The 114308-nt window shown below is 59.1% G+C and carries 105 protein-coding genes and 3 tRNA genes (2 of these 108 running past the window's edge); 62 read left to right on the forward strand and 46 right to left on the reverse strand.

Features of this window, described 5'->3' with window-relative positions:
• The 6 genes in view from QFI97_RS06470 to cobT are tightly spaced (at most 25 nt apart) and all read left to right on the forward strand, a layout consistent with a single transcriptional unit that may run on beyond the window.
• Window positions 1-485 carry the 3' portion of an energy-coupling factor ABC transporter transmembrane protein gene (locus QFI97_RS06470; RefSeq protein ID WP_346430861.1) on the forward strand. 193 nt of this gene lie to the left of the window's left edge, so the window shows 485 of its 678 coding nt (coding positions 194-678); the start codon falls outside the window, past its left edge; its stop codon occupies window positions 483-485.
• A gap of 8 nt (window positions 486-493) precedes the next feature.
• A complete protein-coding gene (locus QFI97_RS06475) occupies window positions 494-1309 on the forward strand; it encodes an energy-coupling factor ABC transporter ATP-binding protein (RefSeq protein ID WP_095098750.1) in 816 nt (271 codons plus the stop codon).
• A complete protein-coding gene (locus tag QFI97_RS06480) occupies window positions 1306-2829 on the forward strand; it encodes a cobyric acid synthase (RefSeq protein ID WP_095098747.1) in 1524 nt (507 codons plus the stop codon). Before QFI97_RS06475 ends, QFI97_RS06480 begins: the two co-directional genes overlap by 4 nt.
• Window positions 2823-3368 carry a bifunctional adenosylcobinamide kinase/adenosylcobinamide-phosphate guanylyltransferase gene (gene cobU, locus QFI97_RS06485; RefSeq protein ID WP_346430763.1) on the forward strand — a complete coding sequence of 182 codons (546 nt, stop codon included), beginning with the start codon at window positions 2823-2825 and terminating at the stop codon, window positions 3366-3368. Before QFI97_RS06480 ends, cobU begins: the two co-directional genes overlap by 7 nt.
• Window positions 3365-4108 (forward strand): adenosylcobinamide-GDP ribazoletransferase, encoded by a 744-nt coding sequence (cobS, locus tag QFI97_RS06490; protein WP_346430764.1) that lies wholly within the window; start codon window positions 3365-3367, stop codon window positions 4106-4108. The genes cobU and cobS overlap by 4 nt, the downstream gene beginning before the upstream one ends.
• A 25-nt stretch (window positions 4109-4133) precedes the next feature.
• Entirely contained in the window at window positions 4134-5189 is a 1056-nt protein-coding gene (gene cobT / locus QFI97_RS06495; RefSeq protein ID WP_095098737.1) for a nicotinate-nucleotide--dimethylbenzimidazole phosphoribosyltransferase, read from the forward strand.
• 57 nt (window positions 5190-5246) lie between these two features.
• Here the strand turns inward: cobT and QFI97_RS06500 are convergent.
• The 3 genes from QFI97_RS06500 to QFI97_RS06510 form a co-directional block, all read right to left on the reverse strand.
• Window positions 5247-5323: transfer RNA gene (locus tag QFI97_RS06500), tRNA-Met, on the reverse strand.
• A 45-nt stretch (window positions 5324-5368) separates the two neighbouring features.
• Window positions 5369-5445: transfer RNA gene (locus tag QFI97_RS06505), tRNA-Met, on the reverse strand.
• A gap of 48 nt (window positions 5446-5493) precedes the next feature.
• Window positions 5494-5570: transfer RNA gene (locus QFI97_RS06510), tRNA-Met, on the reverse strand.
• Between the two features lie 214 nt (window positions 5571-5784).
• On the opposite strand from QFI97_RS06510, the gene mltA reads away from it, so the two are divergent.
• Both mltA and tcdA read left to right on the forward strand, forming a co-directional pair.
• Complete coding sequence (gene mltA / locus QFI97_RS06515; protein WP_095098734.1) at window positions 5785-6882, forward strand: murein transglycosylase A; 1098 nt, start codon at window positions 5785-5787, stop codon at window positions 6880-6882.
• Window positions 6883-6950: 68 nt separating this feature from the next.
• The gene (gene tcdA / locus QFI97_RS06520) at window positions 6951-7757 is read left to right on the forward strand and encodes a tRNA cyclic N6-threonylcarbamoyladenosine(37) synthase TcdA (protein WP_133600437.1); all 807 of its coding nucleotides are present in this window, start codon (window positions 6951-6953) and stop codon (window positions 7755-7757) included.
• A gap of 19 nt (window positions 7758-7776) precedes the next feature.
• Here the strand turns inward: tcdA and csdE are convergent, their stop codons facing one another.
• Both csdE and csdA read right to left on the reverse strand, forming a co-directional pair.
• Window positions 7777-8217: a cysteine desulfurase sulfur acceptor subunit CsdE gene (csdE, locus tag QFI97_RS06525; RefSeq protein WP_346430765.1), complete on the reverse strand. Its 441-nt coding sequence runs from the start codon at window positions 8215-8217 to the stop codon at window positions 7777-7779.
• Entirely contained in the window at window positions 8217-9422 is a 1206-nt protein-coding gene (gene csdA, locus QFI97_RS06530; protein WP_346430766.1) for a cysteine desulfurase CsdA, read from the reverse strand. Before csdA ends, csdE begins: the two co-directional genes overlap by 1 nt.
• Window positions 9423-9856: 434 nt before the next feature.
• On the opposite strand from csdA, the gene gcvA reads away from it, so the two are divergent.
• Genes gcvA through rlmM form a run of 3 tightly spaced genes read left to right on the forward strand, consistent with a single transcriptional unit; the run spans window position 9857 to window position 12282 of the window.
• Entirely contained in the window at window positions 9857-10774 is a 918-nt protein-coding gene (gene gcvA, locus QFI97_RS06535) for a glycine cleavage system transcriptional regulator GcvA (RefSeq protein WP_041147012.1), read from the forward strand.
• Window positions 10775-10793: 19 nt separating this feature from the next.
• The gene (locus QFI97_RS06540) at window positions 10794-11189 is read left to right on the forward strand and encodes a DUF423 domain-containing protein (RefSeq protein WP_041147011.1); all 396 of its coding nucleotides are present in this window, start codon (window positions 10794-10796) and stop codon (window positions 11187-11189) included.
• Complete coding sequence (gene rlmM, locus QFI97_RS06545) at window positions 11182-12282, forward strand: 23S rRNA (cytidine(2498)-2'-O)-methyltransferase RlmM (protein ID WP_346430767.1); 1101 nt, start codon at window positions 11182-11184, stop codon at window positions 12280-12282. Before QFI97_RS06540 ends, rlmM begins: the two co-directional genes overlap by 8 nt.
• Before the next feature lie 63 nt (window positions 12283-12345).
• Here the strand turns inward: rlmM and fucR are convergent, their stop codons facing one another.
• The 5 genes from fucR to fucP are packed head-to-tail and all read right to left on the reverse strand — an operon-like array spanning window position 12346 to window position 18132.
• The gene (gene fucR / locus QFI97_RS06550) at window positions 12346-13062 is read right to left on the reverse strand and encodes an L-fucose operon activator (protein ID WP_041147009.1); all 717 of its coding nucleotides are present in this window, start codon (window positions 13060-13062) and stop codon (window positions 12346-12348) included.
• A 58-nt stretch (window positions 13063-13120) separates the two neighbouring features.
• Window positions 13121-13543, reverse strand: coding sequence for an L-fucose mutarotase (gene fucU, locus QFI97_RS06555; protein WP_095098716.1), 423 nt, complete (start codon window positions 13541-13543; stop codon window positions 13121-13123).
• A 1-nt stretch (window position 13544) separates the two neighbouring features.
• Window positions 13545-14963, reverse strand: coding sequence for an L-fuculokinase (gene fucK / locus QFI97_RS06560; RefSeq protein WP_346430768.1), 1419 nt, complete (start codon window positions 14961-14963; stop codon window positions 13545-13547).
• A 52-nt stretch (window positions 14964-15015) separates the two neighbouring features.
• Window positions 15016-16791 (reverse strand): L-fucose isomerase, encoded by a 1776-nt coding sequence (gene fucI, locus QFI97_RS06565; protein WP_346430769.1) that lies wholly within the window; start codon window positions 16789-16791, stop codon window positions 15016-15018.
• Window positions 16792-16821: 30 nt separating this feature from the next.
• Window positions 16822-18132 (reverse strand): L-fucose:H+ symporter permease, encoded by a 1311-nt coding sequence (fucP, locus tag QFI97_RS06570; RefSeq protein WP_346430770.1) that lies wholly within the window; start codon window positions 18130-18132, stop codon window positions 16822-16824.
• Window positions 18133-18698: 566 nt separating this feature from the next.
• Between fucP and fucA the strand changes: the two genes are divergently transcribed.
• Both fucA and fucO read left to right on the forward strand, forming a co-directional pair.
• Complete coding sequence (fucA, locus tag QFI97_RS06575) at window positions 18699-19346, forward strand: L-fuculose-phosphate aldolase (protein ID WP_095098704.1); 648 nt, start codon at window positions 18699-18701, stop codon at window positions 19344-19346.
• Between the two features lie 27 nt (window positions 19347-19373).
• Window positions 19374-20522, forward strand: a complete 1149-nt coding sequence (fucO, locus tag QFI97_RS06580; protein WP_095098701.1) for a lactaldehyde reductase — start codon at window positions 19374-19376, stop codon at window positions 20520-20522.
• A 90-nt stretch (window positions 20523-20612) separates the two neighbouring features.
• On the opposite strand, the gene xni is transcribed toward fucO, so the two are convergent.
• Both xni and QFI97_RS06590 read right to left on the reverse strand, forming a co-directional pair.
• Window positions 20613-21368: a flap endonuclease Xni gene (gene xni, locus QFI97_RS06585; protein WP_346430771.1), complete on the reverse strand. Its 756-nt coding sequence runs from the start codon at window positions 21366-21368 to the stop codon at window positions 20613-20615.
• Between the two features lie 156 nt (window positions 21369-21524).
• Complete coding sequence (locus tag QFI97_RS06590; RefSeq protein ID WP_095098695.1) at window positions 21525-23468, reverse strand: sigma-54-dependent Fis family transcriptional regulator; 1944 nt, start codon at window positions 23466-23468, stop codon at window positions 21525-21527.
• 271 nt (window positions 23469-23739) lie between these two features.
• Between QFI97_RS06590 and ssuD the strand changes: the two genes are divergently transcribed.
• From ssuD to QFI97_RS06630, 8 genes are all read left to right on the forward strand, one after another.
• A complete protein-coding gene (ssuD, locus tag QFI97_RS06595) occupies window positions 23740-24912 on the forward strand; it encodes an FMNH2-dependent alkanesulfonate monooxygenase (protein ID WP_095098692.1) in 1173 nt (390 codons plus the stop codon).
• A 44-nt stretch (window positions 24913-24956) separates the two neighbouring features.
• Window positions 24957-26351, forward strand: coding sequence for an FAD/NAD(P)-binding protein (locus QFI97_RS06600; RefSeq protein ID WP_346430772.1), 1395 nt, complete (start codon window positions 24957-24959; stop codon window positions 26349-26351).
• A gap of 40 nt (window positions 26352-26391) precedes the next feature.
• Window positions 26392-27798, forward strand: a complete 1407-nt coding sequence (locus tag QFI97_RS06605) for an LLM class flavin-dependent oxidoreductase (RefSeq protein WP_241722870.1) — start codon at window positions 26392-26394, stop codon at window positions 27796-27798.
• Complete coding sequence (locus tag QFI97_RS06610; protein WP_095098684.1) at window positions 27795-28814, forward strand: methionine ABC transporter ATP-binding protein; 1020 nt, start codon at window positions 27795-27797, stop codon at window positions 28812-28814. The genes QFI97_RS06605 and QFI97_RS06610 overlap by 4 nt, the downstream gene beginning before the upstream one ends.
• The gene (locus QFI97_RS06615; protein ID WP_041146996.1) at window positions 28811-29509 is read left to right on the forward strand and encodes a methionine ABC transporter permease; all 699 of its coding nucleotides are present in this window, start codon (window positions 28811-28813) and stop codon (window positions 29507-29509) included. Before QFI97_RS06610 ends, QFI97_RS06615 begins: the two co-directional genes overlap by 4 nt.
• On the forward strand, window positions 29506-30384 hold the full coding sequence (locus QFI97_RS06620; protein WP_095098678.1) for a MetQ/NlpA family ABC transporter substrate-binding protein: 879 nt from the start codon (window positions 29506-29508) through the stop codon (window positions 30382-30384). The genes QFI97_RS06615 and QFI97_RS06620 overlap by 4 nt, the downstream gene beginning before the upstream one ends.
• 171 nt (window positions 30385-30555) lie before the next feature.
• Window positions 30556-31977, forward strand: a complete 1422-nt coding sequence (locus tag QFI97_RS06625; protein WP_095098676.1) for an MFS transporter — start codon at window positions 30556-30558, stop codon at window positions 31975-31977.
• A gap of 10 nt (window positions 31978-31987) precedes the next feature.
• On the forward strand, window positions 31988-33211 hold the full coding sequence (locus tag QFI97_RS06630) for an acyl-CoA dehydrogenase family protein (protein WP_241782650.1): 1224 nt from the start codon (window positions 31988-31990) through the stop codon (window positions 33209-33211).
• Window positions 33212-33247: 36 nt separating this feature from the next.
• Here QFI97_RS06630 and QFI97_RS06635 read toward each other — a convergent pair whose 3' ends face one another.
• From QFI97_RS06635 to queF, 5 genes are all read right to left on the reverse strand, one after another.
• Entirely contained in the window at window positions 33248-34186 is a 939-nt protein-coding gene (locus tag QFI97_RS06635; RefSeq protein ID WP_095098670.1) for a sulfonate ABC transporter substrate-binding protein, read from the reverse strand.
• A 155-nt stretch (window positions 34187-34341) separates the two neighbouring features.
• Window positions 34342-35709 carry an L-serine ammonia-lyase gene (locus QFI97_RS06640; protein WP_095098668.1) on the reverse strand — a complete coding sequence of 456 codons (1368 nt, stop codon included), beginning with the start codon at window positions 35707-35709 and terminating at the stop codon, window positions 34342-34344.
• 57 nt (window positions 35710-35766) lie between these two features.
• Entirely contained in the window at window positions 35767-37056 is a 1290-nt protein-coding gene (locus QFI97_RS06645; RefSeq protein WP_346430773.1) for an HAAAP family serine/threonine permease, read from the reverse strand.
• 569 nt (window positions 37057-37625) lie between these two features.
• Window positions 37626-38993, reverse strand: a complete 1368-nt coding sequence (ppnN, locus tag QFI97_RS06650) for a nucleotide 5'-monophosphate nucleosidase PpnN (RefSeq protein WP_095098663.1) — start codon at window positions 38991-38993, stop codon at window positions 37626-37628.
• 114 nt (window positions 38994-39107) lie between these two features.
• Entirely contained in the window at window positions 39108-39953 is an 846-nt protein-coding gene (gene queF / locus QFI97_RS06655) for an NADPH-dependent 7-cyano-7-deazaguanine reductase QueF (RefSeq protein ID WP_346430774.1), read from the reverse strand.
• Window positions 39954-40021: 68 nt separating this feature from the next.
• Between queF and syd the strand changes: the two genes are divergently transcribed.
• From syd to QFI97_RS06695, 8 genes are all read left to right on the forward strand, one after another.
• A complete protein-coding gene (gene syd, locus QFI97_RS06660) occupies window positions 40022-40567 on the forward strand; it encodes a SecY-interacting protein (RefSeq protein ID WP_346430775.1) in 546 nt (181 codons plus the stop codon).
• Between the two features lie 631 nt (window positions 40568-41198).
• The gene (locus tag QFI97_RS06665) at window positions 41199-41528 is read left to right on the forward strand and encodes a YqcC family protein (protein WP_095098656.1); all 330 of its coding nucleotides are present in this window, start codon (window positions 41199-41201) and stop codon (window positions 41526-41528) included.
• Window positions 41528-42322, forward strand: a complete 795-nt coding sequence (gene truC / locus QFI97_RS06670; RefSeq protein WP_095098653.1) for a tRNA pseudouridine(65) synthase TruC — start codon at window positions 41528-41530, stop codon at window positions 42320-42322. The genes QFI97_RS06665 and truC overlap by 1 nt, the downstream gene beginning before the upstream one ends.
• 2 nt (window positions 42323-42324) lie before the next feature.
• Window positions 42325-42768 carry a flavodoxin gene (locus QFI97_RS06675; RefSeq protein ID WP_095098651.1) on the forward strand — a complete coding sequence of 148 codons (444 nt, stop codon included), beginning with the start codon at window positions 42325-42327 and terminating at the stop codon, window positions 42766-42768.
• 474 nt (window positions 42769-43242) lie between these two features.
• A complete protein-coding gene (gudP, locus tag QFI97_RS06680) occupies window positions 43243-44595 on the forward strand; it encodes a galactarate/glucarate/glycerate transporter GudP (protein ID WP_095098649.1) in 1353 nt (450 codons plus the stop codon).
• A 2-nt stretch (window positions 44596-44597) separates the two neighbouring features.
• A complete protein-coding gene (locus QFI97_RS06685) occupies window positions 44598-45938 on the forward strand; it encodes an enolase C-terminal domain-like protein (RefSeq protein WP_095098646.1) in 1341 nt (446 codons plus the stop codon).
• Between the two features lie 18 nt (window positions 45939-45956).
• Window positions 45957-47297: a glucarate dehydratase gene (gudD, locus tag QFI97_RS06690; protein WP_095098644.1), complete on the forward strand. Its 1341-nt coding sequence runs from the start codon at window positions 45957-45959 to the stop codon at window positions 47295-47297.
• Between the two features lie 70 nt (window positions 47298-47367).
• On the forward strand, window positions 47368-48507 hold the full coding sequence (locus tag QFI97_RS06695; protein ID WP_346430776.1) for a glycerate kinase: 1140 nt from the start codon (window positions 47368-47370) through the stop codon (window positions 48505-48507).
• 50 nt (window positions 48508-48557) lie between these two features.
• Here QFI97_RS06695 and barA read toward each other — a convergent pair whose 3' ends face one another.
• Window positions 48558-51311: a two-component sensor histidine kinase BarA gene (gene barA / locus QFI97_RS06700; RefSeq protein WP_346430777.1), complete on the reverse strand. Its 2754-nt coding sequence runs from the start codon at window positions 51309-51311 to the stop codon at window positions 48558-48560.
• 57 nt (window positions 51312-51368) lie between these two features.
• On the opposite strand from barA, the gene rlmD reads away from it, so the two are divergent.
• The 5 genes from rlmD (at window position 51369) to eno (ending at window position 59227) form a co-directional block, all read left to right on the forward strand.
• Window positions 51369-52673, forward strand: coding sequence for a 23S rRNA (uracil(1939)-C(5))-methyltransferase RlmD (gene rlmD / locus QFI97_RS06705; protein WP_095098637.1), 1305 nt, complete (start codon window positions 51369-51371; stop codon window positions 52671-52673).
• A gap of 167 nt (window positions 52674-52840) precedes the next feature.
• Window positions 52841-55078 (forward strand): GTP diphosphokinase, encoded by a 2238-nt coding sequence (gene relA, locus QFI97_RS06710; protein ID WP_095098635.1) that lies wholly within the window; start codon window positions 52841-52843, stop codon window positions 55076-55078.
• A 117-nt stretch (window positions 55079-55195) separates the two neighbouring features.
• Window positions 55196-55987 (forward strand): nucleoside triphosphate pyrophosphohydrolase, encoded by a 792-nt coding sequence (gene mazG, locus QFI97_RS06715; protein ID WP_095098632.1) that lies wholly within the window; start codon window positions 55196-55198, stop codon window positions 55985-55987.
• 223 nt (window positions 55988-56210) lie between these two features.
• The gene (pyrG, locus tag QFI97_RS06720) at window positions 56211-57848 is read left to right on the forward strand and encodes a glutamine hydrolyzing CTP synthase (RefSeq protein ID WP_041146974.1); all 1638 of its coding nucleotides are present in this window, start codon (window positions 56211-56213) and stop codon (window positions 57846-57848) included.
• Between the two features lie 80 nt (window positions 57849-57928).
• Complete coding sequence (gene eno, locus QFI97_RS06725) at window positions 57929-59227, forward strand: phosphopyruvate hydratase (RefSeq protein WP_095098626.1); 1299 nt, start codon at window positions 57929-57931, stop codon at window positions 59225-59227.
• Between the two features lie 68 nt (window positions 59228-59295).
• Here eno and QFI97_RS06730 read toward each other — a convergent pair whose 3' ends face one another.
• Window positions 59296-60405, reverse strand: a complete 1110-nt coding sequence (locus QFI97_RS06730) for an SDR family oxidoreductase (RefSeq protein ID WP_095098623.1) — start codon at window positions 60403-60405, stop codon at window positions 59296-59298.
• A 489-nt stretch (window positions 60406-60894) separates the two neighbouring features.
• Between QFI97_RS06730 and queE the strand changes: the two genes are divergently transcribed.
• Window positions 60895-61566 (forward strand): 7-carboxy-7-deazaguanine synthase QueE, encoded by a 672-nt coding sequence (gene queE / locus QFI97_RS06735; RefSeq protein ID WP_041147731.1) that lies wholly within the window; start codon window positions 60895-60897, stop codon window positions 61564-61566.
• 38 nt (window positions 61567-61604) lie between these two features.
• On the opposite strand, the gene QFI97_RS06740 is transcribed toward queE, so the two are convergent.
• Window positions 61605-63083 (reverse strand): FGGY-family carbohydrate kinase, encoded by a 1479-nt coding sequence (locus tag QFI97_RS06740; protein WP_346430778.1) that lies wholly within the window; start codon window positions 63081-63083, stop codon window positions 61605-61607.
• Window positions 63084-63109: 26 nt separating this feature from the next.
• Window positions 63110-64408, reverse strand: a complete 1299-nt coding sequence (locus QFI97_RS06745; protein ID WP_095098617.1) for an MFS transporter — start codon at window positions 64406-64408, stop codon at window positions 63110-63112.
• A gap of 317 nt (window positions 64409-64725) precedes the next feature.
• On the opposite strand from QFI97_RS06745, the gene QFI97_RS06750 reads away from it, so the two are divergent.
• From QFI97_RS06750 to QFI97_RS06770, 5 genes are all read left to right on the forward strand, one after another.
• Complete coding sequence (locus QFI97_RS06750) at window positions 64726-65511, forward strand: SDR family oxidoreductase (protein ID WP_095098614.1); 786 nt, start codon at window positions 64726-64728, stop codon at window positions 65509-65511.
• 193 nt (window positions 65512-65704) lie between these two features.
• Window positions 65705-67159 (forward strand): FAD-binding oxidoreductase, encoded by a 1455-nt coding sequence (locus QFI97_RS06755; protein WP_095098611.1) that lies wholly within the window; start codon window positions 65705-65707, stop codon window positions 67157-67159.
• 190 nt (window positions 67160-67349) lie between these two features.
• Window positions 67350-68762, forward strand: coding sequence for an MFS transporter (locus QFI97_RS06760; protein ID WP_346430779.1), 1413 nt, complete (start codon window positions 67350-67352; stop codon window positions 68760-68762).
• On the forward strand, window positions 68740-69522 hold the full coding sequence (locus QFI97_RS06765; RefSeq protein ID WP_346430780.1) for an adenine nucleotide alpha hydrolase family protein: 783 nt from the start codon (window positions 68740-68742) through the stop codon (window positions 69520-69522). Before QFI97_RS06760 ends, QFI97_RS06765 begins: the two co-directional genes overlap by 23 nt.
• On the forward strand, window positions 69519-70373 hold the full coding sequence (locus tag QFI97_RS06770; protein WP_346430862.1) for an electron transfer flavoprotein subunit alpha/FixB family protein: 855 nt from the start codon (window positions 69519-69521) through the stop codon (window positions 70371-70373). The genes QFI97_RS06765 and QFI97_RS06770 overlap by 4 nt, the downstream gene beginning before the upstream one ends.
• On the opposite strand, the gene QFI97_RS06775 is transcribed toward QFI97_RS06770, so the two are convergent.
• The 4 genes from QFI97_RS06775 to queD form a co-directional block, all read right to left on the reverse strand.
• Window positions 70370-70945: a glycerol-3-phosphate responsive antiterminator gene (locus QFI97_RS06775; protein WP_346430781.1), complete on the reverse strand. Its 576-nt coding sequence runs from the start codon at window positions 70943-70945 to the stop codon at window positions 70370-70372. The genes QFI97_RS06770 and QFI97_RS06775 overlap by 4 nt on opposite strands.
• Window positions 70946-71031: 86 nt before the next feature.
• Entirely contained in the window at window positions 71032-71292 is a 261-nt protein-coding gene (locus QFI97_RS06780) for a ferredoxin family protein (RefSeq protein ID WP_346430782.1), read from the reverse strand.
• Entirely contained in the window at window positions 71283-72554 is a 1272-nt protein-coding gene (locus QFI97_RS06785) for an FAD-dependent oxidoreductase (protein ID WP_331833502.1), read from the reverse strand. Before QFI97_RS06785 ends, QFI97_RS06780 begins: the two co-directional genes overlap by 10 nt.
• Before the next feature lie 80 nt (window positions 72555-72634).
• Window positions 72635-72997, reverse strand: coding sequence for a 6-carboxytetrahydropterin synthase QueD (gene queD / locus QFI97_RS06790; RefSeq protein WP_095098587.1), 363 nt, complete (start codon window positions 72995-72997; stop codon window positions 72635-72637).
• A gap of 318 nt (window positions 72998-73315) precedes the next feature.
• Here queD and cysJ point away from each other — a divergent pair, with 318 nt between their 5' ends.
• The 3 genes from cysJ (at window position 73316) to cysH (ending at window position 77641) form a co-directional block, all read left to right on the forward strand.
• Window positions 73316-75115, forward strand: a complete 1800-nt coding sequence (gene cysJ / locus QFI97_RS06795; RefSeq protein ID WP_346430783.1) for an NADPH-dependent assimilatory sulfite reductase flavoprotein subunit — start codon at window positions 73316-73318, stop codon at window positions 75113-75115.
• Window positions 75115-76827, forward strand: coding sequence for an assimilatory sulfite reductase (NADPH) hemoprotein subunit (gene cysI, locus QFI97_RS06800; protein WP_346430784.1), 1713 nt, complete (start codon window positions 75115-75117; stop codon window positions 76825-76827). The genes cysJ and cysI overlap by 1 nt, the downstream gene beginning before the upstream one ends.
• Before the next feature lie 79 nt (window positions 76828-76906).
• Window positions 76907-77641 (forward strand): phosphoadenosine phosphosulfate reductase, encoded by a 735-nt coding sequence (cysH, locus tag QFI97_RS06805; RefSeq protein ID WP_095098579.1) that lies wholly within the window; start codon window positions 76907-76909, stop codon window positions 77639-77641.
• Window positions 77642-77755: 114 nt separating this feature from the next.
• On the opposite strand, the gene QFI97_RS06810 is transcribed toward cysH, so the two are convergent.
• Window positions 77756-78799 (reverse strand): aminopeptidase, encoded by a 1044-nt coding sequence (locus QFI97_RS06810; protein ID WP_346430785.1) that lies wholly within the window; start codon window positions 78797-78799, stop codon window positions 77756-77758.
• 247 nt (window positions 78800-79046) lie between these two features.
• Between QFI97_RS06810 and cysG the strand changes: the two genes are divergently transcribed.
• From cysG to QFI97_RS06865, 11 genes are all read left to right on the forward strand, one after another.
• The gene (gene cysG / locus QFI97_RS06815) at window positions 79047-80453 is read left to right on the forward strand and encodes a siroheme synthase CysG (protein ID WP_331833508.1); all 1407 of its coding nucleotides are present in this window, start codon (window positions 79047-79049) and stop codon (window positions 80451-80453) included.
• Between the two features lie 33 nt (window positions 80454-80486).
• Window positions 80487-81395, forward strand: coding sequence for a sulfate adenylyltransferase subunit CysD (cysD, locus tag QFI97_RS06820; RefSeq protein WP_041146949.1), 909 nt, complete (start codon window positions 80487-80489; stop codon window positions 81393-81395).
• Between the two features lie 9 nt (window positions 81396-81404).
• Window positions 81405-82832 carry a sulfate adenylyltransferase subunit CysN gene (cysN, locus tag QFI97_RS06825; RefSeq protein ID WP_095098569.1) on the forward strand — a complete coding sequence of 476 codons (1428 nt, stop codon included), beginning with the start codon at window positions 81405-81407 and terminating at the stop codon, window positions 82830-82832.
• Complete coding sequence (gene cysC / locus QFI97_RS06830; protein ID WP_095098567.1) at window positions 82832-83437, forward strand: adenylyl-sulfate kinase; 606 nt, start codon at window positions 82832-82834, stop codon at window positions 83435-83437. Before cysN ends, cysC begins: the two co-directional genes overlap by 1 nt.
• Window positions 83438-83485: 48 nt before the next feature.
• Window positions 83486-83812 carry a DUF3561 family protein gene (locus QFI97_RS06835; protein WP_041146946.1) on the forward strand — a complete coding sequence of 109 codons (327 nt, stop codon included), beginning with the start codon at window positions 83486-83488 and terminating at the stop codon, window positions 83810-83812.
• A 140-nt stretch (window positions 83813-83952) separates the two neighbouring features.
• Complete coding sequence (gene ftsB, locus QFI97_RS06840; protein WP_045857570.1) at window positions 83953-84264, forward strand: cell division protein FtsB; 312 nt, start codon at window positions 83953-83955, stop codon at window positions 84262-84264.
• A 19-nt stretch (window positions 84265-84283) separates the two neighbouring features.
• Window positions 84284-84994 (forward strand): 2-C-methyl-D-erythritol 4-phosphate cytidylyltransferase, encoded by a 711-nt coding sequence (gene ispD, locus QFI97_RS06845; protein ID WP_346430786.1) that lies wholly within the window; start codon window positions 84284-84286, stop codon window positions 84992-84994.
• Window positions 84994-85473: a 2-C-methyl-D-erythritol 2,4-cyclodiphosphate synthase gene (gene ispF / locus QFI97_RS06850; RefSeq protein WP_041146943.1), complete on the forward strand. Its 480-nt coding sequence runs from the start codon at window positions 84994-84996 to the stop codon at window positions 85471-85473. Before ispD ends, ispF begins: the two co-directional genes overlap by 1 nt.
• A complete protein-coding gene (gene truD / locus QFI97_RS06855) occupies window positions 85470-86519 on the forward strand; it encodes a tRNA pseudouridine(13) synthase TruD (RefSeq protein ID WP_346430787.1) in 1050 nt (349 codons plus the stop codon). The genes ispF and truD overlap by 4 nt, the downstream gene beginning before the upstream one ends.
• On the forward strand, window positions 86500-87261 hold the full coding sequence (surE, locus tag QFI97_RS06860) for a 5'/3'-nucleotidase SurE (RefSeq protein WP_095098550.1): 762 nt from the start codon (window positions 86500-86502) through the stop codon (window positions 87259-87261). Before truD ends, surE begins: the two co-directional genes overlap by 20 nt.
• Window positions 87255-87881, forward strand: coding sequence for a protein-L-isoaspartate(D-aspartate) O-methyltransferase (locus QFI97_RS06865; RefSeq protein WP_095098546.1), 627 nt, complete (start codon window positions 87255-87257; stop codon window positions 87879-87881). The genes surE and QFI97_RS06865 overlap by 7 nt, the downstream gene beginning before the upstream one ends.
• Before the next feature lie 101 nt (window positions 87882-87982).
• On the opposite strand, the gene QFI97_RS06870 is transcribed toward QFI97_RS06865, so the two are convergent.
• On the reverse strand, window positions 87983-88114 hold the full coding sequence (locus QFI97_RS06870; RefSeq protein ID WP_259274799.1) for a peptidase: 132 nt from the start codon (window positions 88112-88114) through the stop codon (window positions 87983-87985).
• Here QFI97_RS06870 and nlpD point away from each other — a divergent pair.
• Window positions 88065-89120: a murein hydrolase activator NlpD gene (nlpD, locus tag QFI97_RS06875; protein WP_346430863.1), complete on the forward strand. Its 1056-nt coding sequence runs from the start codon at window positions 88065-88067 to the stop codon at window positions 89118-89120. The genes QFI97_RS06870 and nlpD overlap by 50 nt on opposite strands.
• A 152-nt stretch (window positions 89121-89272) precedes the next feature.
• Window positions 89273-90265: an RNA polymerase sigma factor RpoS gene (gene rpoS, locus QFI97_RS06880; protein ID WP_004866938.1), complete on the forward strand. Its 993-nt coding sequence runs from the start codon at window positions 89273-89275 to the stop codon at window positions 90263-90265.
• A gap of 65 nt (window positions 90266-90330) precedes the next feature.
• Here the strand turns inward: rpoS and QFI97_RS06885 are convergent, their stop codons facing one another.
• Together QFI97_RS06885 and QFI97_RS06890 are read right to left on the reverse strand one after the other, a co-directional pair.
• Window positions 90331-90708, reverse strand: coding sequence for a DUF4440 domain-containing protein (locus QFI97_RS06885; protein WP_346430788.1), 378 nt, complete (start codon window positions 90706-90708; stop codon window positions 90331-90333).
• Complete coding sequence (locus QFI97_RS06890; RefSeq protein WP_346430789.1) at window positions 90705-91919, reverse strand: MFS transporter; 1215 nt, start codon at window positions 91917-91919, stop codon at window positions 90705-90707. Before QFI97_RS06890 ends, QFI97_RS06885 begins: the two co-directional genes overlap by 4 nt.
• Window positions 91920-92028: 109 nt before the next feature.
• On the opposite strand from QFI97_RS06890, the gene QFI97_RS06895 reads away from it, so the two are divergent.
• Window positions 92029-92916, forward strand: a complete 888-nt coding sequence (locus tag QFI97_RS06895) for a LysR family transcriptional regulator (protein WP_346430790.1) — start codon at window positions 92029-92031, stop codon at window positions 92914-92916.
• Between the two features lie 84 nt (window positions 92917-93000).
• Here the strand turns inward: QFI97_RS06895 and mutS are convergent, their stop codons facing one another.
• The 6 genes from mutS to QFI97_RS06925 all read right to left on the reverse strand — a co-directional run bounded on the left by mutS (window position 93001) and on the right by QFI97_RS06925 (window position 101814).
• Window positions 93001-95562, reverse strand: coding sequence for a DNA mismatch repair protein MutS (mutS, locus tag QFI97_RS06900; protein WP_346430791.1), 2562 nt, complete (start codon window positions 95560-95562; stop codon window positions 93001-93003).
• Window positions 95563-95746: 184 nt separating this feature from the next.
• Complete coding sequence (locus QFI97_RS06905) at window positions 95747-96526, reverse strand: heme ABC transporter ATP-binding protein (RefSeq protein WP_241784397.1); 780 nt, start codon at window positions 96524-96526, stop codon at window positions 95747-95749.
• Window positions 96519-97514: a FecCD family ABC transporter permease gene (locus QFI97_RS06910; protein ID WP_095098526.1), complete on the reverse strand. Its 996-nt coding sequence runs from the start codon at window positions 97512-97514 to the stop codon at window positions 96519-96521. Before QFI97_RS06910 ends, QFI97_RS06905 begins: the two co-directional genes overlap by 8 nt.
• A complete protein-coding gene (locus tag QFI97_RS06915) occupies window positions 97514-98332 on the reverse strand; it encodes a heme/hemin ABC transporter substrate-binding protein (RefSeq protein ID WP_241722894.1) in 819 nt (272 codons plus the stop codon). Before QFI97_RS06915 ends, QFI97_RS06910 begins: the two co-directional genes overlap by 1 nt.
• Window positions 98329-99369 (reverse strand): hemin-degrading factor, encoded by a 1041-nt coding sequence (locus QFI97_RS06920; RefSeq protein WP_346430792.1) that lies wholly within the window; start codon window positions 99367-99369, stop codon window positions 98329-98331. Before QFI97_RS06920 ends, QFI97_RS06915 begins: the two co-directional genes overlap by 4 nt.
• 72 nt (window positions 99370-99441) lie before the next feature.
• The gene (locus tag QFI97_RS06925; protein WP_346430793.1) at window positions 99442-101814 is read right to left on the reverse strand and encodes a TonB-dependent receptor domain-containing protein; all 2373 of its coding nucleotides are present in this window, start codon (window positions 101812-101814) and stop codon (window positions 99442-99444) included.
• 241 nt (window positions 101815-102055) lie between these two features.
• Here QFI97_RS06925 and QFI97_RS06930 point away from each other — a divergent pair, with 241 nt between their 5' ends.
• Window positions 102056-102337, forward strand: a complete 282-nt coding sequence (locus tag QFI97_RS06930) for an Rdx family protein (protein ID WP_095098516.1) — start codon at window positions 102056-102058, stop codon at window positions 102335-102337.
• 76 nt (window positions 102338-102413) lie between these two features.
• Window positions 102414-102758 carry a nitrous oxide-stimulated promoter family protein gene (locus tag QFI97_RS06935; RefSeq protein ID WP_095098513.1) on the forward strand — a complete coding sequence of 115 codons (345 nt, stop codon included), beginning with the start codon at window positions 102414-102416 and terminating at the stop codon, window positions 102756-102758.
• A 24-nt stretch (window positions 102759-102782) separates the two neighbouring features.
• Here the strand turns inward: QFI97_RS06935 and sitD are convergent, their stop codons facing one another.
• The 11 genes from sitD to hypA form a co-directional block, all read right to left on the reverse strand.
• Window positions 102783-103637: an iron/manganese ABC transporter permease subunit SitD gene (gene sitD / locus QFI97_RS06940; protein ID WP_095098510.1), complete on the reverse strand. Its 855-nt coding sequence runs from the start codon at window positions 103635-103637 to the stop codon at window positions 102783-102785.
• Window positions 103631-104479, reverse strand: a complete 849-nt coding sequence (gene sitC, locus QFI97_RS06945; RefSeq protein WP_095098508.1) for an iron/manganese ABC transporter permease subunit SitC — start codon at window positions 104477-104479, stop codon at window positions 103631-103633. Before sitC ends, sitD begins: the two co-directional genes overlap by 7 nt.
• On the reverse strand, window positions 104476-105297 hold the full coding sequence (locus QFI97_RS06950; protein WP_346430794.1) for a manganese/iron ABC transporter ATP-binding protein: 822 nt from the start codon (window positions 105295-105297) through the stop codon (window positions 104476-104478). Before QFI97_RS06950 ends, sitC begins: the two co-directional genes overlap by 4 nt.
• Window positions 105294-106211, reverse strand: a complete 918-nt coding sequence (locus tag QFI97_RS06955; protein ID WP_346430795.1) for a metal ABC transporter substrate-binding protein — start codon at window positions 106209-106211, stop codon at window positions 105294-105296. The genes QFI97_RS06950 and QFI97_RS06955 overlap by 4 nt, the downstream gene beginning before the upstream one ends.
• Window positions 106212-106431: 220 nt before the next feature.
• Entirely contained in the window at window positions 106432-106860 is a 429-nt protein-coding gene (locus QFI97_RS06960) for a TOBE domain-containing protein (protein ID WP_346430796.1), read from the reverse strand.
• Window positions 106861-106896: 36 nt separating this feature from the next.
• A complete protein-coding gene (gene flhA / locus QFI97_RS06965) occupies window positions 106897-108969 on the reverse strand; it encodes a formate hydrogenlyase transcriptional activator FlhA (protein ID WP_346430797.1) in 2073 nt (690 codons plus the stop codon).
• A gap of 258 nt (window positions 108970-109227) precedes the next feature.
• On the reverse strand, window positions 109228-110238 hold the full coding sequence (hypE, locus tag QFI97_RS06970; RefSeq protein ID WP_346430798.1) for a hydrogenase expression/formation protein HypE: 1011 nt from the start codon (window positions 110236-110238) through the stop codon (window positions 109228-109230).
• The gene (gene hypD, locus QFI97_RS06975) at window positions 110235-111356 is read right to left on the reverse strand and encodes a hydrogenase formation protein HypD (protein WP_346430799.1); all 1122 of its coding nucleotides are present in this window, start codon (window positions 111354-111356) and stop codon (window positions 110235-110237) included. The genes hypE and hypD overlap by 4 nt, the downstream gene beginning before the upstream one ends.
• Window positions 111356-111628, reverse strand: coding sequence for a HypC/HybG/HupF family hydrogenase formation chaperone (locus QFI97_RS06980; protein WP_346430800.1), 273 nt, complete (start codon window positions 111626-111628; stop codon window positions 111356-111358). Before QFI97_RS06980 ends, hypD begins: the two co-directional genes overlap by 1 nt.
• Window positions 111619-112491 (reverse strand): hydrogenase nickel incorporation protein HypB, encoded by an 873-nt coding sequence (hypB, locus tag QFI97_RS06985; protein ID WP_241722900.1) that lies wholly within the window; start codon window positions 112489-112491, stop codon window positions 111619-111621. Before hypB ends, QFI97_RS06980 begins: the two co-directional genes overlap by 10 nt.
• 87 nt (window positions 112492-112578) lie before the next feature.
• Window positions 112579-112929, reverse strand: coding sequence for a hydrogenase maturation nickel metallochaperone HypA (hypA, locus tag QFI97_RS06990; RefSeq protein ID WP_241722901.1), 351 nt, complete (start codon window positions 112927-112929; stop codon window positions 112579-112581).
• Window positions 112930-113143: 214 nt separating this feature from the next.
• Between hypA and hycA the strand changes: the two genes are divergently transcribed.
• The 3 genes from hycA to hycC form a co-directional block, all read left to right on the forward strand.
• Window positions 113144-113593, forward strand: a complete 450-nt coding sequence (hycA, locus tag QFI97_RS06995; protein ID WP_095098478.1) for a formate hydrogenlyase regulator HycA — start codon at window positions 113144-113146, stop codon at window positions 113591-113593.
• Between the two features lie 82 nt (window positions 113594-113675).
• Window positions 113676-114284 carry a 4Fe-4S dicluster domain-containing protein gene (locus tag QFI97_RS07000; RefSeq protein ID WP_095098475.1) on the forward strand — a complete coding sequence of 203 codons (609 nt, stop codon included), beginning with the start codon at window positions 113676-113678 and terminating at the stop codon, window positions 114282-114284.
• A protein-coding gene (gene hycC / locus QFI97_RS07005) for a formate hydrogenlyase subunit 3 (RefSeq protein ID WP_346430801.1) crosses the window boundary here: on the forward strand, window positions 114281-114308 show its 5' end (the start). Its footprint extends 1799 nt past the window's final position; the window shows 28 of its 1827 coding nt (coding positions 1-28); its start codon is at window positions 114281-114283; the stop codon falls past the right edge of the window. Before QFI97_RS07000 ends, hycC begins: the two co-directional genes overlap by 4 nt.

The raw sequence follows: 114308 nt of genomic DNA on the forward strand, positions 1-114308 counted from the left end.
GGATTGCCCTGCCGTTTGGCTTTTTAGCCGTAGGGGTCGTGACGATTTTGTTCAGCGTAAGCCGCGATCCGCAGACCCTGCTGGTGAGCCTGCCGCTGGGAGACTACTGGCTGGGGATCGCCGCCTCCGGGCTGAACACCGCCAATGAAACCTTCTGGCGCAGCCTCGCCGCGCTGGCGTCAACGCTGTGGCTGGTGCTGAACCTACCGTTTCCCCAGCTGATTGTGCTGCTTAAGCGGGCGCGGGTACCGCGGCTGCTGACCGAGCAAATCCTGCTGACCTGGCGCTTTATTTTTATTTTGTTTGATGAGGCGCTGGCCATTCATCGCGCGCAGACGCTGCGCTTTGGCTACCGTAGCCTGCCGCAGGGCTATCGCTCGCTGGCAATGCTGGTCGGGTTGCTGTTTACCCGCGTGCTCATTCGCTATCAGCAAATGAGCGCCACGCTGGATATAAAATTGTATCAGGGTGATTTTCACCTCTAAGGAAAAGCATGCTTGCCACGACAGATCTCTGGTTCCGTTATCAGGATGAACAGGTACTCAAGGGGCTGACGCTGGATTTTTCCCAACATTCCGTGACCGGCCTGGTGGGCGCGAACGGCTGCGGAAAATCGACGTTGTTTATGAACCTGAGCGGCCTGCTGCGGCCGCAAAAAGGGGCGGTGTTGTGGCAAGGAAAGCCGCTGGAGTATAGCAAGCGGGCGTTGCTGGCGCTGCGCCAGCAGGTCGCCACCGTTTTTCAGGATCCGGAACAGCAAATTTTCTATACCGATATCGATAGCGACATCGCCTTTAGCCTGCGTAATTTAGGCGTGGCGGAAGCCGAGATTGCCCGGCGCGTGGACGATGCGCTCACGCTGGTCGATGCCCGGCATTTTCGCCATCAGCCGATTCAGTGCCTGAGCCACGGGCAGAAAAAGCGGGTGGCGATTGCCGGAGCCCTGGTGCTGCAGGCGCGCTATCTTCTGCTGGATGAGCCTACGGCGGGCCTCGATCCCGCCGGGCGGACGCAGATGATCGCCATCATTAAGCGGATCGTCGCCCAGGGAAACCATGTGGTGATCTCCAGCCACGATATCGATCTGATTTATGAAGTGAGCGATGTCGTGTATGTTCTGCGCCGCGGGGAAGTGCTGGCGTACGATGAGCCGGGGGCCGTTTTTTCCCGTACGGAGCTGATTGCCGAGGCCGGGTTAACCCAGCCGTGGCTGGTGAAGCTGCATGCCCGGCTAGGGCTGCCGCTGTGTAAAACAGAAGATGAGTTTTTCATACGAATGCGACAGAACGCGATAAAGGAGGCCTTATGACGCAGGCAATCATGTTGCAAGGTACGGCATCCGACGTGGGTAAAAGCGTGCTGGTGGCGGGGCTGTGCAGAATTTTTTATCAGGATGGCCTGCGTACCGCGCCGTTTAAATCGCAGAATATGGCGCTGAACTCCGGCATCACGCCGGACGGCAAAGAGATGGGGCGGGCGCAGATATTTCAGGCCGAAGCGGCGGGTATTGTCCCGGATGTGCGCATGAACCCAATACTCCTGAAGCCCACCAGCGACCGTAAAGCGCAGGTGGTGCTGATGGGGCAGGTCGCGACGGATATGGACGCGGTGAGCTACCACGAATATAAGCCGCGCCTGCGCGAGCAGATCCTGGCGGTCTATCGCAGCCTGGCGCAGGAGTATGACGTGCTGGTGCTGGAGGGCGCCGGCAGCCCGGCGGAGATCAACCTACGCGATCGCGATATCGTCAATATGGGCATGGCGGAGATGGCGCAGTGTCCGGTGATCCTCGTCGCCGACATCGACAGAGGCGGCGTGTTCGCCGCAATCTACGGAACGCTGGCGCTGCTTGAGGAGCAGGAGCGCGCCAGGGTGAAAGGGGTGATCATCAATAAATTCCGCGGCGATGCGGCGCTGCTGTACTCGGGAATCGAACAGATTGAAGCTTTGACCGGCGTTCCCGTGCTGGGGGTGATGCCGTGGCTGGAGGTCGATCTGGAAGATGAAGATAGCGTGGCGTTGCAGAAAGGGAAATATCTGAGCACCGCGAAGCGGGAGATCGACATTGCGGTCGTTCAGCTGCCGCATACTTCCAACTTTACCGATTTCAACGCGCTGGCGGCGCAGCCGGACGTCCGCGTGCGCTACGTTCGTTATCCCCAGGATTTGACGGCGAGCGATCTGGTGATTCTGCCCGGCAGCAAAAATACGCTGGGCGATCTGCAGTGGCTGCGCGAAAGCGGGATGGAGCAGGGCGTGCTGCAGGCGCATCAGCAGGGAATACCGGTGCTGGGGATCTGCGGCGGCTACCAGATGCTTGGCGAGACCATCATCGATGAAGTGGAGTCCGGCCTGGGAAGGTTGCCCGGCCTGGGGCTGCTCAATACCGTGACGCAGTTTGCCCGCCATAAAACCACGACGCTGGTTGAGGCGACGATGGCGGCCGCGCTCCCTGGCTGGCTGGCGGGCGCTTCCGCTCTACGCGTGCGCGGCTATGAAATTCATATGGGTGAAACGACCCGGCAAGGCGATTGCCAGCCGCTGGTGCAGCTGGAAAAAGAGGGGCGGCCGGTGGCGGACGGGGCGACGACGGACGACGGGCTGGCGTTTGGTACCTACCTGCACGGCCTGTTCGACAGCGATGATTTCACCCGCGCGCTGGTCAACGGCCTGCGTCAACGTAAAGGCCTGGAGGCGCTGGATACCACGCTCCACTACGCGCGGTATAAATCACAGCAGTTCGATATTCTGGCCGACGCAATGCGCCAACATATTGATATTGAAAAAATTTACCACATTATGCAGCAGCATCAGGAGCCATCATGCTGATTCTGGTCACCGGCGGCGCGCGCAGCGGCAAAAGCCGTCACGCCGAAGCGCTGATCGCCGGCTCACCGCAGGTTTTATATATCGCCACCTCGCAAATTTTTGATGAGGAGATGGCCGCGAGGATCCAGCACCATCGCGACGGCAGGCCGGCGCACTGGCGCACAGCCGAGCGCTGGCAGCAGCTTGATGAGCTGATTACGCCGCACAACGATCCTGCGGAAGCTATTTTGCTGGAGTGTATTACCACGATGGTGACCAACCTGCTGTTTGCGATCGGCGGCGATGCCGACCCCGACGGCTGGGACTTCGCGGCGATGGAGCGGACGATCGACGACGAGATCCGCGCGCTGATTGCGGCCTGTCAACGCTGCCCGGCGACGGTAGTGCTGGTCACCAATGAAGTCGGGATGGGGATCGTGCCGGAAAATCGTCTCGCGCGCCATTTTCGCGATATTGCCGGACGAGTTAACCAGCGTCTTGCGGCCGCGGCGGATGAGGTCTGGCTGGTGGTATCAGGTATTGGAGTCAAAATTAAATGATCAAATTATTCTGCGCAACGCTCTCTTTTATTAGCCGCCTGCCGGTGCCCGCGCGCTGGTCGCAGGGGCTGGATATTGAGCAGTACGTCCGCGGGATTGTCACTTTTCCGCTGGTCGGCGCGCTGCTGGGGCTGCTGAGCGGCGCGGTATTTATTGCGCTTCAGGCCTGGTGCGGGATCCCGCTGGCGGCGCTGTTTGCCGTGCTGGCGCTGGCGCTGCTGACCGGCGGCTTCCACCTCGACGGGCTGGCCGATACCTGCGATGGGGTGTTTTCCGCCCGACGCCGCGAACGCATGCTGGAAATTATGCGCGACAGCCGGCTAGGGACTCACGGCGGGCTGGCGCTGATTTTTGTGCTGCTGGCGAAGGTGCTGGTGGTCAGCGAACTGGCATTGCGCGGAACGCCGATGCTGGCGGCATTGGCGGCAGCCTGCGCGGTAGGGCGGGGGACCAGCGTGCTGCTGATGTACCGCCATCGCTATGCCCGGGAAGAGGGGCTGGGCAACCTGTTCATCGGTAAGGTGAGCGGGCGACAAACCTGCGTAACCCTGGGTTTAGCGGTCATTCTGGCCGCCGTGCTGTTGCCGGGCATGCGCGGAGTGGCGGCGCTGGCGGCTACCGCGGCGGTGATTTTCATTCTCGGTCAGCTCTTAAAGCGAACCCTCGGTGGGCAAACCGGCGATACGCTGGGAGCGGCGATTGAACTTGGCGAACTGATCTTCCTGCTGGCTCTGCTGTGAGCCGGCCACTACCACGAGAACTCTTATGCAGAATTTATCTTCAATACTGCGCGCCATTCCCCCTGTGGATGAGGCGGCGATGGCGGGTGCCCGGCGGCATATTGATGGCCTGCTGAAGCCGCCCGGCAGTCTTGGCCGCCTGGAAGCGCTGGCGGTACAGCTGGCGGGGATGCCGGGGCTTAACGGCGTACCGCACGTCGACAAGAAAGCGATACTGGTCATGTGCGCCGATCACGGCGTCTGGGACGAAGGCGTCGCCATCTCGCCGAAGGCGGTCACCGCCATTCAGGCGGAAAATATGACGCGCGGGACTACCGGCGTCTGCGTGTTGGCGGCGCAGGCGGGCGCGAAAGTTCACGTGATTGACGTGGGCATTGACGCCGAACCGGTTCCCGGCGTGGTGAATATGCGGGTTGCGCGCGGCTGCGGTAATATCGCCAGCGGCCCGGCGATGAGCCGTACCCAGGCCGCAGAGCTGCTGCTGGAGGTGATTCGCTATACCCGCAAGCTGGCGGAAAGCGGCGTGACGCTGTTTGGCGTCGGAGAGCTGGGAATGGCTAACACGACCCCCGCGGCGGCGATCGTTAGCGTGCTGAGCGGCAGCGATGCCGAAGAGGTGGTGGGGATTGGGGCCAACCTGCCGCTGGCAAAGGTGGGCAATAAGGTGGCGGTGGTGCGGCGGGCGATTGCCGTCAACCGGCCTGATCCGCACGACGGAATCGACGTGCTGGCAAAAATTGGCGGTTTCGATCTGGTGGGAATGGCCGGCGTGATGCTCGGGGCGGCATCCTGCGGATTGCCGGTGCTGCTGGACGGCTTTCTCTCATACTCCGCGGCGCTGGCGGCGTGCCGGTTAGCGCCGGAAATTAAGCCGTACCTGATCCCGTCGCACTATTCGGCGGAGAAGGGCGCGCGGATTGCGCTGGCGCATCTGGAGATGGAGCCGTATCTGAATATGGGGATGCGTTTAGGTGAAGGCAGCGGCGCGGCGCTGGCGATGCCGATTGTTGAGGCCGCCTGCGCCATGTATCGCGACATGGGCCAGCTGGCTGCCAGCAATATCGTCCTGCCGCAGCATTAGGCGCGTGCGCAAGGAAGCGCAGAAACAAAAAAACACCCGGAAGGGTGTTTATTGTGTTGGTTGCGGGGGCCGGATTTGAACCGACGACCTTCGGGTTATGAGCCCGACGAGCTACCAGGCTGCTCCACCCCGCGTCCGTCTTTACTCTTCATCGAGTAAACTTTGCATCAGATTTTAATTGGTTGCGGGGGCCGGATTTGAACCGACGACCTTCGGGTTATGAGCCCGACGAGCTACCAGGCTGCTCCACCCCGCGTCCGTCTTTACTCTTCCATCGAGTAAAGCTTACTTCTCTGATTTTAATTGGTTGCGGGGGCCGGATTTGAACCGACGACCTTCGGGTTATGAGCCCGACGAGCTACCAGGCTGCTCCACCCCGCGTCCGTGGATGCGCACTATACTCTGCTAACGTTTTGATGCAACCCTTTTTCAGCTAAATCGATAATTTTGTAATGAATGATGTAGAAAGAACCGTTTTTAGCACGTTTTTTAGCCGATTTTGTATTTGTGCTGCTTTATCGCATTTCAATAGCCCTGGCGGTTTGTTATCTTCCCTCATCACCAACCGGTACTAAGCAGCAAAAGAAGAGATACCATGAAAGGATGTTGGGCAAAGTATGTTGCAACCGGAGCAATGCTGGCGATGCTCGCCGGCTGTTCCTCGAAACCGACCGATCGCGGTCAGCAGTATAATGAAGGAAAGCTTACCCAGCCGTTTTCACTGGTTAACCAGCCTGATGCGGTCGGCACGCCGATTAACGCTGGCGACTTCTCCGAACAGGTCAGGCAGATCCGCAGCGCCTCTCCGCGCCTCTATAATAGCCAGAGCAACGTCTATAACTCCCTGCAGCAGTGGCTAAGCGCCGGTGGCGATACCCGCACGCTGAGCCAGTACGGGATTGACGCCTGGCAGATGCAGGGCGCCGATAGCTACGGCAACGTTCAGTTTACCGGCTACTACACCCCGGTGGTGCAGGCGCGCCACACCCGTCAGGGTGAGTTCCAGTACCCCATTTATCGCATGCCGCCGAAGCGCGGCAAGCTTCCGTCTCGCGCCAGCATCTACGCCGGTGGGCTGAGCGACAGCTATATCCTGGCCTACAGCAATTCGCTGATGGACAACTTCATTATGGATGTCCAGGGCAGCGGCTATATCGATTTTGGCGACGGCTCGCCGCTGAACTTCTTTAGCTATGCCGGGAAGAACGGCTGGTCGTATCGCAGCATCGGCAAGGTGCTTATCGATCGCGGCGAAGTGAAGAAAGAAGATATGTCGATGCAGGCGATCCGCGAATGGGGGGAAACCCATAGCGAAGCTGAAGTTCGTGCGCTGCTCGAAGAGAACCCTTCTTTTGTCTTCTTTAAACCGCAATCCTTCGCCCCGGTGAAAGGCGCCAGCGCGGTGCCGTTGATTGGCCGCGCGTCGGTCGCCTCTGACCGCAGCATTATCCCGCCGGGTACCACCCTGCTGGCGGAAGTACCGCTGCTGGATAATAAAGGCAAGTTTAACGGTCAGTATGAGCTGCGTCTGATGGTTGCCCTGGACGTCGGCGGCGCGATTAAAGGCCAGCACTTCGATATCTATCAAGGTATCGGCGCGGATGCCGGGCATCGTGCGGGCTGGTATAACCACTATGGTCGCGTCTGGGTGCTGAAAAACGCGCCGGGTGCTGGCAACGTCTTTAGCGGCTAACGCTCTTGTTTCCGCTTCCCCGGCGGCATGGGCGTGTCGGGGAAGCGGCCATTTTATTCTGAGGTTTTATGTCTGTTGTAATTAGCGACGCCTGGCGCCAGCGTTTCGGCGGTACGGCGCGTTTATATGGTGAAAAAGCGCTGCAGTGCTTTGCCGACGCGCATGTCTGCGTCGTGGGCATCGGCGGCGTCGGCTCCTGGGCTGCGGAGGCGCTGGCAAGAACCGGGATCGGCGCCATTACCCTTATCGATATGGACGACGTCTGCGTCACCAACACCAACCGGCAGATTCATGCGCTGGGCGGCAACGTCGGGCTGGCGAAAGCCGAGGTAATGGCGGAGCGTATCCGGCTGATCAACCCTGAATGTCAGGTTACGGTAATTGATGACTTTGTGACGCCGGAAAATGTGGCCGAATATATGGGCGCGGGCTTCAGCTACGTGATTGATGCTATAGATAGCGTGCGGCCGAAGGCGGCGTTAATTGCGTACTGCCGCCGCTATAAGGTGCCGCTGGTGACCACCGGCGGCGCGGGCGGGCAAATTGACCCAACGCAGATTCAGGTGGCTGACCTGGCGAAAACCATCCAGGACCCGCTGGCGGCGAAGCTGCGCGAGCGCCTGAAGGGCCAGTTCGGGGTGGTGAAAAATAGTAAGGGTAAGCTCGGCATCGACTGCGTGTTCTCGACCGAGGCGCTGGTTTATCCGCAGGCTGACGGCAGCGTATGCGCCATGAAAAGCAGCGCGGAAGGACCTAAGCGGATGGACTGCGCGTCGGGCTTTGGGGCGGCAACGATGGTTACCGCCACCTTTGGCTTTGTCGCCGTATCCCATGCGCTGAAGAAGATGCTGGCGAAAGCCGGGCGTCAGGGCTAAGCGCCGTTCTTATTCCAGGTTAAGCCTCGCGGGCTGCGGCGAGCACCGCTGCGCCCAGCGCGGCGAGTCCCTGGCCGCGAGAGGCGCTCAGCTGCGCACGCAGCCCCAGCTCATCGAACAGCGCCAGCGGATCGTGGTCCAGCAGCTCGGCGGCGCTTTTCCCCTCAACGGCGGTCAGCAGCACGGCCAGCAGGCCGCGAACGATCCGGCCTTCGCTGTCGCCGAAGAAATGCAGCCGACCGTCGCGCACGCTATACCCCAGCCAGACGCGGTTTTCACAGCCGGTAATCTCCGTCGTGCGGGCTTTCGCCTCGTCCGCCAGCGGCGGCAGCTTTTTGCCTAACAGGATCAGCTGGCGGTACTTATCTTCCCACTGGCTCAGCGGGACGAAGGTTTGCCGCAGCGTCGCTTCAGTGATGGCGGTGCCAAACGGATGGTTCTGCGGATCGGGAGTCGTCATTAGTCCACCAAAATTTCCAGAGCGCGGTCAACGGCATGCACCAGCGCGTAAACATCATCCTGGGTATTATAAGGCGCAAACGAGGCGCGCAGGGTTCCGCTGACGCCAAGCGCCGCCAGCAGCGGCTGGGCGCAGTGCTGCCCGGCGCGAAGCGCGATGCCGGACTCCGCCAGCAGCGTCACCATATCGCTGTGGTGAACGCCGGCGAAATCAAATGCCAGCAGGCTTGAGCTCTGACAGCGGAAGGAGCGAAAGCCCGGACGCTTCGTCAGCTCGTCTTCAGCCAGCGTCGCCAGGCTGCGGCTCCAGCTTTCGGCCTGGGCGATATCCGTCTCCTGCAGCCACTCCAGCGTCGCGCTCAGGCCAATGACCCCGGCGACGTTTGGCGTGCCGGCTTCCAGTCGATAGGGCACGGGCTGGGTTTTAAAACCCTCGAACGTGACTTCGGTAATCATTTTACCGCCGCCGAGCCACGGCGACATGGCGTTCAGCAGCTCGCTTTTACCGTACAGCGCGCCAATCCCCGTCGGGCCGTACAGCTTATGGCCTGAGAAGGCGTAAAAGTCGATATCCAGCGCCTGAACGTCGGCCGGGAAATGCACCGCGCCCTGCGCGCCATCGACCATCACCACCATTCCGGCTTCATGCGCGAGGCGGATCGCCAGCGCCAGGTCCGGGCAGCCGCCGGTTACGTTCGACATCTGGCCAATGGCCAGCACCCGGCTACGCGGCGTAATAAGGGAGGGCAGGCTCGCGACGTCAGGCAGGCGATCGGCGCCGATGGGCAGCTTCACCACCCGGGCGCCGGTCTGCTCCGCCACCATCAGCCAGGGAACCAGATTGGCGTGATGCTCCGCTTCGCTGACGATGATTTCGTCGCCGGGCCGCAGGCGCGGGCGAACGTAGCTTTGCGCCACCATGTTAATGGCCTCGGTGGTGCCGCGGGTCCAGACGATATCTTTGCCAGACGGCGCGTTTAGCAGCGCCGCGACGCGCTCGCGGGCGTCTTCATAACGTTCGGTCAGACGCCGGGCGGCAGCAAACTGGCTGCGGTGCACGTTGCCGGCGCTGAGGCGATAGAACCGATCGCTGGCATCGATGGCGGCCAGCGGCTTTAGCGCCGTCGCCGCGCTATCAAGGTAAACGCCGGCATCGGCCAGAGCAGGAAACTGCGCGCGAAACTGAGCGGGATTGAATGCGTTCATGGAACTCCTCGTTGCAATACGACGATCGTCGCGCAATTTATCCGTCAGGGCAAGGCTGACAAGCACGGGATAAGGAAGAGAGGGGAAATTCAGGGCAAAAAAAAGCACCGCGCATTGCGGTGCTACATTAAATCACTATGGACAGACAGGGTAAATGTACAGGAAGTGAAAAGGGGGTAGCTTAGCCACCGTGGTCCGCAAAGACAGACCAATTGCAAACACAACAACACAACATCACAACCGTAAGCCAAAAGCTTGTTGGAACACGCATTCCAAAAAAAGCTCTTCGTTCCGGCTCAGGAAGTGCGGCCACTATAGGTATTTGCTGGTAGAACCTCAACGGACAAATTATAATGTCTCAGATAAAAAAAACTAATAGGTTAACTGTTGTTTCCTGTTTGTTAAATTGCCTTAACATCTAAGCCAGAATAACCATGTCAAAGCGATTACCACCTCTGAATGCATTACGTGTTTTTGATGCAGCCGCACGTCATTTAAGCTTCACTCGCGCAGCCGATGAGCTTTTTGTGACCCAGGCCGCAGTAAGTCACCAAATCAAGTCACTAGAGGACTTTCTTGGGCTGAAGCTGTTTCGGCGGCGCAATCGATCGCTGCTGCTAACGGAAGAAGGTCAGAGCTATTTTCAGGATATTAAAGATATTTTTTCGCAGCTGACGGAAGCGACGCGTAAACTGCAGGCGCGTAGCGCAAAAGGGGCGTTAACGGTCAGCCTGTTGCCCAGTTTTGCGATTCAGTGGCTGGTCCCGCGCCTTTCAAGCTTTAACTCAGCTTATCCGGGAATCGACGTCAGAATCCAGGCCGTGGACCGTCAGGAGGATAAGCTGGCGGATGACGTTGACGTGGCGATTTTCTACGGTCGCGGCAACTGGCCGGGGCTGCGCGTCGAAAAATTGTACGCCGAGTATTTGCTGCCGGTTTGCTCCCCGGTGCTGCTGACCGGCGACAAAGCGTTGAAAACGCCTGCGGATCTGGCGCAACATACGCTATTACACGATGCTTCCCGTCGCGACTGGCAAACTTATACCCGCCAGCTGGGTCTAAGCCATATTAACGTCCAGCAGGGGCCGATTTTCAGCCACAGCGCAATGGTGCTGCAGGCGGCAATTCACGGGCAGGGGGTCGCGCTCGCCAATAACGTGATGTCCCAGTCCGAAATTGAGGCCGGCCGCCTGGTCTGTCCGTTTAATGATGTTCTGGTCAGTAAAAATGCCTTTTATCTGGTTTGTCATGACAGTCAGGCTGAACTGGGTAAAATAGCCGCCTTCCGGCAGTGGATACTGGCGAAAGCGGCGAGTGAACAAGAAAAATTTCGCTTTCGTTACGAACAATAAATGATTGTAGGGTAATAACATGACCAGCCGTTTTATGCTGATATTCGCCGCGATAAGCGGTTTTATCTTTGTTGCTCTGGGCGCCTTCGGCGCGCACGTGTTAAGCCGGTCGCTGGGCGTTGCGGAAATGGGCTGGATCCATACCGGCCTTGAGTACCAGGCCTTCCATACGCTGGCCATTTTTGGCCTGGCGGTGGCGATGCAGCGCCGCATCAGCATCTGGTTTTACTGGAGCAGCGTCTTTATGGCGCTGGGTACCGTTTTATTCAGCGGCAGCCTTTACTGCCTGGCGCTGTCGCATTTACGCCTGTGGGCGTTCGTTACGCCGGTGGGAGGCGTCAGCTTCCTCGCCGGCTGGGTCTTAATGTTAATTGGTGCAATTCGTCTGAAACGTAAGGGCGTTGTTCATGAATAAGGTTGTCCTCTATTGTCGCCCCGGGTTTGAGAAGGAGTGCGCAGCAGAAATTACCGATAAGGCATCCCGCCTTGAGGTGTTTGGTTTTGCCCGCCTTAAAGATAACGCCGGGTACGTGGTTTTTGAATGCTATCAGATGGAAGATGGCGACAAGCTGGCGCGCGAGCTGCCGTTCAGCTCGCTGGTTTTTGCCCGCCAGATGTTTGTGGTGGGCGAGCTGCTTCGCGACCTGCCGCCGGAAGATCGCATCACGCCGATTGTCGGCATGCTGCAGGGCGTGGTGGAGAAGGGCGGCGACCTGCGGGTGGAAGTTGCCGATACCAATGAAAGCAAAGAGCTGATGAAGTTCTGCCGTAAGTTTACGGTTCCGCTGCGCGCTGCCCTGCGTGAAGCGGGCGTGCTGACCAGCTACGAAACGTCGAAGCGTCCGGTGGTGCACGTGTTCTTTATCGCCCCGGGCTGCTGCTATACCGGCTACTCCTACTCCAACAACAACTCTCCGTTCTATATGGGGATCCCGCGGCTTAAATTCCCTGCCGATGCGCCGAGCCGCTCTACGCTTAAGCTGGAGGAGGCGTTCCACGTCTTTATCCCGGCCGATGAGTGGGACGAGCGCCTGGGCAACGGCATGTATGCGGTGGATCTTGGCGCCTGTCCCGGCGGCTGGACCTATCAGCTGGTGAAACGCAACATGTGGGTTTCGTCGGTCGATAACGGCCCGATGGCGCAGAGCCTGATGGATACCGGGCAGGTGACCTGGCTGCGCGAAGACGGCTTCCGCTACCGTCCGACCCGTAACAACATCTCGTGGATGGTGTGCGACATGGTGGAAAAGCCGGCTAAGGTTGCGGCGCTGATGGCGCAGTGGCTGGTCAACGGCTGGTGCCGCGAGACTATCTTCAACCTGAAGCTGCCGATGAAAAAGCGCTATGAAGAGCTGTCGCGCAATCTGGCCTACATCCAGGAGCAGCTGGATGAGCACGGCATTAACGCGCAGATTCAGGCGCGCCAGCTGTATCACGATCGCGAAGAAGTGACCGTTCATATTCGCCGCCTGTGGGCTGCGGTTGGCGGTCGTCGCGACGAACGCTAATTTGTCGTCGTATCCCGGATAGCGGCGCCGTTATCCGGGCTCTCTTCTCCCTTCTCCTGCCGGCTATTTCGCCGCGATGGGCTCATCAGAAATGATGTGCGTCACGTCATCGAGATGGCCAATGCTGGCCTCGCCCGAGCGATTAAACTTACTCTTATCGATCAGCAGTAAAGACTGCGCCGCGCGCTTGAGCAGCAGGGATTTGAACTCGGCGTTAACCGTATTTGAATCCCAAAGCGCGCCGTTGCTATCGATGCCTTCGCAGGAAAAAACGAACAGATCGATCTCCAGGGACCTGAGCTGCGGGATAAGCGAAGCGCTCACGTAGCAGCCGTATTTACGCTGCAGGGTGCCGCCCGAGCAGGTGAGCTGGATGTGCTCGCGCTTGCTGAGCTCCTGGCAGATGGGCTGGCTGTTGGTAAACACGTGAAGGTTGACGTCGGGGAGCTGACGGGCCAGATACCAGCAGGTGGAGCTGGCATCGAGGGCGATAACCATCCCTTCTTCTATCCAGGCAAGGGCCTCGCGGGCGATATCGGCTTTGTGGGCATAGTGGCTTTTGAGGCGGATATGAAACGGATCGCCGCTGTCCTGGCTCTGTCGGTGGATGATCTTGACGCGTCCGTGGTTACGCAGCACTTTGCCCTGCGACTGCAGTTCGCTGAGGTCGCGACGAATCGTCTCTTTACTGACCGCGAGCTGCAGCGATAGGGCTTCAGTCGTCAGGCTGCTATGGTTGATCAGCAGGTCTATGATCGCCTGCTGGCGTGCCGCTTTCATTTTCTCTCACCCTGTCAGTCAATAAACGCCCGCATCAGGCGGGCGCTCCGGCATGAGATTACGGCGTTACTCCTTTTTTTAAAAGAATATTCCCGTACTTCGCGCGCTCCCCTGTGATAACGATCGCAAAGGCTTTTTGCGCCCGCTCGTAGAACGCAAAGCGATCGATGCGGGTGATTTCCGGACAGGGCGACTCCCGGGAGAGCGCATCGCGATAGCGTTGCTCAACGCCGGGATCGAGCGCGTCGCCCGCCACCGCCGCCATCATCACCAGCGGCGGCGCGTAGCCGTCGAGTTCAAACAGCGGAGCGATCGCCTGCAGGAGGTCGCTGACCTGCAGGCCGTCGGCGCGAATGACCTGCGGCCCCATACTGTGGGCCGGGAAGTGGGCGTCGGAAAAAATAATTTCATCCCCGTGGCCCATCTCGGCCAGGATCTTAAGCAGCTCGGGGGAGATGAGTGGCGAGATCGTTTTTAGCATGTCATACCTCATCTATCAGTTCAGGTTCGGTTTGTGGATAAAAGTAGCGGTACTGGTAGCGCACCTCGGCTCTGGCCTGCTCCGGGCTGGCAAACTCGCCCGCGCCAAACCAGCCGTACATCGCCGCGCCGGCAACGGTCGTTTCAGCGTCGTCCAGAACCTTAACCGGCATATCGAGCGCGTTGGCTTTTATTTGATTCCACAGCGCGTTGCGGCTGCCGCCGCCCACCAGCAGAAGTTCGCTGGCCTTAAAGCCGCCGATTTTCTCCAGGGTGCGCAGGTGGCTCTGCAGCTGGGCGGTTAAGCCCTCCAGCGCGGCGCGATAAAAGTGCGCGCGGGTGGTATTCAGCGTTACGCCCTGCCAGCCTGCGTCTTGACAGGCCAGCAGATCGCACTGCATCTTCACGCCTTCGGCGCCGGCGGGAATGAGGCGCGCTTCCTCAATCAGCGTTTGCCACGGCGTCTCCGGCGTCCATAGCAGCTGGCGCACCCACTCCAGCACGCCGGACGCCAGCCACTGCATCCCGGGGTTGGTCAGTCCGGGCTGGCTGTCCAGCTCGCAGGTTGAGCCGGGGTACTGACTCAGCAGCGGGGTGTTAACCTCGGCGCTGCGCACCATCAGAATTTCCCAGGTGCCGGACGAGAGTACCGGTTCATTCTGCTGCGCTCCGGCGCCAAACAGCGCAAACTGCGTATCGTGCCCGGCGGAGAATACCGGTATCCCCGCGGGGAGCTGCAGCAGCGCGGCGGCATCGGGCTGGAGGGTGCCGATCTTCTCTCCCGCTTCCACCAGCGTAGGGAACAGCCGGCGCGGGATCCCCGCGGCCTGCAGGATCTCGGGGCTAAACTCCCGCCGGTGAATATCCAGCATCTGGCCGGTACCCGCCATAGTGATATCGGTGGTGAATTCGCCGGTTAAGCGGTGGTTGATAAGCGATGAGATAAACAGCCAGGCATGCGCCTTTTCCAGCAGCTGCGGGTGGTTCTCTTTCAGCCACACCAGCTTATATAAGGTATTGAAGCTGAAGGCCCCGACGCCGGAGATTTCCTGCAGCCGCTGCGCCGGCATTATTCGACCGATGTCGTGCATCACCGCCGCGGTGCGCGGGCATTTCCAGCTGATCGTCGGGTAGAGCAGGGCGCCGCGCTCATCGACCAGCGCGCCGTCCACGCCAAAGGTGGTGACCGTAATACCGCGAATGCGGCAGGCGGCGAGCTCCGCCGCGAGCGTCTGACAGCAGCTGGCGAAGCGCTGCAGGATCGCTTCGAGAGACCACTGGTGCCACGCGCCGTTTTCCGCAGCGGCATCGCTGGCGTTGGGGGTCGATGCGCGGGCGACAATCTTCCCCTGCCGATCGACAGCGATGGCCCGGACGTTGGTTGCCCCGCAGTCGAGGACCAGAATAACGTCTTGTTTCATCATTGCTCCTGAAACAAAAAAAGCCCTTTCGCGATGAAAGGGCGGAAACGTATTAACGTTTGTACAGCGGGCCATAGTTCTGGCAGGCGCGGTAGTCCTGACCTTCAGTATCCATACCGTGCGCAGACCAGGTTGAAGGGCGATAGATTTTCGCCTCTTCCACGTTATGCATGCAGACCGGAATACGCAGCATGGAGGCGAGGGTGATAAAGTCCGCGCCGACGTGGCCAATGGTCAGCACGCCGTGGTTTGCCCCCCAGTTCGCCATCACCGAATAGACGTCGGAGAACGGGCCCTTGCCGGTCAGACGCGGCACAAACCAGGTGGTTGGCCAGGTGGAGTTGGTGCGAGCGTCCAGCTGGTCGTGCATCTCTTTCGGCAGCTCGACGCTCCAGCCTTCGGCGATTTGCAGGACCGGCCCGAGGCCTTTAATGATGTTCACCCGGGTCATGGTAAAGGGGACGCCGCCTTCGGTGAGGAAGCGCGAGGAGAAGCCGCCGCCGCGGAAATACTCGTGGATCGCCGGGCACCACTCGGTGGCCGCGAGGCAGGCGTCGGCCTCCTGCTGCGAGATTTCCCAGTGCGGTTTCATGGTCGGATTGCCCTCGGCATCGCGCTGTTTACAGGAGCCGTCCAGCGCCGCGGAACCGGAGTTGATCAGGTGGATAATGCCGTGTTCCGCCAGCCCGGTAAGCGGCTGGCCCGTCACCCGTTCGACCGCATCCGGCGACCAGTAGGTCCGGACGTCGGCAAATACCTGGGCGGTGCCGGTGAGCTGATGGCCCAGCAGCATTGCCACCCCGTTAAGGCTGTCATTTTCGGTCGCGACAACCAGCGGCTCGCGCACCCCGTTCCAGTCAAACGAGCTGTTCAGCAGCGCCTCGGCGGTATCGCCGTTCGGGTATTGATCGGTCCAGTGGCGCTGGCCCTGAAAACCGGCGGCAATGGCGTTATAGCCCAGCGACTCTTCTACCAGGCCCTTCTCCGCCAGCTTCGCGTTGCCCTGCATCATGTCGCGGATACAGATCGCCATCAGCAGGCTCTCTTTCAGGACGGCCCGGCTCTGCTCCGCATTGCGTTTGTACTGCCTGGCGTTCTGATCCTCACCGTAGCGGAAGTTTTTATCCGCCCACGCCAGCGCCATTTCCAGCTCCACCTCATCATAGATTTTCTGGTCGATGCGCCGACGCAGCTCGGTCATATCGACTGCCTGCACCTTCATGCCTAGCCAGGATTCGAAGAAGTTATGATCGACGATGGAGCCGGCAATCCCCATGGATACGCCGCCGACGGAGAGGTAGCTTTTGCCCTTCATGGCGGCAACCGCCAGCCCGGCGCGGGCGAAGCGCAGCAGCTTTTCTTCGACGTCCGCAGGGATCGAGCTGTCGTCCGCGTCCTGAACGTCGTGACCATAGATCGAGAAGGCCGGAATGCCCTTCTGGCTGTGGGCGGCCAGCGCGGCGGCGAGATAGACCGCTCCCGGACGCTCGGTGCCGTTGAAGCCCCAGATGGCTTTCGGGCGCATCGGGTCCATATCGATGGTTTCGCTGCCGTAGCACCAGCAGGGGGTGACGGTAATGGTCACGCCGACGTTGTGGCGACTAAATTTCTCTTCGCAGGCCGCCGACTCCGCCATACCGGCGATGCAGGTATCCGCAATGACGCACTCGATCTGCGCGCCGCAGGCGTGGCGAAGCTTCTCGCCGATCAGCGCGGCGGTGGCCTGCGCCATATTCATGGTTTGCTCTTCCAGCGATTCGCGTACGCCCATGCGACGTCCGTCAATGACCGGGCGAATGCCTATTTTCGGTAAGCTGATTTTTTTCATTCCAGACTCCTCACGTTATTCGGAAAATGTTCAGTTTGTTGCCGTTTGTGAACGGAAACGGGCAAAAATAAAGATGATGGCGAAGCATAGCGTCGGGACCAGTTCGGCGGTCGGAATATTGCCCGCCGCATCGCTGACAAATCCCATTACCGGCGTGACGATCCCGCCGCCGATAATGGTCATGACGATAAACGACGAACCGTATTTGGTGTCCTGCCCCAGATTTTTGATCCCCAGAGAGAAAATGGTGGGGTACTGAATCGACATAAACGCGCTGCACAGGGTTAGCGCCAGCAGGCCGATATGCCCGCCGCTGAGCGCGGAAATCAGGCACAGCGCCATCGACAGCAGGGCGTAGGCGGCGAGCACTTTATGCGGGGCAAAGCGGCTGATGAGCCAGGTGCCGCTAAAGCGGCCGATGAAGAAGCAGACCATAGTGCCGGTCAGGTAGTTCGCGGCGAAGCCGGGCGTCATGCCGGGGATCTCTTCGATAGCATAGCGAATTAAATAGCTCCAGCAGGCCGTTTGCGCGCCAACGTAGCAGAACTGCGCCAGAACCGCCCAGCGCCAGTGGCGAATGCGCACCAGCCTGGAGAAGGAGGCGGTCAAAGAGCTCTGGGCGCTATCTCCGTGGTCGTCGCTTTGCAGAGAAGGGAACTTTGTCAGCGCGATCAGCACGGCAACCAGCAGCACGATCGCCACGATAATCATATATGGCGTCTGAACCGATAACACCAGGCTGTGCTTATAGGCGCTGAGCTGCTCGGGCGCCATTTTATCGAGCACTTCCTGAGATTGATGCGGCACGTTAGACAAAATAAGACTTTGCCCAAAGACGACGGCAATAATGGCGCCAAAGGAGTTAAAGGTTTGTGCCAGGTTGAGGCGGAAATGACCGCCGCTTTCCGGGCCAAGGACCGTAACGAAAGGGTTAGCGGCGGTTTCAAGACATCCCAGACCGGCGGCAATAATAAAAAGGCCAATCAGGAATAAAGTGTAATTCATTATTTCCGCAGCTGGCCAGAATAAGGCGGCGCCGAACGCGTAAAGGAATAGCCCGGTAATTATCCCGGCTTTATAGCTGAGCTTTTTCATCAGGATCCCGGCGGGAACGGGAATGACGAAGTAGCCAAAATAAAATGCTGATTGAATCAGCCCGGCCTGAAAATTAGTTAAGGTAAAAGCCTGCTGGAATTGCGGCAGCAAAATGTCATTTAAATTATTGGCAACGGCCCAAAGGAAAAATAGCGAGCACAGCAGGGCGAATGGAATAATATAGCGCTTACTTTGGCCGACATCTATCGCACGAAAACTCTGCGTTTGTATTGTTGTGTTTCCCATAGCATCCTCATCAGTTCAGAAGCGTGTCCAGCATCTTTAGAGTGCGGCTGGCAACTCTCTCCAGCCGGCAAAACAAGGTGAGTTCCGATTAAGCGGCAGCGAATAAAATGCTCTCATGGATGAACTCATGAATTCATTTTCAAATAAACAACGCCTTTTAATATGATGGCGGTCACATTTGGCCCGAAGACTATGGCTTTATGTGATTAGCATCACTTTAATTTATCTAAAACGATGACCGTTTGAGATTATTTAATTTAAAAGCCACAGCGGCGCTGCCCGATTTAATTTATTGCGGCGCAAACGGGCAATTGTTAAAGGCGGAGGGGAATGCCCGTTTTAAAAAAGAAAAATAATAACGGGCAGTTTTCTTCGGTGAAAATAACCGGTGCTTTATTTATTCGCGGAGATTAATTGATGGCGGTCACAGAATACGCTGATGTCAATTCCATTCTGGTTATTCAATATGATGATGGTAAGTAAATATCCAATTAATTCGACAGAGCCGGGATGATGTTAAGTGAGGATTCTGTTGGTCTGTTTTGAAACGCTGAGAGAGGTAAAGAATGGAACGAAATACGCTGGCGCGGCAGATTATTGATACCTGCCTGGAAATGACCCGGCTGGGGCTGAATCAGGGGACCGCAGGCAACGTGAGCGTGCGCTATGAAGGCGGCATGCTGATTACGCCGACGGGCATCCCGTACGAAAAGCTCACCGAATCCCACATCGTATGGATTGACGCCAACGGCCAGCATGAGCAGGGCAAGCTGCCGTCAAGCGAGTGGCGTTTTCATATGGCGGCCTACCAGACCCGCCCCGACGCGCAGGCGGTGGTCCATAACCACGCGGTGCACTGTACCGCGGTGTCGATCCTTAACCGGCCCATTCCGGCGATCCACTACATGATTGCCGCCGCCGGCGGCAACTCCATCCCCTGCGCGCCCTACGCCACCTTCGGAACGCGCGAGCTCTCCGAATATGTGGCCGTCGCGCTAAAAAACCGCAAGGCGACCCTGCTGCAGCATCACGGGCTGATTGCCTGTGAAGAGAGTCTGGAAAAAGCGCTGTGGCTGGCGCATGAGGTGGAGGTGCTGGCCCAGCTGTACCTCAGCACGCTGGCGATTATCGATCCCGTGCCGGTACTGGATGACGAAGCGATAGCCATCGTGCTGGAAAAATTCAAAACCTATGGGCTACGTATCGAAGAGTGATCCCGCACGACAAACAGGAGACGGGCAATGGCGAACAGAATGATTTTGAACGAAACGGCGTGGTTTGGCCGAGGGGCGATAGCGGCATTATCCGACGAAGTGAAGCGTCGCGGCTATCGTAAGGCGCTGATTGTCACTGATAAGACGCTGGTTCAGTGCGGCGCGGTTAGCAAGGTCACCGACAGGATGGATGCCGCCGGTCTGGCCTGGGAGATCTTTTCCGCCGTGATCCCGAATCCGACGATTGCGGTTGTACAGGAGGGGCTGCGGGTTTTTCAGCAGAGCGGGGCGGACTACCTGATCGCCATTGGCGGCGGCTCGCCGCAGGATACCTGTAAGGCGGTGGGGATTATCAGCGCTAACCCTGAGTTTGCCGACGTTCGTAGCCTGGAAGGGCTATCGGCAACCCGCGCCCCGAGCGTGCCGATTATGGCCATTCCGACCACCGCCGGAACCGCGGCGGAGGTGACGATCAACTACGTGATCACCGATGAGGAAAAGCGGCGTAAATTTGTCTGCGTCGATCCGCACGATATCCCCCAGGCGGCGTTTATCGATGCCGATATGATGGACGGGATGCCGCCGGCGCTGAAAGCCGCGACCGGCGTCGACGCGTTGACCCATGCCATCGAAGGCTACGTTACGCGGGCGGCCTGGGCGTTAACCGACGCCCTGCACCTGAAAGCGATAGAGATTATTGCCGGCGCGCTGCGCGGCTCGGTGGCCGGCGAGAGCCGGTCCGGTGAGGCGATGGCGCTGGGGCAGTATATTGCCGGGATGGGTTTTTCCAACGTCGGCCTCGGGCTGGTGCACGGCATGGCGCATCCTTTAGGCGCGTTTTACAACACGCCGCACGGCGTGGCCAACGCCATTCTGCTGCCTCACGTGATGCGCTATAACGCCGCGTACTGCGGAGGTAAGTTTGCCGATATCGCCCGGGCTATGGGCGAGAAAGTTGAAGGCAGAAGCGAAGAGGAGGTACGCCAGGCGGCGGTAGAGGCGGTGTGTAAACTCAATCGTGACGTGGGGATCCCGCCGCATCTGCGCGATGTCGGGGTACGTAAAGAGGATATTCCGGCGCTGGCGCAGGCGGCGTTTGACGACGTTTGCACCGGCGGCAACCCGCGGGAAGCCAGCCTGACGGAGATTATCGAGCTTTACCACTCCGCCTGGTAAACGCTGCCGGGGGGCAAGGGCGATGCTGGCTATCGCCCTTTCTGGCTGAACCTCGGCCGCCAGCTATACCGACTATGCCAGCGACACCGACTACGCCGTCAGCCGCAGCTGCTGCAGGTTGCCGTCGAGCTGTAAATCGGTCTGCAGGCGGGCGATTTCACGACAGGTGAACGCCATCTCTTTATGCTCTTCCAGCTTCTTGCGCCACTTCTCCGCGACCTCGTCGAGACGGGCGTAAATCCCCTCCAGATCGGTAAACTCAGTTAAGAGCTGGGCGGCGCTTTTAGGGCCGATACCCGCCACGCCCGGTACCTTCGAGCTGCTAATGCCCGCCAGGCCCCAGTAGTCAGGCAGCTGCTGCGGGGTCACGCCAAACTCTTTGGCAATAAAGGGGGCGTCCAGCCAGCGCTTCTGGAAGTAGTCGCGGATGCGAACCGTGGGCGAAAGCAGCTGGCAGTAGCCTTTATCCGTGGAGACGATGGTGGCCTGGTGCCCGGCCTGGGCCACCTTCATCGCCAGGGTGGCGGCGAGATCGTCGGCTTCGTTGCCCGCTAAGGCCCAGCAGCGTATTCCGCGCTGTTCAAACGCCGCACGGAGCGCGGGCATTTCGGCCTCCAGCGTCTCCGGCATCGGCGCGCGGCCGGCTTTATATTCCGCCAGACGCTGGTGCCGCCAGCTGTGGGCGCGATCGTCATCATCAAATACCGCCACCGCGTGCGTTGGCTGACTATGGACGATCAGCTGCTCCAGCGCGTGCAGGCAGGTGTCAACGCAGGGCGAACCCTGCACCGCGTGAATGCGGCGAATCAGATTGAGCGCGTCGACGATTAACAGATGAACGGCCACAGGTCTCTCCTTATCATTTAGCCCGGCGGATGAGCGGCCCGCCGGCCTGGCCGGGCGCCGTGCCCGACCAATGTTCTCAGAAATGTAAGGGTATCATTGCCGTGCGGAGGAGGCTATCGGCACGGGGATAATCGGGAACGCGCCTCGTAAAGCGGCCTAATCCGCGTGCAGCAGCAGGCCCAGGTCGCTATGGGCCGCTTCCCCGTACCAAACGGCTTCGCGCACGGAAACCGGTTTGCCGATCAGTCCGAGGGCATAAAAGCGGTCGGCGATGGTCTGCTGCGCGCGGATGACCTTAAGATCCATCATCCGTGGGCGATGGCTGCGCCGCGCGAGGGCGAGGGCCAGCGAATCGACGTTAATGCCTAATTCGGCGGCAAGCAGGCCGGCGGCCTCCTCGCGCCGGCGGTCGATAAACTGCCCGGTTTGCGTCAGCTCGTGCAGCAGGCGCTGCATGATGTCGCCGTTGCGATTGACGTAATCGCGGCGCGAGAGATAGAACTGATGGTTGTGTACCCGGCCCTCGCCGCTGGCGACCACCCGCAGCTCTCCGGTATGTTCGGCGTCGCTGAGCAGCGGGTCCCACATCATCCACGCGTCGACCGCCAGATAATCGCTGGCGGTGAGAGGGTACTTCGGCGGGATGTAGACCACCTTCACGTCATTCAGGCTCAGCCCGGCCTCTTCCAGAATCTGCAGCAGCAGCCAGTGCACGTTTGAGCCCTTATTCAGCGCAATACGCTTGCCGCGCAGATCGCTGAGGGCGCGGATATCGCTATGCTGCGGCACCACCATCGCCACGCTTTGCGGCGCCGGCGGCTCCCACGCGACGTACACCAGCTCGGCGTTGCTGGCCTGAGCAAAGACCGGCGGCGCTTCGCCGGTGGTGCCAAAATCGATCTCATTGCAGGCAAGGGCGTGCAGCAGCTGCGGCCCGGCGGGGAATTCGCTCCACAGCACGCTGACGCCAAGGCTGGAGAAGGCGCTCTCGAGGCTCTGCCGGGCCTTTAAAATGCCGAGGTTGCCGAAGCGCTGATAGCCGATGCGCAGCTCGCGGTCTACGGACGCGGTTTCGGCTAACCGGCGCGGAGCCGATTCCACCCGGCGGCGGCTTTTAATCATGCCGATGTTGGCCAGCTGGGTACGCAGGGTGTGGCGACTGATCCCCAGCAGCGCGGCCGCCTGGCTTTGATTGTCGTCGCAATGGGCCATAGCGCCGCGGATCAGCGCGCCGGTCATGCGCTCCCACAGCGCGTCGCCGGGCTGGGCGAGCTGCTGGTGGATAAAGTCGTCCAGCTCAATATCCGTTGCCGTCAGCGGCGCGGCGTGCAGCGTGGTCAGGCGCAGCTGTGCGGGCGTAATCTCCTCCTCTTTGCTGAGCAGAACCGCGTTATGCAGCGTGTTTTCAAGCTCGCGGATATTGCCGGGCCACGGGTAGTCCATCAGCCGGGCTAACGCCTCAGGCGCCAGATAGCGGGTTGGGCGCCCCAGCCGACGGGCGTAGAGCGATAAGAAATGATTGGCCAGCAGCGGAATATCCTGGCGGCGCTGGCGCAGCGGCGGCAGCGGGACGATGGCGATATTCAGGCGGTAATAGAGGTCTTCGCGGAAGCGGCGCTCGCGGATCGCCTGCGCCAAATCTACGTGGGTGGCGGCAATGACCCGCACGTTGACTTTAATCGCCTTGCGCGAGCCGACGCGGGTAATCTCGCGCTCCTGCAGCACGCGCAGCAGCTTCACCTGCAGCGGCAGGCTTAATTCGCCAATCTCATCGAGCAGCAGCGTGCCGCCCTCGGCGGCCTCAAACCAGCCGGGATGCCCCTGCACCGCGCCGGTAAACGCCCCCTTTTCGTGACCGAAGAGCTCCGCTTCCGCCAGGCTCTCGGTGAGCGCACCGCAGTTCACGGCGAGAAAAGGCTGCTGGCGGCGGCTGCTGTGGTGATGCAGGTAGCGGGCGACCACCTCTTTACCGGTGCCGGTTTCACCGACGATCAGCACGGTGGCCTCCGTGGGCGCCAGTTTATCCAACAGGTTCTGAAAGGCTTTTGACGCCGGATCGATCAGCACCGGGGTATCGGCTGGGGGTTCAGGATTGAGCATGGTAGTCCTCCGCTAAATAACGCCTTGAACTTATCCTCTGTCGGCGGCGGTAAACACGGGCAAACTCTGTGGTTTTGTTGCAAAAGCGGCAGCCTCGCCCCATCTGCTGGCGCATTTGCAACAGCCTGGTGGGCGCAGAATTTTATTAATTATTTGATTTTGTTGTCTTAATTTTCCTGTCCGCATTGGCACGATTATCGCTAACACTCATATAACCAAATTAAAACAACTCTTCGATGAATATCGAATATGGTTATATAGGAAATGGATAATGACGCAGAAAGCTAGCGATAAGATCAACGTGTTTTGGTTCTTACCCACCCACGGCGACGGCCGCTATCTGGGCACCACCGAAGGCGGACGCCCCGTTGATTTAGCGTACTTACAACAGGTTGCTCTGGCCGCCGACAGCCTTGGCTACTACGGCGTGCTGATCCCTACCGGCAAAAGCTGCGAAGACTCCTGGCTGGTCGCCTCGGCGCTGGCGCCGTTAACCCGCCGCCTGCGCTATCTGGTTGCGGTGCGTCCGGGACTGCAGCCGCCGACGCTGGCGGCGCGCATGGCGGCGACCCTCGACCGCCTGTCGGAAGGCCGGCTGCTGATCAACGTGGTAACCGGCGGCGATCCGGTGGAGAACAAGGGCGACGGGATTTTCCTCGACCATAGCCAGCGCTATCAGGTTACCCGTGAATTTCTTGACGTTTACTCGCGCCTGCTGAAAGGCGAAAAGGTGGATTATCACGGCGAGCATATTCAGGTTGAGGGGGCGGAAGTTCTCTTCCCGCCGGTGCAGGAAAACGGCCCGCCGCTCTATTTCGGCGGCTCTTCAGAGGAGGCCATTGACGTTGCCGCCGGGCAAATCGATAGCTATCTGACCTGGGGAGAACCGCCTGAGCTGGTGGCGGAGAAGCTGGCCATCGTGCGCGAGCGCGCCGCCGCCCGCGGCCGCACCCTGCAGTACGGCATTCGCCTGCACGTTATCGTCCGTGAAACGGAAGAAGAGGCCTGGGCCGCCGCCGACCGTCTGATTGCCCATCTGGATGATGACACCATCGCCCAGGCGCAGAAGATCTTTGCCCGCATGGATTCCGCAGGCCAGGCGCGAATGAGCGCCCTGCATAACGGCTCCCGCGACAACCTGCGCATCGCCCCGAACCTGTGGGCGGGCGTTGGCCTCGTGCGCGGCGGGGCGGGTACGGCGCTGGTCGGCAGCCCGCAGCAGGTCGCGGACCGCATTCGCGAATATCAGGCCCTCGGCATCACCAACTTTATCTTCTCCGGCTATCCGCACCTCGAAGAGGCCCACCGCTTTGCCGATTTGGTCATGCCGCTGCTGCCGCTTGCCGGCAACGCCCTGCCCAAAGCGCGCGGCGTGAATACCGGCCCGTTTGGCGAAACCATCGGCGGCGATAAGCGGCCGGTTAAACAGGTCAGCGCCAGCTGAGCGGGAGGTGGACATGCTTTTCTGCCTCCAGAGGGGGATTGCCGATGAGCGCTGAACCGCAGGTGGTCATTATCGGCGGCGGGTTCAGCGGCGCCGCCGTGGCGATTGAGCTTCTGCGCCTGGCCCCGCACGGGCTGCGGGTGACGCTGCTGGAGCCTCGCGCCGTGCCCGGCGCGGGGGTGGCCTACTCCACCGCCGAGCCCTCCCATCGCATCAACGTCCCCGCCGCGCGGATGCAGCTGGCGGGCGAGGAGGAGGGCGCTTTCGACCGCTGGTATCGCGGCCAGCCGGCATTTGCCGACGACCCGCAGGCGCGGCGTGAGGACGGCGCGCTCTATCCGCAGCGCGGCCAGTTTGGCCGCTACGTCAGCCAGCGCTTTACCGATGCGCTGCGGGCGAGCGCGGGACGGCTGGTTCACCTGCGTGAGCAGGCGCTGGCCTATGACCCGCGCGGCGTCACCACCGCCAGCGGCCGGCTGCTGAAAAGCGATCTGCTGATCCTCGCGGTGAGCCATCCGCCGCCGGCGCTGCCGCGCCTGGCGGCCCCTTTCCACGACCATCCTGCGCTGATTGCCAATCCGTGGCGTGCGGACGCGCTTGCCGACATTGCGCCGGATGCGCGGGTGGCGGTGATGGGTACCGGTCTGACGATGGCCGACACCATCGCTACCCTGTCGCGGCTCGGACATCGCGGTCCGGTGACGGCATTTTCGCGGCACGGCCTGCTGCCCAGAGGAAACATCAGCGGCGCTGCCGAGCCGTGGCCCGGCGACTATCGCCAGGGCACGCTGCGTCAGCGGCTGCGGCGGGTGCGGGAAGATGTCCGTCGCGCCGCGGAGCTGGGGCAGCCGTGGCAGGTGGTGCTGGACGCGGTGCGTAACCAGGGGCAGAGCATCTGGCAGGGGCTGACCTTTGCCGACCGCCAGCGCTTCCTGCGCCATCTGCGCAGCTACTGGGATGTGCATCGCTACCGCATCGCCCCGCAGGTCGCCGATGTGCTTAGCCAACGGCAGCGCGACGGCAGCCTGAAGGTGCAGGCGGCAAGGCTGACGGCGCTGGAGGGCGATGCCAGCCGGCTGACCCTGACCCTGAGTCCGCGCCACGGCGACCCTCAATCGCTGACCGTCGATCGCCTGATTCTGACCACCGGCCCCGCGCACGGCGGCCTGATCGACAGCCAGCCGCTGCTGCGCGACCTGGCGCATGAGGGGCTGATCCGCGCCGACGCGCTCGGGCTCGGGCTCGACGTCGACTCGCGCTCCCGGGCGATTGGCCGCGAGGGCGTGGTGACGCCAAAGGTACTAATTTCCGGCCCGGCGGCCCGCGGACGTTTTGGCGAGCTGATGGGTCTGCCGCAGGTCGCCGACCATGCCGCCGCGGTCGCCGCCGAAGCGCTGGCGACACTGGGGATCGAGAGTTCTTTCGTTATTCATGATTAAGCGTGCGCCCCTCGATCGGGACGCACCGTGGAGAAGTGCTATGTCATCACAACGCGAAATTCGTCTTAATGCTTTTGATATGAACTGCGTCGGCCACCAGTCGCCGGGGCTGTGGACCCATCCGCGCGATCGCTCATGGCAGTACAAGGATCTGGACTACTGGGTTGACCTCGCGCGTCTGCTGGAGCGCGGTAAGTTCGACGGCCTGTTTATTGCCGACGTGCTGGGCATCTACGACGTGCTGAACGGCAACGGCGATGCCGCCATTCGCCAGGCGACGCAGGTGCCGGTGAACGATCCGCTGGCGCTGATTACCCCGATGGCGCTGGTGACGGAGCACCTCGGCTTTGGTCTGACCGCATCGCTGTCGTTTGAGCATCCGTATCCGTTTGCCCGCCGCCTGTCGACCCTTGACCATCTGACCAAAGGCCGGGTGGGCTGGAATATCGTGACCTCATACCTGGAAAGCGGGGCGCGCAACATTGGTCATCAGGCGCAGACCGATCACGATGCGCGCTACGACTACGCCGATGAGTATCTCGACGTGGTTTATAAGCTGCTGGAAGGCAGCTGGGAAGATGGCGCGGTGCTGCGCGATCGCGAACGGGGGATCTTCAGCGATCCGCAGAAAATCCATCCGATCAACCATCAGGGTAACTTCTTCTCGGTGCCGGGGATCCACCTCTGCGAACCCTCGCCGCAGCGCACTCCGGTGCTCTATCAGGCCGGGGCGTCGAGCCGCGGGAAGCAGTTTGCCGCCGGGCACGCCGAGTGCGTGTTTGTCGCCGCGCCGTCAAAAACGCTGCTTAAAAAGACCGTGGCCGACATTCGCCGCCGCGCCGCGGAGGCCGGACGCGATCCGCGCAGCATCCTGATTTTTAACCTGCAAACGGTGATCGTCGGCGAAACCGACCGCGAGGCGCAGGCCAAATGGCAGGAGTATAAATCCTACGTCAGCTATGAAGGGGCGCTGGCGCTGATCTCCGGCTGGACCGGGATCGACTTCGGCCAGTACCAGCCGGATCAGGTGCTGAAATATCTGCATACCAACGCCATTCAGTCGGCGGTCGAGGCCTTTTCCACCGCCGATCCGGACCGTCAGTGGACGGTGCAGGCGCTGGCCGACTGGGTGGGGATTGGCGGCTTCGGCCCGCTGATCGTCGGCAGCGCGGAAACCGTGGCCGACGAGCTGCAGTCGTGGGTCGAGGAGACCGATGTCGATGGTTTTAACCTCGCCTACGCCGTCACCCACGAAACCTTCCGCGATGTGGTGGATCTGCTTATTCCCGAGCTGCAAAAGCGCGGCGTCTTCAAGCAGGAGTACCGCGAAGGCACGCTGCGCGAAAAACTGTTCGGCGCCGGGCCGCGCCTGGTGGCCCCGCATCCGGGGGCCAGCTACCGGCGCGGCGTGCGCATCGACGCCGGGGCGGGGGAGAAGGTGACATGATTGAGATAGACGACCTGCATAAAAGCTACCGCACGGCGGGGGGGCGGGTCAGCGAGGTGCTGAAAGGGCTGTCGCTGCGGGTGCCGACCGGCTCCATCACCGCGGTGGTGGGGCCAAGCGGCGCGGGTAAATCGACCCTTGCGCGCTGCATCAGCCTGCTGGAGCGCCCCGACAGCGGCAGCATCCGGGTTAACGGCAACGATTTGTCGCTGCTCAGCGGCGAGGCGCTGCGCCGCGAGCGGCGGGCGATCGGCACCGTTTTCCAGTCCTCGGCGCTGCTGAACCGCAAAACGGCCTGGCAAAATATCGCCCTGCCGCTGGAGTACCTCGGGGTGGTGGAGCGGGATGTTAAAGCCCGGGTCGGCGAACTGCTGGAAAGCGTCGGCCTGAGCGATAAAGCGGACGCCTGGCCGGCCCAGCTCTCCGGCGGCCAGCGCCAGCGCATCGGCATCGCCCGCGCCCTGGCGCTGCGTCCTTCGGTGCTGCTGGCGGACGAGGCCACCTCCGGGCTGGACCCGCAGGCCACCGCCGCGGTGCTCAATTTGCTTAAACGCCTGCGCGATGAGTATCGCCTGGCGATCGTGCTGATTACCCACGAGATGGACGCGGTACGCGCGGCGGCGGATGCGGTCGCTGAAATTCGCGACGGCGCGATCCTTCAGTTCGGCGAGGTGAAAGAGCTGCTGGCGCGCCCGGATTCTCTGCTGGGCCAGCAGCTGCTGCCGCTCTCTCCGGTGGCGGCCCATAGCGATCTGCTGCTGCGCCTGAGCTACCGCTGGGATGTGCCGGTGGCCACCGACTGGATCAGCCGCCTGAGCCAGCAGTTTGCGCTGCAGATTGACCTGCTCGGCGGCCACGTTGAGGTGATCAACGGCCGGCTGGCGGGGCGGCTGCAGGCGGGGGTGCGCTTTCAGGGCGAGCGTCTGTCGGCGGCGCGGATGCTGGCGCTGCTGGCGCAGCTCGGTATCGCGGCGGAGGTGCTTGACGGCGCGCCGGAACTCAAGGAGGCGGTATGAAACCTTCGGTAATCAGCCAGGATACCCCCTGGAGCGAGATCCATACGCTGCTGCTGCCCGCCTACGGCGAAACCTGGCTGATGGTGGCCATTGTGATGCTGTTTGTGGTGACCCTCGGCGGAGCGGTCGGAGTGGTGCTATTCAACGCTTCGTCGCGGGGCCTGTTCCCGCACGCCGCGCTGTACCGGGTGCTGAACTGGGTGGTGAATATGGGGCGCTCCCTGCCGTTTCTGGTGCTGATGGCGGCGATTATTCCCTTCACCTTCTGGCTCACCGGGACAACGATCGGCATTCCTGCCGCCGTGGTGCCGATGATCGCCGCCGGGGTGCCGTTTTTCGGCCGGCTGGTGGAAAACGCGCTGCGCGAGCTGCCGGCGGAGGTCACCGCCGTGGGGATCGTCTGCGGCGGCTCGCGCTGGCAGATTATCCGCAGCGCCCAGCTGAGTGAAGCCCTGCCCGCGCTGGTGGCGGCGGTGACGCTCAACCTGGTGTCGATGATCGAATATTCCGCCATTGCCGGCACCATCGGCGCGGGAGGGATCGGCTATCTGGCGGTGGTGTACGGCTACCAGCGCTTCGACAATCACATCATGATCGCCACCATTATCGCGCTGATCGCCACTATCCAGCTGATTCAATTTTTCGGTGACCGTCTGGTCAACAAACTTCGCCACACGCAGGGGATCTCTTCATGACAACAGAACAGTTTGAGTTACGTAAGGCCCGCCGCTGGCCGTGGCTGGCGGCGCTGGTAGTGATTGTGGCGCTGGCCGTCGCCTTCTGGTGGTGGCGGGGAGAGGCCCGGTCGCAGCAGGTGGTGTTCGGCACCACCCTGAAAATTCATTATGAACCGGCGATGGCCGGCGAGCAGCGGATCATCGAGTACATCGGCGAGCATATCGCGCCGGATTACGGCCTCAAGCTGGAGGCGGTGGGGGTACAGGATCCGGTGCAGGCGGATCGCGCGGTGGCGCAGGGGGAGTACGCCGGAACCATCTATCAGCATCAGTGGTGGCTGAAGCAGGTGGTGGACGCTAACGGCTTCGCGCTTTCCACCACGGTGCCGGTGTTCCAGTGGGCCTTTGGCATTTACTCCGATCGCTATAAATCGGTTAAGGATCTGCCGAATGGGGCGACGATCGTGGTGCCGGATGATGGCGCCAACCAGGGGCAGGCGCTGTGGCTGCTGCAGCGCATCGGCCTGATTACGCTCGACCCGGCGGTGGAGCCGCGCACGGCGAAGCTGAAAAATATCGTCGGCAACCCGCATCAGTTTAATTTCAAAGAGCTGGACCTGTTAACCATGCCGCGGGCGCTCAATTCGGTGGATGCGGCAATCGGCTATGTCTCGCAGTTTGATGCCGGAAAAGTATCGCGTGACAGAGGCATTTTATTCCCGCCGGCGCCGCGCACCTTCGCTTCGCAATTGGTCATCGGGACGCCTTATTTGTCGCAGGAGAATATCGTCAAATTAAAACAGGCGTTTTCCGACCCGCGGATCCAGACCTGGCTGAAAACCACCGACGATCCGCTGGTGAAAGACGTGCTGGTGCCGGTTTCCGCCGAATAATCTGCGCTGATGAGCGATCTCGCAGGACGGGCGAAAGCTCGTCCTGATTTTGCCGTTTTATTCAATTAACTTATTGAATATATTGATTTTTATATGCGTATTTGTTGGTTCCACTTTATCAGCGGTCGGCCTATAACTGCGATCGTCTGCACAACATAATAAGGTGAAAACATGAGTACGCTGTCTGTTGATAATCCCGGTGTGGCCTCCGCGCCGGTGAGTAGCGTCGGGGATGTGGCGCGGCTAATTAATTCGGGCAAGGATCAGGCTAAATATGCGCGGATGATTGTCTTCCTCGCTCTCGGCGGCGTCTTCCTTGACGCCTATGATTTAACCACGCTCTCCTACGGCATCGACGACGTGGTGCGTGAATTCCAGCTCTCGCCGCTGCTGACCGGCCTGGTCACCTCATCCATTATGGTCGGCACCATTTTTGGCAACCTGATCGGCGGCTGGCTGACGGATAAATATGGCCGCTATTCGGTGTTTATGGCCGATATGCTGTTTTTTGTCGTCTCGGCTATCGCCGCGGGGCTGGCGCCCAACGTCTGGGTGCTGATCGGCGCCCGTTTCCTGATGGGCATCGGCGTCGGTATCGATCTGCCGGTCGCCATGTCCTACCTCGCTGAATTCTCCCGTTTTACCGGCAAAGGCAACAAGGCCTCGCGCCTCGCCGCCTGGTGCCCGATGTGGTACGCCGCCTCGACGGTCTGTTTTCTGATTATCTTCGGCCTCTATTTTCTGCTGCCAAAGGAGCATCTCGACTGGCTGTGGCGCGCCTCGCTGCTGTTTGGCGCGGTTCCGGCGCTGCTGATTATCGCCGTGCGCAGAAAATTTATGAATGAATCGCCGCTGTGGGCGGCAAACCAGGGAGACCTGGCCTCGGCGGTGCGCATTCTGCGCGACTCTTACGGCATTGCCGCCCATGAAGCGCCGGCTGAACGCCCCGCGCCGCCGCCGAAGGTGAGCTTCCGCGTGCTGTTTGAAAAGCCGTACCGCGAGCGCACCATCGTTGCCGGGGTGATGAATATCTGTATCTCCTTTGAGTACACCGCCATCGCCTTTTTCCTGCCGTCGATCCTCGCGCAGTTTCTCGGGGCCGGCGTGTTTGAAACCATCTCCGCTTCGCTGGGGCTGAACGCGCTGTTTGCCTTTACCGGCGGGCTGCTGGGAATGCATCTGGCGTGGAAATATCCGTCGCGCCACGTGGCGATTGCCGGCTTCGCGCTGCAGTTTATCGCCCTGATTGTGCTTGCTCTGGTGGGTCAGCCGCAGGCCACCGTCGGCGTGGTGCTGGCGATTGCGATGCTTGGGCTGTGGCTGTTTGCCGAGGGCTTTGGCCCCGGCGCGCAGCTGATGATCTATCCGGCGCTCTCCTATCCAACCTCGATTCGCGCCACCGGCGTCGGCTTCAGCCGGGCGCTCTCCGGGATCGGCAGCGCGCTGGCGCTGTTCGTGCTGCCGCTGCTGCAGGCCTCCCTCGGCACGCAAATGTTCTGGGTGGTATCGCTGGCCGCCCTGATTCCGATCTTCTTCCTGCTTGCGGTTCGCCACGAGCCGACGCGTCACGACATTGACGACAGCCACCATTAAGGAACAGATGATGACACTACTTTCTACCGGTACCGATTACGAACAGCTGGCGGCGGCCTTTCGGCCGATTTTCTCGCGCATTGCGCAAGGGGCGGCCAGCCGCGAGCAGCAGCGTATTCTGCCCGAGGAGCCGATTCGCTGGCTGAAGGAGGCGGGATTCGGCACGCTGCGCATTCCGCGGGAAAAGGGCGGCTGGGGCGCGTCGCTGCCGCAGCTGATTGCCCTGCTGATTGAGCTGGCCGAGGCTGATTCAAACCTGCCGCAGGCGCTGCGCGCTCATTTTGCCTTTGTTGAGGATCGTCTGAATCAGCCCGATTCTGCGCAGCGCGATCGTTGGTTCCAGCGTTTTCGCGACGGGGAGCTGGTGGGCAGCGGCTGGACCGAAACGGGGGCGGTAAAGCTTGGGGAGGTGAATACTCAGGTGACGCCGGACGAGCACGGCTGGCGGCTAAGCGGCGAGAAGTTTTACAGCACCGGGACGCTGTACGCCGACTGGATTGACGTCTTTGCCCGCCGCAGCGACAACAACGGCGATGTGATAGCGCTGGTCAGTACCAGGCAAAGCGGGGTGGAGCGAGAGGACGACTGGGACGGCTTTGGCCAGCGTCTGACCGGCAGCGGCACCACCCGCTTCCGGCAGGCGCAGGTTGAGCAGGAACATGTCTACGATTTTGCCGAGCGCTTTCGCTACCAGACCGCCTTCTATCAGCATATCTTACTGGCGACGCTGGCGGGTATCGGCCTGGCGGTAGAACGCGATGCCGCCGAAGGGGTGAAAAAACGCTCCCGTATGTACAGCCACGGCAATGCCGCCGTGCCGCGCGACGATCCTCAGGTGCTGCAGGTGGTAGGGCAAATCAGCAGCTGGGCGTGGGCGACCCGCGCGGCGGTGCTGCAGGCGGCGGAGTCTTTACAGCAGGCCTATATCGTTCACGCCAGCGGCGACGAGGCGCTGATTGCGCAGCGTAATCGTCTGGCGGAGGTTGAAGCGGCGCAGGCGCAGGTGATTGCCAGCGACTGGATACCGCGCGCGGCGACCGAGCTGTTTAACGCCCTCGGCGCGTCGGACACCCGGGTAGGCAAAGCGCTCGATCGCCACTGGCGCAACGCGCGCACGGTGGCGTCGCATAATCCGGTTATCTATAAAGCGCGCAATATCGGCAACTGGCTGGTCAACGGCGAAGCGCCGACCTTTATCTGGCAGATAGGCAACGGCGAGAAAACGCAGGGGTAAGGAGGGGGCGGCGGGGAAAACCGTCGCCGTTAATCACTATTTATCCTGCGACCAGGTGGCGCTGCGCACGTCCACTTTGACCGGCAGCAGGCCAACGCGGGTGAAGGTATCCGCCAGCGCCTGCTGTTCGTTATAGACCGCAGGCGTCATGCGTTCGGCGCCGTAGGGCAGGCGAGCGAGCGCTTTCAGCCAGATTGCCTTATCCAGCCCGGTTGAGGTCGCCAAAATTCCGGCGGCGTCATCCTGATGAGCGTTAGCCCAGTCGCTGAGCTGGCGTAACTCATCCACCACCTGTTTTGCCGTATCCGGGTGGTTTTCGGCAAATTTGCGGCTGGCGAGATAGAAGGTGTAGTGCGGCACCAGCCCTTCAGCGTTGCGGATCTGCCGCGCCCTGGCGTTGGTTTCGACTTCGGCAAGGTACGGGTCCCAGATAACCCAGGCATCAATGGCGCCGCGCTGGAAGGCGGCGCGGGCATCGGCCGGAGGCAGATAGACCGGCGTGATATCTTTATAGCTCAGTCCGGCTTTTTCCAGCGCGGCCACCAGCAGGTAGTTGACGTCAGAGCCTTTATTCAGCCCCACGCGCTTGCCTTTCAGGTCGGCCACGTTGTGGATCGTCGAGTTTTCCGGCACCACGATGGCTTCGGTTTTGGGGTTCGCCGGGGAGTGGGCGAGATAAACCAGATCCGCCCGCGCCGCCTGAGCGAATGCCGGCGGAGCGTCGCCGGTGGCCGCCAGGTCGATACTGCCGACGTTCAGCCCTTCCAGCATCTGCGGACCGGCAGGAAACTCTATCCAGCGCACGGCGATCCCCTGTTTTTTGAAGGTCTCATCGAGGGTTCCGCGATATTTCAGCAGGGCGAAAATATTGGCTTTTTGATAGCCGATGTTAACGGTTTCCGGCGCCTGTGCCAGCGCGGAAGCAGAGAGGCCGAGCACCAGCGGCAGCAGGGCCAGATGGAACCTTTTGGACATGATTTGTTCTCCTGTAGCGGTTAACCGTAAGGTAACAAATTGCCCTTATAACCAATAAATAACTAAATCTTAGTCTATATAACAAAAGTAGCGGTTGGCGCGGCGGGGAGTGCGGGAGAGTGCCCGGCAGGCGCGGCTGCCGGGCCGGAGAGGGCTTAATCGCAGGTCACGATTTTCATCGCCAGGCCACCGCGCGACGTTTCACGGTACTTGGCGTTCATATCCTTGCCGGTTTCGTACATCGTCTCGATAACCTTATCGAGGCACACGCGCGGTTCGCTGGTGCGGCGCAGCGCCATCCGGGCGGCGTTGACGGCCTTCACCGAGGCGATGGCGTTACGCTCGATGCACGGCACCTGAACCTGGCCGGCAACCGGGTCGCAGGTCAGACCCAGGTTGTGCTCCATACCGATTTCCGCGGCGATGCACACCTGGCCCGGGCTGCCGCCCAGCAGCTCGGTTAAGCCGGCCGCCGCCATCGAACAGGCCACGCCGACCTCGCCCTGGCAGCCCACTTCGGCGCCGGAAATCGAGGCGTTCATCTTATACAGCGAGCCAATTGCGCTGGTCACCAGCAGGTAGCGCGCCAGCGAGTTGGCGTTAACCTTGCGGATAAACTTATCGTAGTAGGCCAGTACCGCAGGCACGATCCCGCAGGCGCCGTTGGTCGGCGCGGTGACCACGCGGCCGCCGGCGGCGTTCTCTTCGTTCACCGCCAGGGCGAACATATTGATCCAGTCAACGACCGCCATCGGATCGCTGTTGGTATTGTCCTGGCTGACCAGCATCCGGCGTAACGCGGCGGCGCGGCGCGGGACCCGCAGCTTGCCCGGCAGAACCCCTTCGGTGCTGATGCCGCGTTCGATACCGCCGCTCATCACTTCCCAGACGGCGGCAAAGTGCTGCTCCAGCTCTTCTTTGCTGTGCAGCGCCAGCTCGTTTTGCATCATCAGGCCGGAAAGCGAGAGCCCGCTTTCGCGGCAGTGCCGCTGTAAATCAGCCGCATTTTGGTAGGGATAAGGTACCGAGACCGGAGCTTCGTTGCTCTGGCCGAAGTGCTGTTCGTCGACGATAAAACCGCCGCCGATGGAGTAGTAGGTCTGGCTATAGAGCACTTTGTCGCCGCCGAGGGCGGTAATGCGCATGCCGTTTTCATGCAGCGACAGGTTGTCAGCATGAAAATTCATGCAGCGGTCAACCGGGAAGTCGACCTCCTGCTGGCCGTTTGCCAGCATCAGGCGCCCGTGGGTGTTGACGTCCTGAATAAACGCCGGAATGGCGTCAATGTCGACGCTATCGGGCATGTTGCCCGCCAGGCCCATAATAATCGCAATGTCGGTGTGGTGGCCTTTGCCGGTCAGGGAAAGGGAACCGTATACGTCGACGATGACGGTGGTGACGTTGGCAAGCAGCCCGCGCGCGATAAGGTCGTCGGTGAATTGTTTGCCCGCTTTCATTGGCCCCACTGTGTGGGAGCTGGAAGGGCCAATGCCGATTTTAAAGATATCGAATACGCTGATCATGATGCACATCCAGAGCTGTCGGAAAGCGCGCCGCCGGCGGGCGGCGCGAGGGGGAGATTAGCTGAACAGAGAGTAGAAAATTGCGGAGATAGCAATCAGGCCCATAAGCACCACGAAGACGTTGCTGACGTGGCCGCTGTATTTGCGCATCGCCGGGACTTTCTGAATCGCGTACATCGGCATCAGGAACAGAATCATCGCGATAATCGGGCCGCCTAGGGTTTCGATCATACCGAGAATGCTCGGGTTCAGCGTCGCCACAATCCAGGTGGTGACCAGCATGAACAGCGCGGTGATTTTGTTCAGCTTATTGATTTCGATGGATTTACCTTTACCGCGCAGGGATTTAATCACCATGCCGTTAAAGCCTTCACGGGCGCCAAGATAGTGGCCGAGGAAGGATTTGGTGATGGCAATCATCGCAATGATCGGCGCCATCCAGGCAATCAGCGGGGCGTTAAAGTGGTTCGCCAGGTAAGAGAGAATCGAGATGTTCTGATCTTTTGCCGCCGCCAGGTCCGTCGGGGAGAGGCTCAGTACGCAGCTGAAGACGAAGAACATAACGGTAATCACCATCATGATGTGCGCGCGGGCGAGGATGCTGGAGCATTTTTTCTCAGCGCCCTGGCCGTACTCTTCACGCTTCGCCACGGCGAAGGAGGAGATGATCGGTGAGTGGTTAAAGGAGAAGACCATGACCGGAATCGCCAGCCACAGGGTCATCCACAGGCCGTTGCCGGTAGAGGTTGCGCTGCTCAGGGAGAGCGTTTCCAGCGCCGCGCCGTTCCACTCAGGGATCAGATACAGCGCCAGAATCATCAGGGCGACCACGAACGGGAACACCAGCACGCTCATCGCTTTAACGATCATCTGCTCACCGAAGCGCACGATGGTCATCATCCCGACGATCAGGATCAGCGAGAGGATCGCGCGCGGCGGCGGCGTCATGTGCAGCTGGTGCAGCATAAAGCTCTCGACGGTATTGGTAATCGCGACGCTATAAACCAGCAGGATCGGGTAGATAGCAAAGAAGTAGAGCAGGGTAATCAGCTTACCGGCGCCAACGCCAAAGTGTTCTTCGACGACTTCGGTGATGTCCTCGCCCGGATTCTTACCGGAAAGCACAAAACGGGTCATCCCGCGGTGGGCAAAGAAAGTCATCGGGAAAGCCAGAATAGCCATGATGATCAGGGGGATAAGGCCGCCGACCCCGGCGTTGATCGGCAGGAACAAAACGCCCGCGCCGATAGCCGTGCCGTACAGGCCCAGCATCCACATGGTATCCGTTTTGCGCCATCCGCTGCGGGTTGCGCCCGAAACGACAGTGCTGGTTTGCGTGGTTTCCATCTGTATCTCCTGGAGGAAGCAACAAAAAATAATAAATAAAATCAATTAAGTAATATAAAATTCGTTTGTTTACGGTTTTTTAGTGATTTTCTCCGTAACAAGTGGGGCGGAAAGATACATTCATATTGGAAATCTATCAGTGATCTCGATCTCAATTGCAATAATCCACTTTCAAGGTGGGTATTTTTAGTCCAACAGTCTGTTTCTGATGTTCAGCCAGATATTTGTGGCGCGAAGGCTATCATTCGCAGCATATGAGATAAAAGCATGACGGCGTAATAACGAGGTTTTTGCTGTAAAAATGAGATGTTCTCGATGTTTTAGCTCTCAAATGTCTTTTTTGTGGTGATATTTGTTGCTGTTTTTGGAAAGGCAAACGATTGGCTTTGTAAAAAGCTACAAAACATTCACAAAGGAAATAGATTTCTGACAGGGCGCGCGGCGAAGCCGGTGGGTAGGCAGATTATCGTGCTGGAGTGCTGGAGTGCTGGAGTGCTGGAGTGCTGGAGTTCGGGTTGGGCTGCCCGGGCAGGACGTCAGCCGCCGCCCGGGAAGGGTTACAACAGGGCTCAGGAGCCTATTTCATAGCAAGGAATATAGGCGCTGCCGCCCGGCAGCTTCATGCGGTGCTGGGCGACGAAGCCCTGCAGCAGATCGTCCATGCGGCGCATGATCTCCGCATCGCCGTGCAGCTTATAAGGGCCGAATTTTTCAATCGCCTGGATGCCGACCTCTTTGACGTTCCCGGCGACGATCCCGGAGAAGGCGCGGCGGAGATCCGCGGCCAGCACTTCTACCGGCTGGTCCGGGTAGAGCTTGAGGTTGGCCATGTTTTCGTGCGTCGGATCGAACGGCATCTGCAGGTCCGGCGAAATACGAATCGACCAGTTAAAGCTGTAGGCGTCGTCGGTTTCCCGGCGGCTCTCTTTCACCAGCGGCATTGCTTTCTTCAGCTGACGCGCAACTTCGCTGGCGTCGTCAATGATAATCCGGTAGTGGCGGCGCGCCGATTCGCCCATAGTGTGGACGATGAACTCATCCAGCACGCGGAAATAGTTCGCGCTCTCTTTTGGCCCGGTAAGGATCAGCGGCAGTACCTGCGCCTTGTTGGCCGGGTGCATCAGAATGCCCAGCAGATAGAGCAGCTCTTCCGCCGTCCCCACCCCGCCCGGGAAGATGATGATACCGTGGGCGATGCGCACGAACGCCTCAAGGCGTTTTTCGATGTCCGGCATGATGATCAGTTCGTTCACCAGCGGGTTCGGCGGCTCGGCGGCTATAATAGAAGGTTCGGTCATGCCGATAAAGCGGCTGTCTTTGTAGCGCTGCTGGGCATGGCCAACCGCGGCGCCTTTCATCGGCGCTTCCATCGCGCCCGGGCCGCAGCCGGTGCAGATATTCAGCTCGCGCAGGCCGAGCTGGGTCCCGACGCGGCGGGCGTAGAGATATTCGGTCTCATTGATCGAGTGGCCGCCCCAGCAGACGATCATATTTGGCGCTTCGCCGACGTGCAGGGCGCGGGCGTTACGCAGAATCGAGAATACCAGGTTGGTGATATGCACCGAACTTTCGAGGTCGAGGTTCGGGAGACGAACGGTATTATGAATCTGCCCGTAAACGAACAGGATGTCGCGCAGCACGGCAAACAGGTTGGCCTGCAGGGAACGGATAATACGCCCGTCAACGAACGCCTCTTCCGGCGGGTTGATCAGTTCCAGCTTCACGCCGCGTTCGCGACGCAGCACGTTAATATCGAAGTTTTCAAAACGAGACAGTAGCTCTTTGCTGTTATCGGTCAGGCTCCCCGAGTTGAGCACGGCAAGCGAACAGTTGCGAAAGAGCTGATACAGGTCGCTGCTGGCGGTGCGTTTAAGCATATCCACTTCCAGCTGTGACAGCATATCCATTGAACCAAGCGGGCTAACATGTGTAATCAAGTGAACTCCTTAACAGGACGATTATCGTCTTCCTGTGATTACAATAGCCTTGCCTGCGGCGTTTCCACAACCTTGCGTACGCGTGAACGCACGCAAAGTTGTGAAAATTCTTTACTACTGGCGCGCCAGGCGAGCGATAGCCGGAACAAAGTCCGCGTTGCTGCGCCACGGGTTGATGTCGAGGCCGCCGCGGCGGGTATAGCGGGCGTAGACGGAGAGCGATTGCGGCCGGCAGAAGCGCAGGAGGTCGTTGAAGATCCGCTCGACGCACTGCTCGTGAAACTCGTTGTGATGACGGAACGAGACCAGGTAGCGCAGCAGCTTTTCGCGATCGATTTTTGGCCCACGATACTGGATTTGCACCGAACCCCAGTCCGGCTGATGGGTGATCAGGCAGTTGGATTTAAGCAGATGGCTCACCAGCGTCTCTTCGACGATGTTGTCGCCGGCGGCGCCCAGCAGGTAGTCGGTGCTGAATTCATAGTTATCAATCTCGATATCCTGATCGTCGATGCAGGTGCCGTGCAGATGGGCCACCGGCTGGCCTTCGAGTTCGTCAAGGCGATAGAGCGCAACCGTGACCTCGCCCTGGGCGCAGGCGCTAAGGTCGCGCGCCAGGGTCGCCTGCACCTCCTGCCAGTCGGCAAAGCGGGTCTGGTTAAAGCTGTTGAGATAGAGCTTAAAGCTCTTGGATTCCACCAGGTTCACGCTGGTATCGCTCAGCTCGATGTGGCCCACCGCCACCTGCGGCAGGCCTTTTGCATTCAGCCAGGAGAGTTCGTACAGCGTCCAGATATCGCCGCCGTGGAAGGGCAGGCTGTCGGCGTGGAGGCCCAGCGGATCGCGGTTCAGGCTGCGCGGCACGCCCTGCAGCAGGGATGCGTCGTAGGTATCACGGTAATCGGTTGATTTACCGAGCGTCAGGCCAGCCAGAGCCTGATGATTCTCATAAGAAGACATGTTTCACCATAGTAAAGCGGGTACACTATTTGCTAAGTGTATCCTGGCTAACGTGAAGAGAGAAACCGGTGGACAATCAGACCGCAGAAGCGCTGCAAGCATTTACCCAACGTTATTGCGACGCCTGGCAGCAGCAGCGCGCAAGCCTGCCGCGCAGCGAAGAGCTTTACGGCATCCCGTCGCCCTGCATCAGCTCGACGGACGCCGACGCCGTTTTCTGGCAACCGCAGCCCTTTTCACTCGCCGCCAATATCAGCGCGGTTGAAAGGGCCTTAGATATTGTGGTACAACCGCCAGCTCATAGTTATTATACCACCCAGTTTGCCGGCGATATGCAGGCGCGCTTGGCCGGTGAAACGATGACCCTGCTGCAAACCTGGAGTCCGGATGACTTCCAGCGTATGCAGGAAAATCTGATTGGTCATCTGGTGGTGCAAAAACGCCTGAAGCTGTCGCCGACGCTGTTTATCGCCACTCTGGACAGCGAGCTGGAAGTTATCTCCGTTTGTAACCTGAGCGGTGAAGTCCTCAAAGAGACGCTCGGCACGCGCAAGCGTACGACCCTTGCTCCCTCCCTTGCGAGTTTTCTTAACCAGCTTGAGCCGGTTCTGTAACCCATTGTGCCTGTCCATTTGTGAGAGATCTCTTACAAGACCTGTAAGAGATCGTCATCATTTAAGTCATTTTTCAACTATTTAATTTTTAATAAACCAATTAAATTCAGTTGGTTAGGTTTTATATCGTCTTTTTCAGTGGTGACTAATCTTAAGAGATTGTCGTATGAAGGCTTGTAAGACGAGGCGGAATCAGGGATCCTATGTACGTCGACAGGAAGTCGCGAAATGAAGTGAACATCAGGATGATGACGCTTCTGCAGGACCCGCCGGGAAGGCGCAGCAAGGACAGGCTTCAGGATGAAGCACAGGATAACGCAGGATTGCGTAAAGGACACCTCCAGGATGGAGAACGTGAGCCGCTCATGATGAACGGTGGATCAGGAAGATCGGGATAGACTTAAGGACAGGTAATTTCACATCGGGGTGGTGTGAAAGCAGGACGCACTGGTTTATGGATGAACATGGTCAGGAGACCTCAGGAAAAGTTTTCACGGACGAGCAGGGAGCACCAATGTAGCTGGATTGCTGCGAAACGAACCGGGAGCACTGTTTATACAGTGCTCCCTTTTTTTATTTCTCTTCTGAATTTGCTATTCTGCGCCGGTTTACAACTCATCGAGGTTTCCCCATGACTCTTCACCTCAGCGTGCGCGAGCGCCTGCACGCGATTGAAGCGCTGCTGCGCGAAACGCAGTACTGGCAGGAAAGCGCGCCGCAAAGCAGCGCCTTTGCCAGCGACAGTCCGTTCTGCATGGATACCATGGAGCCGCTGGAGTGGCTCCAGTGGGTGCTGATCCCTCGTATGCATCAGCTGCTGGATGGCGAGCAGCCGCTGCCGCAGAGTTTTGCCGTCTCCCCTTATTATGAGATGGCCCTTGATGCCGCCCACCCGCTGCGCGATCGCGTGCTGGCCGAGCTGCTGCTGCTCGATACCCTTTTTGCGAGCGATAACGCCTGATGCTGGAAATTATTTATCAGGACGAGTGGCTGGTGGCGGTCAATAAGCCTTCCGGCTGGCTGGTCCACCGCAGCTGGTTGGATCGCGATGAAAAAGTGGTGGTTATGCAAACGGTGCGCGATCAGATTGGCCAGCACGTCTTTACCGCCCATCGGCTCGACAGACCGACCTCCGGCGTTCTGCTGATGGGGCTATCAAGCGAGGCGGGAAGGCGGCTGTCGCAGCAGTTTGAACAACACCAGATGCAAAAACGCTACCACGCCATTGCCCGCGGCTGGCTCACCGAAGAGGCGCTGCTCGATTATCCGCTGGTTGAAGAGCTGGATAAAATAGCCGATAAATTTGCGCGCGAAGATAAAGGCCCGCAGCCAGCGGTGACCCACTATCGTGGCCTGGCGACGGTGGAAATGCCGGTCGCCACCGGACGCTATCCGACGACGCGCTATAGCCTGGTTGAGCTGGAGCCTAAAACGGGACGTAAGCATCAGCTGCGCCGCCATCTGTCACACCTGCGCCACCCGATTATCGGCGACAGCAAGCACGGCGATCTGCGGCAGAACCGCAGCGCGGTTGAAAACTTTGCCTGCGACCGCCTGATGCTGCATGCCAGCCAGCTCTCGCTAACTCATCCGTTTACCGGCGAGCCGCTGGTCATTCGCGCCAGCCTGGACGATGTGTGGATGCGGGCTCTGTCGCAGTTTGGCTGGCGAGGCCTTCTGCCGCTAAATGAAAGGGTTGAGTTTGCTGGCGACAGCGGTCAGGATGAACAGATTGAGGTCAATCCAGGGAGATAAACATGGCAGAAGTCGGGATTTTTGTCGGTACGATGTATGGCAACGCGCTGCTGGTCGCTGAAGAAGCTGAAGCCATTTTGAGCGGTCTGGGCCATAAAGCGAAGGTGTTCGAAGACCCGGAGGTTCAGGACTGGGAACCCTACAGCGGAAAATATGTCCTGGTCGTGACGTCAACGACCGGACAGGGCGATCTGCCGGATAGCATCGTCCCGCTGTACGAAGGCATTAAGGATATGTACCAGCCGCACCTGCGCTACGGAATCATCGCGCTCGGCGATAGCACCTACGCTAACTTCTGCGGCGGCGGCAAAACCTTTGATGCGCTGCTGCAGGAGCAGGGCGCAAAGCGCGTCGGCGAAATGCTGCTGATTGACGCCAGCGAAGACCCGGAACCCGAAGGCGTTTCCAACCCGTGGGTTGAACAGTGGGCGACCCTGCTCGAATAGGCGGATGAAAAGTGACGCTCTCCCCCTACGTAGAGGGCGTCCCTTCTGAAGGCCAGCGCCGGATAAACGCTCAACGGGATCATACCCGTTCCCGCTCGCCAGGAGTTCAGGCATCTGCATAATAACCGCTTATACAGAGTGGTTTTTTCCAGGTGTTTTCACCGGGTCAAGAGAGATATTTCACACTCCTGCCGTTTGCACCGTCGCTGGCAGCGCTAAGCGGCGGCTGCTTTTCATTTCCGTGAACTACCCCCCATCTGATTAGGCATAAGCCATAAATCGATTTCAGCACGTCCCGCAAAGCTGTGTATGTGCACGGTGAGCCAGCCATGTCCTCTTTTTATACTTTCTCTGCCAGTTTGAAAAAGCAAAATGCCAGATAAAACGAAAACACTAACACGTCATTCTGACTACCCTACAGGTTGTGCTGTTCAGAATGAACGTAGCTAATTGCTATGATTCAGGAGTGCAACAATGAGTACATTAAGTCAGGCGGCGAGCGGCGCGGAAAAACGCACCAACGCCCGCTACTGGATAGTGGTGATGCTGTTTATCGTCACCTCTTTTAACTATGGCGACCGTGCGACGCTGTCGATTGCCGGCTCGGAAATGGCCAAAGATATTGGCCTCGACGCGGTGGGCATGGGCTACGTTTTCTCGGCGTTCTCATGGGCCTACGTGATTGGTCAGATTCCCGGCGGTTGGCTGCTCGATCGCTTTGGTTCAAAACGGGTCTATTTTTGGTCCATCTTCATTTGGTCGATGTTTACCCTCCTGCAGGGTTTCGTCGATATCTTTAGCGGTTTTGGCATCATCATCGCGCTGTTTACCCTGCGATTCCTCGTCGGCTTAGCGGAAGCTCCATCCTTCCCCGGCAACAGCCGCATCGTCGCGGCCTGGTTCCCGGCGCAGGAGAGGGGCACCGCGGTTTCTATTTTTAACTCCGCCCAGTACTTTGCCACCGTTATCTTCGCGCCGATCATGGGCTGGCTGACCCATGAGGTCGGCTGGTCGCACGTCTTCTTCTTTATGGGAGGGCTGGGGATCGTGATTAGCTTCGTCTGGCTGAAAGTGATCCACGAACCGAATCAGCACCCTGGAGTGAACCAAAAAGAGCTGGAATATATCGCCGCCGGCGGGGCGCTGATCAATATGGATCAGAAGAAAGACGCCAGGAAGGTTCCGTTCAGTGAAAAATGGGGTCAGATCAAACAGCTGATCGGATCGCGAATGATGGTCGGGATCTACATCGGCCAGTACTGCATTAACGCGCTGACCTACTTCTTTATCACCTGGTTCCCGGTTTACCTGGTGCAGGCGCGCGGCATGTCGATTCTGAAAGCCGGGTTTGTCGCCTCCGTTCCGGCCATCTGCGGTTTTGTCGGCGGCGTGCTGGGCGGCATTATCTCCGACTGGCTGATGCGCCGCACCGGCTCGCTGAATATTGCCCGCAAAACCCCAATCGTGCTCGGCATGCTGCTGTCGATGGTGATGGTGTTCTGTAACTACGTTAACGCGGAATGGATGATTATCGGCTTTATGGCGATGGCCTTCTTCGGCAAGGGCATCGGCGCGCTGGGCTGGGCGGTGATGGCGGATACCGCCCCGAAAGAGATAAGCGGTCTCTCCGGCGGTCTGTTCAACATGTTCGGCAATATCTCCGGTATCGTCACGCCTATTGCGATCGGCTACATCGTCGGGACGACGGGCTCGTTCAACGGTGCGCTGATTTATGTCGGGATACATGCGCTGGTGGCGGTGCTGAGCTACCTGGTGCTGGTGGGGGATATTAAACGCATAGAACTGAAACCTGTTGGGGAACGCTAACGATGAATACTCAATCTACTCCGATCGTCACCGACATGAAGGTGATCCCGGTTGCCGGGCATGACAGTATGCTGCTGAATATTGGCGGCGCGCACAACGCCTGGTTTACCCGCAATATTGTGGTACTCACCGACAGCGCGGGCAACACCGGTATCGGCGAGGCCCCCGGCGGAGAAGTGATCTATCAGACGCTGGTGGACGCTATTCCGCAGGTGCTGGGGCAGGAAATTGCGCGCCTGAACAAAGTGGTTCAGCAGGTACATAAAGGTAATCAGGCGGCGGATTTCGACACGTTCGGTAAAGGCGCCTGGACCTTTGAACTGCGGGTTAACGCGGTCGCGGCGCTGGAAGCTGCGCTGCTGGATCTGCTGGGCAAAGCGCTGAATGTTCCGGTCTGCGAACTGCTTGGGCCGGGCAAACAGCGCGACGCGGTCACCGTTCTGGGCTATCTCTTCTATATCGGCGATCGCAATAAAACGGATCTGCCGTATCTGGAGACCACCCCAGGCCAGCACGACTGGTACCACCTGCGGCATCAGGAGGCGCTGAGCGGCGAAGCGGTGGTCCGCCTCGCCGAAGCCGCTCAGGATCGCTACGGCTTTAAAGATTTCAAGCTTAAGGGCGGCGTGCTGCCGGGCGAGCAGGAGATTGACACCGCTCGCGCGCTGAAAAAACGGTTCCCGGATGCGCGTATTACCGTCGATCCGAACGGCGCCTGGCTGCTTGATGAAGCCATTGAACTCTGTAAAGGCCTGCAGGATGTGCTGACCTACGCCGAAGATCCCTGCGGCGCCGAACAGGGATTTTCCGGTCGGGAAGTAATGGCGGAATTCCGCCGCGCCACCGGCCTGCCGGTCGCAACCAATATGATTGCCACTAACTGGCGTGAAATGGGGCACGCGGTGATGCTCAATGCGGTGGATATACCGCTCGCCGATCCGCACTTCTGGACGCTGTCCGGCGCGGTGCGGGTCGCGCAGCTGTGCGATGACTGGGGGCTGACGTGGGGCTGCCACTCAAATAACCACTTCGATATTTCTCTGGCCATGTTTACCCATGTCGGCGCGGCGGCGCCGGGCAATCCGACCGCCATCGATACCCACTGGATTTGGCAGGAGGGCGACTGCCGCCTGACCAAAAATCCGCTGCAGATTGAAAACGGCAAGATTGCCGTACCGGACGCACCGGGTCTGGGTGTGGAGCTGGACTGGGAGCAGGTGCAAAAAGCGCACGAGGCCTATAAGACGCTGCCCGGAGGGGCGCGTAACGACGCAGGGCCGATGCAGTACCTGATCCCAGGTTGGAAATTTGACCGCAAACGTCCCGTTTTCGGCCGCGATTAATTAGAAAAGGATTCAATAATGACGACGCAATTCTCAACGCCGGTAGTCACCTCTATGCAGGTTATCCCGGTGGCCGGTCACGACAGCATGCTGATGAATCTCAGCGGCGCGCACGCCCCGTACTTCACCCGCAATATTGTGATTATTAAAGATAACTCGGGTCATACCGGAGTGGGCGAAATTCCTGGCGGAGAGAAAATCCGCCAGACGCTGGAGGATGCCGCGGCGCTGGTTGTCGGCAAAACGCTCGGCGAATATAAAAACGTGCTGGGCGCCGTTCGCCAGCAGTTTGCCGACCGCGATGCCGGCGGCCGCGGTTTGCAAACCTTTGACCTGCGTACCACTATTCATGTAGTGACCGGGATTGAAGCGGCTCTGCTGGATCTGCTTGGGCAGCACCTTGGCGTGAACGTGGCTTCGCTGCTGGGCGACGGGCAGCAGCGTAGCGAAGTGGAAATGCTTGGCTACCTGTTCTTCGTCGGTAACCGCCAGGCCACGCCGCTGGCCTACCAGAGCCAAACGGATGAGAAGTGTGACTGGTACCGGCTGCGCCACGAAGAGGCCATGACCCCGGACGCCGTCGTGCGCCTGGCGGAAGCGGCCTACGAAAAGTATGGCTTCAACGATTTCAAACTCAAAGGCGGCGTGCTGGCCGGCGAGGAGGAGGCAGAGTCCATCGTCGCGCTGGCGAAACGCTTCCCGCAGGCGCGGGTGACGCTTGACCCGAACGGCGCCTGGCTGCTCGATGAGGCCATCGCCATTGGTAAACAGCTGAAAGGGGTGCTGGCCTACGCGGAAGATCCGTGCGGGGCTGAACAGGGGTTCTCCGGCCGTGAGGTGATGGCTGAATTCCGCCGCGCCACCGGTCTGCCGACGGCGACCAATATGATTGCCACCGACTGGCGGCAGATGGGGCACACCCTGTCGCTGCAGTCGGTTGATATCCCGCTGGCCGATCCGCACTTCTGGACCATGCAGGGATCGGTTCGCGTTGCCCAGATGTGTCATGAATTTGGCCTGACCTGGGGTTCGCATTCCAATAACCATTTTGATATCTCGCTGGCGATGTTCACCCACGTCGCGGCGGCGGCGCCGGGCAGGATCACCGCCATTGATACCCACTGGATCTGGCAGGAAGGGAATCAGCGTTTGACCAGACAACCTTTTGAGATCAAAGGTGGTATGGTGCAGGTACCGTCGACGCCTGGCCTTGGCGTAGAGCTCGATATGGACCGCGTTATGCAGGCTAATGAACTATATAAAAAGCACGGTCTGGGCGCTCGCGACGATGCGATGGCGATGCAGTATCTGATCCCCGAGTGGACGTTTGACAACAAGCGCCCGTGCATGGTGCGCTGAGGACAAACCGGTTCCTGCGGGAGCCGGTAGCTTTTGGATAGCTGGCGTTGGTTCATGTTAAGGACAGCTTATGAAAATAGTAATTGCACCGGATTCCTATAAGGAGAGCCTGAGTGCGCTGGGCGTAGCGACCGCGATAGAGCAGGGGTTCAGGGAGATTTATCCCGACGCAGAGTACCTCAAGCTACCGGTCGCCGACGGCGGGGAGGGGACCGTTGAAGCGATGGTCGCCGCCACTCAGGGGCATCTGGTGCGGGCTGTCGTTACCGGCCCTCTCGGCGAGCCGGTGAACGCTTTTTACGGCCTTTCCGGCGACGAACGCTGCGCCTATATCGAAATGGCGGCGGCCAGCGGTCTGGAAAGCGTACCGCCGGCGCGCCGCAATCCGCTGCTCACCACCAGCTGGGGGACCGGCGAGCTGATCCGCCACGCGCTGGACAGCGGCGTGAAGCAAATTATTATCGGTATCGGCGGCAGCGCCACTAACGACGGCGGCGCCGGGATGGTGCAGGCGCTGGGCGCAAAGCTGCTGACGAAAGATAACCGGCAGATCGCGGCCGGCGGCGCGGCGCTGGAGCAGCTGGCGAAGATTGACCTCAGCGAGCTGGATCAACGGCTGGCGGATTGCCGCATCGAGGTTGCCTGCGATGTGACCAACCCGCTAACCGGCCCGGAAGGCGCAACGGCGGTATTTGGCCCGCAGAAAGGGGCGACGCAGGAGATGATCGCTCGCCTCGATCGCGCGCTGGCGCATTTCGCGCAAATTATCCATCGCGACCTCGACATTGATGTCCTCAATCTTGAGGGCGGCGGAGCGGCGGGCGGAATGGGCGCCGCGCTCTACGCTTTTTGCGGGGCGAGGCTGCGCCCAGGTATTGAGATTGTGACCGACGCGCTGCACCTCGCGGAGCGGGTGGCGGACGCTGACCTGGTTATCACCGGCGAAGGGCGCATTGACAGCCAGACTATCCACGGCAAGGTGCCGGTTGGGGTGGCTAAGGTGGCGAAAAGCTACAATATCCCGGTGATTGGCATTGCCGGCAGCCTGACCGCAGACGTGGGCGTTGTGCATCAGCACGGGCTGGATGCGGTCTTCAGCGTGCTCTATTCCGTGTGCACGCTTGAAGAGGCGCTGGAAAATGCCGCCGATAATGTGCGCATGACGGCGCGCAACGTGGCGGCGATACTGAAAATGGGGCAAAGACTGTAGCTGCGATCCGCGGGGCCGGGTCGTTGCCTGGACCCGCAGAGTCAGCCGGGCTAGATGCTCATTAGCTTGCACGCTTCCCGCGTGACGTTATCCATCTCATCCAGCAGCTCCAGAAGCTCGGGCTCCAGATCCTCGGCGGCTGTTCCCGCGCGCAGCTGGCTCTCGATGGTCTGACACAGCTTCTTCAGCCGCGGCACGCCGCTGTAGCTGCAGCTGCCGTGAAGCTTATGAATCAAATCCAGCAGCCCTTCCGGCTCTTCGCCCACCAGCTGCTCTTCAACCTTGTTACGAACCTCCGGCATAAAGGCGAGCAGCATCTGCAGCATCTCCCGCGCCAGATCCGGCTTCATCGCCGCCTGCCGTAGCGCCAGCTGCCAGCTAAGGGTAACGTTATGATCGACCGGGGCTTCAATGATGTCGGCCGCCAGCGGCGCGGCGGCGTGCATTCCCGGCTGGTAGCGCAGCAGCAGGCTGTGCAGCTTGTCCTCTTCAATCGGTTTCGCCAGGTAATCGTTCATGCCGGCGCTCAGCAGCTTCGCTTTTTGTCCCTCCAGCGCGTGGGCCGTGACCGCGATGACCGGCGTTTGCTGATGGTGAGGGAGGTGGCGGATGAGCTCGCAGGCGCGAATGCCGTCCATATCCGGCATCTGAATATCCATCAGCACCAGATCCAGCTGCATCTGCTTGGCCAGCTCCACGGAGCGCTGGCCGCTCTCGCATAGCGTGACGTGCTGGACCAGGTCTTCCAGCAGCACGCCGATAAGCTTCAGGTTTGCCGGGTTATCGTCAACCGCCATGACCGTCATCGGCAGCTTGCTGCTGTCCGTATGCGGCAGCATCACCGCCGGCTGTACCCGACAGGAGGCCGTTAGCGCTGGGAGTAACCGGGTTGAGGTCAGCGGTTTAAGCAGGCAGGCGGCCACGCCCTCGCGCTTCAGCGCTTCGGCGTTTATCTGCGCGTGGCAGGGGAGCGCGAGAAGTAAATGATCGGCCATCGAACAGGCTTTTGTGAGCTTATCCTTCTGCTGATTAAGGTCGCGCATTGAAACCGGAATGCCGGCCAGCAGAATATCGTAATGCGTCTCCGGCAGAGCAGAGAACGTCGGGCTGTAGACCACTTCCAGCGGCGTGCTGGCCAGCAGCTCCATCGTGCACTGGGCCGCCGCCGCGTTGGCTTCGATATAGGCCAGCGTTTTCCCCCGCAGACAGTCGGTGAGCGGGCTATCGGGAATGGCGTTCGGGTTGAGGTCGAGGCTGATATGGAACCAGAAGGTAGAGCCGCGATTAGGCTGGCTGTGGAAGGAGATATCGCCCCCCATCTCCTTCACCAGCCGCTGGGTAATGACCAGCCCCAGCCCGGTGCCGCCGTGACGGCGGGAAATGCTGGCATCGGCCTGGCGGAAAGCCTGGAACAGCCGCGACTGGTCGCGCTCCGGAATGCCGATCCCGGTATCGTGGATTTGGATCTCGATCTGCACGCGGGAATTCGTGATTGCGCGCTGCTCCACCAGCACGTCGATATTACCGTGCTCGGTGAACTTGATGGCATTCCCCACCAGATTGGTGATGATCTGCTGCAGGCGCAGCGGGTCGCCGATAATATTATCCGGAACATCATTTTTGATGTTCAGCGTCAGCTCCAGTCCCTTATCGTGCGCCGAGTGGGCCAGCAGGGTCACCACCTCATCCAGCGCATTGCGCAGCAGGAAAGGGATGCTCTCAAGAATAAGCTTCCCTGCTTCCAGCTTGGAAAAGTCCAGCACGTCGTTGATGATAGCCAGCAGGTTGTTGGCGGAGCGCTCGATGGTCGTCAGATGATCGCGCTGGGTGGTATTTAAATCGGTTTTCAGGGTCAGGCGGGTAAAGCCGATCACGCCGTTAAGCGGCGTTCGCAGCTCGTGGGACATATTGGCGAGGAACTCTGATTTTATGCGCGCGGCTTCCTGAGCGCGTTTTTTCGCCAGATCCAGCTCAACGTTTTGGATCTCCATCTGCTCGAGGGTTTCGCGCAGATCCGACGTCGCCTGATCGATATTGTGCTGCATCTCTTCATGGTAGGCCGCCAGCGACATCGCCATAGAGTTGATGCCGTTCTTCAGCATATCCAGCTCGCCGAGCATAAAGCCTTCGACGCGGCTATCCAGCTGCCCGCGGCGAATGCGGTCAACGGTATTCACCATATTGCGGATTGGCCCGGTGACGTCCCGCATCAGCCGCCAGCCGAAAATAAGCGCAATCCCGATACAGAACAGCATCATCACGCTGGAGATAAAAATCTCTTTGTACTGCTGCAGGCGTACCGATTTGAGATCCAGTTCGAGGGCCACGTAGCCCAGCATATTGCCGGGCATTTTGGCATCGGTCACCGGCGACTCATCGGGCGAATAGCTTTCCGAGATGATAGGGGTACGCAGAATCATCACGTCGCCTTTGCGGGTCACGCTGAGCTGGCGGGGGAATTTTGCCCCCTTTTCCAGCCGCAGCTCGCTGGGGTTAAGCTGAAAATTGGAGGTAACAAAGAGCTTGTTTTGCGAATCATAGATTGAAATTGCGCGCACAATATCCGAGTGACGACGGTGCAGGACGCTTATCAGCTGCCCGATAGATTCGCGGTTTTGCAGATTCATGCCATATTCACTGGAGACCGCCAGCGGCTCGATAATACTGGCTCCGGCGTCTTCCAGCTGCCGCTGCAGGTCGTGGTAGCGATGCGCGACGAAGAAAATACTGAGCAACAAACCAATAAGTACGGTAGGTGCCAGAATAAGAATCATCATGCGAGCACGTAGGCTGTAGTTGGTCATGCGGTTCCGTTATGGGAGAATAAGAGTCAGTATATTTGATTGAGACAAATCTCTACGATGGCGCAATTCTACTCTGCAAAACGGCGTGTGACGACGCGCCAGATCATAACCGTTACAGTCAATGACCTCGATCCCTTTGGTCAGGGCGTTGCTCGTCACCAGGGAAAAGCGCTATTTGTTCGCGGCCTGCTGCCGCAGGAGCAGGCCGAGGTCGTGCTGGTTGACGATAAAAAACAGTACGCTCACGCCAGGGTTAAACGCCGCCTGAACGACAGCCCGCAGCGCCAGACGCCGCGCTGCCCGCACTTTGGCGTCTGCGGCGGCTGCCAGCAGCAGCATGCCAGCGTTGAGCTACAGCAGCAAAGCAAGCGCGCCGCGCTCGGTCGGCTGATGAAGCGCGATGTCGATGAGATTATAGCCGCTTCGCCGTGGGGCTATCGTCGACGCGCGCGCCTGAGCTTGAATTATCAGCCAAAGACCCAACAATTACAGATGGGCTTTCGTCAGGCCAGCTCCAGCGACATCGTCGACGTGGTGCAGTGCCCCGTTTTGGCGCCCGCTCTTGATGCGCTGCTGCCGGCGGTGCGCGAATGTCTGAGCGGTCTGAAATCCATGCGTCAGCTGGGCCACGTTGAGCTGGTGCAGGCCGATAACGGGCCGCTGATGGTATTGCGTCATACCGCTGCGCTGCCCGCCGGCGATAAAGAAAAACTGGAACGATTTTCGCAATCTCACGGTCTTTCCCTGTACCTGGCGCCGCAAAGCGAGATACTTGAACATATTGCCGGGGAAGCGCCATGGTATACGTCAGACGGACTACGCTTAGTGTTCAGTCCGCGCGACTTTATTCAGGTTAACGATGGCGTTAACCAGCTGATGGTGCGTACGGCCCTCGAGTGGCTGGATATTCAGCCGCAGGACCGGGTGCTGGATCTGTTCTGCGGAATGGGTAATTTTACCCTACCGCTGGCGCAGCGCGCCGGGCAGGTTGTCGGCGTTGAAGGCGTTCCTGCCCTGGTCGAGAAGGGGCGCGAAAACGCCGCGCTTAACAATCTGCATAACGTCACATTCTTCCACGAAAATCTGGAAGAGGACGTGACGCGCCAGGCCTGGGCGAAGCATGGCTTTGATAAAATATTGCTCGACCCGGCAAGAGCCGGTGCGGCCGGCGTGATGTTACATATTATAAAATTGGCCCCGCAGCGCGTAGTCTATGTCTCCTGTAACCCGGCGACGCTGGCGCGCGATAGCGAACTGCTTTTAGAGGCGGGGTATAAAATCCAACGCCTGGCGATGCTGGATATGTTCCCGCACACCGGGCATCTGGAATCAATGGTGCTGTTTGAGCACAAGCTTACATAAAATCATACGAATCGCATCGAGGTGGCAGTAGAGTAAATCCTCAGCGGCTTGCGCAGCTCAGCGACTGAGGTGGGCGACGGAAGCCGGCGCTGATACGATTTGCAGGATGACGTGTAAAAGTTGAGGCTTGCCGACTTCGGCAGGCCAGGTCCCTTAAGGAGAGGACAATGGTTGCGGTAAGAAGTGCACATTTAAATAAAGCTGGTGAATTTGACCCGAATAAATGGATCGCGAGTCTGGGAATTTCCAGCCAGCAGTCGTGTGAACGCTTAGCCGAAACCTGGGACTATTGTCGCGAGCAAACGCAGGGACATCCGCGCGCGGACCTCCTGCTATGGCGCGGCGTGGAGATGGTTGAAATCCTCTCCACATTGAGCATGGACATCGATACGCTGCGGGCCGCGATGCTGTTCCCGCTGGCGGACGGCGAGGTCGTCAGCGAAGAGGTGATGCAGGAGAGCGTCGGCAAATCCGTGGTGACCCTGATCCACGGCGTGCGCGACATGGCGGCCATCCGCCAGCTCAAGGCGACCCACACCGACTCCGTCTCCTCCGAACAGGTGGATAACATTCGCCGCATGCTGCTGGCGATGGTCGACGATTTTCGCTGTGTGGTCATCAAGCTTGCCGAACGTATTGCCCACCTGCGGGAAGTCAAAGACGAGCCCGAAGATGAACGGGTCCTGGCGGCGAAAGAGTGCACCAATATCTATGCGCCGCTGGCCAACCGCTTAGGTATCGGCCAGCTGAAGTGGGAGCTGGAGGATTACTGCTTCCGCTACCTGCATCCTGACGAATATAAGCGCATCGCGAAGCTGCTGCACGAGCGGCGAATCGACCGCGAACACTACATTGACGAATTCGTCGGCCACCTGCGCTCAGAAATGAAAACGGAAGGCGTTAAGGCCGAAGTGTACGGCCGGCCGAAGCATATCTACAGCATCTGGCGGAAAATGCAGAAAAAGCATCTCACCTTTGATGAGCTGTTTGACGTGCGGGCGGTGCGCATAGTCGCTGAGCGCCTGCAGGACTGCTACGCCGCGTTGGGGATAGTCCACACCCACTATCGCCACCTGCCGGATGAGTTCGATGACTACGTCGCTAATCCGAAACCTAACGGCTACCAGTCTATTCATACCGTGGTGCTCGGTCCCGGCGGTAAAACGGTAGAAATTCAAATTCGTACTCGCCAGATGCATGAGGATGCCGAGCTGGGCGTCGCCGCGCACTGGAAGTACAAAGAGGGCGCTGGCGCAGCGGTGGGCGGCGGGCGCGGTTACGAAGACCGCATCGCCTGGCTGCGTAAGCTGATCGCCTGGCAGGAAGAGATGGCGGATTCTGGCGAAATGCTGGATGAAGTGCGTAGCCAGGTCTTTGACGACCGGGTTTACGTCTTTACGCCGAAAGGCGACGTCGTGGATTTACCCGCCGGCTCGACGCCGCTCGATTTCGCCTACCATATCCACAGCGATGTCGGCCACCGCTGCATCGGGGCGAAAATTAGCGGACGCATTGTGCCGTTTACCTATCAGCTGCAAATGGGCGATCAGATTGAAATCATCACCCAGAAGCAGCCCAATCCAAGCCGCGACTGGCTGAACCCGAACCTCGGCTATGTGACCACCAGCCGCGGGCGCTCCAAAATTCACGCCTGGTTCCGCAAGCAGGATCGCGACAAGAATATTATCGCCGGGCGGCAGATCCTTGACGATGAGCTTGAGCATCTTGGCATCAGCCTGAAGGATGCAGAAAAACATCTGCTGCCGCGCTACAACTTCAACGAGCTGGATGAGCTGCTGGCGGCCATTGGCGGCGGAGATATTCGCCTTAACCAGATGGTCAACTTCCTGCAGGCGCAGTTCAACAAGCCGAGCGCGGCCGAGCAGGATGCGGCGGCGCTGAAGCAGCTGCAGCAGAAGAGCTGGGCGCCGCAGAATCGCAGCAAAGACAACGGTCGGGTAGTTGTGGAAGGCGTCGGCAACCTGATGCACCACATCGCGCGCTGCTGTCAGCCGATCCCCGGCGATGAGATCGTCGGCTTTATCACCCAGGGGCGCGGGATCTCGGTGCACCGGGCTGACTGCGATCAGCTGGCGGAGCTGCAGTCGCACGCGCCGGAGCGGATCGTTGATGCGGTCTGGGGGGAGAGCTATTCGGCGGGCTACTCGCTGGTGGTGCGCGTGGTCGCCAACGATCGCAGCGGGCTGCTGCGCGATATCACCACCATCCTCGCCAACGAGAAGGTCAACGTGCTGGGCGTTGCCAGCCGTAGCGATACGAAACAGCAGCTGGCCACCATCGATATGAATATCGAAATCTATAACCTGCAGGTGCTGGGCCGCGTGCTCGGCAAGCTGAACCAGGTGCCGGATGTTATTGATGCCCGCCGCCTGCACGGCGGGTAATGGTTTATCCCTCCATCCATGACCCTCTCTCCTCCGGGGAGAGGGCAACCGCGCTGATTTTCTCCTGCGTTTTCACCGGGGGAAGCGAAAAAGACCAACATTTTGCAAGGAATCACCATGACTCAAATCGACCGCCTGCTCGGGATAATGCAACGGCTGCGCGACCCGGAGAACGGCTGCCCGTGGGATAAAGAGCAGACTTTTGCCACCATTGCTCCCTATACCCTCGAAGAAACGTATGAAGTGCTGGATGCTATCGCCCGCGAAGATTTCGACGATCTGCGCGGCGAGCTGGGAGACCTGCTGTTCCAGGTAGTGTTCTACGCCCAGATGGCGCAGGAAGAAGGGCGTTTTGCGTTTGACGACGTTTGCGCCGCTATCAGCGACAAGCTGGAGCGCCGCCATCCGCATATCTTCGGCGATGCCAGCGCCGGTACCAGCGCGGAAGTGCTGGCGCGCTGGGAAGAGATTAAAAGCGCCGAGCGGGCGGAAAAATCCCAGCACTCCGCGCTGGATGATATTCCGCATAGCCTGCCGGCGCTGATGCGCGCGCATAAAATACAAAAACGCTGCTCGGGGGTTGGCTTTGACTGGACCTCGCTCGGTCCGGTGCTGGACAAAGTGCACGAGGAGATCGATGAGGTGATGCACGAAGTGCAGCAGGCGGTGGTAGATGAAGCTAAACTGGAGGAGGAAGTTGGCGATCTGCTGTTTGCGACGGTCAATTTATCCCGCCATTTAGGCGTTAAAGCCGAAGTCGCCCTGCAAAAAGCCAACCTGAAATTTGAGCGTCGCTTCCGCGAAGTTGAGCGGATTGTGACCGCTCGCGGGCTGGAGATGACCGGCGTTGACCTCGATACCATGGAAGAAGTGTGGCAAGAGGTAAAGCGGCAGGAAACTGATCTCTAACGAAATTTTGCGATCAAGCGCAATTTGTGTGATTTTTTAAATGACAAGCGCTTGATTTGCGTCAAAAACATTTACCCAAAAGGAGCTATTTTCTCACTCCTTATGATTGTCATGACCTGGAAAGGAGACGGAGAATGAAAGTTTGTGGCGCTCGTCGTGTTCGGGTATACTACTTTCCCGTCCTGGTTATTCCATCGTTTCACCCTAACTTCTCAGGTTCAGCATGACAACGAACTATATTTTTGTGACCGGCGGGGTCGTATCCTCTCTGGGTAAAGGCATTGCCGCAGCTTCCCTCGCAGCTATTCTCGAAGCCCGTGGGCTTAACGTGACCATGATGAAACTGGATCCGTACATCAACGTCGATCCGGGTACCATGAGCCCTATCCAACACGGGGAAGTGTTCGTTACTGAAGACGGCGCTGAAACCGATCTGGACCTGGGTCATTACGAGCGTTTCATCCGTACCAAAATGAGTCGCCGCAATAACTTCACTACGGGCCGTATTTACTCCGACGTTCTGCGCAAAGAGCGCCGTGGTGATTACCTGGGCGCAACCGTACAGGTTATTCCGCACATTACTAATGCCATTAAAGAGCGCGTGCTTGCCGGTGGCGAAGGTCACGACGTGGTGCTGGTTGAAATCGGCGGTACCGTGGGTGATATCGAATCCCTGCCGTTCCTCGAAGCTATTCGCCAGATGGCGGTAGAAATCGGCCGTGAGCATACCCTGTTTATGCATTTGACCCTGGTGCCGTACATGGCAGCAGCCGGTGAAGTCAAAACCAAACCGACTCAGCACTCCGTAAAAGAGCTGCTTTCTATCGGTATTCAGCCAGATATTCTGATCTGTCGCTCCGATCGGGCGGTACCGGCGAACGAACGTGCTAAAATTGCATTGTTCTGTAACGTCCCGGAAAAGGCCGTTATTTCTCTGAAAGATGTCGATTCCATTTATAAAATTCCAGGCCTGTTGAAATCTCAGGGGTTGGACGATTATATTTGTAAACGATTCAGCTTGAACTGCCCGGAAGCAAACCTGGCCGAATGGGAACAGGTTATCTACGAAGAGGCTAACCCGGCAGGCGAAGTCACCATCGGTATGGTCGGCAAGTACATTGAGCTGCCGGATGCCTACAAATCGGTGATTGAAGCGCTGAAACACGGCGGTCTGAAAAATCGCGTGACCGTGAACATCAAGCTGATTGATTCGCAGGATGTGGAAACGCGCGGCGTCGAAATTCTGAAGAATTTAGATGCTATCCTGATCCCGGGCGGCTTCGGCTACCGCGGCGTTGAAGGTAAGATTGCCACCGCGCGCTTTGCGCGTGAAAACAATATTCCATACCTGGGTATTTGCCTGGGCATGCAGGTTGCGCTGATTGAGTTCGCGCGCAACGTAGCGGGGATGGAGAACGCCAACTCCACGGAATTTGTGCCAGACTGTAAGTTCCCGGTAGTGGCGCTGATTACCGAATGGCGTGATGAAGAAGGCAACGTTGAAGTTCGTACTGAGAGAAGCGATCTCGGCGGCACCATGCGCCTGGGCGCGCAGCAGTGCCAGCTGGACGAAGACAGCCTGGTGCGCCAGCTGTACGGCGAGCCGACAATCACCGAGCGCCATCGTCACCGTTACGAAGTCAACAACATGTTGTTGAAACCTATTGAAAATGCGGGCCTGCGCGTTGCGGGCCGTTCCGGGGACGATCAGTTGGTCGAGATCATCGAGGTGCCGAACCATCCGTGGTTTGTGGCCTGCCAGTTCCACCCGGAGTTTACTTCTACGCCACGCGATGGCCATCCGCTGTTTGCAGGTTTTGTGAAAGCGGCAAGCGAGTATCAGAAGCGTCAGGCGAAGTAAAAGAGTTAGAACGGCAATGCACCCATCCGGGTGCATTGTTTGTCTGGAGTTTTAGTTTAACTTGTACTGAGGAAAATCTAATGTCCAAAATCGTTAAAGTCATCGGTCGTGAAATCATCGACTCCCGTGGTAACCCGACTGTTGAAGCCGAAGTACACCTGGAAGGTGGTTTCGTTGGTATGGCAGCAGCTCCGTCAGGTGCTTCTACTGGTTCCCGCGAAGCGCTGGAACTGCGCGATGGCGACAAATCCCGTTTCATGGGCAAAGGCGTACTGAAAGCTGTTGGCGCGGTTAACGGCCCGATCGCTCAGGCAATCCTTGGCAAAGACGCCAAAGACCAGGCCGGCATCGACAAGATCATGATCGATCTGGACGGTACTGAAAACAAATCTAACTTCGGTGCGAACGCAATCCTGGCCGTGTCCCTGGCGAACGCTAAGGCAGCAGCCGCTGCTAAAGGTCAGCCGCTGTTCGAACACATCGCCGAGCTGAACGGTACCCCGGGCAAATACTCCATGCCGGTTCCGATGATGAACATCATCAACGGCGGCGAGCACGCGGACAACAACGTCGACATCCAGGAATTTATGATTCAGCCGGTTGGCGCTAAATCCCTGAAAGAAGCCGTACGTATGGGTTCTGAAGTGTTCCATAACCTGGCTAAAGTTCTGAAAGCTAAAGGCATGAACACTGCAGTTGGTGACGAAGGCGGCTACGCGCCGAACCTGGGTTCCAACGCTGAAGCTCTGGCGGTTATCGCTGAAGCGGTTAAAGCTGCTGGCTACGAGCTGGGCACAGACATCACTCTGGCGATGGACTGCGCGGCTTCTGAATTCTACAAAGACGGTAAATACGTTCTGGCTGGCGAAGGCAACAAAGCGTTCAGCTCTGAAGAGTTCACTCACTTCCTGGAAGACCTGACCAAACAGTACCCGATCGTTTCTATCGAAGACGGTCTGGACGAATCTGACTGGGACGGCTTTGCATACCAGACTAAAGTTCTGGGCGACAAAATCCAGCTGGTTGGTGACGATCTGTTCGTAACCAACACCAAGATCCTGAAAGAAGGTATCGACAAAGGCATCGTTAACTCCATCCTGATCAAATTCAACCAGATCGGTTCTCTGACCGAAACTCTGGCTGCGATCAAAATGGCGAAAGACGCTGGCTACACTGCCGTTATCTCTCACCGTTCAGGCGAAACTGAAGACGCTACCATCGCTGACCTGGCTGTTGGTACCGCTGCAGGCCAGATCAAAACCGGTTCTATGAGCCGTTCTGACCGCGTTGCTAAATACAACCAGCTGATTCGTATCGAAGAAGCTCTGGGCGAAAAAGCACCGTACAACGGTCGTAAAGAGATCAAAGGTCAGGCATAAGCCGGTCTTTATCTGATATAAAAATGCCAGTCTGCGGACTGGCATTTTTTTTGTCTGCACAGCGGCGATTATTTAAAGTCGACGGCCATTTGCTGCGGGATCGAAAGCCCGCGGGTAGTTTGCACGCAGCGGTCAATATAATCGGTAAAGCGCGGCGGTTTGGGCATCCCCATACTCAGCAGCTTATCGTTACTGAAGCGTACGTTAAGCGTGGCGAATGCGCCATACAGACGCATGGCTTTCAGCATCAGGCGCTCATTGCACGGACCAAAGATGTCCTTTAGCTCACGGCGCATCTTAACCAACGTCTCATAGCTCACCTGGGCATAGCTGTCGCCGACGGGCAGCCGCTCCAGCGCGGAGGCCATCGCGCTGTCAATCTCGGCAAACCTGACGCTGTTTTCTTCCCCCGCCGATATATGCACCACTTCACCACGGGCAAGCGGGCTGTCGAGCAGCATCAGCAGCGCGTCGGCACAGTAATCAACGGGAATAACATCAATCCTGTCCTCCATTGAACACATGAACTTTTGCAGCATCAGGCCCATGCTGAATACCCAGAAGATGCTGCTGGAGGGCTGGCAGCCGTGATGGGTATGGCCGACGACGATAGAGGGGCGGGCGATAGCCAGCGGAAGCGTCGGGCACTCCTGCCGCATCAGCCGCTCGATGGTCGATTTAGAATGCGTGTACTCGACAAGATGTTCGGCGCGCTCGCGGAATTCGGCGCTTTCCGCGACCAGAGAATCAGGCTCCGGCGAGCACGACATTGCCGTGCCAACGTGCAGGAAGCGCTGCAGCCCGGAGACCTCGGCCATGCGTTGGGCAAAGCGGAGCGTCCCTTCGACGTTGACCTTCCAGATCAGCGGATTATTGCCGAACGAAGCGACGGCGGCGCAGTTGAGCACGTGGGTAACGCGCTCAAGGCGCGGATCGGCAAGGAATTCTTCAGGATTCGCCAAATCGCCCAGCAGTATGTGCCGGGTGCTCAGCGTCGCCAGCGTCTCCTCAGCGATATTGAATTTACGCAGATTGTCTTTAACCCGGGCAAGCGCTGCTTCACCATTATTGGCACGAACTAAAAGCAGCAGATTAACCCCATTTTTTTGATTCAGGATATTCTCTAAAACTGCTCCACCCAGAAATCCGGTAACGCCTGTAATTAATAATGTATTCATGAATACAGTCTCATCATGGTTAGTCGAGTGGATTCTAGGCGGGCTAAACTAAACGGCGGGTAAATGGAAAATGGGCCATTTAAACCAATTCTTAAGACTGTTTTAAGGTTATGAACGGGCGTGGATTGGATTCGACATCAGGCTATTTATAAAGATTCGAACTTTCATGTATCAGTTTGTACATTAATGATTTTATTGATTATTTTATTTATTTCTCAGGTTTTAATATTTTTCATTAATGTAATATTTAAAATTTTTTGTTACATCAAAGGCGCGAATCTAAAAAATAAAATGAATTATTAATACGGTGCGGATAATCCATAAATCTGGCAGCGTAAAGAGGAATAATAGCCGCAGTTTTATCGTCAGATGGCGGATAGGGCGTTGCTTAGGGTATGGGGGGCGAGGCGCGCGCCATCGCAGCTGAGGACAAGACCTGGGCGCGCAAATCTGCGATAATGATCGTTTAGAACCTAAACAGAGATGATTATGCAGTACCCGATTAACGAGATGTTCCAGACCTTGCAAGGCGAGGGTTACTTTACCGGCGTGCCCGCCATTTTTATTCGCCTGCAGGGATGCCCGGTTGGTTGCGCCTGGTGCGATACCAAACATACCTGGGACAAACTTGCCGATCGGGAAGTGTCGCTGTTCAGCATTCTGGCGAAAACCAAAGAGAGCGATAAATGGGGCCCGGCCAGCGGCGAAGATCTGCTGGCGATTATTGGCCGTCAGGGGTGGACCGCTCGTCATGTGGTGATCACCGGCGGCGAGCCCTGTATTCACGATCTCACCCCGTTGACGACCCTTCTTGAACATAACGGCTTCAGCTGTCAGATTGAAACCAGCGGCACCCATGAGGTGCGCTGTAGCCCGCGGGCCTGGGTGACGGTTTCCCCTAAGGTCAATATGCGCGGCGGTTACGACGTGCTGTCGCAAGCGCTGCTGCGGGCGGACGAAATCAAACATCCTGTGGGGCGTGTGCGCGATATCGAAGCGCTGGATGAACTGCTGGAAACGCTCACCGACGACAAGCCGCGGATTATTGCTCTGCAGCCTATCAGCCAAAAAGAGGATGCGACGCGTCTGTGTATTGAGACCTGCATCGCCCGCAACTGGCGGCTATCGATGCAAACGCATAAGTATCTGAATATTGCCTGATAAATCGCCGGGTAGATGCGTTCTACCCGGCGCGTCCGCTACGCGTTCGACCAGCTTTGAATCGCGTCAACGTTTTCCAGGCTACCGTGGGTGACCGCATACGACTTTTTCAAAATCGTATCCGTATACGTGGTTAACTCCCTGAAGATCCCCTTATTTAATGCCTCATACCTGTTGGCATTCTTCTCTACTGGCATAAAGGTATCTTTTACCCGCACCATATTTGCAACCGCTGCCGCGTAGGAGGGATACAAACCCAATCCAACCGCGGCGTTGATTGCCGCCCCGAGGCTTGCACAGCCGTTAATAGCGTTGCGTCTGGCCGGCAGGTTAAATACATCGGCGAAGATCTGCATAAAGAGGTTGCTGTTCGAACCCCCGCCGGTAATGATGATATGTTTAGCGAAGTGATTCATTTCATTGCACATATTGTCGTAGTTATTTTTCAACGTCAGCGCAACGCTCTCCAGAATGGAGCGATAAATCCACGCGTAATCCATGCCGGAATCAAAACCGATCATGACCCCGCGCTTATAGGGCTCCCAGGGGTTCGTTAACCAGTCCAGTACGGTCATTAAACCGTTGCAGCCCGGTGGCACCGCTGCGGCCTTTTTATTTAACAGATCTTCCGGCGACAGGCCCTGGGCCCCGGCGTCCTGAATTAAGGATTCGCCCAGCATGTCCCGCAGCCAGCTAACCGTCCACATTCCCTTGCGAATACCGTACCCCTCGTACAGCAGCGTCTCCGGAATGGAGGACATAATCGGCCAGTAGGCGACGGGATTTTTCGGCAGCGCTTTGCCGTTCATCATCAGGGCGATGTAGGTGCCTAATGAGATAACCGCCGTTTCATCATCCAGTAGCCCTGCGCCGAGCGCCTCAACCGGCTTATCGCTGGTGGTGCAGATAACGGGCAATCCTGCCGGGAAGCCGGTCGCGAGAGCCGCCTGGCCGGTGAGATGACCCAGAATCGTGCCGGGCATCTGCACGTCGAATAGCATCCGGCGCGGAATATTAAACTGCTTAACGACCTCATCATTGTCGCTCCACCCCCAGGTTTTGTAATCCACCGGCCACTGACCAAAGTAGTTGGCGATATTGTCCTTAAATTCGCCGGTTAAGCGGTGCGACAGATAGCCGGAAAATGAGGTGACCCAGGCCACGTCGGGATTGGTGTGTTCATAAGGACGGGTGACGCGGGCATCCTGCCAGCTAATGAGAGGTTCTGCGGGCGTACCGTCGGCTTTAAGGAGCGCGCGGCAGCAGCGGATGGAGCCCAGACCGATGCCGACAATATCTTCTTTCTGGCCCGCGAACCGGCCCATCAGATCCCGTCCGGCGGCGCAGAGAGAGGTCCACAAATCATCATCAGGGTGCTCCGCCGTATCGGCGTCCGGCGTGTGCATTGGCTGCAGCAGGCCTTTTCCCTCGCAGACCACGTTTCCCTGCAGGTCGTACATCACGACCTTGGTGCTCTGGCTCCCGCCATCAATTCCAATGATGTATTTCTTCGACATTATTATTCTCCTTTAAATTTTCACCATCACTCGCCAGCAGTTTCTGCGGCCAGCGATGCCTCGCGTTCTGTCGCGGCGTCGGTGCGGCGTATTTTACGAAACAGCAAAAAGGTAAAGAGGATCACCATGCACAGCGCGGCCAGGCCCATTAGCCACATATTGTGGTAAGCGTCTGCGGCAGGGAGGGTGTCCTGCCAGTGGCCGACGATCGGATAGACAAAAACGTCGGGCAGGAAGCCAATAACCGAGCAGATACCGACGGTTGTTCCCATGATGTAGCCCGGCGTCCGCGCTTCGCCGGGGCAGGCCCAATAGAGCCCGCGCGAAGCGTAGCAGGTGAAGCCCAGCAGCAGGATCAGGCCGATCCCCATCGCAACGGACTGCGGGTTTGAATTGGTGGCTAACAGCGCTATAAGCGCCAGAACCCCCACGATCGACAGCAGCTGAATGACGCGAGTCGGGGATTTCACTCTGCTGTAGGTGGTAATAATGCCGCCCAGCGGGCCGCAAATCGCGCGGAAGATTTTGTTGATGACAATCCCCATATAGCTCGCGGCCACCAGCGACATACCGTACATCTCCGTCAGATAGTTGGTGGAGTAGCTGAGGATGGCGTAGATGGTAAAGACGCCAAAAATGACCATGCTGCAGTACCAGGTCGTGCTGATGCGCAGGACGGCGAGAATATCGCTCAGCTGAAACGCCTTTTTATCTTCCTGCGCCGCGCCGCCGCGCTGAGGCGCGTCGCTGACGAAGAACCAGCACAATATCCCCAGCAGGATATAAACCACGCTGTAAATCAGGATAACGACCTTCAGGCTGTTGCTATCGTCAGGGGCGAAGCGGGAAAATGCCCACATGGTAAATACCGCCAGCGACATAACGCCGACGCCGCGCAGCCCCTCCATCCAGCCCATGATTTTCCCCTGCTCGCTATGATCGCCGAGCAGCGAGGCGGCTTTAATTGAAACGGACCACAGCATCAGAATAGTGGTGATGGCAAAGGCGACCTGAATACAAAGCATGGCCCACAGCGGTGGATAGGTCGCCATTAATAAACCGAGCAGGCCGGTAACGATCATCGCTGAAGTAATCATTTTACGATGGGAAAATTTATCAGCAATAACCCCGCTGGGGGCGTAAAGAATAATAGCAGTAATACCGAAGGTGCTCATAATTAAGCCGATTTCGGTATTGCTAAATCCCATGAATTTTGCCATTGGGATTTGATAGATATAGCGTAAATAGGCAAGGTCAAAGCTGACGCCGCCGCTAAAGCTAATAATGGCAAGGGTTATCCAACGGCGATATGAATTCTGTTGCATATCGTGATCTCATTTTAAATAGACGAAAAAAAGAGAAAAGTAAACCGCCTTTGCAGGTGGATTACTTTTCTCTGGTCTCTAGTAATTACGATTAGGAATAACATGTCAGCGTGGGTTTTAGTGTGAGAATAATCACGCTTCATAGCTTTGCGCATAATTTATGAATGAAATATTTATCTGTGATTGCGATCACATTAGGTGCCCGGGCGCTGTGCTAAAAAATTAGCTCAGTTACCAGAGACAATGAGAAAGGTAACTTCCCTCTCGTGGGGGAAGTTACCTTTCTTTTTTTTGCCTAAAGGAATTTGGAGCCAACTATGTCAATCGAATCTCTTAACGCGTTTTCAATGGATTTCTTCTCTCTGAAAGGTAAAACGGCAATTGTGACCGGCGGCAATAGCGGGCTGGGTCAGGCCTTTGCTATGGCGCTGGCTAAAGCGGGAGCGAATCTGTTTATCCCAAGCGTCGTCAAGGATAACGGAGAGACGAAAGAAATTATTGAAAAACAGGGTGTTGAAGTTGAGTTTATGCAGGTGGATATTACCGCCAAAGGCGCGCCGCAGCAGATCATCGCCGCCTGCTGTGAACGCTTTGGCACGGTCGATATCCTGGTCAACAATGCCGGAATTTGTAAACTGAATAAGGTGCTGGACTTCGGGCGTGCGGATTGGGACCCGATGATCGATGTTAACCTGACGGCACCCTTCGAGCTCAGCCATGAAGCGGCAAAAATTATGATCCCGCAACACAGCGGCAAAATTATTAATATCTGCTCATTATTTTCTTACCTTGGCGGCCAGTGGTCACCGGCTTATTCTGCAACTAAGCACGCGCTTGCCGGTTTTACTAAGGCATATTGCGACGAACTTGGTCAGTATAATATCCAGGTCAACGGCATCGCCCCGGGATATTATGCAACCGATATTACGCTGGCGACCCGCAGCAATCCCGAAACCAATCAGCGAGTGCTGGACCATATTCCGGCAAACCGCTGGGGCGATACTCAGGACCTAATGGGCGCAGCCGTATTCTTAGCCAGTCAGGCATCCAATTATGTTAACGGCCATCTGTTGGTTGTCGACGGCGGTTATCTGGTACGTTAATTCTTAACCGGTGGTTTCTGTATTTTTATTAATTATGTCACAAAATATCATTCAGGATGCATCGAGGCCGTAAGGAAATAAATCTCCGGTAATATAGAACGCAATGTTATTGGGGTTTATAAAAGCCGTTAATAAAGAGGCAGCTTGAAGGATGAAGTGTCTGTTCCGAATTAATTATCAGGAAGGTATTACTATGTCTTTATCCCGTGAAGCGATTGTTGACCAGTTAAAAGAAATCGTCGGTTCCGATCGCGTGATCACCGATGAAACCGTTTTAAAGCGCAACAGTATTGACCGCTTTCGTAAATATGCCGACATCCACGGCGTCTTTACGCTGCCGCTGCCCGCCGCGGTCGTTAAGCTAGGCTCGACCGAACAGGTTTCTGACGTACTGTCCTTTATGAACCAGCATAAGATCAACGGCGTACCGCGTACCGGCGCCTCGGCGACCGAAGGTGGCCTCGAAACCGTCGTGGAAAATTCTGTGGTGCTGGACGGTGCCGGGATGAACCAAATCCTGAATATTGATATTGAAAATATGCAGGCAACCGCGCAGTGCGGCGTGCCGCTGGAAATTCTCGAAAACGCGCTGCGGGCAAAAGGCTACACCACCGGGCACTCGCCGCAGTCCAAGCCGCTGGCGCAGATGGGCGGCCTGGTGGCAACCCGCAGCATCGGCCAGTTTTCCACGCTCTACGGGGCGATCGAAGATATGGTGGTCGGGCTTGAGGCCGTGCTGCCCGACGGCACCGTCACCCGCATCAAAAACGTTCCGCGCCGCGCCGCCGGGCCCGATATTCGCCATATCATCATCGGCAACGAAGGTGCGCTGTGCTATATCACCGAAGTGACGGTGAAAATCTTCAGGTTCACGCCGGAAAATAACCTGTTCTACGGATACGTGCTGGACGATATGAAGGTGGGCTTCAGCATCCTGCGCGAGGTCATGGTGGAAGGTTATCGCCCGTCGATCGCCCGTCTGTACGATGCCGAGGACGGCACCCAGCACTTTACCCATTTTGCCGATGGCAAATGCGTGCTGATCTTTATGGCCGAAGGCAACCCGCTGATGGCGAAAGCAACCGGGGAAGGGATTGCGCAGGTTGTCGCGCGCTATCCGCAGTGCCGGCGCGTAGACAGCAAGCTGATCGAAACCTGGTTCAACCACCTCAACTGGGGCCCGGAAAAAGTGGCTGCCGAACGCGTACAGATCCTCAAAACCGGCAATATGGGCTTTACCACGGAGGTGTCGGGCTGCTGGAGCTGCATCAATGAGATCTATGAAAGCGTAATCAACCGCATCCGCACCGAGTTCCCGCACGCGGACGATATCACCATGCTGGGCGGCCACTCTTCTCATAGCTATATGAACGGCACCAACATGTACTTCGTCTACGACTACAACGTGGTGGACTGTAAGCCGGAAGAGGAAATTGATAAATACCATAACCCGCTCAACAAGATCATTTGCGAAGAGACCATTCGCCTCGGCGGCTCAATGGTGCATCACCACGGAATCGGTAAACATCGCGTTCACTGGAGCAAGCTGGAGCACGGCAGCGCGTGGCCGCTGCTGGAAGGGCTGAAGAAGCAGTTTGATCCAAACGGAATTATGAATACCGGAACGATTTACCCGATTGAAAAATAATAGTTATACCCAAAATAATTCGAGTTGCTTGCAGGCGGCAAGAGAGTCAATTCCCTGGAACATAGATAGCTATGTTGGGTGAGCGACAAATCTGTCCGGAACAGATTTGAACGCCGTGTAGCGGCGGCCCTCAAGGGCGAGGCTCATGGATGAGCCGGGTAACAAAGCTAACCCACAAGCCGCTTGAAGTATGACGGGTATATACGGCTTCTCAACCGGGAAGCCGCCTTTACCGGACCATGAAGGGGTAGAAATGAACGCTTCACCGGTGAGAATGGACGACCTGCCGCTTAACGGTTTTCACTGCCGGATTGCTGCACTAACCTTCGGCGCGCACCTGGTTGACGGCTACGTCCTCGGCGTCATCGGTTACGCCATTATCCAGCTGACCCCCGCCATGCACCTGACGCCTTTTATGGCCGGGATGATCGGCGGGGCGGCGCTGCTTGGGCTGTTTATTGGTAGCCTGACCCTTGGGTGGGTCTCGGATCGCATTGGCCGCCAGAAGATTTTCAACCTCAGCTTTGTCCTGATTACCATCGCTTCTTTTCTGCAGTTTTTTGCCACTACGCCTGAACAGCTTATTGGCCTGCGGATCCTGATAGGCATTGGGCTGGGCGGGGATTACTCCGTAGGCCATACGCTGCTCGCCGAATTTGCGCCGCGCCGGCATAGGGGCATCCTGCTCGGGGCGTTTAGCGTGGTGTGGACCATCGGGTACGTTCTGGCAAGCCTCGCCGGGCACCACTTTATTAGCGAAAACCCGGAGGCCTGGCGCTGGCTGCTGGCCTCATCCGCGCTACCGGCGCTGTTAATCACGCTGCTGCGCTGGGGGACGCCGGAGTCTCCGCGCTGGCTATTACGCCAGGGCCGCTTCGCCGAGGCTCATGCGGTGGTGCGCCGCTGCTTTGGCCCGCACGTGCTGCTCGGCGACGAGGTGGTGACGGCAACCAATAAACGGATCAGAACGCTGTTTTCACCGCGCTACTGGCGGCGAACGGCGTTTAACAGCATCTTCTTTGTCTGCCTGGTGATCCCGTGGTTCGTTATCTATACCTGGCTGCCCACCATCGCGGAAACCATCGGTCTTGAAGATGCGCTGACCGCCAGCCTGCTGCTGAATGCGCTGCTGATCGTTGGCGCGCTGCTGGGCCTGGTATTAACCCATCTGCTGGCCCATCGTCATTTCCTGCTCGGCAGCTTTCTGCTGCTGGCGACGACGCTACTCGTCATGGCCTGCCTGCCGGCAGGCAGCCCCTGGACGCTGCTGCTTTTTATCCTGTTTAGTACCACGATTTCGGCGGTCAGCAACCTGGTGGGGATCCTACCGGCGGAAAGCTTTCCTACGGATATCCGCTCGCTGGGCGTTGGCTTCGCAACCGCCATGAGCCGGCTTGGGGCCGCGATCGGCACCGGCTTGCTGCCCTGGACCCTGGCGCAGTGGGGGATGACGGCCACCCTTTTGCTACTGGCCGGCGTATTGCTGATCGGCTTTGTGGTGACCTGGCTGTGGGCCCCGGAAACCAAAGCGCTGCCGCTGACCGCTGCCGGGAGCGGCGACAAAAGACAAGGAGGAGCGAATGAACATTCTGTTGGCGTTTAAGCCGGAGCCTGACGCCGGCATGCTGGCGGAAAAGGACTGGCAGGCCGCCGCGCTGGATACCCGCGGGCCGGATGTCGCACTATTGCGCAGCGCTATCGGCGCCGATGAGCAGGCCGCCGCCGCGCTGCTGCTGGCCCAGCGCAATGCGGGCTGCGAGATGACCTTGAGCGCACTAAGCATTGGCGACGAGCGTGCGCTGCACTGGCTGCGCTACTTTGCCGCGCTGGGGTTTGACCAGCGGGTGCTGCTGGAGACGGCAGCGGATCTGCGCTTTGCGCCATCGTTTATCGCCGGACAGATCGCAGACTGGCAGCGCGGCCACGGCGGGGAGCTGATCGTGACCGGCTGTCAGAGCAGCGAGGGGCAAAATGGCCAGACGCCGTTTCTGCTGGCGGAAATGCTCAACTGGCCCTGTTTCACCCAGGTTGAACGCTTTACGCTCGAACCGCCTTTCGCCGTTGTCGAGCAGCGAACGGACTCCGGCATCCGCCGCTGCCGGGTGCGGCTACCGGCGGTGATTGCCGTCAGGCAGTGCGGCGAAGTGGCGCTCCCGGTGCCCGGCATGCGCCAGCGCCTGGCGGCGGCAAAAGCGGACATCGTGCGCCAGGCGGCGACCGTTGAGGCGACGTCTGACGCTCAGTGCCTGCGCCTGATGCGCCCGGCGCCGCGGCGCGCGGCCGTTATCGTTGAGGGCGCGACGGTGCAGGAGAAAGCCGGGGCGCTATGGGAGAACTATTTATGCCGGAGGATGCGGCCATGAAGATAGCGATGGTTATGGCCGCCGGCGATCGCGCCGCGATGGGTGGCTGGCTGGCGGCAAACGATCTCGCTGCGGCGGATCTCGAGCGCTGGACGCCAAACGCCGGGGCGGAGGTTGCCGGGCAGCTTCTGGATGCGCTGGTCGCTCAGTGGCGGCAGACGCCGGTCGACGTGGTGCTATTCCCGGCGGGAACGCTGGCCGATGAGATGGCCACGCGGCTGGCCTGGCGCCTGCGGGGAGGCAGCGTATGCCAGGTGCAATCGCTGAACGTGCCGGAGGGCCGGGTGACAAAGTCTCATTGGGGCAACGCGCTTACGGCCACGCTGGAGGTGAGCGCCCGGCCGCTGTGCCTCTCCCTGGCGCGCCAGCCCGGAGGGAATGCGTCCGGGGATTTTCCTGACGGCCTGCCGGAGCGCCGTATCGTACCGGCGGCGCAGCCCGAGTGGCTGACGGAGATTGAGCGCGTTGAGCGCGCGGGCGCGCACCCTTTGCTGGCGGCGGAGCGGGTGCTGGTTGTCGGGCAGGGCGGGGAAGAGGCCGATGCGGGAGGCATTGCGGCGCTTGCGCAAAACCTGGGCGCGGAAGCGGGCTACAGCCGAGCGCGAGTGATGAATGGCGGCTGTGATGCCGATCGCCTGGTGGGTATTTCCGGCCATCTGCTGGCCCCGGATATCTGCATTGTGGCGGGCGCATCGGGGGCGGCGGCGCTGATGGCGGGAGTGCGCGGGAGCCGATTTATCGTGGCGATTAATCATGACGCCAGCGCGCCGGTATTTTCTCAGGCGGATGTCGGCATCGTGGATGACTGGCTACCGGTACTGAAAGCACTGGTAGCCTGTACGCAGGATTAATTAAGCTGCTTCGCTAATTTCCAGACGCCGGCGTTGGTGGTCGACAGGGCCGCCACGCCGGCTTTCATCGCATTACGCGCATCCTCTTCGTCGCAGACCAGGCCGCCGGCAATCAGCGGCTGGTGAATCTTCTCCGTCACCCATCCCAGCACTTTTGGCATGCAGCCCGGCAGGATTTCAATACAGTCCGGGTTGGACTGCGCCACCTGCTTGTCGATATTGTGAAAGGAAATAGAGTCGACGATAAACAGGCGATGAATGCAGAAAAAGCCTTCCGCTCTGGCCGCTTTTAGCATCGGCGCTTTGGTGCTGATGATCCCGTCCGCTTCGGTAACCAGCTTCAAAAACTGAATCACCACCTCTTTATTCGACGCCCCCTCCAGCAGGTCGACATGAATAAACGCGTATTTACCGGCGTTTTTGATTTTCTTCACGATATTGCTGATGGTGCAGATATTACCGTACAGCACGGAAATAAACTGGCACTCGGAATCGATGGCTAACTGCAGGCTGGCGTTATCTTTGACGGCCGCAATGACCGGGTTTTGTCGTAGCAGGTGTAACAGGGGCATGGTGTGTCCTTCGTATTTTACTCGTCATCATTCAGGCTGCGGGGGCGCGAGCGTTCCTGCAGCCTGAATTATAACGAGTCGTTTTATTAGCCGAAACGGAACGTAATACCGAATCCAGAGTCAGGATAGCGCCATTCTTTCAGCGTTGCCTTATCGCATAATAGCCGGCAGGTGCCGCACTCCAGGCATCCCCGGTAGTCGACCTGCACGCCGCCGTCCGCCGTTCGTGAAAAAAGCCCGGCGGGACAGGAGGCAATAAGCAGTTCGACGACTTCCCGGTCGGGCGCCGACGCCGGGACAATATGCGGGTCGTCGGCGGGACGCCAGACGTTACGTGCTACAGACATCGTAAGCTCCGGATAAGATCGCCTGCCAGATGGCGCAGGCCATGACGGCGAAGATGACGCCAGACTATCTGGCGCAGCGGTGGGACGGGGCCTTCGCCCTGCTGCCAGAGTTCGCGGGAGATATCGTCCATCAGCGCGGGCCATCGGCGATACCAGCCGGGGCGCTGCAGCAGCGCGGGAACGTGCCGGTAGCGCTGGAGCACGTCCCACAGCAGGCTGCGCTCGATCTCCTGATGGTATTGCGCGAACAGATTTTGCGGCGCGCCGTGCCGACAGGCCTGGATTAACGTTTGCGCCGCCGCCTGGGCGCCGATTAAGGCCATGTCCATCCCGCGCACGGTGAAGCCGGTATTGACGCAGGTGCGCAGCGCGTCGCCGACCAGCAGCCAGCCTTCTCCGGCATACTGCGCCGGCATGCCGTGCAGGCCGCCTTCAGGTACCAGATGCGCGCCATATTCCAGCGTTTCGCTACCGTGCAGCAGAGGACGCAGGGCCGGATGCGATTTGAGACGATCCAGCAGCCCGGAGGCAGGAACCGCACCTTTTCCCAGCGAGGAGAGTGGACATACGATACCGAATGAGAGCGTATCCTGATTGGTATAAAGGAACGCGCCGCCGGGTAAATCGCCGCAGACTCCGCCGGTGAATATCATGGCGGAGCCCTCGTTGCCCTCGAGGCGGAAACGATCCTCCAGCGTCTTGCGCTCCATCGCCAGCACCGCTTTGATCCCCAGCGCCATGGCGGTTGGGGACGGGCGAGGGAGTAAACCGTGACGCTCCGCCAGCTCGCTGTTGGCCCCTTCCGCCAGCACGACATAGCGGGCGCGCAGCGTTTCGTTATCGCAAATGACCCCGCAAACCCGGCCGTTTTCGCGATACAGCGCCGCGACCGTCGCGCCGGTAATACACTGTACGCCTTCGCCTTCGGCCTGGTTAACCAGCCACGGATCGAAACGGGCGCGCAGTAAACTCCAGGAGTCGCCGCCGGGCTGAAGGCTGGAATAGGTTGTGGCGCCCTCGTCGGTCAGCAGGGTCAGGTTTTCCTGGGTGATACGGCGTTCAAGCGGGGCGGATTGTTGAAAATGAGGGAGAAGTTCGGCGAGAGCGCGGCAGTACAGGCGCCCGCCGGAGAGGTTTTTGCTGCCGGGAAGTTCGCCGCGTTCGAGCAGCAGGACCGAAAGTCCTGCCCGCGCGCAGCGTAGAGCACAAGCGGTGCCGGCTATCCCTGCACCGATGATAATAATATCAAAATCGTCAGCCATATTGCGCCCCAGATACCCAGAGCGCATAGGCTAGCATGGCGTTATCTACGGAATATTGACCATCGACACAAAGGCTTTAATCACTCGCCGCGATAGACGCAGCCCGCCGTGCAGGTCTCTTTAATCATCACCGCGCTCAGCAGCGGCACAACGGGTTTAATCTGTTGCCAAATCCAGCGCGACAGAACTTCGCTGGTCGGGTTCTCCAGCCCTGGAATATCGTTCAGATAGTAGTGATCCAGGCGATCGTAGGTCGGCTTGAAGGCGGCTTTAAGCTCGGCAAAATCCATGATCCAACCTGTATGAGGATCGACTTCGCCGGTAATCTCCAGACGTACCATAAAAGAGTGACCGTGCAGGCGACCGCACTTATGACCTTCCGGTACGTGGGGCAGGCGGTGGGCGGCCTCGAAGGTAAAATCTTTAAACAGGGTGGTGGACATCTTTTACTCTCAATAAGACAAAAAACCGCCGTAGGGTACCGGAAAGTACATTTTTTAGCATTAACTAAAACGGCCCTGAGCGGAAAATCGCCGCATCCGCCGCGCTGATGCATATTATCTCTTTATATTTCATGTGGTTATTTAATCGATTTTGTTGTTAATAACTATAGATAAAACAGGTTAGTTCATTTGGTTATTTGTTATTTCCATCCCTTATTTAATTGTTACTATCAGCGCCGTTAACCTTACATTCTCTTCTGTTTTTGCCGCGCTGACAGGGTGCGAATAACAGCTTTGCTTACTGGAACATAACGACGCATGACGACACAGGTCCCACCTTCCAATTTGCTGCCGCTAAACCCGGAGCAAATGGCGCGCCTGCAGGCGGCCACGACAGACTTCACACCGACCCAGCTTGCCTGGGTTTCCGGCTATTTTTGGGGCGTGCTGAATCAGCATTCCGGCGCGGCAGCTGCCGCTCCGGCCCCGGCTGCGGAAGTCCCGAGCATTACGCTGCTTTCCGCCTCGCAAACCGGCAACGCCCGCCGCGTGGCAGAAGCGCTGCGTGACGACCTTCAGGCAGCGCAGCTGAACGTCAAGCTGGTTAACGCAGGCGACTATAAATTCAAACAAATAGCCTCCGAAAAACTGCTGATCGTCGTGACCTCAACCCAGGGCGAAGGCGAGCCGCCGGAAGAAGCCGTCGCGCTGCATAAATTCCTGCTCTCGAAAAAAGCGCCGAAGCTCGAAGGCACCGCTTTTGCGGTCTTTGGTCTTGGCGATACCTCCTACGAATTCTTCTGCCAGTCAGGTAAAGATTTCGACAGCAGGCTGGCCGAGCTGGGCGGGGAGCGCCTGCTCGATCGCGTTGATTCTGACGTCGAATATCAGGGCGCAGCGGCCGAATGGCGCACCCGCGTGGTCGATGTGCTGAAAGCCCGTGCGCCGGCGGCGACGCCGGCTCAGCTGGCGACGAGCGGGGCGGTCAATGACATTCACACCAGCCCCTATACTAAAGAAGCTCCGCTGACCGCGACGCTTTCGGTAAACCAAAAAATTACCGGTCGCGATTCGGAAAAAGACGTGCGCCACGTGGAAATCGATCTGGGTGACTCCGGCCTGCGCTATCAGCCTGGCGATGCGCTGGGCGTCTGGTATCAGAACGATCCGGCGCTGGTTAAAGAGCTGGCTGAACTGCTGTGGCTGAAGGGCGATGAGCCGGTTAGCGTAGACGGTAAGACGCTGCCGCTGGCCGAAGCGCTGACGTGGCACTTTGAGCTGACGGTGAACACCGGCAACATCGTTGAGAACTATGCCACCCTAACGCGCAGCGAAACGCTGCTGCCGCTGGTGGGCGATAAAGCGCAGCTGCAGCACTATGCGGCCACCACGCCGATCGTCGATATGGTGCGCTTCTCTCCGGCGCAGCTGGATGCCCAGGCGCTGATTGATCTGCTGCGCCCGCTCACGCCGCGCCTGTACTCGATCGCCTCGTCGCAGGCGGAAACGGAAAACGAAGTTCACGTGACCGTCGGCGTTGTGCGCTATGAGATCGAAGGCCGCGCGCGCGCCGGCGGCGCTTCCAGCTTCCTCGCCGATCGCGTGGAAGAAGATGGCGAAGTCCGCGTCTTTATCGAACACAATGATAACTTCCGCCTGCCTGCCAACCCGCAGACTCCGGTCATCATGATTGGCCCGGGTACCGGCATTGCGCCATTCCGCGCATTTATGCAGCAGCGCGCGGCGGAAGGCGCCGAGGGCAAGAACTGGCTGTTCTTCGGCAACCCGCACTTTACGGAAGATTTCCTTTACCAGGTTGAATGGCAAAGCTACGTCAAAGAGGGCGTACTGAGCCGCATCGATCTGGCCTGGTCCCGCGATCAACAACAAAAAGTCTATGTTCAGGACAAGCTGCGCGAGCAGGGGGCCGAACTGTGGCGCTGGATTAATGACGGCGCCCATATTTATGTCTGCGGCGACGCCAATCGCATGGCGAAAGACGTTGAACAGACGCTGCTGGAAGTGATTGCCGAATTCGGCGCGATGGACGCCGAAGCGGCGGACGAATTTTTAAGTGAGCTGCGCGTTGAGCGCCGTTATCAGCGAGATGTCTACTAATGAGCGAAAAACATCCTGGACCGCTGGTGGTCGAAGGTAAACTGACCGACGCCGAGCGTATGAAGGTAGAGAGCAACTACCTGCGCGGCACCATCGCGGAAGACTTAAACGACCCCCTCACCGGTGGCTTTAAAGGCGATAACTTCCTGCTGATCCGCTTTCACGGCATGTATCAGCAGGATGACCGCGACATCCGCGCCGAACGCGCGGCGCAGAAGCTGGAGCCGCGTCACGCGATGCTGCTCCGCTGCCGCCTGCCGGGCGGGGTGATCACCACCAAACAGTGGCAGGCGATCGATAAGTTTGCCGCCGATAACACGATCTACGGCAGCATTCGTCTGACCAACCGTCAGACCTTCCAGTTCCACGGCATTCTGAAGAAGAACGTCAAGCCGGTGCACCAGATGCTGCACTCGGTGGGGCTGGACGCGCTGGCGACGGCCAACGATATGAACCGTAACGTGCTGTGCACCTCTAACCCCAACGAGTCTCAGCTCCATGCTGAAGCCTACGAGTGGGCGAAAAAAATCTCCGAGCACCTGCTGCCGCGCACCCGCGCCTATGCGGAGATCTGGCTCGATCAGAAGAAGGTGGCCACCACGGACGAAGAGCCGATCCTTGGCCAGACCTATCTGCCGCGTAAGTTCAAAACCACCGTGGTTATCCCGCCGCAGAACGATATCGATCTGCACGCCAACGACATGAACTTCGTGGCGATTGCCGAAAACGGCAAGCTGGTGGGCTTTAACCTGCTGGTGGGCGGCGGTCTGTCTATTGAGCACGGCAACAAGAAAACCTACGCGCGCACCGCCAGCGAATTCGGCTATCTGCCGCTTGAGCACACTTTGGCCGTGGCGGAAGCGGTGGTCACGACCCAGCGCGACTGGGGCAACCGTACCGACCGCAAAAATGCGAAAACGAAATACACCCTGGAACGCGTTGGCGTTGAAACCTTCAAGGCCGAAGTTGAGCGCCGTGCCGGCATTAAATTCGAGCCGATCCGTCCGTATGAGTTTACCGGTCGCGGCGATCGGATTGGCTGGGTGAAAGGTATCGACAATAACTGGTACCTGACGCTGTTTATTGAAAACGGTCGTATCCTTGATTATCCGGGGCGTCCGCTGAAGACGGGCCTGCTGAAGATTGCGAAGATCCACAAAGGCGAGTTCCGTATTACGGCGAACCAAAACCTGATTATTGCCGGCGTGCCGGAAGATCAGAAGGCGAAGATCGAAAAGCTGGCTCGCGACCACGGGCTGATGAATAGCGTCACCCCGCAGCGTGAAAACTCGATGGCCTGCGTCTCTTTCCCGACCTGCCCGCTGGCGATGGCCGAAGCGGAGCGCTTCCTGCCGTCATTTATTGATAAGGTGGACGGCGTAATGAGCAAGTACGGCGTGGGCGAGGAGCATATCGTCACCCGCGTGACCGGCTGCCCGAACGGCTGCGGCCGCGCCCTGCTGGCGGAGGTTGGGCTGATCGGTAAAGCGCCGGGCCGTTACAACCTGCACCTTGGCGGCAACCGCAGCGGAACGCGCATTCCGCGCATGTATCGCGAAAATATTACCGAGTCGGAAATTCTCGATTCGATAGACGAACTGGTCGGGCGCTGGGCGAAAGAGCGCGAAGCGGGTGAAGGCTTCGGCGACTTTACGGTGCGTGCGGGTATCGTGCGTCCGGTGCTCGATCCAGCCCGTGATTTCTGGGAATAAACCTATTCATCTGCGCCTGACGATTCCCTCCCTGCTTACGGGGAGCGGAATGAGGTGAAGGGAAAATAACGAGGTAACTATGTCCGTACTCGATCTCAACGCGCTAAATGAACTGCCGAAAGTTGAACGCGTACTGCAGCTGGCGGAAACCAACGCTCAGCTGGAGAAGCTCAGCGCCGAAGAACGCGTGGCGTGGGCGCTGGAAAACCTGCCCGGCGACTATGCGCTCTCTTCAAGCTTTGGTATTCAGGCGGCGGTTAGCCTGCATCTGGTTAACCAGATCCGTCCGGATATTCCGGTGATCCTCACCGATACCGGCTACCTGTTTCCGGAAACCTATCAGTTTATTGATGAGCTTACCGATAAGCTGCAGCTGAATCTGAAAGTTTATCGGGCGCAGACCAGCCCGGCCTGGCAGGAAGCCCGCTATGGCAAACTGTGGGAGCAGGGCGTTGAGGGCATTGAGAAATACAATGACATCAACAAAGTCGAGCCGATGAACCGCGCTCTGCAGGAGCTGAACACCCGTACCTGGTTTGCCGGCCTGCGCCGCGAACAGTCCGGTAGCCGGGCAACCCTGCCGGTGCTGGCGATTCAGCGCGGGGTATTTAAGGTGCTGCCGATTATCGACTGGGATAACCGCACCGTTTATCAGTATCTGCAGAAGCACGGCCTGAAATACCATCCGCTGTGGGATCAGGGATACCTTTCGGTGGGGGATACCCATACTACCCGCAAATGGGAGCCGGGGATGGCGGAAGAAGAGACGCGCTTCTTCGGCCTGAAGCGCGAGTGCGGACTGCACGAAGGGTAGGTCTCGATCGCCTTTGTTTTAAAGACGTTTGCCTTAAACACATTGAGTTTTAAAAAAAGCCCTCGCGCTTCACGCTGAGGGCTTTTTCGTGCAACCGGCAGCAGCAAGCGCCAGCTAGCCGCGCTTATCGGCCTTCGCCAGCTCTTTTACCAGCGGCAGCATCACCTTGACGACGTCGCGGCTGCGCCGCTCGATGCGGCCGGGGAGCGCCTTGTCGATATGCTGCTGATTATCCAGCTGCACGCTGTGCCAGCTTGAGCCGTCAGGGAAGGCGGGGGATTTTGCCCGCTGCTGGAAGCCATCTTTCTTACCGAGCGACCAGTTGGTTGCCTCCACCGACAGCACCGGGATCCCGGCGCTGTCAAAAACGCTGGCGTCATTACAGCAGCCGGTGCCCTGCGGATAGTCACGGTTCAGCCCTGGGTTGCTGAAGGCGGCAACCCCTTTGCTACGCGCGATGGCCAGCGCCCGGTCGCGGGTGAGTTTGCGAATCGACGCGGGCGTGCTGCGGCCGCTATTAAAATAGAGCTTATCGCCGACCACCAGATTATCGAGGTTGATCACCAGCAGGGTATTTTTCTTCTCCTCGTCGCCCATACGCTTCAGCAGATTCTGCGCCCCGAGGCGGCCCTCCTCTTCACCGCTGGAAGCGATAAAGCGAATGCCATAATGGGTGGGCACGTTCTTGAGTCGTTCGGCCAGCTCCAGCATCACGCCAAGGCCAAGGGCGTTGTCGTCAATCCCCTGCAGGGTTAAACCGCCGAGGTTTTTTTCCACGTCGCTATCGCTCATGGGAGCGTAGGTATCGAGGTGCGCCATGATGATGATTTGCTGGCGCGCCTTGCCCTCGTGGGCGGCAATCACCGTGCTGCCGGTGACGTTTTGCCAGTTCTGTCGCTGATTTTTGGTGGTGTAGATATAGCGCGTATGAAAGCTGCGGATATCGCTTTGGTAGCCCATCTGCGCGAACTGCTGACGCAGGTAGTCCGCCGACAGCATCTCTGCGGGCGAGCCGGTCATTCTTCCGGGGAAAAAGGTCGCGATATGACGAGCCTGCGTATTAGCGGTTTCGCCCATAGCGCTAAAAGCCGGGGCGGAGAAGACAAAACCTGCGCCAAGCGCCAGTGGAAGCAGGCGGCGGCACAACGCGGAAAACATAAGAGGGTCCTTACGGCAACAGAACAATTTGACCCGCTTAGTATGAAACTGTGACCGAGGTTAAACAATTTCATTTGCTCTTAAATAGCGGAAAAGTCGCATGTTAAGCACTTTTTGATCTTTGCTTTCCCAGGTCGTTATTCCTTTGAGTAACAACTCATTCCATTTCGTAATTTCATTTGCTCTAAGTGGCACCCTATAGTCGCACTATGACTGATTGTAAGCGAGTTATGGCATCGTGGACTATTTGCCCTTATTTGCCGAATTAAAAGAGCGGCCGGTGCTGGTTATCGGCGGCGGCGAGATTGCCGAGCGCAAGATCATGTTTCTGCGTCGGGCGGGGGCGAAAGTGCAGATTGTGGCCGCTGCGCTATCCGATGAGCTTGCTGAGCTGGTCGAGCGCCAGGAAATAGCGTGGCGCGCAGAAGCGTTTCAGGAACAGCAGATCGACGACGTTTTCCTGGTGATTGCCGCCACCGAAGACGACGCGCTGAACCAGCGGGTTTTTGCCGCCGCGAACGCGCGCTTTCGCCTGGTGAACGTGGTGGACAATCAGCCGCTTTGTTCGGTGGTCTTCCCCTCCATTGTCGATCGCTCCCCGCTGCTGGTGGCGATCTTTTCGGGCGGTTCGGCGCCGGTACTGTCGCGGATGATACGCGAAAAAATTGAAGCGCTGCTGCCGACCAATCTGGGACGCGTTGCCGAAGCGGCAAGCTACTGGCGGCATCATATTAAAACGCATCTGACCACTACCGCGGCGCGGCGCCGTTTCTGGGAGCGCGTTTTCAACGGCCGCTTTGTCAGCCTGATGATTGCCGGCAACAGAGCCGCCGCCGATAAGGCGCTGGAGGATGAGCTGTATCAGCCGGAAAAGCGGTTGGGTGAAATCATCCTTGTCGGCGCCGGGCCGGGTGATGCCGGACTCCTTACGCTAAGCGGTCTTCAGGCGATTCAGCGGGCGGACGTGGTGTTTTACGATCGTCTGGTAACGCCGGAGATACGCGAGCTGGTGCGTCGCGATGCGGAGATGATCTGCGTTGGTAAACGCGCCGGAGAGTATTCGGTACCGCAGCATGAAACGAATCAGATGCTGGTCGCGGCGGCGAAAGAGGGCAAAACGGTGGTGCGCCTGAAGGGCGGCGATCCGTTTATTTTCGGTCGCGGCGGCGAGGAGCTGCAGGCGGCAGCGGCTGCGGGGATCTCCTTTCAGGTTGTTCCCGGCGTGACCGCAGCAGCGGGCGCGACGGCGTATGCCGGAATTCCGCTGACCCATCGCGATTACGCGCAGAGCGTGACCTTTGTCACCGGCCACTACAAGGCGGACAGCGCGCCGCTCGACTGGGCGCTGCTGGCGCAGAGCCGGCAAACGCTGGCTATCTATATGGGCACGATGAAGGCGGCGGAAATCAGCGCGCAGCTGATCGCGCACGGGCGCGACAGGAACACGCCGGTAGCGGTTATCTCCCGCGGCACTCGCGCCGATCAGCAAACGACGATCGGCACGTTAGAACAACTGGAACACCTGGCGAAAGATGCCCCGATGCCGGCTCTGCTGGTGGTGGGCGAAGTGGTGCAGCTACATCAGCAGCTCGCCTGGTTTCAACACACAACGAACGCAGAAGGGTTTGGCTCTTCTGTGGTCAATCTGGCTTAGGCCCGGCGCAACAGGCCTTATAAGGAACGGTTAATGGACCAAAAACGACTCACTCACCTGCGACAACTGGAGGCGGAAAGCATCCATATCATTCGCGAGGTGGCCGCAGAATTCTCAAATCCGGTGATGATGTACTCCATCGGTAAAGATTCCAGCGTGATGCTGCATCTGGCGCGTAAAGCGTTTTATCCGGGAACCCTACCGTTCCCGCTGCTGCACGTTGATACCGGCTGGAAATTCCGTGAGATGTACGAGTTCCGTGACCGTACCGCGAAGGCCTACGGCTGCGAGCTGCTGGTGCACAAAAATCCGGAAGGGGTGGCGATGGGCATCAACCCGTTTGTCCACGGCAGCGCCAAGCATACCGATATCATGAAGACCGAAGGTCTCAAGCAGGCGCTGAACAAATATGGCTTTGACGCCGCGTTCGGCGGTGCCCGCCGCGATGAAGAGAAATCTCGCGCTAAAGAGCGTATCTACTCTTTCCGCGACCGCTTCCACCGCTGGGATCCGAAAAACCAGCGCCCGGAGCTGTGGCACAACTACAACGGCCAGATTAACAAAGGCGAAAGCATCCGCGTGTTCCCGCTCTCTAACTGGACCGAGCTGGATATCTGGCAGTACATCTATCTGGAAAATATCGAAATCGTGCCGTTGTACCTGGCGGCAGAACGCCCGGTTCTCGAGCGTGACGGCATGCTGATGATGATCGATGACGACCGCATCGACCTGCAGCCGGGCGAGGTTATCAAACAGCAGATGGTGCGTTTTCGTACCCTCGGCTGCTGGCCGCTGACCGGCGCGGTGGAGTCCAACGCGCAAACGCTGCCGGAAATTATTGAAGAGATGCTGGTCTCCACGACCAGCGAACGTCAGGGTCGCATGATTGACCGCGATCAGGCAGGCTCGATGGAGCTGAAGAAACGTCAGGGGTATTTCTAAGGAGCCGCCATGAATACGACAATTGCACAACAAATTGCTGATGAAGGCGGCGTTGAAGCCTACCTGCACGCGCAGCAGAATAAAAGCCTGCTGCGCTTCCTGACCTGCGGCAGCGTTGATGACGGCAAAAGCACGCTGATTGGCCGCCTGCTGCACGATACCCGCCAGATTTATGAAGACCAGCTCTCATCGCTGCATAACGATAGCAAGCGTCACGGAACCCAGGGCGAGAAGCTGGATCTGGCTCTGCTGGTGGATGGCCTGCAGGCGGAGCGCGAGCAGGGCATCACTATCGATGTGGCCTACCGCTATTTCTCTACCGAAAAGCGCAAGTTTATTATCGCCGACACGCCGGGGCACGAGCAGTACACCCGCAATATGGCGACCGGCGCCTCAACCTGCGATCTGGCGATCCTGCTGATCGATGCGCGCAAAGGGGTGCTGGATCAGACCCGTCGTCACAGCTTTATTTCAACGCTGCTGGGTATTAAAAACCTGGTGGTGGCGGTGAATAAAATGGACCTCGTGGAGTTCAGCGAAGCGCGGTTTAACCAGATTCGCGAAGAGTATCTGACCTTTGCCGAGCAGCTGCCGGGCGACCTCGATATTCGCTTCGTGCCGCTTTCCGCGCTGGAAGGGGACAACGTTGCCAGCCAGAGCGAGAAGATGGGCTGGTACAGCGGCCCGACGCTGCTGGAAGTGCTGGAAACCGTTGAGATCCATCACCAGGTCGAAACCCAGCCGCTGCGTTTCCCGGTGCAGTTTGTGAACCGTCCAAACCTCGATTTCCGCGGTTTCTCCGGTACCGTAGCCTCCGGCAAAGTGACGGTTGGCCAGCGTCTGAAGGTGCTGCCGTCGGGCGTGGAGTCCAGCGTGGCGCGCATCGTGACCTTTGACGGCGACCTGCAGGAAGCCGGCGCCGGGGAAGCGATTACTATCGTGCTGAAGGATGAGATTGATATCAGCCGCGGCGACCTGCTGGTCGATGCGCAGGTACTGCTGCCGGCCGTGCAGAGCGCCAGCATTGACGTGGTGTGGATGGCTGAACAGGCGCTCTCTCCGGGCCAGAGCTTTGATATTAAAATTGCCGGCAAGAAAACCCGCGCCCGCGTGGACGGCATTCGCTATCAGGTTGATATTAACAATCTGACCCAGAGTGAGGTGGAATCGCTGCCGCTCAACGGCATCGGCCTCGTGGATTTGACCTTTGATGAGCCGCTGGTGCTTGACAAATACCAGGACAACCCGGTGACCGGGGGGCTTATTTTTATCGACCGCCTGTCGAACGTCACCGTCGGCGCCGGCATGGTGCGTGAACCGCAGGAGCACGCTCAGGCGTCCGCTTCGTCGTTCAGCGCGTTTGAGCTGGAGCTGAACCAGCTTATCCGTAAGCATTTCCCGCACTGGGACGCTCGCGATCTGCTGGGAGGCAAGTAATGGCGCAGCATGACGAAAACGTCGTCTGGCATGCCCATCCGGTCACTCAGCAGCAGCGCGAGCAGCGCCACGGCCATCGCGGCGTGGTGCTGTGGTTTACCGGGCTCTCCGGCTCCGGTAAATCTACCGTTGCCGGCGCGCTGGAGGAGGCGCTCCAGCAGCTAGGCGTCAGTACCTATCTGCTGGATGGCGATAACGTGCGTCACGGCCTGTGCAGCGATTTGGGCTTTAGCGACGGCGATCGGAAAGAGAATATTCGCCGCGTGGGCGAAGTGGCTAAGCTGATGGTTGAGGCCGGGCTGGTTGTGCTGACGGCCTTTATCTCTCCGCACCGCGCCGAGCGCCAGATGGTGCGCGAGCGCCTGGGGGAAGGGCGCTTTATCGAAATATTCGTCGATACGCCGCTGGCGATCTGCGAGGCGCGAGATCCGAAAGGGTTATACAAGAAGGCGCGAGCGGGAGAATTACGCAATTTCACCGGAATTGACTCAGTTTATGAAGCACCGGAAAAGGCGGAAATTCATCTGGATGGTGAACAATTGGTAACAAATTTGGTGCACCAACTATTAGACCTGCTCAGACAGAGCGATATTATCAGATCCTGAAACGGTGGCGGCACTGAGATGTTGGCCGCCCGGTGAACAGGATTCGATATGCGCAATACCCAGAACCTCAGTATGATTCGTTCAGAACCACCCCCGGTGGCGAATGACGAGACCACCTGGTCTTTGTCAGGCGCCGCCGTGGGATTTATCTCATGGCTGCTGGCGCTGGGTATCCCCTTTCTCATCTATGGCAGCAATACGCTGTTTTTTCTTCTCTACACCTGGCCGTTCTTCCTTGCACTGATGCCGGTTGCCGTTGTGGTCGGTATTGCGCTGCATTCGTTGTTGAATGGTAAACTCCTCTACAGCTCGTGCGCGACGATTTTAACCATCGGACTGATGTTCGGCCTGCTGTTCCTCTGGCTGCTGGGATAGTCTTTTTGGCGTATGAATCAAGCCTGGGTATCGATGACAAAAATGTGGTACAGTCCCCGCGTTACGCGGCATCGTCCGCGCGTCGGAGTAAAACGCTCGGGCGAGTTATCGGATGATGATGCCGTTTTTCAGGGGGCAGGATGGGTAAATTAACGCTGCTATTATTGGCTTTGCTGGTCTGGCTACAGTACTCGCTGTGGTTCGGTAAAAATGGTCTGCATGACTATAGTCGGGTTAATGACGATGTCTCCGCTCAGCAGGACACTAACGGTAAATTAAAGGCGCGCAACGATCAGCTGTTTGCGGAAATCGACGACCTCAACGGCGGTCAGGAAGCGATCGAAGAACGCGCGCGCAACGAGCTAAGTATGACCCGCCCGGGTGAAACGTTTTATCGTCTGGTCCCGGATGCGTCTAAACGCAATCAGGGATCGGCGCAGAATAATCGATAAATAAGCCCAGGATTACGACATGGCAGCCACTTTTCCGGGCGTTTGCGCCGTGGTGCCGGCGGCCGGTTTTGGCCGTCGTATGCAAACGGAATGCCCGAAACAATATCTCTCAATCGGTAACAAAACGATTCTCGAACACGCGGTCGCCGCGCTGCTGACCAACGCCTGCGTCCAGCGCGTGGTGATTGCCGTCAGCCCCGGCGATGTCCGCTTTAGCCAGCTGCCGCTGGCCTCCCATCCGCAGATTACCGTCGTTGATGGCGGCAGCGAACGCGCCGACTCCGTTCTTGCTGGCCTCAAGGCGCTGCCCGATGCGCAGTGGGTGCTGGTGCATGACGCCGCGCGCCCGTGCCTGCATCAGGACGATCTCACCCGCCTGCTGGCGCTGCGTGAAACCAGCCGCGTTGGCGGCATCCTGGCGGCACCGGTTCGCGATACCATGAAGCGCGCCGAACCCGGCAAAGTCGCCATTGCCCATACCGTCGATCGCAACGACCTGTGGCATGCGCTGACGCCGCAGTTTTTCCCGCGTGAATTACTCTTTAACTGCCTGACGCGTGCGCTCAACGAAGGCGCAACCATCACCGACGAAGCGTCGGCGCTGGAGTACTGCGGCTTCCATCCCGAACTGGTAGCCGGACGAGCTGATAATATTAAAGTGACGCGCCCGGAAGACCTGGCGCTGGCAGAATTTTACCTTACCCGTTCCCGACACCAGGAGAAGGCTTAATGCGAATTGGACATGGTTTTGACGTACACGCTTTTGGCGGTGAAGGCCCAATCATTATTGGCGGGGTGCGCGTTCCTTACGAGAAGGGACTGCTGGCCCACTCCGATGGCGACGTCGCGCTGCATGCGCTGACCGATGCTCTGCTGGGCGCGGCTGCGCTGGGGGACATCGGTAAGCTGTTCCCGGACACCGATCCGGCCTTCAAAGGCGCCGACAGCCGCGCGCTGCTGCGCGAAGCCTGGCGCCGGATTCAGGCGAAGGGCTATACCCTCGGTAACGTTGACGTCACCATCATTGCCCAGGCGCCCAAAATGCTGCCGCATATTCCGCAGATGCGCGTTTTTATCGCCGAAGATCTTGGCTGCCATATGGACGACGTCAACGTGAAGGCGACGACCACCGAAAAGCTCGGGTTTACCGGCCGCGGCGAAGGCATTGCCTGTGAAGCGGTGGCGCTGCTGCGTAAGGCGGCACAATGATCGCCTTCAACGAACTCACCTGGCTGCACGGTAAACCACTGGGGCAGGGGCTGCTGAAAGCCAGCCCGGAAGACTTCATGGTGGTAGAAGACCTCGGCTTTGAGCCCGACGGCGAAGGTGAGCACGTGCTGGTGCGGATCCTCAAAAAGGACTGCAACACGCGCTTTGTCGCTGACGCGCTGGCAAAATTCCTTAAAATCCATGCCCGGGAAGTCAGCTTTGCCGGGCAAAAGGACAAGCACGCGGTGACCGAACAGTGGCTCTGCGCCCGGGTGCCGGGTAAAGAGATGCCCGATCTCAGCAAATTTCAGCTCGAAGGCTGCCAGGTGCTGGAGTACGCGCGCCATAAGCGCAAGCTGCGCCTTGGCGCGCTGAAGGGCAATCAGTTCACCCTGGTCCTGCGCGAAGTCAGCCACCGCGATGATGTCGAGCAGCGCCTGCGGGCCATTGCTGCCGAGGGCGCGCCAAACTATTTTGGCGCTCAGCGCTTTGGGATTGGCGGCAGCAACCTGCTGGGCGCGCTGCGCTGGGCAGAGAGCGGAGCCCCGGTGCGCGATCGAAATAAACGCAGTTTTTGGCTCTCGGCGGCGCGTAGCGGCTTGTTTAATCAGCAGGTCAGTATTAGATTAAAAAAAACAGAATTTAATCAGGTTGTTGATGGCGATGCGCTACAATTAGCGGGGCGTGGGAGCTGGTTTGTCGCTGCGCCTGAAGAGCTGGCGGAACTGCAGAGGCGGGTTGATAACCGCGAGCTGCTGATTACCGCTGCGCTGCCGGGCAGCGGCGACTGGGGCAGCCAACGCGATGCGCTGGCCGCCGAACGGGCGGCGGTGGCTGAAGAGACGCAGCTCCAGGCGCTGCTGGTGCGTGAAAAAGTAGAGGCCGCGCGCCGGGCGATGCTGCTCTATCCGCAGCAGATGAGCTGGAACTGGTGGGATGACGTAACCGTTGAACTGCGTTTCTGGCTGCCAGCGGGCAGTTTCGCCACCAGCGTGGTAAGGGAACTTATCAACACAACGGGTGACTATGCGAATATTGCTGAGTAACGATGACGGGATTCATGCGCCGGGCATTCAGACCCTGGCGAAGGCCTTACGGGAATTCGCTGAGGTCCAGGTTGTCGCACCCGATCGTAACCGCAGCGGCGCATCGAACTCCCTGACGCTAGAGTCTTCACTACGCACCTTCACTTTTGATAATGGCGATATCGCCGTCCAGATGGGCACTCCGACGGACTGCGTCTATCTCGGCGTCAACGCCCTGATGCGCCCCCGTCCGGATATCGTGGTTTCCGGTATTAACGCCGGGCCGAATCTTGGCGATGACGTAATCTACTCCGGTACCGTAGCCGCCGCGATGGAGGGCCGGCACCTTGGCTTTCCGGCGCTGGCCGTGTCGCTAAACGGCCATCAGCATTACGCTACCGCGGCGGCCATCACCTGCACTATTCTGCGCGCGCTCAGCCGCGAGCCGCTGCGCACCGGGCGCATTCTCAATATCAACGTACCCGATCTGCCGCTTGAGCAGATTAAAGGCATCCGCGTGACCCGCTGCGGCAGCCGCCATCCGGCCGATCAGGTTATCCCGCAAAAAGATCCGCGCGGCAATACCCTGTACTGGATTGGTCCTCCGGGCGAGAAGCACGATGCCGGGCCCGATACCGACTTTGCGGCAGTAGATGAAGGCTACGTGTCGGTTACGCCGCTGCACGTTGATTTAACCGCCCACCAGGCCCATGAAGTGGTCACCGACTGGCTCGAACGCGTCGGAGTAGACAGCCAATGGTAAGCAAACGTGTTGAAAGCCTGCTGAATCAGCTCCGTACTCAGGGCATCGTCGACGAGCGCGTGCTCGAAGCGATTGCGCTGGTGCCGCGGGAAAAGTTTGTCGATGAGGCCTTCGAACATAAGGCGTGGGAAAACACCGCGCTGCCGATTGGCCAGGGGCAAACCATTTCGCAGCCCTATATGGTGGCGCGGATGACGGAGCTTCTGACGCTGACGCCAGAGTCCCGGGTGCTGGAAATTGGCACCGGCTCGGGCTATCAGACGGCGATACTGGCGCAGCTGGTGCACCACGTCTGTTCGGTCGAGCGAATTAAGAGTTTGCAGTGGCAGGCGCGGCGTCGCCTCAAACAACTTGATTTACATAATGTTTCAACCCGTCATGGTGATGGATGGCAGGGTTGGAGGGCGCGAGCACCTTTTGATGCGATTATCGTCACCGCCGCGCCGCCGGAAATTCCGCCGGCGCTGCTGGCGCAGCTGGATGAAGGTGGCGTGCTGGTTTTACCGGTAGGTGAAGAGCATCAGTTTCTGAAACGGATCCGTCGTCGCGGTAATGAGTTTGTTATTGATACCGTTGAAGCCGTTCGCTTCGTTCCCCTGGTTCAAGGTGAGCTGGCGTGAGACCCGGATTATTCCAGGTTTTTTTGCCTGATTTTAGGCGTAGGGTGGACACATTTTCAGTGTCCTGGCCGGGCGTTGCCCGGTAAGCAAGATATTGGTAGTTAACCTATTCCTGGGGGATAAATGAGCGCGGGAAGCCCAAAATTTACCTTAAGCCGTATTGCGGCACTATCGCTGGTTTCACTGTGGCTGGCAGGCTGTTCGAATACGAATAATCCGCCTGCGCCGGTCAGTTCGGCTGGAGGCGCCTCCTCCTCCGGGACCAGCTCCGGGATGCTGATTACCCCGCCGGCGAAAACGGGCGTTACCGCCGTGCCTCAGGTGCAGCCGGTTCAGACCCGGCCGACGCAAATTCAGCCGATGGAGCAGCAGCAGCCGCTGCAGACCATGAACGGCAAGATCGTTTATAACCGCAAATATGGCGATATTCCGAAAGGCAGCTACACCGGCGGCAGCACCTACACCGTCAAACGCGGCGACACGCTGTTCTATATTGCCTGGGTGACCGGCAACGATTTCCGTGACCTTGCCCAACGCAATAATATCCCGGCGCCGTACGGCCTGAACGTCGGCCAGACGCTGCAGGTTGGCAACTCCGCGGGCCAGCCAATCACCGGCGATAACGCCGTTGCTCAGGCCAGCGCTCGGGCAAGCGGAGGTGCGACGGCGGCCTCACATCCTGCACAAAAATCAACCGCAGTGGTTGCGTCACAACCAACTATTACGTATTCTGAACCCTCAGGTGAACAGAATGCTAATAAGATGTTGCCGAACAATAAGCCAGCAACGACGGTCGTTGCGCCGGTTACGGCTCCAGCTATCAGCAGCAACCAACCGACTGCAAGCAGCACGTCAACCAGTTCGCCGATCTCTTCATGGCGCTGGCCGACTGAGGGCAAGGTTATCGAGAACTTTAGCGGCGCCGAAGGCGGTAATAAAGGCATCGATATTGCAGGCAGTAAAGGACAGGCTATCGTCGCGACCGCTGATGGACGCGTCGTCTATGCCGGTAACGCACTGCGCGGTTACGGTAATCTTATTATCATCAAACACAACGATGATTACCTGAGTGCCTACGCTCATAACGATACCATGCTGGTCCGGGAGCAACAGGAAATTAAAGCGGGGCAGAAAATCGCTACCATGGGTAGCACCGGAACCAGCTCGACAAGATTACATTTTGAAATTCGTTACAAGGGGAAATCCGTCAACCCGCTGCAGTACTTACCGCAGCGATAATTTGGCGAAGTACGCATAAGCATAACGTCAGTTAAAAGGCGCCGGGGCGGTGAACGCCGCTCTGCATTGGGGCTAAAAAGCTGTCCTGGCGACGTTTGAATGATATTTAGCGAAGGTGCTTTGCTCAGGGATCACGGGTAGGAGCCATCTTTATGAGTCAGAATACGCTGAAAGTTCATGATTTAAATGAAGACGCGGAATTTGATGAGAACGGAGTTGAGGTTTTCGATGAGAAAGCCTTAGTAGAAGAGGAACCCAGTGATAGCGATCTGGCCGAGGAAGATCTCCTGTCGCAAGGCGCAACGCAACGCGTGCTTGATGCGACTCAGCTCTATCTTGGTGAGATTGGTTATTCCCCGCTGCTGACGGCTGAAGAAGAGGTCTACTTCGCCCGACGCGCGTTGCGTGGTGATGTCGCTTCACGCCGCCGGATGATAGAAAGCAACCTGCGTCTGGTGGTAAAAATTGCCCGTCGTTATAGCAATCGTGGTCTGGCGCTGCTGGATCTGATTGAAGAGGGCAATCTGGGGCTGATCCGCGCGGTTGAAAAGTTTGACCCGGAACGTGGGTTCCGTTTTTCAACTTATGCAACCTGGTGGATCCGTCAAACGATTGAACGGGCGATTATGAACCAAACCCGTACCATTCGTTTACCTATCCATATTGTGAAAGAGCTGAACGTCTATCTGCGTACCGCGCGTGAGTTGTCCCATAAGCTGGACCACGAGCCGAGTGCGGAAGAGATTGCCGAACAGCTGGATAAGCCGGTTGATGACGTTAGCCGTATGCTGCGTCTGAACGAGCGCATCACCTCGGTGGATACCCCGCTGGGCGGTGACTCGGAAAAAGCGCTGCTGGATATTCTGGCCGATGAAAAAGATAACGGCCCGGAAGACACCACGCAGGACGATGATATGAAACAAAGCATCGTCAAATGGCTGTTCGAACTGAACGCCAAGCAGCGTGAAGTCCTGGCGCGTCGTTTTGGCCTGCTGGGCTATGAAGCCGCTACGCTTGAAGATGTAGGTCGTGAAATTGGCCTGACCCGCGAACGCGTGCGTCAGATCCAGGTTGAAGGCTTGCGCCGCCTGCGGGAAATCCTGCAAGGTCAGGGGCTGAACATCGAAGCGCTATTCCGCGAATAAGACATTTTTCTTAAAAAAGGCCCGATCGGTTGATTGGGCCTTTTCCTTTTTTAGCCAGCCTTATTCTACCCCAGCCAGGTCTCCTGCAGGTGGCGCCACAAAATCCGCTCATCCTCCTGCCTGAACACTACCGTTGACCAGCGCACCGTCGTCACCTGACCGGGAAGCGTCTGCGTTTCGCGATAGAGAACCGCCGCGCCGTCGTGCCAGCCGGCAAGCTCCGTGAGGCTATCAATAGCGATCTTCAGGCCCGGGCGGCTGCCGCCAGCCTGCTGAAAAAAATTGCTGACCGCCCGGCGATCCATACGGGCGCCGCCCGCGGCGACCAGCGTAAAATCGTGGGTAAAGCGCGTCATTAACGCCTCAGCGCTTCCTTCCTTACGGCCTAACCAGTTTTCAATGATGACGTGGGCATTGAGGACTTCCTCGAAATATGCGCTCATTTCTTCTCCATTTTGCTATGCAGACGCAGGATCAGCGCCCGGTTGTCGAATCGCAGGCAGCTCAGCAGGGGGATGAGGGTGATCCCGGCTGCGGTGATAAAAACCCCGCGCCATGCCAGCGCGGTGGAATAGTGGTGGAGCAGGGCGCTGAGCAGCGCGGCCAGCAGCGCCGCGCCGGCTAAAAAGCTGAGCTGACGGTTGATATTCCACAGCGCGCTGGCGTCCGGCAGGTGGTGGTTGGCGATATTCAAAAAGGCGCTGCTTTGTGCCGTACTGCTGCACAGGCTGCCGCCCGCGCCCATCAGCGTGAAGGCGCTTATCAGGATGCTCGCCGATGTCTGCGGGCTTACGCCGATCAGCAGCAGGATCCCCGCCGCCTGAAGCAGGCATCCGCTGATAATAAACGGCCGGGGGCCGAAGCGATTGTAGTATCTGCCGGTCAGCGTTATCGCCACAAACGATGCCAGCGACCACGGCAGCATCAGCGACCCGACGGCGGAAGGCGACATCCCGGTGAGGGTCTGCAGGTAAAACAGGCCGACCACGTTGATGCCAATAAACGTGCCGGGGACGCAGAGATAAATCAGCATCGCGAAGCGCAGCAGCGGGTCGGCCAGCAGCGGCAGGTGTAAAAAGCGGCCCGGGCGCGTCGTTGTCACCTCTTTCTCAAGCCAGCAGGCGGCTAAGATCAGCGTCAGAAAAGCGACGGGCAGGCTGGCAAAGAAGACCCATCGCCAGCTGAACGTCTGCACCAGCAGCCCCCCAAGCGCCGGAGAGCAGGCGGGAGCCAGCAGCCCGACCAGCATCACGGCGGCAGAGAGCTTTGCCCGCTCGTGGGGCTTAAAGTAGCGCCAGGTCACCGCCTGACCAACGGGAATTAATAACCCGCCGCCCATCCCCTGAAGCGCGCGCCAGAAAACCAGCGCGCTCAGCGAATCCGCCATTCCGGCTCCCAGCGCCGCCGCGCTGAACAGAAGCAGCGACAGCAGAAAAACGCGCCGGGCGCCAAATCGCTGTGCGAGCCAGGCGCTGAAAGGGATCACCAGCGTGAGCCCGGCAATATAGCCGTTGCTGACCCAGGTGAGCTCCCCCACGGAGGCGTTAAGCGCCCGGCTCATGTCGGGAAAGGCAACGCTGGCGATGAACATATTGATTAAGTCGAGAAAAAAACCGAGCAGAAAAACGGTGGCAACCTTGCTGCGATAGGTCATGGCGATCTCCGGTAAAGAAGGTCGCTACTCTAAACCCCTGCGTCGGGGGGATAAACGCGGCGAACCGGGATATACTGTCTGAAATTTTTTGACAATAAGCTGAGTTAGCATGCTGAATCTGCAACGAATGGCCATGTTTGTGGCGGTGGTGGAGTGCGGAAGTTTTACCGCCGCAGCCGCCGCTCTGGCCCAGACTAAAGCGGTGGTGAGCTTTAACGTGCGGCAGCTGGAGAGCGAGCTTGGCGTCACGCTGCTTTTACGCTCCACGCGGCGGCTGACCCTGACGGACGCGGGGACGGTGTTCTATCAGCGCGGCGTCGGGCTGCTGAAGGCGGCGGAAAATCTCCAGGATGAGGTGCGGGCCAGCCACGCCGGATTGAGCGGCGAGCTGCGCATCACCACCACCCCGGAGTACGGCGCACGGGTGATTATTCCCGCCCTGGCCGAGTTTAGCCAGCTGCACCCGGCGCTGCGCGTGCGCCACGTTTCATCCTCGCATCATGCCGATTTAATTTCTGAACGCTTTGATGTCGCGATTCGTCTCGGGACGCTGGCGGACTCGCGCTACCGCGCGGCGCTGATTTCGCGTTTCGCAATCCTGCCCGTGGCCGCGCCTGCGTGGCTGGCGCAGCATCCGCTGGCAACTCTCGAAGACCTGGCCCAGGCCGAGTGGATTATTCATGAGCGCCTGCAAACGCCGCTGCGCTGGCAGCTCAGCGGGCAGGATCAGGAGGCGTTCGGTTTTGAAATTCAAAAGACTCCGCGTCTGTCGGCGGATAGCGCCAGTGCGCTAATGGCCTTCGCCCTTGCCGGCAGCGGCGTGGCGCTGTTGCCGGAGTGGCTGGTGGCCTCATCGTTGGCTCAGAAGCGTTTGATCCATTTGCTACCGGAGGTAAGCTTTCCGTCGCAAGGAGTTTATGCGGTCTATCCGGATGCGCGGCACGTGCCGACTAAGGTGCGGGCGTTTATCGATTTTTTACGTCAGCGGGTGGGGTAACATACCGGTTTCTGCGGCCATTTCTGCGGTTCACTCCCGGGCGAAGCATTGCTGCCCGGGAGTGACGTTCAGAGGATAAGAGGATTACGCCAGGCTTTTAAGCCGATAGATCCACTCCAGGGCCTGACGCGGCGTCAGCGTATCGGGGTCAAGATGCTCCAGCGCTTCGAGAGCCGGGGAGGTCTCTTCCGGAGCCGACAGCAGCGACATCTGCGTACCGTCAACCTGGGTCGCCGCCGCGTTGGGCGAAATGCTCTCCAGCTCGCGCAGCTTCTGCCGCGCGCGCTTGATCACTTCTTTCGGCACCCCCGCCAGCGCCGCGACCGCCAGGCCGTAGCTTTTACTCGCCGCACCGTCCTGAACGCTGTGCATAAAGGCGATAGTGTCGCCGTGCTCCAGCGCGTCCAGATGGACGTTAGCCACCCCTTCCATTTTCTCCGGCAGCTGGGTGAGCTCGAAATAGTGGGTGGCAAACAACGTCAGCGCTTTTATCTTATTCGCCAGGTTCTCCGCGCAGGCCCATGCCAGCGACAGGCCGTCGTAGGTCGAAGTGCCGCGGCCGATTTCATCCATCAGCACCAGGCTGTGTTCGGTGGCGTTATGCAGAATATTGGCGGTTTCGGTCATCTCGACCATAAAGGTTGAGCGGCCGCTTGCCAGATCGTCCGCCGCGCCGACGCGGGTGAAGATGCGGTCAATGGGGCCGATTTCGACCTTTTCAGCCGGGACGTAGCTGCCGATCCACGCCAGCAGCGCAATCAGCGCGGTCTGGCGCATATAGGTACTTTTACCGCCCATATTCGGACCGGTAATAATCAGCATCCGCCGCTGCGGCGACAGGGTGAGCGGGTTGGCGATAAACGGCTCTTTTAGCACCTGCTCCACCACCGGATGGCGGCCTTCGACAATGCGGATGCCCGGTTTATCGCTAAAGGTCGGGCAGCAGTAGTTAAGGGTTTCGGCCCGCTCGGCGAGGTTAATCAGCACGTCCAGCTCCGCCAGCGCGCTCGCGCTCTGCAGCAGGTCGGCAAGATGCGGCAGCAGCATATCAAACAGGCGGTCGTACAGCTGTTTCTCCAGCGCCAGCGCTTTGCCTTTCGAGGTTAGCACCTTGTCTTCATACTCCTTGAGCTCAGGAATAATGTAGCGCTCGGCGTTTTTTAACGTCTGGCGACGCACGTAGTGAATCGGCGCGTGCTGGCTTTGGCCGCGGCTAATCTGGATGTAGTAGCCGTGAACCGCGTTGTAGCCCACCTTCAGCGTATCCAGCCCCAGCCGTTCGCGTTCGCGAACCTCCAGCTTATCGAGATAGTCCGTGGCGCCATCGGCCAGCGCGCGCCACTCGTCGAGCTCTTCGTTATAGCCCGGGGCAATCACGCCGCCGTCGCGCACCAGCACCGGAGGCGCGTCGATAATGGCCTTTTCCAGCAGCTCGCGCAGCTCGTCGAACTCGCCCATTTTATCGCGCAGCTGCTGCACCGGGGCGCAGGGGACGTCGGCCAGCATGTCGCGCAGCGCCGGCAGCTGCTGGAAGGCATGGCGCATGCGGGCTAAATCGCGCGGCCGCGCGGTGCGCAGCGCCAGGCGCGCCAGAATACGTTCGAGATCGCCGACCTGGCGCAGCACCGGCTGCAGTTCGCCATAGCGCTCCTGCAGGGCGCCGATGGTCTGCTGGCGCTCGATCAGCACCGCGGAATTGCGGATTGGCATGTGCAGCCAGCGTTTAAGCATCCGGCTGCCCATCGGGGTGACGGTGCAGTCGAGGACTGAGGCGAGGGTATTGTCGGTGCCGCCGGCCAGGTTCTGGGTGATCTCGAGGTTACGGCGGGTGGCGGCATCCATAATGATGCTGTCCTGCTCGCGCTCCATGGTAATCGAGCGGATATGCGGCAGGGAGGTACGCTGGGTATCCTTGACGTACTGCAGCAGGCAGCCCGCCGCGCACAGGCCGCGCGGGGCGTTCTCAACCCCGAAGCCCACCAGGTCGCGGGTGCCGAACTGTAAATTCAGCTGCTGGCGCGCGGTATCGATTTCAAATTCCCACAGCGGACGGCGGCGCAGGCCGCGGCGGCCTTCAATCAGCGCCGCTTCGGCAAAATCTTCGGCATACAGCAGCTCTGCCGGGTTCGTGCGCTGCAGCTCTGCCGCCATGGTTTCGCGATCGGCCGGCTCGCTGAGGCGAAAACGCCCGGAGCTGATGTCCAGCGTCGCATAGCCGAAGCCTTTGCTGTCCTGCCAGATGGCGGCCAGCAGATTATCCTGACGCTCCTGCAGCAGCGCTTCATCGCTGATGGTGCCGGGCGTGACGATGCGTACCACTTTCCGTTCGACCGGTCCTTTGGTGGTGGCCGGATCGCCAATCTGTTCGCAAATCGCCACCGACTCGCCCTGATTCACCAGCTTCGCGAGGTAGTTTTCCACCGCATGGTGCGGGATTCCGGCCATCGGGATCGGCTCGCCCGCCGAGGCGCCGCGTTTGGTCAGCGAGATATCAAGCAGCTGCGAGGCGCGCTTAGCGTCGTCATAGAACAGCTCGTAAAAGTCGCCCATGCGGTAGAACAGCAGGATCTCCGGATGCTGCGCTTTCAGCTTCAGATACTGCTGCATCATCGGGGTGTGGGCGTCGAGATTGTCGATTGTACTCATAGAAAGTTATCCAGCTCCCTGGGTTTTAATGGGTTGCGATCTTTTTTGTTTTCGTTGGTATCACATTGGAGAGACATCATAACGGAGATACGACTTTCAGGGAAAGTGACGAAACGAGATGTAGCGATCCGCGTTCCAGTTGCTAAAGCGGGTAGCGCGGACGAGCGCGCTACCCGCGGCGGGATTATGGCGCCAGATAGACCTGGGGGATCGGGTGATCGGGGTGCTGGCCGGTGCGCACGTCGGCGCCGTACCAGCGGCTGATGATCGGCTGCTGTATCACCTCATGCGGCGTGCCTTCCGCCACCAGCTTTCCCTGATGCATCAGCAGGATATGGTCAGCCCACAGCGCGGCGAGGTTAAGATCGTGCAGCACGATGCAGACGTGCAGCAGGCCGCTGCGGGTCAGCCGTTTCAGCAGGCGCAGCAGGTGCTGCTGATAGTAAAGATCCAGCGCCGAGGTCGGCTCATCAAGAAACAGCCAGCCCTGCGGAGCATCGTCGCGCCACAGCTGGGCGAGACAGCGGGCCAGCTGCACCCGCTGCTGCTCGCCGCCGGAGAGCGAAGGGTAGCGCCTGCCGGCCAGATGGTCGCAGCCGGTCTCCGCCATCACCCTGCGGACCGCCTGGAGGTCCGGGGTTTTGCCCCACGGGGAGCGTCCCATAGCGATCACCGTCTCAACGGGCCAGTCGGCGTGAAGCTGGGTACGCTGCAGCATCACCGCCCGACGGCGGGAGAGCGCCTCCGGCGTCCAGCTTTCCAGCGGTCGGCCCTCTACGCGCCGTTCGCCGCTGTCCGGGGTTAAAAAGCCGGTCAGCAGGCGGAGCAGGGTCGATTTGCCCGCGCCGTTCGGGCCAATCAGCGCCGTCATTCCGGCCGCGCTCAGCTGCAGTGAAATATCGTCAATCAGCAGGCGTTGGCCGACGCGCAGCGACAGCGAGCGGGCGATATAGCTGTTATCCATTGATCGTCCTCTGCTGGCGGAAAATAAGCCATAAAAACCACGGCGCGCCGAGCATGCTGGTCAGCAGGCCGACCGGCATTTCGGCGGGAGCGGCGACGGTGCGGGCGAGGGTATCGGCGAGGAGCAGTAAAATCGCGCCGGCGAGCAGCGAGCCGGGGACCAGGCCGCGATGGTCCGGCCCCAGCCACATCCGCATCAGATGCGGAACCACCAGGCCAATAAAGCCGATCACTCCGCTGATGGCTACCGATGCCGCCACCAGCAGCGCGCTGCACAGCAGCAGAAGCCGCTGCAGCGCCCGGACGTTGACCCCAAGGTAGTGCGCTTCCTCATCGCCAAGCTGCAGCAAATTGAGGCGCGAGGCCATCAGCCATACCGCCGCTGATGCCGGGACCATCAGCGTGGCCGCCACCAGCAGCGTAGACCACTCCGCCTGGCCGAGGCTGCCCATCCCCCACAGGGAAAGCTGGCGCAGCTGGGTATCGTTGCTTATCCACGCCAGCGCGCCCACCAGCGCGCCGCACAGCGCGTTGATGGCAATCCCGACCAGCAGCAGGCGCGACAGCGAGCCGTCGCCGGCCCGGCTGAGGATAAAAATCACCACCATAACCGCCATGCTGCCGATAAAGGCCGCCAGCATCGGCGCATACAGCGCCACCAGTACCGGCACCGACAGCGGCAGCACCAGCCAGCAGGCTACCGCCAGCGCCGCGCCGCTGCTGATCCCCAGCAGGCCCGGGTCGGCGAGCGGGTTGCGAAACAGCCCCTGCATCACGCAGCCGGAGAGCGCCAGCGCGGCGCCCACCAGCAGCGCCAGCAGCACGCGAGGCAGACGAATCGTCAGCCAGATATGGCGCAGCACCTCATCTCCTGACGGCCACAGGCTGGCGAGCGGCAGACGCATCGCCCCGAGGGTGGTGGCGAACAGTGTCAGTCCTGCCAGCAGCAACAGCATTAGCCACAGAGTACGGGCGGGAGCGGCACGCATCAGGGCAGCTGCTCCGCTTTTTGCCGCAGCGTGATGACCGCCTGCGGCGTGCGTGGGCCAAACCCGAGCAGCGCCATATCGTCAATCACCAGCACCTGCTTATGGCGTCCCGCCGGGGTTTGCGCCAGGCCGGGGAGTTTCCACAGTCCCGCTTCGCCCCCCATGCCCTTAAGCCCGTCGGCGGAGATGACCACCAGGTCCGGCAGGCTGGCGACCACGCCCTCCTGGGACATGCTGCGGTAGTGGTCGAAGCCCTGCATCGCGTTCTGCAGGCCGGCGGCGCGGATCGCGCCGTCAGCCGCCGTCTGCTTCCCGGCAACCAGCGTGTTCATCCCGCCGTGGCTGAGAATAAACAGCACCCGCTTGTTAAGCGGCTGGGTGGGGATTTGCGCGATCTGCTGGTGCAGCTTCTGCAGCAGCGCATCGCCCTGTTCCTGTTTGCCTAAGGCATCGGCAATCGTGGCGACCTTTTTATCAATTGACGCCAGGCTGTAGCCCCCCGGCACGTCAATAACCTTCACGCTGCTTTCCTGCACCTTTTTTAGCACCAGCGAAGGCTGGGCCTGGGCGCTGGCCAGCACGAGGGTCGGACGTAGCGAGAGGATCCCTTCGGCGTTGAGCTGGCGCAGATAGCCCACGTCCGGCAGCGACTGCGCCTCGGCGGGCCAGGTGCTGGTGCTGTCTTTGGCGACCAGCTGCTGCTGGGCATTGAGGGCGTAAACCACTTCGGTGACGTCGCCGCCGAGAGAGATGATGCGTTCGGCGGCGGCGCTGGCAAACAGCGGCAAGACCGTCAGCAGTACGAGCCAGCGTTTCATGCGGTCTGTCCTTCCGTCGTCAGACGGTCAACCTGGCTGCGCCACTGCTCCTGCTCCGGGTGGCCTTCGCTGCGCTGGCCGAAGAGCTGGGCGATCTGCGTGCCGTCTTTGGCGAACAGCTCGACGCTGGTGACGTGACCGTCAGTGGTCGGCTTGCGGGTCACCCAAACCTCGTCAACGCTGTCTTCGCGCAGGTGCAGCGTAAAGGTGCTGTTGAAAATATTGAGCCAGCCGCGCATCGGCAGCAGCTTTTCGATCGCGCCGGTAAAAATTTGCACGCAGCCGCGGTTGCCGACGAAAATCATAATTTCGTTGCCCTCTTCGCGGATGGCGCCCAGCAGGCGCGGCAGGGCATCGTTTTCAATGCGGCAGGCGAGGTCGTCGCTCACCGCCCGGAAAGCCTGCTGGCGCGACAGATTATGCTTTCTCAGCAGGACGAAGAACTGGTGCACATCGGTCATCGCGCGCCACTCGCTCTCCAGCGCGGCGCCGTCGACGGTGTCTGCATATTTTGCGATCTCGGCGGGACGAATCGCCAGCGGCGTCGGCGCGTTCTGGGTGTGCTCAGCAATCAGCGCGTCCCAGGCTGCCATATCGGTTTGTTCGGTGGCGTAGACCTTCAGCAGCGCGTCGCCGTGATGATCGAAGAACTGAATGCTCTGGCGATCGTTGTCGGTCAGGTGGAAAGCGCTGGCCCACTGGCTGAGAAACAGGCGCAGGTCGAGGGCCCGCGGGTTGAGCACCAGCCCGGCGTGGCCGTTGAGGTGCTGGTGGGTAAATTCGCCGACCTGCTCGTGTACCGCATATTCGTTGCGGCAGATACACTTCGTTTCGCCGACGGCTTCCAGCGCGGCCAGGATAGCGCGCGCGTCGTCCTGCAGGCGCACGGCATCGTAGCCGAGGCGGGCTTCGGTCAGTTCGGCTTCGCTAATCCCCATTTCGGCGGCGATATCGCGGGCGTATTTGGCGGAGGATTGCGCTTTAGTGGTCAGATAGCGCTGCCACAGCGGGGCAGGTTGATGTTGAGCGTCTCGCATAATTCACATCCTTCTCTACGATGAGTAACCCCGGCACGATGGCCGGGGGCAGGTTTCTTATTATTGGATCTATCAAAAATCGACGTTCACGCCCAGCTGCCAGGTACGGCCAGGCATCGTCGCCAGCGCTTTGTCATTGGCATCCTGGTTGGTCGATGTCTCGATATTACGGCTACTCAGGTAATCCCAGTATTTACGATCGGTAATGTTGTAAACCCCGCCGTTCAGGCGCACGTTCTTCGCCACCTGCCAGTAAGCGGTCCAGTCGAGCATGCCGTAGCCAGGCACGCGCATATATTCGCTGGTGGAATCTGTGATCGCCGAGCCGGTGTTGGTATAGCTTTCGCGGTTGGTGGTGCTGGCTCGTTTGCCCTTAACAAAGGTCGCGGTCAGCGCAGTACCGTACATTTTTGCCGGGTCGTCCCAGGCCACGCCGACGATAGCCTTCATTGGCGCGACGCTATCGAGGTCGACGTACTTGTCGCCGTTATAGCTGGACTTCGATTTCCCTTCGCTATAGCCGTAGGCGAGGGTGGCGCTCAGGCCGTTAACCTCTTCAAACCAGGTGCCAAAGTTAAATTTGGCGCTGATTTCGCCGCCGTAGATATAGGCCTTATCGCGGTTTTCCGCCTGATAAATGGTATAGATATTCGATGGTACGTTGGTGAATTGATCCGGGTTGCCGGAGCGCGTGTAGCGGCTATAGGCGATAAAGTTTTTATAGCTGTTGTAGAACAGCGCGGTACGCATGGTGATGCCTTCCGTCACCTCGCCCTTCATCCCCCACTCGAAGTTATCGCTGGTTTCGGTTTTCAGATCGGTATTGCCGATCAGCGCGTACTGCGCCCGTCCGGCATAGCTGGAGCCGAGGTTCCATGAGCCGTACAGCTGGCTGGCGTTCGGGAACTGCGCGCCGCGCTGGTACTGCAGGTAGGTCATCAGGCGCGGAGTCATATCGTACTGCAGGGTCAGCGACGGCAGCGCCTGGGTATCGGAGTTCTTACCGTACAGCGTCGAGACGGCGGAGCCGGTCAGCACGCTGCTGTTGGTGGTCAGATCCGAGAGGTTCTCAGGCTTGGTCGATTGATGCACTACGCGAATGCCCGGGATCACGGCGAAGTTATGGCTGTCGAGATCGAAGTTAATCTTATCCTGCACGAAGCCGGCGATGATGTAGCCGCGGCTATCCGCTTCCGGCTGCATGATCGCGCTGTAGACGCTCGGTACCGGCGACTGGCTGAACGGACGCTGGGTTTTGGTGGTGCTGGCGTTGAGGCCGCCGCTCAGGTCATGACGGCCCACGGATTTGGCCAGCGCGGTCTGGAATCCCCAGGTGTCGGTGTCAAAGTTCGAGTTCACGGTCTCCATTGCCAGGGAGGTGCTATCCGGCATATAGGTCCAGTCATGGGCCTCGGTATGCTGGTAGTAGACCTTAGTCGACACGCTATCGATATAGTCGTTCATCGGCGTCCAGTCGTCTTTCAGGCTCAGGCCCCAGCGACGCGTCTGGCTGGTCTGGTTGGCGGTGCCGATAACGCTGCCGCCGCTGGAGTCCCAGGTGTCGTAGTGCGTATGGTTGGTTTTATGGTAGTAATCGAAGGTACCGGTCAGCTTGTGCTCTTCATTTGGCTGCCAGATCCCGGAGGTCATAAAGGCGTCGGAGTGCCAGTTGGCCGGATATGAATCGACCGTCCCGCTGTTATTTTCCGTTTCCTGACCGTCGCGACGGCTGTAGACGAAGATCCCGCGCAGGGTCTCATCGCCGCCGGCGATGGTGACGCCGTTGTGCCAGCTGCGGTCGGCGGAGTCGTAGCCGCTGCGGTAGCCAAAGGCGCTGGTTTTACCCGAGTGCAGATAGTCATCGGCAGATTTCGGACGGAAAGAGACGTTACCGCCGATGGAGCTGTTGGCCGTTTCGCTGGAGGTGGCGCCGGACTGAATATTGATGCTACCGTACATGTACGGGTCAATGTAGTCGCGGCCGATGCCGAAGGTGTTGAGGCCCGCTCGGCTGACGTAGCTGCGTCCGGTGGCGTTTGGCTGGGCGATGCCGTCGACGTCGATCCCGACGCGGTTGCTCTCCATGCCGCGAATGTTGTAGCCGGTGTAGCCGCCGCGGTCGAAGCCGCTTTTACCGTTGCCCGAACCGCCGCTGGCGCCGGTGGCGCCAATCAGCGGCTCATAGCGCATGATGGAGCCAAAATCTTTCGCGCCTTTATCCTGCAGATCCTGAGCGCTAATGGTGTGTTCGCTGCCTGCCTTCAGCTCGGGCGCGGGTGCGGTCACGGTCATCAGCTCCGAACTATCATCGGATGATGCATCGCTGGTGAGATTTTTATTGGTGCTGTCAGCCGCCCCGGCGGAGGTCTGATAAATTGCTGCGAGCAAAGAAGTCACCAGCAGGCTTTTTTTAAACCATGCTGTTGATTGAGTGGATTTGTACATAGTAGCCACGCCTTGATAATTATTAGTATCGGCTCACGCGTTACTTCCAGATTTGTCGATTCACCCCGTTATTTCCCTGCGCTGGCGAATTCATTCCCTGTAATTTTGCGAATACTAATGATAAGTATTTCCATTTGCAACTAATTCATTATATCTCCACATTTTATTCATAAAGTTGCTTACAATTCGGCTTAACGATTAACTAACCTGATCATTCAGGTAGGAACTATTGAGGATAACAATGACTAAGCGCGCCATTACCATCACCTACTGCTCCCAATGTAACTGGATGCTGCGCGCCAGCTGGATGGCGCAGGAGCTGCTGCACACCTTCAGCACCGATATCGGCTCGGTAACGCTGGTGCCGGGAACCGGGGGAATATTCACCATCAGCGTAGACGATGTGCAAATCTGGGATCGCAAACAGGACGACGGTTTCCCCGATGCGGCGGAGCTCAAGCGTCGGGTACGCGATGTCTGCTTCCCGGAAAAACCGCTGGGGCACGTGGATAAGCCGGCCTAATCCTCAGGGAGTAACCGGCTGCACCGCGCCGCCTTAAGGTGTATTATAGGTGCATCTTTGTTGCCGGGGGCAGGCTATGGCGGGTAAACGTATCGATCGCGAAAAAGAGACCATCAGCAGGATGATTTCGCTCTATCGGCGCCGCTGCCCGGAGGCTACAGGCGACGCGGAGCACTATCAGGCGCTCAATGCCTATGCCGACAAGCGGCTGGATAAATGCGTGTTTGGTGAAGAAAAGCCGGCCTGCAAGCAGTGCCCGGTGCACTGCTATCAGCCGGCAAAACGCGAAGAGATGAAGCAGATCATGCGCTGGGCGGGGCCGCGAATGCTCTGGCGCCACCCGATATTAACCATTCGTCATCTGATTGATGACCGGCGCCCGGTACCCGAGCTGCCGGAAAAATACCGGCCAAAAAAATAGCCGGCACCTTTCCGGGCCCTGGCGCTAGCCGCGGCCCTCGACCTCTGCGGAGTCGGCCTGCGTCTGGCTATCGCGCATCGAAGTATAAACGAACGTAATGATGAACAGCGCGGTGAACAGCACCACGATGGTGGGCGCCGGGGCGCTATCGAGATAAAACGACAGCCAGACGCCGCCCAGCGAACAGCTCACGGCGAGCGCCACCGCCAGCAGCAGCGCGCTGATAAAGCGCCGCGTCAGCAGCAGCGCGATAGCGCCCGGCGCTATCAGCAGCGAAATCGACAAAATAATCCCCACCGCTTTCAGCGTCGCGACGATAGTCAGCGCAATCATACACAGCAGCCCGTAGTGCAGCAGCCCGCAGCGTAAACCGCTGGCCTTGGCCTGATGCGGGTCGAAGGCGTGCAGCAGAAAATCGCGCCACTTCAGCCCAATAATCAGCGCAATAGCCAGCGCGATCAGCGACGTTTGCGCGATATCGCTCGCGGAGATGCCCAGCATATCGCCGAACAGAATATGGTCGAGATGAATCTCGGACTGAATGGCGACGTATAGCACCAGCCCTGCGCCAAACATGCCGGAAAAGACGATCCCCATGATCGTGTCGCGCTTGATGCGGCTATTGTCATCAAGATAGCCGGTGGCAATGGCGCAGAACAGCCCGGCAATAAAGGCGCCGATGGCGAATGGAATGCCGACGATGTACGCCACCACCACCCCCGGAAACACCGCGTGGCTCATGGCATCGCCCATCAGCGCCCAGCCTTTAAGCACCAAAAACACCGACAGCAGGGCGCAGGGGACGGCAACGATAGCCGCCACCAGCATGGCGTTAATCATAAAAGAGAACTGGAACGGTTCGAGCAGAGCGGTCAGCATGAGGCCTCCCTGGCGCGACGGCGGCTGGCAAGCAGGCCGTGCTTTGGCGCGAAGATAAATGCCGCCAGAAACAGCAGCGTTTGGGCCACCACGATAATGCCGCCGGTGGCGCCGTCCAGATAGTAGCTCAGCCAGGCGCCGAAGAAGCTGGTCAGGCTGCCGATGGCGACGGCAATCGCCAGCAGGCGCGGAAAGCGGTCGGTGAGTAGCCAGGCGGTGGCGCCGGGGGTGACCACCAGGCAAATCACCAGAAACGCGCCCACGGTTTGCAGCGCCGCAACGGTACAGGCCGCCAGCAGGGTGAAGAACAGCAGCTTGAGTCCGGTGGTGTTCAGGCCGATGGAGCGAGCGTGGCTTTCATCGAAAAAGGTCACCATCAGATCTTTCCATTTCAGCAGCAGGATGACTATCGAAATAAAGCCAATCGCCGCCAGCTGGATAATATCCTCCGGGGCAATCGCCAGAATATTGCCAAGGATAATGGTCTGAATATTTACCGAGGTCGGGTTGAGCGACACCATAAACAGCCCGATACCGAAGAAGGAGGAGAAAATCAGCCCGATAATGGCATCTTCCTTGAGCTTTGAGCGCTGGTTGAGAAACAGCATGCTGCCCGCCGCCAGCCCGCCGGAGAGAAAGGCGCCCAGCGCAAAGGGCAGGCCGAGCATATAGGCTCCCGCCACGCCGGGGACGATCGAGTGGGAAAGGGCATCGCCAATCAGCGACCATCCTTTAAGCATCAGGTAGCACGAGAGAAATGCGCACACGCCGCCGACCAGCGCGGAGACCCACATCGCGTTCAGCATATACTGATAGCCAAACGGCTCGATCAGCCAGTTCATCCTTCGCCTCCCGTCGCCCGGCGGCTGATAAACGGCCGTTCATCGTCGGTAATGATGCGATCCTCGCCGCCTTTCAGCACCACGTGGCGCAGCACGCCGCTAAAGGCAAGCTCCAGATTCTCGGCGGTAAAGGTGGTCTCGGTTGGGCCACTCGCGAGAACGGTGCCTTTGACCATCACGGTGTAGTCGCAAAACTCGCTGACCGAACCGAGATTGTGGGTTGAGAGCAGCATGGTGCAGCCTTCATCGCGCAGCTCCCGCAGCAGGGCGATGATCCGCGCTTCGGTCTGCACGTCGACGCCGGTAAAGGGTTCATCCAGCAGGATCACCTTGCCCTGCTGGGCGATGGCTCTGGCAAGGAACACACGCTTTTTCTGGCCGCCGGAGAGTTCGCCGATCTGCCGCTGGCGGTATTCGCTCATCCCTACGCGAGCCAGCGCCGCGTCAACGATCTCGCGATCGCGAGCCTTTGCCCGCCGCAGCCAGCCCATATGGCCGTAGCGTCCCATCATCACTACGTCCTCCACCAGCACCGGGAACGACCAGTCGACCTCTTCGGACTGTGGGACGTAGGCCACCAGATTTTGCCGCAGCGCCTGGTTGACCGGCCGGCCGAGAATCGCAATATCGCCGCGCGCCAGGCGCACGAAGCCCATCAGCGCTTTAAACAGGGTCGATTTCCCCGAGCCGTTCACCCCAACCAGCGCGGCAATCGAACCCTGCGGGACGCTGAAGGAGGCATCCCGCAGCGCGGTATGGCCGTTGCGGTAGGTTACGCTGACCCGATCGATGACCAGCCCCGCCGTCCCTGCGCTCATGGCTGTTTCCTCAGGCCGTCGTTGATGCCCTGGACGATGGTTTGCGTGGTCACCCGCAGCAGATCGAGATAGGTAGGTACCGGGCCGTCGGCGGTGCTCAGGGAGTCAACGTAGAGCACGCCGCCGTAGTGGGCGCCGGCTTCGCGCGCGACCTGGCGCGCTGGCTTATCGGAGATGGTGCTTTCGCTGAAGATGGTCGGGATATGCTCTTTTTTCATGGTGTCGATGGTTTTACGCACCTGCTGCGGCGTGCCCTGCTGGTCGGCGTTAATCGGCCATAAATAGCGCTCCTGCAGGCCGTTATCGCGGGCGAGGTAGGAGAAAGCGCCTTCGCTGGTGACCAGCCAGCGCTTATCTTCCGGCAGTTTCGCCAGCTGCGCTTTCAGCGGCGCCATGGTCTGGCGGATTTTTTCCTTGTAGGCCTCGGCGTTGCGGCGATAGACGTTGGCGTTGTCCGGATCGTATTTCACCAGCGCGTCGCGGATGTTATCGACGTAGATTAAGGCGTTGTCCGCCGACATCCACGCATGCGGGTTGGGCTTGCCGTTATAGGGGCCGTCGCTGATGCCCATCGGCTGAATGCCGTTGCTGACCACCACTTCCGGCACGCCGTTTAAATGCTGGTAGAAGCGGGCGAACCACAGTTCGAGATTCAGACCGTTGGCGAGAATGAGCTGCGCTCCCTGGGCGCGCTTGATATCACCGGGCGTGGGCTGATACTCATGGATTTCGGCCCCCGGTTTGGTAATTGAACTCACCTCGGCGGCATCGCCGGCCACGTTCTGCGCCATATCGGCGATCACCGTAAAGGTGGTGATGACCTTAAATTTATCTTTCGCCTGCGCGGGGGCGACGGCGAGGATCGCCAGAGTAGCGGCAAACATCAGGTGTTTCAGCGGTGGCAGGTGCAGCATAGGTTCCCTCACAACGTTGCGATTAATTAATCATCATTTATAGCCTGTGCTATGTTATATAGCACAAGCTATTGCTAAATGAAAATGATTATTATTTAAATGGTAGGGTAATAATGAGCGTGGGAAGGATAGATCGGTGCAGCGCCGCCGATTAGCGGGCGTTCTTAATGAATAACGCCGCTTCACGCAACGTAGAGTGAAGCGGCGCTTTGAGTCTGACTCAGGCGCGGGTTGCGAGGAGGATCGCCGATGCTTTGATCAGCGCAATCACGCGGCTGCCCTGCGCGAGCTTCATTTCCTGCTGGCTTTCGTTGGTGACGACAGCGACAATCTCAAAATCGGCATCGGTTTTAATATGTACGGTGTCGTTGACCGCGCCTTCCGTTACGCGGGTCACGCTGCCGGCAAACTGGTTGCGTGCGGAGAACTTCAGGCCGCAATCCTCGGTCGCGAGGGTGACCCACGGCGCTTTAATCAGCGCAATGGCCTCTTTTCCTGCGACCAGGCCCAGCGCTTCCTTGCTGCTGTGGGTGACAATTGCCACCAGCTTTGCGCCGCCCGCGAGGGTTAATTCAACCTCATCGTTAACTGCGCCCGTGGCTACCGCGCTGACCGTGCCGGTGAGCTGATTACGTGCTGATACCGCCATAGAATCTCCTTGTACCTGGTTGAGTGCGTGTCGGACCTATACTAGCTCATCTTTTGTAATACCCAATCTTTTCATCCGCGACAGCAGGGTCGTGCGCTTTAGGCCCAGACGCTGGGCGGCGCCTTTGGGGCCGGCAACCACGCCGTTGCTCTCTTTCAGCACGCGGACGATAAGCTGATACTCGTCTTCGCCCTCCTGCGGCAGAATTTCTGCCGCCATCGGTTCCGGATCGCAGTTCAGCTCGGGCATGGATAGCTGCAGCACGCTGCCGCGGGTCAGCAGCACCGCGCGCTCAATAACGTTTTCCAGCTCGCGGACGTTGCCCGGCCACTCCATGCGGCTTAGGGTGCGCAGGGTTTCAGCCGGAATGCTGTCGATATTGCGCCCAAGACGGCGGGCAATTTTAAAGGTGAAGGCTTTGACCAGCAGCGGAATATCATCCGGACGTTCGCGCAGCGGCGGGATATGGATCGGGAAAACGTTGAGCCGGTAGTAGAGATCGCTGCGGAACTCGCGATCGGCGACCATCTGCTTGAGATCGCGGTTGGTCGCGGCGATCAGCCGCACGTCGGTGCGGATCAGCTTATTGCTACCGAGGCGCTCAAACTCCTGCTCCTGCAGCACGCGCAGCAGCTTCGGCTGGAGCTCAACCGGCATATCGCCGACCTCATCGAGAAACAGCGAGCTTTTGTCCGCCAGCTCAAAACGACCGATACGCTGGGCGCTGGCGCCGGTAAAGGCTCCGCGCTCGTGGCCGAAGAGGTCGCTTTCCAGCAGCCCGGCGGGCATCGCCGCGCAGTTCATTTTCACCATTCGCCGGGCGTTGCGGCCGCTGAGGTTATGGATCGCGCGGGCAATCAGCTCTTTACCGGTGCCGGTTTCGCCGAGGATCAGCACGGTGCTGTCGCTGTGCGCCACCATTTCGACCTGCTTGAGCACGCTGTGCATCGCTTCGCTGCGGCCAATTATCTCGCCAAACTCGCTCTCGACGTTGTTCAACTGCTCGGTCAGCGCGAGGTTCTCATCAACCAGCCGCTCTTTCAGACGCTGGATCTCGCGATACGCCAGCGCGTTATCGACGGCGATCGATACGCGCTCGGCAATCTGGCGCAGCAGCTTGAGGTTGGTGGTGGTGAAGACCTTCTCATCGCACTGCGCCAGCTTCAGGACCCCAAGCAGGGTATTGCCGGACATCAGCGGCAGCAGGCACAGGGTCTGAATCTGGTTACCCCACATCTCGAAGAGCATTTTTTCGTACGGCGCCAGGGAGTCGTGTTCGTGCAAATTGAGCAGCAGCATCTCTTTGCTTTTAAACACCCGCTCGGTCAGCGTTCCGGCCTCGTTGACCTCGCTTTGGTCGTGCACCGGATGGCTGGCGTCGAGGTAGTGGGTCGAGTAGATATTCAGCTTGCCTTTGCGGCCGCTGCGCAGCACCACGCTAATGGCGTCGATGCGGAAATAGCGGTGGATCTCTTTGGCGACCTCGCTGACCAGCTCATCGATATCCAGCCGGGAGAGCACGGCGTTGGTGATGGCAACCAGAATGCGGAAGTTATCGCGCTCGTGGCACAGCAGATCGTAATCAACGTTATTGCTGACCCGGCTCTGGATCTGCTCGGTGACCACGGCGACGATCTGCGTGAAGGTATGCAGGCGCTGATACTCTTTTTCCGTCCACGGACGCGCATCGTTGCGGATAAATTCGCAGCCGCCGAAGATGCGGCCCTCTGCCGCCAGCGGCAGCAGGCAGTAATGGCCGAACGACGGGTACAGGCCGCTATCGGCCAGCAGCGGCCAGGCTTCGACAAAGGTGGCGCGATCGCAGTGCAGCGCGTCGGGGTGCGAAAGCAGGCGCCGCACCGGCCCGTGCGCCAGCACGGTCTCATCTTCGTAGCTCACCGGCAGGCCCGCTTCGTCGCAGGCGTATCTTGCCGCGCGGTGGTTGCCGGCGTTCCAGAGAATAATAGCGGCGCGATCCGCCAGCGCAGATTGCCGGACCAGACGCGTCAGCGTTTCGCTCAGCGCGGCCAGATCGGGCTGCTGTAATAAAACACGGGTGATGTCGAACAGACCCTGCTGCCCGAAATCGCCCAACGGTGTATACGACATTGCTTACGTCCAAAAAGCGCCGACAAAGCAGCGCATAAGAAAGTGATGACATAAATATACCCGTCATACTTCAAGTTGCATTTGCGTGGGTTGCGTTCAGTCACCCGAATCACTTACCTGAGTAAGCTCATCGGGATCCCCTCGCTTGCCGCCTTCCTGCAACTCGAATTATTTAGGATGTAATAGTATGTTAATAAAACATTTTTTCCGCCAGCCGGGCGCTTTCCGCCGCAACGCTACCCCGGAGGCCAGAGGCGACTAGCAAATTCGCGGCAGCGGCTCGGCGTGAGGAAGATCGAGGGTGCGTTTCACGCCGTACAGGCCGACGGACCGCACGCCGCTGCGCTCAACCACTTCGCCGACTATCGCCGCGCGGCGGCCGAGCGGGTGCGCCCGCAGCCGGGTCAGCGCCGCTTCCGCCGCATCGCGAGCGACGGCGATAACCAGCTTGCCTTCATTGGCAAAGTTGAGGGCATCGAGCCCAAGCAGTTCGCAAACGCCGCGTACGGTATCGTTGACCGGCAGCTCTCGTTCGTGCAGCTCAATCCCGCAGCCGCTGGCCGCGGCAAATTCATGGGCCACCGCGTTAACGCCGCCGCGGGTGGCATCGCGCAGCGCTTTCACGCCGGGAAGGTCGCGCAGCGTCTGAATCAGCGGCGTTAATACCGCACAGTCGCTGGAGAGCGCGCCGTCCAGCCCGAGCCCTTCGCGCAAATTCAGAATGGTGGCTCCGTGATCTCCCAGCGTGCCGCTGACCAGCAGCACGTCGCCGGGCGTAATCTGCCGTGCTCCCCAGCGGATCTCGGGAGGAATCGCGCCAATCCCGGCGGTATTGATAAACAGCTTATCCGCCGCCCCGCGCGGCACGACTTTGGTATCACCGGTGACGATAGCGATATCCGCCGCCTGAGCGATCTGCGCCATGCTGTTCACCACCTTCTCAAGGGTGGCTATCTCCAGCCCCTCTTCGAGGATAAAACCGCAGGAGAGGTAGCGCGGCAGGGCGCCGCTTACCGCCACGTCGTTAGCGGTGCCGCATACCGCCAGCTTGCCGATATCGCCGCCGGGAAAAAACAGCGGATCGATAACGTAGCCGTCGGTGGAGAAGGCGAGGCGATCCCCCTGGGCGGCAAGCTGCGCCAGGTCAAGCCGCGCCTGATCCTCCTGCTCCGCCAGCCACGGATTGGCGAAGGCCTGCATAAACAGGGAGGCGATCAGCTGCTGCATCGCCTGACCGCCGCTACCGTGGGCTAACTGGATGCTTTTCATGCTTCGTTTTCCTGACTGCGATATTGATACCAGGCGGCGCAGGCGCCTTCTGATGAGACCATCAGCGCGCCGAACGCGCTTTGCGGATTACAGACCTGCCCGAATAACGGGCACTGATGCGGTTTGCAGCGGCCGGTCAGCACCTCGCCGCAGCGGGCTCGCGGGTCGTCACAAACGCGCTGGGGCGCCGGGCGAAAATGGGCTTCGGCGTCGAAACGCTGATATTCAGGCGTCAGCCCTACGCCGGAATCGCTGATGACCCCAAGCCCGCGCCATTCGCTGTCGCCGGAGAGACAGAACACGTCGGCAATCGCCTGCTGCGCCAGCGGATTACCTGCATCGGGTACCACGCGACGATACTGGTTCTCGACCCGGCTGCACCGCGCTATTGTCTGCTCAACCAGCATCACCGTGCCTTGCAGTAGATCAAGAGGTTCGAATCCAGCAACCACTAAAGGCCGGCGGTAGTCGCTGGCGATAAACCCGTAGGCTTCGGTACCAATGACCATGCTGACGTGACCCGGGGCGAGGAAGGCGTCGATACCGTTGTCCGGAGTATCGAGCAGGCTGCGCAGGGTCGGGAGCAGGGTAATGTGCTGGCAGAAAAAGAAGAAGTTATCGACGCCGCGGTCGCGCGCCTGGCGTAGGGTCAGCGCGGTGGCGGGCATGGTCGTTTCAAAGCCCAGCCCGAAGAACACCACCTCGCGGTCGGGGTTTTGCTGCGCCAGCTTCAGGGCATCGACCGGCGAATAGACGATGTGCACGTCGGCTCCGCGCGATTTTGCCTGCAGCAAGGAGCCGTTTTTCCCCGGTACGCGCATCGCATCGCCGAAGGTGCAGAAAATGACGCCCGGGCGGCCGGCAATTTCAATGCAGGCGTCAATGCGGCCCATCGGCAGGACGCAGACCGGGCACCCGGGGCCGTGGATAAATTCAATATTTTCCGGCAGCAGCTGGTCGAGGCCGAATTTAAAGATGGCGTGGGTGTGGCCGCCGCAAACCTCCATAATCCGCAGCGGACGGGCGGCGGTATGCGGCAGCAGGCGAGCGCGCTCCCGCAGGCGATCCACCAGCTGCAGCACCTGCTCCGGCGCGCGGTATTCATCAACGAAACGCATTATCGCTCCTCGCCGAACAGCAGGGCGCCGACGTCCGGCTCGACCTCAAACATATTTTGCAGCGCCGCGAGGGTATCGCGGGCTTCGGCTTCATTAATGATGCTCATGGCGAAGCCGACGTGCACCAGCACCCACTGGCCGAGCCGCGGCCGGCCCTGCTCATCGACGGCGCCCACCAGCGTTAAGTCGACCTCGCGCTGGATGCCGCAGATCTCGACCCTGGCCTGATGGCCTTCAATGGCGCAAATTTGTCCCGGGACGCCTATGCACATTGCTGCGCCTCCAGCCAGTTAAGCCACTGCTCCATGCCCTCTCCGCTGGTGGCGGAAAGCAGGATGATTTCAATATCAGGGTTTACCTCCCGCGCGCAGGCGAGGCACTGCTCAACGTCAAAATTGAGGTACGGCAGGAGATCGATTTTGTTCAGCAGCATCAGGCTGGCGGCGGCGAACATATGCGGGTACTTCAGGGGCTTGTCTTCACCTTCGGTCACCGACAGGACCGCGACCTTGTGCCGCTCGCCGAGATCGAAGCCCGCCGGGCATACCAGGTTGCCGACGTTTTCAATAAACAGGATGCCGCTATCGGCAAGTTCCAGGCGTGGGGCGGCCTCGGCGATCATCTGCGCGTCGAGGTGACAGCCCTTGCCGGTGTTGACCTGAATGGCCGGCGTGCCGGTGGCGCGGATGCGCGCCGCATCGTTGACCGTTTGCTGGTCGCCTTCAATCACCGCGCAGGCGGTTTTCGCCTTCAGGCGCAGCAGGGTTTCGGTCAGCAGGGTGGTTTTGCCGGACCCGGGGCTGGAGACCAGGTTCAGCACCAGCTGGCCTTTGGCCGCAAAGCGGGCGCGGTTGCGGGCGGCCAGACGGTTGTTCTTCTCCAGCACGTCAATTTCAACGTCCAGCATTTTACGCTGGCTAATGCCCGGCGCATGGGTACCCGCCTCGCCGTGGCCGTAGTGCAGGTCGCCCTCAGCGGAGCGGCTGGGGATAAAGCCGTCGGTTTTGACGCCGGTAATGGTCATCGGCCGGCGCGTAGCCGGCGCGAAGGGGGCGCTGCGAAACGCCGAGTGGGGGTTACGTTCGTCACCTTCTATATAAAGGTTGCCTTCTCCACAGCCGCAGGTGGTACACATAATTTTACTCCTGGTCTATCCCGTCATACTGCGCGTTGTTTCTCTGCTGGCGGCGCTCGCGCGCCTGCCGCCGCGATCCCAGGCGCACTATGCGGGGATCACTTCTATTCTCTGAATCTGTAAGCCATCGTCCGCCACGATCTGCAGCCTGTCGCTCTGGCACTGCGGGCAGCGCCGCACGTGCTGAGAGATCAGGCGCACGTACTGCTGGCAGGACTCACACCAGCATTCGGCCTGCTGTTCGGCGATATGCAGCTCGCAGCCTTCGGCCAGCGTGCCGCGGCACACCAGTTCAAAGCAGAAGGTCAGCGCGCTGGCCTCCACGCAGGAAAAGGCCCCGACCTTGAGCCACACGCCGGTGACCCGACGCGCGCCGGCCTGCTGCGCCTGCTGTTCAATAATTTCCAACGCCCGCTGGCTAAGCGTGATTTCGTGCATGGTGGCCTCCACATCGCCGCAATGGGCCATATATGCAATAACGATGCCAGGGCATCGGTACTGTCGGAGAAACTGTCGATGACGATGGCCTGATGACGTCGTCGACATGTCGCTGAAGGCCCCGGCCTTTATTAATTTCAATAAATATCAATAAGATAAAATTTGGCATAGAAAATGCTAGTGCAGTGCATCTCATGCAACCGGGAGATCCGAGATGACTATTTGGGAAATAAGTGAAAAGGCGGACTACATCGCCGATCGTCACCGCCAGCATCAGGAGCAGTGGCATACCTACTGCAACTCGTTGGTTCAGGGCATCACCTTGTCGAAGGCGCGCCTGCATCATGCGATGAGCTGCGCGCCGGACAAAGAGCTGTGCTTCGTGCTGTTCGGCCACTTTCAGGTTTTTGTCGCGCTGGCGGAAGGCTTTAACAACCACACCATCGAATACTACGTACAAAGCAAAAATGGCGAAGATAAGCGCTTGATCGCGCAGGCTACGTTGGCTTCTGACGGCACCATCGACGGGCGCATCAGCAACCGCTCCCGCGAGCAGGTGCTGGAGCATTATCTGGCGATCGTGGCGACCGTATACGACCGCCTGTACGACGCCATGGAACAGGACCAGCCGGTGGATTTAAGCCATCTGCAGCTGGACGACTAAGCGCAAGGTGTCGACGGGTGTCGAAAATGACATCTGCACCACCTGATTTCGTCAAAAATGACTTTCACCCGAGGAAGACCCGGTGAACCGTTTTGTAATTGCTGACTCCACCGTCTGTATCGGCTGCCGCACCTGCGAAGCCGCATGCGCTGAGACGCATCGCCAGCAGGGCCTGCAGGCGATGCCGCGACTGCAGGTCATGCGTAATGAAAAAGAATCCGCGCCGCAGATGTGCCACCACTGCGAAGACGCCCCCTGCGCCGCAGTATGCCCGGTTAACGCGATTAACCGCATCGACGGCGCGGTCCAGCTAAACGAAAGCCTGTGCGTAAGCTGCAAGCTGTGCGGCATCGCCTGCCCGTTTGGCGCGATCGAATTTTCCGGCAGCCGGCCGTTGGATATTCCGGCAAATGCGAATACGCCGATGGCGCCCGCCGCGCCGCCCGCGCCCGCCCGCGTCAGTTCGCTGCTCGACTGGGTACCGGGCGTACGCGCCATCGCGGTGAAATGCGATCTGTGCCATTTCGATGAGCAGGGACCTGCCTGCGTGCGTACCTGCCCGACAAAAGCGCTGCTGCTGGTTGATATCCGCGACATCGCCCTGGCCAGCAGGCGTAAGCGCGAGCTGACTTTTAACACCGACCTCGGCGATTTGTCGCTGTTTCAGGCGCAACAAGGGGGCGTGAAGTGAACATTATCTCTTTAGTCAATCAGG

It is taken from the genome of Klebsiella scottii (assembly GCF_036561945.1).
Classification (GTDB): domain Bacteria; phylum Pseudomonadota; class Gammaproteobacteria; order Enterobacterales; family Enterobacteriaceae; genus Klebsiella; species Klebsiella scottii.

Excerpts from the sequence above, each read along its gene's own strand:
- QFI97_RS06625 (WP_095098676.1), top strand. The coding sequence starts at position 30,556 with ATGAGTACGCTGTCTGTTGATAATCCCGGTGTGGCCTCCGCGCCGGTG.
- QFI97_RS06610 (WP_095098684.1), top strand. The coding sequence starts at position 27,795 with ATGATTGAGATAGACGACCTGCATAAAAGCTACCGCACGGCGGGGGGG.
- QFI97_RS06955 (WP_346430795.1), bottom strand. The coding sequence starts at position 106,211 with ATGCTGCACCTGCCACCGCTGAAACACCTGATGTTTGCCGCTACTCTG.
- QFI97_RS06615 (WP_041146996.1), top strand. The coding sequence starts at position 28,811 with ATGAAACCTTCGGTAATCAGCCAGGATACCCCCTGGAGCGAGATCCAT.
- hypA (WP_241722901.1), bottom strand. The coding sequence starts at position 112,929 with ATGCACGAAATCACGCTTAGCCAGCGGGCGTTGGAAATTATTGAACAG.
- queE (WP_041147731.1), top strand. The coding sequence starts at position 60,895 with ATGCAGTACCCGATTAACGAGATGTTCCAGACCTTGCAAGGCGAGGGT.
- QFI97_RS06675 (WP_095098651.1), top strand. The coding sequence starts at position 42,325 with ATGGCAGAAGTCGGGATTTTTGTCGGTACGATGTATGGCAACGCGCTG.
- surE (WP_095098550.1), top strand. The coding sequence starts at position 86,500 with ATGCGAATATTGCTGAGTAACGATGACGGGATTCATGCGCCGGGCATT.
- QFI97_RS06590 (WP_095098695.1), bottom strand. The coding sequence starts at position 23,468 with ATGCTCAATCCTGAACCCCCAGCCGATACCCCGGTGCTGATCGATCCG.
- gudD (WP_095098644.1), top strand. The coding sequence starts at position 45,957 with ATGACGACGCAATTCTCAACGCCGGTAGTCACCTCTATGCAGGTTATC.
- tcdA (WP_133600437.1), top strand. The coding sequence starts at position 6,951 with ATGTCTGTTGTAATTAGCGACGCCTGGCGCCAGCGTTTCGGCGGTACG.
- truD (WP_346430787.1), top strand. The coding sequence starts at position 85,470 with ATGATCGCCTTCAACGAACTCACCTGGCTGCACGGTAAACCACTGGGG.
- gudP (WP_095098649.1), top strand. The coding sequence starts at position 43,243 with ATGAGTACATTAAGTCAGGCGGCGAGCGGCGCGGAAAAACGCACCAAC.
- rlmD (WP_095098637.1), top strand. The coding sequence starts at position 51,369 with ATGGCGCAATTCTACTCTGCAAAACGGCGTGTGACGACGCGCCAGATC.
- QFI97_RS06635 (WP_095098670.1), bottom strand. The coding sequence starts at position 34,186 with ATGTCCAAAAGGTTCCATCTGGCCCTGCTGCCGCTGGTGCTCGGCCTC.
- gcvA (WP_041147012.1), top strand. The coding sequence starts at position 9,857 with ATGTCAAAGCGATTACCACCTCTGAATGCATTACGTGTTTTTGATGCA.
- QFI97_RS06905 (WP_241784397.1), bottom strand. The coding sequence starts at position 96,526 with ATGGATAACAGCTATATCGCCCGCTCGCTGTCGCTGCGCGTCGGCCAA.
- QFI97_RS06980 (WP_346430800.1), bottom strand. The coding sequence starts at position 111,628 with ATGTGCATAGGCGTCCCGGGACAAATTTGCGCCATTGAAGGCCATCAG.
- QFI97_RS06695 (WP_346430776.1), top strand. The coding sequence starts at position 47,368 with ATGAAAATAGTAATTGCACCGGATTCCTATAAGGAGAGCCTGAGTGCG.
- truC (WP_095098653.1), top strand. The coding sequence starts at position 41,528 with ATGCTGGAAATTATTTATCAGGACGAGTGGCTGGTGGCGGTCAATAAG.
- QFI97_RS06645 (WP_346430773.1), bottom strand. The coding sequence starts at position 37,056 with ATGGAAACCACGCAAACCAGCACTGTCGTTTCGGGCGCAACCCGCAGC.
- QFI97_RS06770 (WP_346430862.1), top strand. The coding sequence starts at position 69,519 with ATGAAGATAGCGATGGTTATGGCCGCCGGCGATCGCGCCGCGATGGGT.
- cysJ (WP_346430783.1), top strand. The coding sequence starts at position 73,316 with ATGACGACACAGGTCCCACCTTCCAATTTGCTGCCGCTAAACCCGGAG.
- QFI97_RS06640 (WP_095098668.1), bottom strand. The coding sequence starts at position 35,709 with ATGATCAGCGTATTCGATATCTTTAAAATCGGCATTGGCCCTTCCAGC.
- QFI97_RS06930 (WP_095098516.1), top strand. The coding sequence starts at position 102,056 with ATGACTAAGCGCGCCATTACCATCACCTACTGCTCCCAATGTAACTGG.
- ftsB (WP_045857570.1), top strand. The coding sequence starts at position 83,953 with ATGGGTAAATTAACGCTGCTATTATTGGCTTTGCTGGTCTGGCTACAG.
- csdA (WP_346430766.1), bottom strand. The coding sequence starts at position 9,422 with ATGAACGCATTCAATCCCGCTCAGTTTCGCGCGCAGTTTCCTGCTCTG.
- sitC (WP_095098508.1), bottom strand. The coding sequence starts at position 104,479 with ATGAACTGGCTGATCGAGCCGTTTGGCTATCAGTATATGCTGAACGCG.
- cysC (WP_095098567.1), top strand. The coding sequence starts at position 82,832 with ATGGCGCAGCATGACGAAAACGTCGTCTGGCATGCCCATCCGGTCACT.
- QFI97_RS06835 (WP_041146946.1), top strand. The coding sequence starts at position 83,486 with ATGCGCAATACCCAGAACCTCAGTATGATTCGTTCAGAACCACCCCCG.
- QFI97_RS06475 (WP_095098750.1), top strand. The coding sequence starts at position 494 with ATGCTTGCCACGACAGATCTCTGGTTCCGTTATCAGGATGAACAGGTA.
- QFI97_RS06760 (WP_346430779.1), top strand. The coding sequence starts at position 67,350 with ATGACGGGTATATACGGCTTCTCAACCGGGAAGCCGCCTTTACCGGAC.
- hypB (WP_241722900.1), bottom strand. The coding sequence starts at position 112,491 with ATGTGTACCACCTGCGGCTGTGGAGAAGGCAACCTTTATATAGAAGGT.
- mutS (WP_346430791.1), bottom strand. The coding sequence starts at position 95,562 with ATGAGTACAATCGACAATCTCGACGCCCACACCCCGATGATGCAGCAG.
- cobS (WP_346430764.1), top strand. The coding sequence starts at position 3,365 with ATGATCAAATTATTCTGCGCAACGCTCTCTTTTATTAGCCGCCTGCCG.
- QFI97_RS06665 (WP_095098656.1), top strand. The coding sequence starts at position 41,199 with ATGACTCTTCACCTCAGCGTGCGCGAGCGCCTGCACGCGATTGAAGCG.
- QFI97_RS06910 (WP_095098526.1), bottom strand. The coding sequence starts at position 97,514 with ATGCGTGCCGCTCCCGCCCGTACTCTGTGGCTAATGCTGTTGCTGCTG.
- pyrG (WP_041146974.1), top strand. The coding sequence starts at position 56,211 with ATGACAACGAACTATATTTTTGTGACCGGCGGGGTCGTATCCTCTCTG.
- QFI97_RS06765 (WP_346430780.1), top strand. The coding sequence starts at position 68,740 with ATGAACATTCTGTTGGCGTTTAAGCCGGAGCCTGACGCCGGCATGCTG.
- ispD (WP_346430786.1), top strand. The coding sequence starts at position 84,284 with ATGGCAGCCACTTTTCCGGGCGTTTGCGCCGTGGTGCCGGCGGCCGGT.
- rpoS (WP_004866938.1), top strand. The coding sequence starts at position 89,273 with ATGAGTCAGAATACGCTGAAAGTTCATGATTTAAATGAAGACGCGGAA.
- QFI97_RS06925 (WP_346430793.1), bottom strand. The coding sequence starts at position 101,814 with ATGTACAAATCCACTCAATCAACAGCATGGTTTAAAAAAAGCCTGCTG.
- QFI97_RS06745 (WP_095098617.1), bottom strand. The coding sequence starts at position 64,408 with ATGCAACAGAATTCATATCGCCGTTGGATAACCCTTGCCATTATTAGC.
- QFI97_RS06780 (WP_346430782.1), bottom strand. The coding sequence starts at position 71,292 with ATGTCTGTAGCACGTAACGTCTGGCGTCCCGCCGACGACCCGCATATT.
- QFI97_RS06775 (WP_346430781.1), bottom strand. The coding sequence starts at position 70,945 with ATGCCCCTGTTACACCTGCTACGACAAAACCCGGTCATTGCGGCCGTC.
- QFI97_RS06920 (WP_346430792.1), bottom strand. The coding sequence starts at position 99,369 with ATGCGAGACGCTCAACATCAACCTGCCCCGCTGTGGCAGCGCTATCTG.
- QFI97_RS06620 (WP_095098678.1), top strand. The coding sequence starts at position 29,506 with ATGACAACAGAACAGTTTGAGTTACGTAAGGCCCGCCGCTGGCCGTGG.
- QFI97_RS06890 (WP_346430789.1), bottom strand. The coding sequence starts at position 91,919 with ATGACCTATCGCAGCAAGGTTGCCACCGTTTTTCTGCTCGGTTTTTTT.
- csdE (WP_346430765.1), bottom strand. The coding sequence starts at position 8,217 with ATGACGACTCCCGATCCGCAGAACCATCCGTTTGGCACCGCCATCACT.
- QFI97_RS06480 (WP_095098747.1), top strand. The coding sequence starts at position 1,306 with ATGACGCAGGCAATCATGTTGCAAGGTACGGCATCCGACGTGGGTAAA.
- QFI97_RS06785 (WP_331833502.1), bottom strand. The coding sequence starts at position 72,554 with ATGGCTGACGATTTTGATATTATTATCATCGGTGCAGGGATAGCCGGC.
- barA (WP_346430777.1), bottom strand. The coding sequence starts at position 51,311 with ATGACCAACTACAGCCTACGTGCTCGCATGATGATTCTTATTCTGGCA.
- queF (WP_346430774.1), bottom strand. The coding sequence starts at position 39,953 with ATGTCTTCTTATGAGAATCATCAGGCTCTGGCTGGCCTGACGCTCGGT.
- QFI97_RS06960 (WP_346430796.1), bottom strand. The coding sequence starts at position 106,860 with ATGGCGGTATCAGCACGTAATCAGCTCACCGGCACGGTCAGCGCGGTA.
- ssuD (WP_095098692.1), top strand. The coding sequence starts at position 23,740 with ATGACGCAGAAAGCTAGCGATAAGATCAACGTGTTTTGGTTCTTACCC.
- QFI97_RS06895 (WP_346430790.1), top strand. The coding sequence starts at position 92,029 with ATGCTGAATCTGCAACGAATGGCCATGTTTGTGGCGGTGGTGGAGTGC.
- flhA (WP_346430797.1), bottom strand. The coding sequence starts at position 108,969 with ATGTCGTATACACCGTTGGGCGATTTCGGGCAGCAGGGTCTGTTCGAC.
- fucA (WP_095098704.1), top strand. The coding sequence starts at position 18,699 with ATGGAACGAAATACGCTGGCGCGGCAGATTATTGATACCTGCCTGGAA.
- mltA (WP_095098734.1), top strand. The coding sequence starts at position 5,785 with ATGAAAGGATGTTGGGCAAAGTATGTTGCAACCGGAGCAATGCTGGCG.
- cobU (WP_346430763.1), top strand. The coding sequence starts at position 2,823 with ATGCTGATTCTGGTCACCGGCGGCGCGCGCAGCGGCAAAAGCCGTCAC.
- QFI97_RS06935 (WP_095098513.1), top strand. The coding sequence starts at position 102,414 with ATGGCGGGTAAACGTATCGATCGCGAAAAAGAGACCATCAGCAGGATG.
- QFI97_RS06915 (WP_241722894.1), bottom strand. The coding sequence starts at position 98,332 with ATGAAACGCTGGCTCGTACTGCTGACGGTCTTGCCGCTGTTTGCCAGC.
- QFI97_RS06750 (WP_095098614.1), top strand. The coding sequence starts at position 64,726 with ATGTCAATCGAATCTCTTAACGCGTTTTCAATGGATTTCTTCTCTCTG.
- eno (WP_095098626.1), top strand. The coding sequence starts at position 57,929 with ATGTCCAAAATCGTTAAAGTCATCGGTCGTGAAATCATCGACTCCCGT.
- rlmM (WP_346430767.1), top strand. The coding sequence starts at position 11,182 with ATGAATAAGGTTGTCCTCTATTGTCGCCCCGGGTTTGAGAAGGAGTGC.
- QFI97_RS06755 (WP_095098611.1), top strand. The coding sequence starts at position 65,705 with ATGTCTTTATCCCGTGAAGCGATTGTTGACCAGTTAAAAGAAATCGTC.
- fucP (WP_346430770.1), bottom strand. The coding sequence starts at position 18,132 with ATGGGAAACACAACAATACAAACGCAGAGTTTTCGTGCGATAGATGTC.
- fucO (WP_095098701.1), top strand. The coding sequence starts at position 19,374 with ATGGCGAACAGAATGATTTTGAACGAAACGGCGTGGTTTGGCCGAGGG.
- sitD (WP_095098510.1), bottom strand. The coding sequence starts at position 103,637 with ATGCTGACCGCTCTGCTCGAACCGTTCCAGTTCTCTTTTATGATTAAC.
- QFI97_RS06540 (WP_041147011.1), top strand. The coding sequence starts at position 10,794 with ATGACCAGCCGTTTTATGCTGATATTCGCCGCGATAAGCGGTTTTATC.
- QFI97_RS06605 (WP_241722870.1), top strand. The coding sequence starts at position 26,392 with ATGTCATCACAACGCGAAATTCGTCTTAATGCTTTTGATATGAACTGC.
- cysI (WP_346430784.1), top strand. The coding sequence starts at position 75,115 with ATGAGCGAAAAACATCCTGGACCGCTGGTGGTCGAAGGTAAACTGACC.
- mazG (WP_095098632.1), top strand. The coding sequence starts at position 55,196 with ATGACTCAAATCGACCGCCTGCTCGGGATAATGCAACGGCTGCGCGAC.
- queD (WP_095098587.1), bottom strand. The coding sequence starts at position 72,997 with ATGTCCACCACCCTGTTTAAAGATTTTACCTTCGAGGCCGCCCACCGC.
- hypE (WP_346430798.1), bottom strand. The coding sequence starts at position 110,238 with ATGAAAAGCATCCAGTTAGCCCACGGTAGCGGCGGTCAGGCGATGCAG.
- cysD (WP_041146949.1), top strand. The coding sequence starts at position 80,487 with ATGGACCAAAAACGACTCACTCACCTGCGACAACTGGAGGCGGAAAGC.
- QFI97_RS06600 (WP_346430772.1), top strand. The coding sequence starts at position 24,957 with ATGAGCGCTGAACCGCAGGTGGTCATTATCGGCGGCGGGTTCAGCGGC.
- cysN (WP_095098569.1), top strand. The coding sequence starts at position 81,405 with ATGAATACGACAATTGCACAACAAATTGCTGATGAAGGCGGCGTTGAA.
- hypD (WP_346430799.1), bottom strand. The coding sequence starts at position 111,356 with ATGCGTTTCGTTGATGAATACCGCGCGCCGGAGCAGGTGCTGCAGCTG.
- QFI97_RS06865 (WP_095098546.1), top strand. The coding sequence starts at position 87,255 with ATGGTAAGCAAACGTGTTGAAAGCCTGCTGAATCAGCTCCGTACTCAG.
- QFI97_RS06730 (WP_095098623.1), bottom strand. The coding sequence starts at position 60,405 with ATGAATACATTATTAATTACAGGCGTTACCGGATTTCTGGGTGGAGCA.
- fucI (WP_346430769.1), bottom strand. The coding sequence starts at position 16,791 with ATGAAAAAAATCAGCTTACCGAAAATAGGCATTCGCCCGGTCATTGAC.
- relA (WP_095098635.1), top strand. The coding sequence starts at position 52,841 with ATGGTTGCGGTAAGAAGTGCACATTTAAATAAAGCTGGTGAATTTGAC.
- cobT (WP_095098737.1), top strand. The coding sequence starts at position 4,134 with ATGCAGAATTTATCTTCAATACTGCGCGCCATTCCCCCTGTGGATGAG.
- QFI97_RS06950 (WP_346430794.1), bottom strand. The coding sequence starts at position 105,297 with ATGAGCGCAGGGACGGCGGGGCTGGTCATCGATCGGGTCAGCGTAACC.
- QFI97_RS06885 (WP_346430788.1), bottom strand. The coding sequence starts at position 90,708 with ATGAGCGCATATTTCGAGGAAGTCCTCAATGCCCACGTCATCATTGAA.
- QFI97_RS06740 (WP_346430778.1), bottom strand. The coding sequence starts at position 63,083 with ATGTCGAAGAAATACATCATTGGAATTGATGGCGGGAGCCAGAGCACC.
- cysH (WP_095098579.1), top strand. The coding sequence starts at position 76,907 with ATGTCCGTACTCGATCTCAACGCGCTAAATGAACTGCCGAAAGTTGAA.
- hycA (WP_095098478.1), top strand. The coding sequence starts at position 113,144 with ATGACTATTTGGGAAATAAGTGAAAAGGCGGACTACATCGCCGATCGT.
- ispF (WP_041146943.1), top strand. The coding sequence starts at position 84,994 with ATGCGAATTGGACATGGTTTTGACGTACACGCTTTTGGCGGTGAAGGC.
- QFI97_RS06810 (WP_346430785.1), bottom strand. The coding sequence starts at position 78,799 with ATGTTTTCCGCGTTGTGCCGCCGCCTGCTTCCACTGGCGCTTGGCGCA.
- fucK (WP_346430768.1), bottom strand. The coding sequence starts at position 14,963 with ATGAAACAAGACGTTATTCTGGTCCTCGACTGCGGGGCAACCAACGTC.
- QFI97_RS06630 (WP_241782650.1), top strand. The coding sequence starts at position 31,988 with ATGACACTACTTTCTACCGGTACCGATTACGAACAGCTGGCGGCGGCC.
- QFI97_RS06685 (WP_095098646.1), top strand. The coding sequence starts at position 44,598 with ATGAATACTCAATCTACTCCGATCGTCACCGACATGAAGGTGATCCCG.
- fucU (WP_095098716.1), bottom strand. The coding sequence starts at position 13,543 with ATGCTAAAAACGATCTCGCCACTCATCTCCCCCGAGCTGCTTAAGATC.
- fucR (WP_041147009.1), bottom strand. The coding sequence starts at position 13,062 with ATGAAAGCGGCACGCCAGCAGGCGATCATAGACCTGCTGATCAACCAT.